An 89074-nucleotide genomic window follows, 5' to 3' on the forward strand; every position below is an offset into this window, starting at 1 on the left:
TCGAAGGCGGCGGTCGTGGTGGTCATGGTGTTCTTTCCGGTGCTGGTGAACGCCATGGAGGGACTTCGCGCCACGCAGCCCATGCAGCGTGACCTGATGCGGACCTATGGTGCGCGCTATGGCCAGTCGCTGGCCAAGCTGCGCCTTCCTGCAGCGATGCCATTCATCTTCAACGGGTTGAAGATTGCGGCGACGCTGGCTCTCATCGGCGCCATCGTGGCCGAGTTCTTCGGCTCGCCCACACGCGGCATGGGGTTCCGCATCTCCACCGAAGTGGGGCGTCTGCGGCTTGACATGGTCTGGGCGGAGATCGCGGTGGCGGCGGTGGCAGGCACGACCTTCTATGGCCTCATCGCTCTGGCGGAGCGGGCGGTGACCTTCTGGCACCCCGCCCAGCGCGGCGGCTGAGAGGAAGCCTCCGTCATCGCTTCTCAACGATGCCGGAAGGTGCAAAGCTGGAACAGGAAATCGCGGGAAACACCGCGGCAACAGGGAGTTCGACATGAAGAAGATCCTTTTTGCGGCAGCACTGGCCTCTGCGGGCGGCGCAGGGGCCGCGATGGCGGCCGATGCGGTCACGCTTCAGCTGAAATGGGTCACGCAGGCGCAATTCGCGGGCTACTACGTGGCGCTCGATCAGGGTTTCTACGAGGCGGAAGGGCTGGACGTCACCATACGCCCCGGCGGGCCGGACATCGCTCCGGTGCAGGTGCTGCTGGGGGGCGGCGCCGACGTGATGGTGGACTGGATGCCCTCCGCCCTCGCCGCGCGGGAGGCGGGCACGCCGGTCGTCAACATCGCCCAGCCCTACAAGACCTCCGGCATGATGCTGACCTGCCTGAAGGAAAGCGGCGTCGCCACGCCCAAGGACTTTCCCGGCCATACGCTCGGCGTCTGGTTCTTCGGCAACGAATACCCGTTCCTGAGCTGGATGGCGCATCTCGGCATCCCGACTGACGGTTCGCCGCAGGGGGTGACGGTGATGAAGCAGGGCTTCAATGTCGATCCGCTTCTCCAGAAGCAGGCCGCCTGCATCTCCACGATGACCTACAACGAATACTGGCAGGTGATCGACGCCGGTATCACGCCGGAGCAGCTCGTGACCTTCAAATATGAGGATCAGGGCGTCGCCACGCTGGAGGACGGGCTTTACGTGATGGAGGACAAGCTCTCCGACCCGGCTTTCGTGGAGAGGATGGCGAAATTCGTCCGCGCCTCCATGAAGGGTTGGAAATGGGCGGAGGAGAATCCCGACGATGCCGCGATGATCGTGCTCGAATACGATGAAACCGGCGCACAGACCGACTCGCACCAGAAGCGCATGATGACGGAAGTGGCAAAGCTCACAGCCGGCTCCAACGGTGCGCTCGATCCCGCGGATTACGAGCGGACGGTCAAGACGCTGCTGGGTGGCGGCTCCGATCCGGTGATCTCCAAGGAGCCGGTCGGCGCCTGGACGCATGCCGTGACAGACAAGGCTTTGAACTGAGCCATGCGCCGCCGCCTCGCCGCCATTGCGGATATCCACGGCAACAGCGCCGCGCTGGAGGCGGTTCTGGCTGATATCGCCGCGCTGGGCGTGGAAGAGGTGCTCAATCTTGGCGATTGCCTCTCCGGGCCGCTCGACCCGGCGGGAACGGCCCGGCGGCTCATGGCGCTCGACCTGCCGACCGTGCGGGGCAACCATGACCGCTGGCTGGCGGAGCGACGGACGGGGTCCAGCTGGGAGGATGTCACCGCGCCGCTCATTGATGAGGAGACGCGGGTATGGCTCGGCGGTCTGCCGCCATGCCGGGTGGTGGATGGCGTGTTCCTCTGCCACGCCACCCCCGGCGATGACCTGACCTACTGGCTGCATCGGGTGGCGGGCGAGGGCGTGATGCGCCCCGCGACGCTGGAGGAGGCGGAGGCGCCTGCGCATGGGCTGACGGAGCGGTTGCTGCTCTGCGGGCATACGCATCTTTCCCGCGCGGTCCGGCTGTCGGACGGACGGCTCGTGGTCAATCCCGGCAGCGTGGGCTGTCCGGGCTATGCCGACGACACGCCCCTGCCGCACCGGGTGGAGGCAGGGGTTCCCCATGCCTCCTATGCGGTGCTTGAGGAGGGCGCGCAGGGCTGGCACGTCAATTTCAGGCTCATCCCCTATGATGCGGCGGAAATGATCGCCCGCGCGAAAGAGCAGGGGTTCGACGATTGGGTAAGCCTGCTCTCCACCGGCTTTCTGCCGCCGGATCGGGCGCTGCCGTGATGTGATCCGCGCCGCTTGCGACCCTGCTCTGCGGCGCGTCACCTGTGGGGGGCGCCGCCCTGCTGCGCGTCCTGTCGGGCAGGCGCTCGGACAGAGTGTTCGGAGGGTGCTTGTCACTCTGCCGTCCGCCGCGCATCCTGCTGGGCGGGGCCGGATTTCGGGGGGGGACGGAATGGCGCGACGGTCATTGCTCGGCAGCCGCATCCGGGAGCGGCGGGGGCTGCTCGGCCTGCGACAGGCGGAGCTTGCACGGGCTGCGGGGGTGTCGGCCTCCTATCTCAACCTCATCGAACATAATCGCCGCAGGGTGAGCGAGGACTTGCTGGACCGTATCGCCCATGCCCTCGGCACGGAGACGGCGGCGTTGAGCGAGGGGGGTGAGGCCCGCGTGATCGACGGCCTGCGTCTGGCCGCCGCCGGTGGGGCGGCGCGCGAGACGGAGCTTGACCGTCTGGAGGAATTCGCAGGCCGCTTTCCCGGTTGGGCAGGTCTTCTCGCCGCACAGGCACGACAGGTGCAGGGGCTGGAACGGGCGGTGGAGACGCTGACCGACCGTCTCGCCCATGACCCTTACCTTTCCACCGCGCTGCATGAGGTTCTTTCCGCCATTACCTCCATCCGCACGACGGCGGAGATCCTTGCGGAGACGGACGACATAGACCCGGCATGGCGCGCAAGGTTCCACGGCAATCTGCGAAGCGATTCCGAACGGCTGGCCCATGCGGCTGAAGCCCTGGTCGATTACCTCGACAACGTGCCGGAGGAGCGGATGGGCCTCGCTTCTCCGCAGGAGGAGGTGGAGAACTGGCTGGAGGGGCGCGGCTATCACTTTCCCTTGCTCGAGGGGAGCGAAGAACCCGCACGGCTTCTGACGGAGGCGCGGGATCTGGCGGGGGCTTCTGCCTCCGCGCGGCTTCTGGCGGAGCGGCATCTGGAGCGCTACCGGGAGGATGCACGCCTCATGCCGGAACAGCCGTTCCGCGCCCTGTGGGCCGAAGCGCCTGACCCGACCCGCCTTGCCGCCCGGTTCGGTGTGCCGACGACAGCGGTTCTGCGGCGCGCGGGGGCGCTGCTGGAAAAGGTGGGTTTCGTGCTGTGCGACGCGTCCGGCACACTGAGCTTCCGCCGGCCGCTGCCTGATTTTCCGCTGCCCCGCTTCGGGGCGGGCTGCCCGCTCTGGCCGATCTACCGGGCCTTGTCGCGCCCCGGCGAACCGATCAGCGCGCGGGTGGAGATGGCAGGCCGCTCGCCGCGGATCTTCCGTGTATGGGCAGCGGCGGAGCGGCGCTGGCCCGACGGTTTCGCGGCGGGAGAGGTGGTGGAGGCGGCGATGCTGCTTCTCCCGGACGAGGGAAGCGGACCGCCCCTGCCGGTGGGCACCGGCTGCCGCGTCTGCCCGCGCGCCTTCTGCATCGCACGGCGAGAGCCGTCGATCCTGACCCAGCTCACCTGATCGGGAATTTTGACAGGCCCTCGCCCTTCCGCGATAGTCGCAGACAAGCAAGCCGCGACCGGGGAGGGGCGCACGCCATGCGGAGAGACGTGCTTCTCATCGAGGACGAGCCCCATATCGCCGAGGCAATCCGCTATATCCTTGCCCGCGACGGTTGGGAGGTCGCCGCTCATGCGGACGGAGCGAGCGCGATGGCCGCGATCCATTCCTGCAACCCGCTGCTCGTCATTCTTGATGTGATGCTTCCCGGACGCTCCGGCTTCGACATCCTGAAGGACATGCGCGACGATCCGGCGACGCGCGCCATCCCGGTTCTCATGCTCACGGCGCGAAGCCAGCTGAAGGATCGGGAACTGGCGGAGCGGCTCGGGGCGAGCCGCTTCGTGGCCAAGCCCTTCTCCAATGCCGACATGCTTGCCGCCGTGCGCGATCTGGCGGGAGGATAGATCAATGGCGCGCGGTCCGCAGCCGGTGTTCCTTGCGCGTCAGACCTACCGGATGCGGCGGGTGGTGGATGCGGCGCGGGTGTTGCCCGCTCTGGGCCTGATGCTGTTTCTGCTCCCCCTTCTATGGGAGGAGGCATCGCTGGCGGCTGTCGGGCTTTACGTCTTTGCCGTGTGGCTGCTGCTGATCGTGGCGGCCCTCGCCATGTCCCGCCGCCTCGCACGGCTGACGGGCGGCGAGGGGGAGCCGACCGAAGGCCACGAGCCATGACGCCTGCCTTGCCGTACAGCGGGAGCCGGGGCGAGGTCTCCGTCAGGGTCGTGACGCTCCGAACCCCGGCGGTCCGAACCCCGGCGGGAGGAGCGGCGGCGTGATTCCGTTCAAACTCCTGCTGCTTGTCTGCCTGGCGTATGTGGTCTTTTTGTTCCTCGTCGCGTTCTGGGCGGAGCGGCAGGCGCAGGCCGGGCGGCTCCGGCTGCTGCGCTCGCCGCTCGTCTACACCCTGTCGCTGTCCATCTACTGCACCGCCTGGACGTTTTACGGCGCGGTGGGCTATGCCGCGCGCTCGGGGCTGGAGTTCGCGACCATCTATCTGGGGCCGACGCTGGTGTTTGCCGGATGGTGGCTTCTTCTCCGCAAGCTCGTGCGGATCGGGCGGCAGCAGCGGGTGACCTCCATCGCGGATCTCGTCTCCGCCCGCTACGGGAAGTCGAGCCGGGTCGCGGTCATGGTCACGCTGATCTCCGTCGCCGCCGCCACGCCCTATATCGCGCTGCAACTGCGATCCGTCACGCTGTCCTTCGGGGTCTTTGCCGCGGATGTGCCGGAGGAGTGGACGGCCTCCGGCTCCGGCACGGCGCTCTGGGTGGCGGTGGGGCTGGCCTTCTTCACCATCCTGTTCGGCACGCGCAAGATCGCCGCGAACGAACAGAACCACGGGGTTGTCGGCGCCATCGCGGTGGAGGCGGTGGTGAAACTGGTGGCGCTGATCGCTGTCGGTATCTGGGTGGTATGGTTCGTGGCGGCGGGGCCTGTCGACATGTATCGCCGCATCGAAACCTCACCGATTGCCGCCAGCACGCTGGTCCCGAGCCGCTGGGCGGGGCTGACGCTGCTGTCAGGGGCGGCGATCTTCACGCTGCCGCGCATGTTTCAGGTGCTGGTGGTGGAGAACACCAACGAGCGCTACCTGGCCACGGCGGGCTGGGCGTTTCCGCTCTACCTGATCGGGATGAGCCTGTTCATCGTGCCCATCGCGGTGATCGGACTGGAACACATGCCCGCAGGTTCCAATCCCGACCTGTTCGTCCTGACACTGCCGCTGGCCTTCGACAAGGGATGGCTTGCCATGCTGGCGTTCCTGGGCGGTTTCTCCTCCGCCACGTCCATGGTCATCGTCGCGGCAATCGCGCTCGCCACAATGGTGTCCAACCATATCGTGACGCCGCTCTGGCTGCGCATCCGGCCGGGCGTGAGCGAAGATCTGCGGGGCGTTGTCCTTACCGCGCGGCGGCTGTCGATCCTTGGCGTGCTTGCCCTCGGCTATGTCTACTACCGCATGATGAACGAGGCAGCCGCCCTCTCCGAAATCGGCCTTATCTCGTTCGTCGGTGCCGCGCAGGTGCTGCCCGCGCTTGTGGGCGGGCTTTGCTGGCGGGGCGCCACGCGATCGGGGGCCATGGCGGGGCTTCTTATCGGGGCGGCGCTCTGGGCCTATTGCCTGCTCCTGCCCACATTGGCGCCGGGCTGGGCCGCCGGGCTTCTGACTGCCGGACCCTTCGGCTTCGGATGGCTCCGGCCCACGCATCTGCTGGGAATGGATACTCTGGACCCGCTGCTGCACGCGCTCTTCTGGTCCATGCTGCTCAACACGCTGGCCTATATCGTGGTGTCGCTCCTGACTTTCCCCACGCCGATAGAGCGTCTTCAGGGCGTTCAGTTCGTCAATGCGTTTGAAGCGGATGCGACCCCTGGCGGATGGCGGCGGAGCGGGGCGGAGGCGGAGGAGCTTCTCGTCCTCGCCCAGCGGATTCTCGGACGCGACGATGCGCAGGACCTGTTCTCCAGGGAGGCGGCGGCGCAGGGACAGTCGAGCCTCCTGCCGGAGACGACGCCGGAATTCCTTGGCCGGCTGGAGCGGCGTCTCGCCGGTTCGGTGGGGGCGGCCACGGCTCACGCAATGCTCGCGCAGCTTGCCGGGCGGGCATTGGTGACGGTGGAGGATCTCATGGCGGTGGCCAATGAAACCGCACAGATCATGGAATACTCCAGCCAGCTCGAAACCAAGTCGGAGGAACTCGCGCGCACCGCCCGCCAGCTTCGCGCCGCCAACGAAAAGCTGACGGCCCTCTCCGTCCAGAAGGATGCGTTTCTGGGTCAGATAAGCCATGAGCTTCGCACGCCGATGACCTCCATCCGGGCATTCTCGCAGATACTGGCGGAGGAGGGCGACCTGCCGCCCGAGCGTCAGCGGCATTATGCAGGGATCATGGCCGCCGAATCCGCGCGGCTGACCCGGCTGCTTGACGATCTCCTTGATCTCTCGGTTCTGGAGCATGGCGAGGTGCAGCTCGATCTTCAAAAGGTCCGGCTGGGCGATCTGATCGATACCGCTCTCGCCGCGGCGCAGGCCGGCGGGGAAGGGCCGCGTCTCCGGCTCAACCGCGATCCGGCAGGCGAAGGGACGGAGATCGTCACCGATCCCGGTCGGCTCACCCAGGTGTTCATCAACCTGATCTCCAATGCGCGGAAATACTGCGATGCGGCAGTTCCCACGCTGCGGATCGAGGTGACGCCCCTGCCGCGCGGGCGGCTCGCCATCGACTTCATCGATAACGGCCAGGGCATCGCGCCGCGTCATCGTACGCTGGTCTTCGAGAAATTCTACAGGGTGACCGACGGAAATCGTGCGGGAGGTGCGGGGCTCGGACTCGCCATCTCGCGGGAGGTCATGGAGAGGCTGGGGGGCAAACTCTCCTACCTCCCCGGCCAGTCGGGGGCGGCTTTTCGGGTGATGCTGCCACGCCGTGGCCCCGTGGTGTTGCCGATCCGGTCTGAAAGCGGGCGTCGCATAAACCTTCCATAAAGCTGTTTCTGCCAGGGTGCAGGGGTGACGAAGGGATGCGTGATGGCGACAGGCGATTCGGTACTGCGGCGCAAGGCGTCCGTGCGCGCGGCAAGAAAGGCGGCTCCTCCTACGCCTGAGCGGGCGGCCCGGCTTGCACTGCTCCGTGCCGCCCGGAAGGTGCCGGGCCTCGATGCGGTGGTGGAGAATGTGGAGGATGGCCGCCATGGGCTGACGGAACTCTTGGATGCTTTGCCCTCACCGGCCTTCTTCGGTCTGCTTCCCGGCCCGGAGGAGGCGCTGGGCCTTGCCGCGCTGAGCTTTCCCGGGCTCGCCTCGGTGGTAGAGGCAAGGATGACGGGCCGCCTCGCTGCGGGTGATCCGCAGATACGACGGCCGACGGCGACGGATGCCGTGCTGACGGCGGAGTTCATCGACAGTCTCATCGGCGAAATCGCGGAGCTGCCGGTTGGGGCCGGGCTGCGCGACATGGCGGGCTTTCGTTACGGCTCCTATCTCGATGATCCCCGGCCGCTTGACCTGATGATGGAGGACCGGACGTATCGCACGCTCCGGCTCACATTGTCCTTCGGCTTTGGTCTGCGCCGTGCGGTGCTCCTGCTGGCCATCCCGGAGATGGAACGTGCCCGGCTGGATACCGTGCCAGCGCTGCCGCAACCCATGCTCGCCGCGGACGAATGGTCGCGACGGCTGGAAGCGCAGGTCTATGGCGCGGCGCTGCGCTTCGACGTGAGGCTGGCTCGGTTGACGCTGCCGCTCGGGGAGGCGACGAGCCTCCGGCCGGGAATGGTGTTGCCGCTGGACGGCGCCTCGATTGAGGCGGTCCGCCTCATCGGTTCCGATGGGCGCGACATAGCGGAGGGGCGGCTTGGGCAGATGCAGGGGCGGCGTGCGCTGCGCCTGTCCGGGCCACCCCTGGGAGCGGAGAAGGCATGAGGCTGCTTGCTCTGATTCTTCTCTGCGGCGCCTGTGCGCGGACACCGGCGACCCCGCCGGAAGTCGTTATCCGCGATGCCGCAGAACGTTGTGAGGATCTGGGCTTCCTGCGCGGGTCTTCCGATGAAGCAAGCTGTGTTCAGCGAATTTTTGCGCGGGAAGCTGCTGCGCGAGAGGCCGCTCTGCAACGCGAACTCGGCAGGTTCTGACATTCGCGAAAATCCAGCGTCCGGCATTTGCCTGCGTCGCCACGGAAGATGCGGTCTGCGCAACGATCTGCCCTGATGCAAAGGAGGCGGCTGATCGCCGCCTCCCTGAAAGTCTTGCCGTTCGCTTCAGCTCAGCGACACGCGACGGATTGGCCGCCCATGGCGCCAGCCGCGCCGCCGGCCGCGGTCATGATGGTGCGGCCGCTGCCGCCGCCGAAGGCATTGCCCGCTGCCGCACCCAGCGCTGCGCCGCCCACGGTGCCAATACCGCATTCCAGCTGGCGCTGCTGATGCGGTGTCGGATTGCAGGCTGCGGCGAGGGCAAGCGCGGAGAATGCAAGGACGAGACGGTATTTCATGAGGAATCCCCTGACTGCGATTTCCTGTAACCTACCCAAATGATGGAGAGACACAAGCAGGGCGAGTGATGGCTCGCGCAGAGTTGCTATCACAGCCCCCTCCCGATGGCGCGGGATGGCAGCACGCCGCGCCGTCCGCACATAAGGTGCATCTTGCCGTGGCATCCGCCAAATCCGCACGGTAATCGGAGAGGACAACGAAGCCGTCGTCCGTGATACAGGGCGGCGCACAAGAAGCAGGAGAGGCGGGACATGATACCGGTCAGGGGTGTTGAGGGACAGCGCGTTGCGGTTCTGGGGCTGGGCCGGTCGGGTCTCGCAACAGCGCGGGCCTTGATAGCGGGCGGCGCGGAGCCGCTGTTGTGGGACGACAGCCCGGAATCGCGCACCCGCGCCGAGGCTGAGGGGTTTTCCCTTCACGACCTGACACGCGATGGCGCCTGGAAAGGTGTTTCGGTGTTGGTGGTGAGCCCCGGTATCCCGCATCTCTACCCGCAACCCAACCGAATCATCCTTCAGGCGATGACCGAAGGTGTGCCGGTCGATAACGATATCGGCCTGTTCTTCCGCTCCTGGGGGGACGCGGAGTGGGCGCGCTACGATCAACCGCCGCGCGTCATCGCAGTCACCGGCTCCAACGGCAAATCCACAACCACGGCGCTTATCCACCATATCCTGACCGTCGCCGGCCGGCCTACACAGATGGCGGGCAACATCGGTCGTGGCGTTCTGGACATGGAGCCTCCGATGGACGGCGAGGTGGTCGTGCTGGAGCTGTCTTCCTATCAGACGGAGCTTGCGCGCGCGCTCACGCCAGACATAGCCGTGTTCACCAACCTGTCGCCCGATCACCTGGACCGGCATGGCGGCATGGGCGGTTATTTTGCCGCGAAGCGCCGACTGTTCGCAGAGGGCGGCCCGGATCGCGCTGTCATCGGCATCGACGAGACGGAGGGATTGTTCCTCGCGAACCAGCTGTCGCAGGGGCCAGCGGATGATCGCGTCATCCGCATCTCCATCGCCCGGAAGCTGGAGGGGGAAGGGTGGAGCGTCTTTGCCCGCCGCGGTTTCCTATCGGAATGGCGCAAGGGTCGTCAGGTCGCCGCCATCGACCTGCGCAAGGTCAGGGGCTTGCCGGGCGCGCACAATCATCAGAATGCCTGCGCGGCCTATGCGGCGACGCGCACCCTCGGCATCGCGCCGCGCGTGATCGAGCAGGCATTCCTGAGCTTCGAGGGGCTGCCTCACCGCAGCCAGATCGTTGCGGAGCGCGCGGGCGTGACCTTTGTCAACGATTCCAAGGCGACCAACGTGGATTCAGCGGCCAAGGCCCTGGCCGCCTTTCCGCGTATCCGCTGGATTGCGGGCGGGCTCGGCAAGGAAGGCGGCATCGCGACGCTGAAGCCCCTGCTCGGGTCGGTGGTGAAGGCCTATCTCATCGGCCACTCCGCCCGGGATTTCGCGCTCCAGATCGGCGAGACACCGCACGAAATCTGCGAAACACTCGACCAGGCCGTTGCCCGTGCCGCCGAGGAGGCGGGGGCAGGCGAGACCGTTCTGCTCGCCCCTGCCGCCGCGAGCTTCGATCAATATCCGAACTTCGAGAAACGCGGAGAGCATTTCATGGAACTGGTCCGCGCCCTGCCCCCTGCATGACCCCGGCTCAGATGTCCTTCTCGCCGGTTGCGATCTTGCAGTTCCACTTGGCGATCCGCCATTTGGGATGGCTGTCCACCCAGGCGGCGAGCTGCGGTTGCGCGCTCATCATGCAGGTGAGCGGCGAGATTTCGGTAAACAGCAGGCTCTTCTTTTCGCAAAGGGCCGGTGCAGCGGTCAGACAGGCGATGAAAGCGAGTTCGATCATGGCGGGCCTCCGGTTTGGACTTGGGCCTCCCTCTGCAAACGTTGCGGCGAATCGGGTGTTCCAGGCCATTCGTATTTTCTGCGATGCAGCAGTCGACGTGACGTTGCTGCATCCCCGGCGGGCCTGATTGCCGTGGAAACGATCATCCATGCGGATTGGAGCGTCACTTCGCAAAAACGGTGGCAGGCCCGCGGTACGCGGGAGGCTGGGGTCTGGACGCTTCACCCCCCGGTAAAGGGGCTGGACGTCGCCGACCTGCTGCGCAGCGCGCGCGAGGGCCGCCTGATTGCGGGTTTCGATTTTCCCATCGGTGTACCGGCCTTCTACGGCTGGCAAACGGGGTTTCGCGATTTCCCGACGCTGCTCGACGCGCTGGGGCAGGGCGATTGGGGCGACTTCGCGTGTGTCGCAGCGGAAAGCGACGAGATTTCCGTGACGCGTCCCTTCTATCCGCAGCGGCCTGGCGGGCGGCGGCAGCAGGATCTCATCCGCGCGTTGGGTGCGGAGCGGATGGATGACCTGCGCCGGTGCTGTGACCGGGCAACTGCTGAACGGCCCGCCGCACCGCTTTTCTGGACGCTGGGCGCCAATCAGGTCGGCAAGGCGGCGCTCGACGGCTGGATGCGGGTCATCCTGCCCGCGCGCCGGGCGGGAGCGGCGCTTTGGCCCTTCGATTGCGGCACGGAGGCTCTGGAGCGGCCCTTCATCCTCGCGGAAACCTATCCCGCTGAGGCGATGCGTCGTCTCAAATTCCTGCCGGAGCGCCGATTCAGCAAGCGTCGGCAGGCCGACCGGGCCGCCGTGGCGGTCCGCGTCCTCGCCTGGGCCGAGCGTCTGGGTGCCAGGCTCGCGCCCGAGCTTGTCAGTGCGCTCACCCAAGGTTTCGGCGCGGACAGGGTCGCGGAGGATCGCTTCGATGCCGTCGTCGGGCTGTGCGGCATGATCGACCTGGTGGAGCGCAAGGGCAGGGCGGAGGTGCCTGCTCTGGACGACGTTCATCTGTGGGAAGGATGGATCTTTGGAAGAAGCCTGTCGCTCGCGCCTGCTCACACAGGTGTGGCGGGGGAGCAGGTGTATTGATGCTGGCGCGAAACCCCGGTTTCGGCTAGGTTACCGCATCAGACTCGGGAAAACCGGGCATACAGGGCAGAGGGCAGTCTTCCCATGACGGAAATGGTCTACGGCACCGCGCCCGTTCGGGCCGGTGAGCCTATACTCCCGCGGTGGTGGCGGACCATCGACAAATGGGCCGTCTCGGCCATCCTGCTGCTGTTCGGCGTGGGATTGCTACTGGGCCTTGCTGCCTCTCCGCCGCTGGCTGCGCGCAACGGGCTGGACCCGTTCTATTATGTCAATCGTCAGATGTTCTTCGGCGGCATCGCCATCGCCGTGATGTTCGTCGTGTCCATGATGTCGCCCGAGATGGTGCGGCGCGCCGGGGTGATCGGCTTTTTCGGGGCCTTCCTGGCGCTGGCGCTGCTGCCATTCTTCGGGACGGATTTCGGCAAGGGGGCGATCCGCTGGTTCTCCTTCGGCTTCGCATCCATGCAACCGTCGGAATTCCTGAAGCCCGGTTTCGTCATCCTCTGCGCCTGGCTGATGGCGGCGGGGCAGGATCCGAACGGCCCGCCGGGCAAGACCATGTCGCTGCTCATCGCGGGGACGGTCGTGGGGATGCTGGCCATGCAGCCCGACTTCGGTCAGGCGGCGCTGATCCTGTTCGCCTGGGGCGTGATGTATTTCGTGGCGGGCGCTCCGATGACGCTCCTGCTTATCGTGGCCGGGGTTGTAGGTTTCGGCGGCACCGTGGCCTATGAAAGCTCCGAGCACTTCGCCCGGCGGATCGACGGGTTCCTCACTGCGGAGATCGACCCGCGCACCCAGATCGGCTACGCCACCAACGCCATTCAGCAGGGCGGTTTCTTCGGTGTCGGCGTGGGTGAGGGAGAGGTGAAATGGTCCCTGCCCGATGCGCATACCGACTTCATCATCGCTGTCGCGGCGGAGGAATACGGTCTCATCCTGGTACTGTGCATCATCGGGCTGTTCTGTCTCATCACCGTGCGCTCGCTGTTCCGGCTGACGCGGGAGCGGGACATGTTCACCCGGCTGGCGGGCACGGGGCTCGCCTGCCTGTTCGGCGTGCAGGCGATGATCAACGTGGGCGTCGCGGTGCGGATGCTTCCGGCCAAGGGCATGACGCTGCCCTTCGTGAGCTATGGCGGCTCCTCGCTCATCGCGGGCGGGATCGTCGTGGGCGCACTGCTCGCCTTCACCCGGACCCGGCCGCAGGGGCGGATCGGCGACATCCTGACGAAGGGGCGCTGATCCATGGCCGCCGGTGAGGCATCACCGCTCCTGCTCATCGCGGCAGGTGGCACCGGCGGGCACATGTTCCCCGCGCAGGCGCTGGCGGAGGCCATGGTGCACAAGGGCTGGCGGGTCAAGCTCTCCACCGATGCGCGGGGCGCGCGCTACACCGCCGGCTTCCCGCAGGCCGTCCCGGTGGAGGAGGTCAGCTCCGCCACCTTTGCGCGCGGGGGCCTGTTGGCCAAGGCGGCAACCCCGTTCCGCATTCTGGGAGGCGTTCTGGCGAGCGCGCGGGCGCTTCGCCGCGATCGGCCCGCCGTGGTGGTGGGCTTCGGCGGCTATCCGACGATACCGGCGCTCGGGGCTGCCTGGCTGCTCGGTCTGCCACGCATGATCCATGAGCAGAACGGCGTTCTGGGCAAGGTGAATGCGGCCTTTGCCGCGCGGGTGGATGCGGTGGCCTGTGGCACGCGGCCCACGCCGCTGCCCGCAGGCGTGGAGGGGGTGCATACCGGCAACCCCGTGCGCGCCGTGGTGCGGGAAAAGGCCGGTGCCTCCTATATTCCCCCCTGCGAGGGGGTGATCCACCTGCTGGTCATCGGCGGCAGTCAGGGTGCGCGCGTCCTGTCCGATGTGGTGCCGGAGGCCATTGCCCGCCTGCCAGAGTGGCTCCGAACACGGCTTTCGGTGTCCCATCAGGCGCGGGAGGAAGACCTGCCCCGCGTGGTGGAGGCCTATCGCAAGGCGGGCGTGGTGGCTGAGGTGCAGACTTTCTTCACCGATGTGCCGCAGCGGATCGAGGAGGCGCAGCTTGTCATCTCCCGTTCCGGAGCGTCATCGGTGGCCGACATCGCGGCCATCGGCCGGCCGTCGCTGCTGATCCCCTTCGCCGCCGCCGCTGCCGATCATCAGACCGCCAATGCCCGCGGGCTCGCCGAAGCGGGCGCCGCCATCGTCATTCCCGAATCCCGGCTTGAGCCTGCCGCGCTTTCGGAGCAGATAGCGTCGGTCCTGTCGGATTCCGCCCGCGCGGAAGCCATGGCCGATGCCGCGCGGGGCGAAGGTCGCCCCGATGCGACGGAACGGCTCGTCACCCTGGTCGAAGCGATCGCCAATAAAGGAAAGAACAGATGAACGCTGCCACCAAGCTGCCGCTCGAACTCGGCCCCATCCATTTCGTCGGCATCGGCGGCATCGGCATGTCGGGCATAGCCGAGGTGCTGATGACGCTCGGCTACACCGTGCAGGGGTCGGACGCCAAGGCGTCGAAGATCACCGACCGGCTGGTCGGGCTGGGAGCGACCTTCTTCGAAGGCCAACGGGCGGAAAATATCGGCGAGGCGGCGGTGGTTGTCATCTCCTCCGCCATCAAGCGCGGCAACCCCGAGCTGGAGGAAGCACGACGGCGCAATCTCCCGGTCGTGCGGCGGGCGGAGATGCTGGCGGAGCTGATGCGGCTACGGTCGAACGTCGCCGTGGCGGGAACCCATGGCAAGACCACGACCACCACGATGGTCGCGACGCTGCTCGACAAGGGTGGCTTCGATCCGACCGTCATCAACGGCGGCATCATCCATGCCTACGGCTCCAACGCACGGGCGGGCGCCGGTGAGTGGATGGTGGTGGAGGCGGACGAATCGGATGGCTCGTTCAACCGGCTGCCCGCGACGATCGCCATCGTGACGAACATCGACCCCGAGCATATGGAGCACTGGGGCACGTTCGACGCGCTGCGGAAGGGGTTTTACGACTTCGTCACCAACATTCCCTTCTACGGCATCGCTGTCTGCTGCACCGACCATGCGGAGGTTCAGTCGCTGGTGGGCCGGGTGACGGATCGCAAGGTCGTTACCTTCGGTTTCAACGCGCAGGCCGATGTGCGGGCGATGAACCTGCGGTACGAAAACGGGACCGCCCAATTCGACATCCTCCTCCAGAACGAGGAAGGCGGGCTGATCGAGGGCTGCACCCTGCCCATGCCGGGGGAGCACAATGTGTCGAACGCGCTGGCGGCCGTCGCCGTGGCGCGGCATCTCGGCATGAAGAAGGACGAGATTCGCACGGCCCTGGCGGCCTTCGGCGGGGTGAACCGCCGCTTCACCAAGGTCGCCGAGGTGAACGGCGTCACCATCATCGACGACTATGGTCACCATCCGGTGGAGATCGCCGCCGTGCTGAAGGCCGCGCGTCAGTCGACGAAGGGTCGCGTCATCGCCGTTCATCAGCCGCACCGCTATTCCCGTCTCCACAACCTGTTCGAGGATTTCTGCACCTGCTTCAACGATGCGGATGTGGTGGGGATCACCGATGTCTATTCCGCGGGCGAGGAGCCGGTGGAGGGTGCCGACCGGGATCACCTGGTCGCAGGGCTGATCGCGCATGGTCATCGCCATGCCCGCGCCATTCTTGATGAGGACGATCTGGCCCGCCTGGTGCGGGAGCAGGGACGCCCCGGAGACATGGTCGTACTGCTTGGTGCGGGCTCCATCTCGGGCTGGGCGCATGGTCTGCCCGCGCGTCTCGAAGGGCGTCAGGGCGGCGCGCGCGTCATGCCGCTTCGCGCGCGGGCCTGAGGGGGGTCGGCTACGGCCATGGCGATATGACCTTTTCCCTCCTCCTATCGCTGCTGTGGCTGTTGCTCGCGGCTGTGCTGGCACGTCGTGGCTGGCGCGGGCGGCGGTGGGTCGTCCTGGTGCTTCTGGCAACGGGTATTCCCGTCCTGGGCCTCATCACCCATTCCTGCGGGCCGGTGCTGGGCCTCGTCGCGCTCGGCATCGGCATGACGGTCATGGCGATGACCCAGCGCCCGCCGCATCGCCGCCTTGACGGATGAGTTGAGCGGAGGGGAATGTCGCGCTATGGCATCACCATGACCGACACGCTTCCTCTCCCCGCCGTGCGCGGCACGCTCACGCCCTTTCGCCCTCTGGCGGATCTCACCTGGCTCCGCGTCGGCGGACCGGCGGAATGGTTGTTCCAGCCGGCGGACGTGGAGGACCTCTCGGACTTTCTGGCCGCGCTGCCGCCGGCGATCGCGGTATTTCCCATCGGCGTCGGCTCCAATCTCATCGTGCGGGATGGCGGCATTCCGGGCGTGGTGATCCGGCTGGGCCGGGGCTTCAATGGAATCGAGACGGGTGACCGCACCGTCCGGGCGGGGGCCGCCGCCCTTGATGCGCATGTCGCCCGGAAGGCTGCTGCGGAGGGGCTCGATCTGACGTTCCTGCGCACGATTCCCGGCTCCATCGGCGGCGCGGTGCGAATGAACGCGGGCTGCTACGGCACCTATGTCGCCGACCGGTTCGTGAGCGCGGAAGCGATCCTGCGCAATGGTGATCGGGTGGTTCTGGGGCGGGAGGCGCTGGCCTTCGGCTATCGCGAGACGTTCCTGCCCGAAGGCGCGGTGATCGTCTCCGCCACTTTCCGCGCGCCTTCCGGCGATCCGGCGGCGCTGGAGGCGCTGATGGCGGAGCAGGTCGCCCGTCGCGATGCCTCCCAGCCGGTGAAGGAGCGGACGGCGGGCTCTACCTTCCGCAATCCTTCTGGTGCGAGCTCAACGGGCCGCGCGGACGACAGCCATGACATGAAGGCCTGGAAGCTCATCGACGACGCCGGTATGCGCGGCGCACGGCGGGGCGGGGCAGAGATGAGCCCGAAACACGCCAATTTCCTGATCAATGCCGGTGGGGCGACTGCCGCCGATCTGGAGGGACTGGGCGAGGAAGTCCGAAATAAGGTGTTCCAATCGAGCGGTTTGTGGCTAGAATGGGAAATCATGCGCGTCGGAACACCGGCGGGCAATTGACGCCCTGATGGGCCGAAAATAACGAATAGGGGGTCAACCCCCTGATAACAGGGCGAAAGCCCGGACGAGGCGGTGGGGCATGTCGAGCAGGGCAGCCCCCAAGGTGGCGGTACTGATGGGTGGGCCTTCCGCAGAGCGGGAGGTATCGCTTGTCTCCGGGCATGAATGCGCCGGCGCGCTGAGGGTGGCGGGTTACGATGTGGTCGAGGTGGACGCGGGGCCGGATCTGGCCGCGCGTCTTGATGCCATTCGCCCCGATGTCGTGTTCAACGCATTGCATGGCCGCTGGGGTGAAGACGGCTGTGTCCAGGGCCTGCTTGAATGGCTGCGGATCCCCTATACCCATTCGGGTGTTCTGGCCTCCGCACTGGCGATGGACAAGATCCGGGCGAAAGCCGCCTTCGCCGTCGCCGGCCTGCCTGTGGTGGAAAGCTGTCTCGCCACGGCGGAGGAGGTGCGTGAGCGTCACGTGATGGCCGCCCCCTATGTGGTCAAACCCCATAACGAAGGCTCATCCGTCGGCATCCATATCGTCGCGGCCGCCAACAACGGTCCGCCCGCGCTGACCGGTGTCTCCGGCACGATGATGCTGGAAACCTATGTGCCGGGGCGCGATCTGACCGTCGCGGTGATGGGGGATGAGCCGCTGGCGGTGACCGATATCATCACCGAGGGATGGTATGATTACGACGCGAAGTACCGCCCCGGCGGCTCGCGTCACGTGGTGCCTGCCGATATTCCTGCCGACGTGGCGGAAGCCTGTCTCGACTATGCGCTCCGCGCCCACAGGGTGCTGGGCTGCCGCGGTGTCAGCCGCTCCGATTTCCGCTGGGACGACTCCCGCGGGGTCGAAGGGTTGATCATTCTGGAGACGAACACGCAGCCCGGCATGACGCCCACCTCGCTTGCGCCCGAGCAGGCGGCGGCGCGGGGCATCTCCTTCCCGGAGCTGTGCCGGTGGATCGTGGAGGATGCCTCGTGCGATCGGTGATGCGCCGCGATCCTGCCCCCTCCCGTATCGCCTACCGCCTTCAGCGGATCTGGCTGACCCCGCTTTACCGCCGGCTGATACGCACGGGGGTGCCGGTGCTGCTGATCGCTGCGGTGGCCGGTATCTGGTTCGCCGATGCGGATCGCCGCGCGCAGATGGCCGGCCTTGTTCAGGACATTCGCGCCCGGATCGAGAGCCGGCCGGAGCTGCAACTCGTCCGCCTTACGGTGAGCGGAGCTTCGCCGGAGACGGAGGAGGCGATCCGTTCGGGGCTGGGTGTGCAGTTTCCCGTGTCGTCACTGGCGCTCGATCTGACCGCGCTGCGCGCCAGGGCCGAAGGGCTGGATGCGGTGCGTCGCGCCGATGTCCGGGTGCGGCCGGAGGGCACGCTGGAAGTCGCGGTGACGGAACGTCTGCCAATTGTCGTCTGGCGCAACGCCGATGACCTGATGCTGCTGGATGAGGCCGGCCACCGCGTTGCGGGGCTGGAGAACCGTATCGACCGCCCGGACCTGCCGCTGATCGCCGGTTCGGGTGTGCAGGAGGTGGTGCCGGAAGCGCTGCGGCTGCTTGGCGCGGCCGAGCCGCTGCGGACACGCATCCGCGGCCTCGTCCGGATCGGGGAGCGCCGCTGGAACCTCGTGCTCGACCGCGGGCAGGAGATCATGCTGCCGGAGCAGGATGCCGTCGCCGCGCTGGAGCGGGTCATCGCGCTCGATCAGGCGGAGGATTTGCTGGACCGCGACGTGACCGTCGTGGACATGCGCATCGGCCGCCGCCCGACCCTTCGCCTTTCCGAAGAAGCAGTCGCCGCGCTGCAGGGGGCAAGCCTCACCGCGCGCAATACACGCCAGACCAAGGGAGCCCTGCATTGACCGACCTCTATCAATCGCAACGTGCGATGCGGAACATGCGCAGGGCGGCCATGCAGCGCGGGGTCGTGGCGATTCTCGACATCGGCACCTCCAAGATCGCCTGTGTGGTGCTGCGGTTCGACGGGCCGGACAGCTTTCGCGAGCAGGATGGCGTGGGGCCGATGGCCGGGCAGTCCTCCTTCCGCATCATCGGCGCCGCGACAACCCGCTCCCGCGGCGTGCGCTACGGTGAGGTGGCCGCGATGCAGGAGACGGAGCGCGCGATCCGCACTGCTGTCACCGCCGCGCAGAAGATGGCCAATGTACGCGTGGACCATGTGATCGCCTGCTTCGCCGGAGGGGAGCCGCGCTCCTACGGGCTGGCCGGCGAAGTGGAGGTTTCCGACAGCCTGGTCACGGAGGAGGATGTGGCCCAGGTGCTGTCCGCCTGCGAGGTGCCTCCCATCGGCCATGGGCGTGAGGTGCTGCATGCCCAGCCGGTGAACTTCGCGCTCGATCATCGCTCCGGCCTTGCCGATCCGCGTGGTCAGATGGGGCGGCGGCTGGCCTGCGACATGCACCTGCTGACCGTTGAGGGCGCGGCGGTGCAGAACCTGCTCCATTGCATCAAGCGCTGCGATCTGGAACTCGCGGGGATTGCGTCCTCCGCCTATGTCTCCGGCATGTCGGCGCTGGTCGAGGATGAGCAGGAGCTGGGTGCTGCCTGTATCGACATGGGCGGCGGAGCGACGGGGCTGTCGATCTTCCTCAAGCGCCACATGATCTATGCCGACAGCGTGAGGATGGGGGGGGAGAATGTCACCTCCGACATCGCGCAGGGCCTGCGCATCCCTCTCGCCACGGCGGAGCGAATCAAGACCTTCCACGGCGGGGTCGTGGCGACGGGCGTCGATGACCGCGAGATGATCGAGATCGGCGGCGATTCGGGCGACTGGGAGAAGGATCGCCGGACTGTCAGCCGCTCCGAACTGATCGGCATCATCCGGCCGCGGATGGAGGAGATACTGGAGGAAGTGCGTGCCCGGCTGGACGCCGCAGGTTTCGAGCACCTCCCCTCGCGGCAGATCGTGCTCACCGGCGGATGCAGCCAGATGCCGGGGATCGACGGTCTCGCCGCGCGGATCCTTGGTCAGCAGGTGCGTCTGGGCCGTCCGCTCCGCGTGCAGGGCCTGCCCCAGGCGGCAACGGGCGCGGCTTTCGCCTCCTCCGTCGGGTTGTGCCTTTTTGCGACTCACCCGCAAGACGAGTGGTGGGATTTCGATATCCCGATGGGTCGCTATCCGGCGCGTTCCTTGCGGCGCGCCGTCAAATGGTTCCGCGAGAACTGGTGACCGCTATATCCTGCGTCATAGGCGAAATCCCGCTTGCCACCTCTGGGTGGCGGGCCAGATTTTGTAGGAAAACCGCGTTTTTTTAGTGACCTTCGTTGCCACACACTGTAGCCTTTGGGTAACGTGCGGGAAAAAATCGGCCATGAGCCGGCACAGGCAGGCGGGACCAGAACCATGACATTGAACCTGACGGTCAACGACCAGGAAGAGCTGAAGCCGCGTATCACGGTGTTCGGCGTCGGCGGGGCGGGCGGTAACGCCGTCAACAACATGATCGAGAAGCAGCTTGAGGGTGTGGAGTTCGTTGTCGCGAACACCGACGCGCAGGCCCTGCAGCAGTCGAAATCCACCGCGCGCATCCAGATGGGCGTGAAGGTGACGGAAGGTCTGGGCGCCGGTGCGCGTCCTCCGGTCGGCGCCGCCGCGGCAGAGGAGACGATCGAGGAGATCGTGGACCATCTCGCCGGCGCGCATATGTGCTTCATCACTGCGGGCATGGGTGGCGGCACCGGAACGGGCGCCGCGCCGATCATCGCGCAGGCCGCACGTGAACTGGGTGTCCTGACGGTCGGTGTCGTGACGAAGCCCTTCCAGTTCGAGGGCAACAAGCGGATGCGTCAGGCCGAGGAGGGGATCGAGAACCTCCAGAAGGTCGTCGATACGCTCATCATCATTCCCAACCAGAACCTGTTCCGGCTGGCCAATGAACGCACGACCTTCACCGAAGCGTTCCAGATGGCCGACGACGTGCTTTATCAGGGCGTGAAGGGCGTGACCGACCTCATGGTCCGCCCGGGTCTCATCAACCTCGACTTCGCCGACGTTCGCGCGGTGATGGACGAGATGGGCAAGGCCATGATGGGCACTGGTGAGGCAGAGGGCGAAGATCGCGCCATCCATGCGGCGGAGAAGGCCATCGCCAACCCGCTGCTGGACGAGATCAGCCTGAACGGTGCGAAGGGCGTCCTCATCAACATCACCGGTGGTTACGATCTGACGCTGTTTGAGCTGGACGAGGCGGCGAATATCATCCGCGACAAGGTGGACCAGAACGCCAATATCATCGTCGGCTCCACCCTGGACACGACGATGGAAGGGCGGATCCGCGTTTCTGTCGTGGCGACCGGGATCGACGCGGCTCCGGCAGCCGCGGAACTGCCCGTGCCGCGCCGCAGCCTTGCAGCACCGCTCGCGCCCCAGCAGACGCAACCGGAGCCGGTCCAGCACGCGCCGCAATTCGTCCCGCAGCAGCCTGCGGCGCGGGAGCGGCCCCAGCCGCAGCAGTTCCATGCGTCCCAGCAACCGGTTCAGCAGCCCGCTTCCCGCGCAACCCGTCCTGCCCCGCAGGCGCAACCGCAGCACCAGCCGCAGGAACCGAGCTTCGATGCTTACGCCGCGCGGAAGGAACCGCAGCAGCGCTATGAGGAGGCAGACGACCTGCCGCCGCCGGCCTATCAACCGCAGCCGGCCTATCAGCCGCAGGCTGCGCGGAACTATCCTGTCAACGATGATCCGGCAGCCTTTGTCGCGCCTCGCAGCGCACGACCGGCCGGCTCTCCTTCGGAAGAGACGCTCGCCCGTCTCCATGCCGCGGTGAGCAAATCCCCCTCGCCCCAAGCCGCCCGCCCGGTTGCGCAGCGCCCGCAGCAGGCGCAACCTGCTCCGGTGGCAGAGCGCCCGCGCATGGGCATCAGCTCCTTCATCAACAGGATGACCGGGCATGGTGAGGCAGCCGCCCCGGCAGAGCGACCCGCGCCGCAGCAACCGCGCCAGCAGCCGCAGGTATCGGCTTACGAGGAAGAGCCTAACATGTCGCCCGAGCAGGAGCGGATCGAGATTCCGGCCTTTCTGCGGCGCCAGGCCAACTGAATAATTAAGAAACTTCGTGAACACTACCTGAGAGAGTCGAAGCAATTCGGCTCTCTTTTTATATTTCTTGTCAGCTATTTAGCCAGAGTGTGCCGCTTGTCCGGCAGCTTTGCGCAATATGTGACGGCCTCTGTTACACGAGGTAGCAAAGAGTGAATTGAGGTCTGGATATCAAGCCCTTACCTCCATCCTTGTCGGATTGACTGCGAACAGGCGTTTGTGATCCCGGCGTGTAGAAGGATGAACGAAGTGCAAACGACGATCAAATCTCAGGTGACGTTCACGGGCGTGGGTCTCCACTCCGGCCGTCCCGTGCGCATGACGATCCATCCCGCCTCCGCCGAATACGGGATCTGGTTCCGCCGGTCGGATCTGGACGGTGACAACCTGATCCCGGCCCGCTGGGATGCGGTGGTTCCGTCGAAGCTCTGCACGCTGATCGCCAACCGTTCCGGCGCCTCTGTCTCCACCATCGAGCATGTGATGGCGGCGCTCGCGGGATGCGGCGTGACCAATGCACTGGTGGAGGTTGATGGCCCGGAGGTCCCGATTCTGGATGGATCGGCACAGCCCTTCGTAAAGGGGATCCTTGCCCGCGGCCTGCGCGAACTTGCGGTTCCGGTGCGTGCCCTGCGCATCCTGAAACCCGTCGAAGTCCGCAATGGTCAGGCATGGGCGCGCCTGGAACCGGCTGACATGCTGGAGATCGACTTCACGATCGACTTCGTCGAACCGGCGATCGGCCGGCAGGAGAAGGCGCTCAACATGTCGAATGGCGCTTTTGTGCGTGAGCTTTGCGATAGCCGCACCTTCTGCCGTCAGGATGACGTGGAGCGGATGCAGGCCAATGGTCTGGCTCTGGGTGGGACTTACGAGAATGCCGTCGTCTTTGACGATGACAAGGTTCTGTCGCCCGGTGGCTTGCGCCACGAGGATGAGGCGGTTCGTCACAAGATGCTGGACGCCCTCGGCGATCTCGCGCTCGCAGGTGCGCCGATTCTTGGCAAATACACGTCGCAACGCGGTGGCCACGCGCTCACCAACAAGCTCCTCCGGGCGCTGTTCGCCGATCCCTTTGCCTATCGCTTGGTGGATGTGGCTGAAGGCATCACGGGCGGAAAGCTGCCGGGCGTGGGTGTGCGCCGCACCGACGTGCCCGTGCTCGCCTGAGCCTGAAGATCACGCAATCGACCCTCGCGACGCCGGGGGTCGATTGCCGTTTTGCGCCCCGGATTTTTCTATGTTAGGACCAACGGGAAACAGGCGGCGAAACGGGCTGCAACGTCCCCAAAATGGGTCGGCAGACCGGAGAGCGCATCGCCCGTGGGGCAGTGAATGAGGTTCAGGATCATGGCAGGCTGCAAGCGGGGAGCGATTCTCGTCGGGTCGATGATGCTGGCGACGATTCTCGCGGGCTGTTCGGGGAATGGTGGTTCGGGCACGGATGTGCCGCTGGACAATTTCACTGCGGAGCAGATTTATCAGCGCGGTGAGTACGAGCTTGAGACAAACCGCAAGCCGAAAGATGCCGCGCATTACTTCTCGGAGATCGAACGGCTTTATCCCTATACCGAATGGGCCAAGCGCGCGCTGGTGATGGAGGCGTATTCCTTCCATCAGGCCCGCGATTACGAGAATGCGCGCGGCGCGGCCCAGCGGTTCGTCGATCTCTACCCCGGCGATCAGGATGCGGCCTATGCCCAGTATCTTCTCGCGCTGAGCTATTACGATCAGATCGAGGCTGTTGGCCGCGATCAGGGCCTGACCTTCCAGGCGCTGCAATCGCTCCGCGATGTGATCGAGAAATATCCCGACAGCGAATACGCGAAATCGGCGATGATGAAGTTCGATCTTGCCTTCGACCATCTTGCAGCGAAGGAGATGGAGATCGGGCGCTTCTACCTGAGCCGTGGGCACTACACCGCCGCGATCAACCGGTTCCGTGTCGTGGTCGAGGATTACCAGACCACGACCTATACGCCCGAGGCCCTGCACCGTCTGGTCGAGGCCTATCTCGCGCTCGGCTTTGAGAACGAGGCGGTGACGGCCGCCGCGATTCTGGGCCACAACTTCCAGTCCAGCCCGTTCTATCAGGACAGCTACGCGCTCCTGAAGGGTCGCGGACTGGAACCGGAAGAGCGTGGCGACAGCTGGCTGTCGCGAATCTATCGGCAGACGATCCGCGGCGAGTGGCTCTGACGGGCCGCGCGGGCTGGGGGGAACCATGCTCCGCGGGCTGGATATCCGCGATATTCTCATCATCGACCGGCTGGAGCTGACGTTCCATCCGGGCCTGAACGTGCTGACCGGTGAAACGGGCGCGGGAAAATCCATCCTGCTCGACGCTCTGGGATTCGTGCTGGGCTGGCGTGGCCGGGCGGAGCTTGTGCGGCAGGGCGCGGCGCAGGGAGAGGTGACAGCGATCTTCGACCCGCCGACCGGGCATCCTGCGCGGGCAGTGTTGGCGGAGGCCGGGTTTCCCGACGACGGCGAACTGATCCTTCGCCGTGTGAACATGCCGGACGGGCGCAAGACCGCGTGGATCAACGATCGTCGCGCCGGTGGGGAGCTGCTCCGCGCGCTCTCGGACACATTGGTGGAGTTGCACGGCCAGCACGATGACAGAGGCCTGCTCAACGCCCGTGGGCATCGCCGGCTGCTGGATGATTTCGGAGGTCTTGCGTCGGAGGTGGAGGCGGTCCGCTTCGCCTGGCGACGGCTCGCCGCTGCGCGCCAGGCGGAGACGGCCGCGACCGATGCCCTTGCGGCAGGCAAGGCGGAGGAGGAGTTCCTGCGCCATGCCGACGCGGAACTGGATCGCCTTGCGCCGGAAGTTGGGGAGGAGGCGGAGTTGGACGCCCGCCGCCGCATGATGCAGGGGGCGGAACGAATCCGCGCCGATGTGGCCCGTGCAGGCGAGGCTCTTGGCCTTCAGGGGGCGGAGGGCGCGATGACGGATGCCCTCCGCTGGCTGGAGGGGGCTGCCGACAAGGTGGAAGGGGTTCTGGAGGAAACCGTCGCCGCCCTGGGCCGTGCCCTCGCCGAGCTGGCGGAGGCGCAGACCGGCGTGGAGCGCTGTCTGGATGTGCTGGACTTCGACCCGGCGGCGCTGGAGGTCCTCGAGGAGCGGTTGTTCGCGATCCGCGCGCTGTCGCGCAAGCATGCGGTGCTGGCCGATGATCTGCCAGCGCTTGCAGCTGCGATCCGGGCGCGGCTGGCTGCCGTCGATCAGGGCGATCAGGCCCTCCTCCGCGCGGCTGCGGAGGTGGAAGCGGCGGGCAGGGCCTATGACAGTGCCGCCGCGATGCTCAGTGCAGGGCGCCGGGAGGCCGCGACAAGGCTCGACATGTCCATGGCCGAGGAACTGCGCCCGCTCCGCATGGAGCGCGCGGTGTTTACGACGCTGGTGGAGGAGGGCGAAGCCGGCCCGGAGGGAAGGGATGCCGTGACCTTCACCGTGGCGACGAACCCGGGCGCACCGGCGGGGCCGCTGGATCGGATCGCGTCGGGCGGTGAGCTTTCGCGCTTTCTCCTCGCGCTGAAGGTGTCGCTGACCCGGCAGGCGGGCGGACAGACGCTGATCTTCGACGAGATCGACAGGGGCGTGGGCGGGGCAACCGCCGATGCCATCGGGCGTCGCCTTCACCGCTTGGCGGAGGAGGGGGCGCAGGTGCTCGTCGTCACCCATTCCCCGCAGGTCGCGGCCTATGGCGCGCAGCACTGGCGGGTGGAGAAGCGGGTGGAAGGCGGTGTGACGCTGTCCTCTGTCACGCCGCTCGGCCCGGAGGCGAGGGTGGACGAAATCGCCCGCATGCTCGCGGGCGATGTGGTGACCGATGCGGCGCGCGATGCGGCGCGGGCGCTGCTCTCCCCCTAGCCGTCAGAGCGGCGCCGTCGCCTCCCGCAGCCACGCCAGCGTCTCCGGGCGTACCCGCTCCCCGATACGCGTCAGCACTTCCGCATGATAAGCATCGATCCAGAAGCGTTCCGCGGGAGAGAGCATGTCGCGCAGGATCAGCCGCCGGTCGATCGGCACCCAGGTGAGCGTCCGGAAGGAGAGCATCGCCCGGTCGTCTCCGTCGGGAAGCGCGGGGGATTCCTCCACCACCAGCAGGTTCTCCGTACGGATGCCAAAGGCGCCTTCGCGGTAATAACCCGGCTCATTGGAAAGCATCATACCCGGTTCCAGCGGCACTTCCGAGATGCGCGAGATGCGCTGCGGCCCCTCATGCACACAGAGGAACGCGCCCACGCCATGCCCTGTACCGTGGTCGTAATCCTGCCCGGCGAGCCAGAGCGGCATCCGCGCCAGCGCGTCCAGATCCCGCCCCGCCAATCCACGTGGCCAGCGGGCGCGGGATATGGCGACCATACCTTGCAGAACGCGGGTGAAGGCAAGCTTCTCCGGCTCTCCCACGTCTCCGACAGCGACGGTGCGGGTGATGTCGGTCGTACCGTCCACATACTGCCCGCCCGAATCGACCAGCAGAAGCTCGCCACTTTTCACCGGGCGATCCGTGCCCTCCGTCACCCGGTAATGCACGATGGCGCCGTTCGGCCCCGCGCCGCAGATCGTGTCGAAACTGATGTCTCGGAGCGCATTGGTCGCACGACGGAAGCCTTCGAGCGCGGAGACGACGGCGATCTCCGTCAGTGTCCCCTTGGGCGCTTCCGCGTCGAGCCAGGCGAGGAATTCGCACATCGCCGCCCCGTCACGCAGATGCGCCTCCGCCGTTCCGGCAATTTCGGCGGTATTCTTGCGGGCTTTTGGCAGGATGCAGGGGTCGGTGGCCCAGGCGATCTCCACACCCGCGGCGGCGAGCCGGTCTGACACCGCTTTGGGCGCGGAGGCCCGATCCACGCGGACCGGCCCCCGCAGACCATCGAGGGCAGGGGCGAAGGCGCTCACCGGTTCCACGCTGATCTCCGCCCCGAGATGTTGGCGCACATCGGCGTCGAGCTTCCGTTCATCGACAAAGAGGCGGAGCCGCCCGTCATCGCCAAGAATGGCGAAGGCGTGAACGACCGGGTTGCGCGGAATATCGCTCCCCCGGATGTTCAGAAGCCATGAGATACTGTCGGCGAGGGTAAGGATCGCGGCCTGCTGCCCGGCCTCCCTGAGGGTCGCGGCAAGGCGGCCGCGTTTCGCCGCGCTCGTCTCGCCCGCCAGAGCCTCCGGGTGAACCTCCACCCGGCCAAGCGGAGGCGCGGGCTGATCGGGCCAGATGGCGTCGACAAGGTTCTTCGTCGGCTCCAGTGTCACCTCTGACCCCGCCAGCGCGGCAGTGATCCGGTCGATCTCGTCGCGGCTGTGGAGCCACGGGTCATAGGCCACACGCCCCTGCGAAAGATGCGCGCGGATCCAGTCTCCGGGCTTCGTCTCCGGCCACGGAACAGGAGTGAAGCTGTCGAGAGCGATCTGTGCCTTCACCTGCACCCGGTAGCGTCCATCGATGAACACGCCTGCGATATCCGGCAGCACGATCGCGAACCCTGCGGAGCCGGTGAACCCGGTCAGCCAGGACAGCCGCGCGTCATGATCGGAGACATACTCGCCCTGATGGGCGTCGGCGCGCGGTACGATGAAGCCGTCGATCCCCCGCTTCGCCAGAAGTTCGCGCAGTGACGCAAGCCGGGGCGGACCCTGCTCGGGCGACGTGGGCGCATCGAAACTCTGGAACATGGGACTCCCCCGGCCTGACCGCGCCTTCAACCGACGCGCCCCTGTCTAGCGCGCCGCCCGAGGGGCGGACAAGGCGCGAGCGGTGGAGATCAGGCGCTTGCCCGCAAGGCGCTTGTCCGAAAGGCGCAGGCTGGGAGCAGCCGCTCGACCCGCCATCAGGCCCGGCGGACGAAGCGCCCACCGCTGCCGGGAAGCTTCGCTCGTGCCCGCGCCCTTGGGTCGGCATCGAACAGCGCGGCAAGCTGTTCCGTCATCGCGCCCGCAAGCTGCTCCACATCGGTGATGGTGACGGCGCGATTGTAATAGCGCGTCACGTCGTGCCCGATGCCGATGGCCAGAAGCTCCACCGCTTTCCTGCGCTCCACCATGGCGATCACATCGCGCAGATGCTTCTCAAGATAATTCGCCGGGTTCACGGAGAGGGTGGAGTCATCCACGGGCGCCCCGTCGGAGATGACCATGAGGATCTTGCGCACCTCTGATCGTCCGACCAGCCGCCGGTGTGCCCATTCGAGCGCCTCACCGTCGATATTCTCCTTCAGCAGCCCTTCCTTCATCATCAGGCCAAGATTCTCGCGCGCGCGCCGCCAGGGCGAATCGGCAGATTTGTAGATGATGTGGCGGAGGTCGTTCAGGCGCCCCGGCTGCGGCGGGCGGCCTGCTGCCAGCCATGCTTCCCGGCTCTGCCCACCCTTCCAGGCGCGCGTGGTGAAACCGAGGATCTCCACCTTCACCTGCGTGCGTTCCAGCGTCCGGGCAAGGATATCGGCGCAGATGGCGGCAATGGAAATGGGCCGCCCGCGCATGGAGCCGGAATTGTCCAGAAGCAGCGTAACGACCGTGTCGCGGAATTCGGTGTCCTTCTCCTGCTTGAAGGAGAGGGGGGTCGTGGGGTTCGCCACGACACGGGCCAACCGCCCGGCGTCAAGCGTGCCTTCCTCCAGGTCGAACAGCCAGGAGCGGTTCTGCTGTGCCTGCAGGCGGCGCTGCAGTTTGTTGGCCAGACGGGACACAGCCCCTTTCAGGGGTTCGAGCTGCTGGTCCAGATAAGCGCGAAGCCGTTCCAGCTCCGCGGGATCCGCCAGTTCCTCCGCCTTGATCTCCTCGTCATAGGCGGTGGTGAAAACCTTGTAGCCGGGATCGGCTTCCGAATGCGGGGCAGGGGGCGGCGGTTCGGTCGGCGGCTCGCCGTCCGGCATCTCCGCTTCCTCGGTCATCTCGCCATCGGCGTCATGCTCGGTGGAGACCTGCGCCTCCGCGGCGTCCTGCTGCTGCTCCTGCGACTGTTCGGGGCTGGCTTCGTTCTCCTCGCCCTGCTCCTGATCGTCGCCCTCGCTTTCCGGAGCGTCCTGATCGTCCTCGGTCTCGGCGCTGTCCTCCTCATCCTCGTTCTCGAGGTCGGGATCGTCGCCAAGCTGGTCTCCATAGCCCAGATCGGAGATCACCCGCCGCGCCAGGCGCGCGAAGGCCGCCTGATCCGCCAGAACGTCCTGAAGGTTGGAGAACTGCCCGCCTGCCTGATTTTCGATGAAATCCCGCCACAGGCCCATCACATTGGCCGCGGCTGGCGGCAGGGGCCGCCCGGTCGCGAGATGACGGACGAGATAGCCTGCCGCCTGCGCCAAAGGGGCATCCGCCGCATCGCGGATCTGGCCATAGCCCTTCCGCTCCGCCTCATGGCCGATCTTGGCGTCGATGTTCTTGGCCGTGCCCGGCATTTCCCGCGCGCCTATGGCCTCCGTCCGCGCGGTTTCCATAGCATCGTAGAGATCGCGCGCCATATCCCCTTGCGGAAGGTAACGGGCATGGGTTCCGGTGTTGTGATAGCGGTGGCGGAGCGCGAATGCATCGGCGGTGCCGCGGGCAAGGAGCACCTCGTCCTTCGTCACGCGCCGGGAAATCTGCGGAAGCCTGACCCCTTCCTTCGTCTGGCCGGGAGGATCGACCGAATAGGTCACGGCAAGATCGCGGTCCGCCGCCATCGTGCGGGTCGCTTCGGCCAGGGCCTTCTTGAACGGATCGGCGGGGTTGTCGTTGCGCTTGCTCATGCCAAAGATAAAGCACTGCGTCCGCCCGTCGGCAAGGCCCGGTGGGCGGCTGACGGCGGTTTCCGTGCCGCGCCTCGGTTACGTGGAGGTGCCGTCTTGCACTGTTTGAGCGACAGGACGAGAGTTCGCCGGTCACTAAAGGAAATTCTGTCAACTTTGGAGAGTGTGACATGACCAAGCCGAAGATCGCCGTCATCATCGGATCGACGCGCCCCACCCGCTTCGCGGACAAGCCTGCCGCGTGGTTCATGGAAATCGCCGGTCAGCGCGACGATCTCGATGTCGAACTCGTGGATCTGCGGGATTACGAGCTGCCGTTCTTCCATGAGGTCGCCAGCAACGCCTGGGTTCCGTCGCAGGATCCGAAGGCGGTGGCGTGGCAGCAGAAGATCGCCGAGTTCGACGGCTACATCTTTATCGTCGCGGAATACAACCATTCGGTGACCGGCGCTCTGAAGAACGCACTCGATCAGGCTTATGTGGAGTGGATTCACAAGCCGATGGGCGCGGTCGGATACGGCGGCGTCGGGGCTGCGCGGGCCATCGAGCATCTGCGCGGCATCGGTGTCGAACTGCAGATGGTGCCGGTGCGCAACGCGGTGCATATCGGCGGCGGCGATTTCTTTGCGGTGTCCCCGCTCGGCCAGAATGGCGAGATGTCCACCATCTCCGCCCATCTGGAACCCTCCGCCAAGGGTCTGCTGGACGATATCGCCTGGTGGGCGAATGCGACCAAGGCTGCCCGCTCCGCCTGAGCTTCTGGCCGCGTAAAGGAAAAGCCCCGGAGCGATCCGGGGCTTTGTCATAAGCTCAGGTGCGTGCTCAGGCGAGGCTCATGGAAACCGCGCTTTCGGGCAGCTCCTCATCGAAGCAGCGCTGGTAGAACTCCGCCACCGTCTGACGTTCCAACTCATCGCATTTGTTGAGGAAGGTGAGCCGGAAGGCATAGCCCACGGAGCGGAAGATGCGCGCATTTTCCGCCCAGGCAATGACGGAGCGGGGGGACATCACCGTGGAGAGATCACCGTTCATGAAGGCCGTCCGCGTCATATCCGCGACGGTCACCATCTGCCCGATGATCTTGCGGCCCTTTTCCGTGTTGTAGGTCGGGTTCTTGGCCAGAACGATAGCCACCTCGGCATCGTGGGACAGGTAGTTGAGCGTCGCCACCAGCGACCAGCGGTCCATCTGGCCCTGGTTGATCTGCTGGGTGCCATGGTAGAGGCCCGTGGTGTCGCCCAGACCCACCGTGTTCGCGGTGGAGAAGATGCGGAAATACGGATGCGGGGTGATGACTTCGTTCTGGTCGAGCAGGGTAAGCTTGCCGTCCGTTTCCAGCACGCGCTGGATGACGAACATCACGTCCGCCCGGCCCGCGTCGTATTCGTCGAAGACGATGGCGGTCGGGTTGCGGAGCGCCCAGGGCAGGATGCCTTCCTGAAACACGGTGACCTGTTTTCCATCAACGAGCTTGATCGCGTCCTTGCCGATCAGGTCGATCCGGCTGATATGGCTGTCGAGGTTGACCCGCACACAGGGCCAGTTGAGCCGCGCGGAGACCTGTTCGATATGGGTCGACTTGCCCGTGCCGTGATAGCCCTGGATCATCACGCGACGGTTGTACTGAAAGCCTGCAAGAATCGCGAGCGTCGTGTCAGGGTCGAACTTGTAGGTGGAATCGAGCGTCGGCACGCGGTCGGTGGCTTCGGCGAAACCCTTCACCACCATGTCGCTGTCGATCCCGAAGACTTCGCGGACCGAGATTTCCTCGGTGGGTTTCGCATTCACGTCCATCGTTCTGCCCTGCGCTTTCGAGGCTCCCTGCCCCAGACCGGGCGGAGCATAACGGACCATGCGGGGAGAACAAGGCACACCCGGCAAGGAACAGCTTCCCCGTAACATCGGTTGCTCCACCGACGGCCATCTACGGCCCGGAATGCAACGGAGAGATCCCATGACACGCTTCGACGGCAAGACGGTTATCGTGACGGGCGCGAGTTCCGGCATCGGGCTTGCCACGGCTCAGCGCTTTTCCGAAGAGGGCGCGAACGTGGTGTTGGTCGGTCGCGACGCAGAGGCGCTGGCCAAAGCGGCCCGGAATATGGATCAGGCACGAACCCTTACCATCGCAGGGGACGTCAGCCGGGAGCCGGATGTCATCTCCGTCGCGGAGGCGGCAGTTGCGCGTTTCGGGGCGATCAATGTTCTCGTCAACAATGCCGGGATCGCCATGAGCGGCCGCATCGACGAAATGAGCCTTGAGGACTGGCAGAAGGTTATCGACATTGATCTGACCGGTGTCTTCCTGATGAGCCGCGCGGTGTGGCCGCAGCTGGAGAAGGCGCAAGGGTCGGTCGTCAATACCTCCTCCGTTTCCGGTCTGGGAGGCGATTGGGGGATGTTCGCCTATAATGCGGCAAAGGGTGGGGTAAGCAACATGACCCGTGCGCTGGCGTTGGATGCAAGGGATTCGGGTATCCGCGTCAACGGCGTGGCTCCCGCTCTCACCCGCACCGGAATGACCGAGGAGATGATGGGCGATGAGGCCCTCGTGCAGAAATTTCTGGAGCGGACCCCGCTGGGCCGGGTCGGGGAGCCCGAGGACGTGGCCGCTGTCATCGCCTTTCTCGCCTCTGAGGATGCGCGATTCGTGAACGGCGTCATCATCCCCGTCGATGGCGGGCTGCACGCCTCCAACGGGCAGCCGCCGCAGGCATGAGCGTCAGTCGCGGAAGTGGCGGCTGTCCTTGATCTGATCCCAGGCCCAGACCACCTCTTGCAACCGGTCCTCGTCGGAGCGGTTGCCGCCGTTCATGTCCGGGTGCAGGTCCTTGACAAGGCTCTTGTACTGCTTGCGGATCTCCAGACGGCTCCAATGGTCCTTCGCTTCAAGGATTTCCAGCGCCTTCCGCTCCGTCGGCGGCAGCTTCCGCGTGATGCCGGAGGTAGGCGCCTTGGATTGCGTGGCCTTCTCGCCCAGAACCTCGAACGGGTCGTCGATGCCGAGGCGGGCCCAGGCTTTCGCCTCCTCCGTACGTTGCGCGAAAGGCTTCGTTTCCCGGCCCCAGACACGGTCGCTGTCCATCATGCGCTGGAATTCCTCCTCCGTGGTAGAGGAGAAGAAGTTCCACTTCAGGTTGTATTCCCTGACATGCTCCTTGCAGAACCAGAGATACTCATCGAGGTGATCGGGTGACTTCGGCGCCCGGTACTGTCCGGCATCCTCGCATCCCGGATGATCGCAGCCCCTTTGTGACGTTTCAAATGCGCCGGACATGCCCCGCCGACCACGCGTGCGGCGTTTTTTATCCGTCGAAACACGAATGTCGAACTCAAAGGGAGGGCGGTTTGACATGGAGGTACCTTTTCGACTCGGGCCGACGAGTTTAGAGTTTTTGTAGCGCAGTTGAAGGGGTTGAATTCAGAAATGGCGGTTACTGACGAAATCCAGACCCGGCTTGAGGCAGCTTTCCGCCCGCGCCGCCTGTCCGTCGAGGATGAGAGTGAGAGCCACCGCGGCCACGCCGGCTGGCGGGAGGGCGGCGAAACGCATTTTGCCGTGACGATGGAGGCCGAGGATTTCGGGCCGCTTTCACGGCTCGAACGGCACCGGGCCGTTCATTCGGCACTGGGGCCGGACCTCATCGCCCGGATCCACGCGCTCCGGCTGACACTCTCCGCCTGATCCCTAGGACTGTCCCGGCTCTGTAGGCCGGTCCGCAACGATGCGCGGCGTGGACCCCTCCGGTGCCGTCGCGACAAGGGTGGGCTTTTGCTCCACAAGAGCAGGGGCGGGATCCTGCGGCTCGCGCTTCTCATGGCCCCGGAGACGTTGAACTATCTGGAGGTCGGAGCGGCCGGGCGAAATCTCCCTCGGGTTTTCCGAGATTTCCTCGCGACGTCTGCGGAAGACAAGCACGGTCTGAAAGGAACTCCGGGCGCGCGACAGTAGTCCGCGAGGTTCCTCAAGGGGCAGAGTATCGGCGCGCAGATATTCCCATCCATCCGCCGCCATACGGTTCATGATATCAGAAATGGTAACGGCCAGCTTTTCCTCCGGTCGTTTGACCCCCTTGATCTTTGCAGGTCGGGAGGGAGCGGGAAGCGCCTTGTACTCGTACCGTGACATACGTTCCTCGTTCGTGAATCACGCGCGACGAGGCGCGCCTTGGGCCGGGGAGACTAGCAGATGTGGCCGCCCGAGGCGAGTTTCAAGCTGAAAGGGCCTGGCGGTGGAGGGCGATTGCCGCCAACACATCGAAAGGAAAGAACTTTCCAGAAATGTTCATCGAAACGACACGAATCATGTTGAAATGCTCTCAACTTAAGCAATAATGAAACTCATGGACGTGATGATCCCGCGTGTTGGGAGGCTCGCAGGATCATCTGGGTGAAGATGACTTTTTGTTGTGATCTTCACCTGCAGCTTCCGCTTCGCTCGCCCGGAGGGCGTCGCGGAAGCAATAAAGAAGTCGCGGTGGGTAACCATTGCGATAGGCGGCGTCGGGGGTATGGTCTCCGAGAGTGGAACGTAACGGCAGGGGAGCGGATCCGTTACGTGGAGCCTCGGTAGATTGCCAACGACGTAGCGAGGAACGGCGGCCCTGGGCCGCCGTTTCCTTTTTCAGCCCATCGTCATCAGCAAGAAAACACGTTCGCAAGTTCGCCCAGCCGCAGCTCCGCTGTCGCGGTTCAGCGCGGGTGTCATCTCCATGCCTTGCCGGAGGTCAAACCGCGCCTCGCGTCGATCATGCCGAGAGGGCACCCACAGGCAGGAAACCTGTGGGTTCGTTGTCTAGAGGCCAAGTTTCTGGGTAATCAGCGCGTTCACCGCCGCAGGATTGGCTTTGCCGCCGGTCGCCTTCATCACCTGACCGACGAACCAGCCCGCAAGCTTAGGATTCTGCTTGGCTTCTTCTACCTGCGCCGGGTTGGCCGCGATGATCTCGTCCACAGCAGCCTCGATCGCCCCGGTATCTGTCACTTGCTTCATGCCGCGCGATTCGACGATTTCCGAAGGGTTGCCGCCTTCCGTCCAGACGATCTCGAACAAATCCTTGGCGATCTTCCCGGAGATGGTTTCATTCGCCAGAAGGTCCAGAATCCCGGCAAGTTGCGCGGCTGAAACCGGACTCTCGGAGATGCCCAGACCTTCCTTGTTCAGCCGGCCGAACAGCTCGTTGATGACCCAGTTCGCGGCCTGCTTGCCGTCGCGCCCGGTGGCCACCGCCTCGAAGAACACCGCGTTCTCGGTCTCCGCCGTCAGCACGCCGGCGTCGTAATCCGTCACGCCGAAGTCGGCAATGAAACGCGCCTTCTTGGCATCGGGAAGCTCCGGCATCCCTGCCGCGATCTCATCCACCCAGCCTTGCTCGATCTCCAGCGGCAGAAGGTCCGGGTCGGGGAAGTAGCGGTAGTCATGCGCCTCCTCCTTCGACCGCATCGACCGGGTCTCACCCTTGTCGGGATCGTAGAGCCGGGTCTCCTGGTCGATCTTGCCGCCATCTTCCAGAATGGCGATCTGGCGACGGGCCTCGTAGTCAATGGCCTGCTGGATGAACCGCATGGAGTTCATGTTCTTGATCTCGCAGCGGGTGCCGAGATGCGAGAAATCCTGCGTTTCCTGATATTTCTCGTATTGCCCCGGTCGGCAGACGGAGACGTTGACGTCCGCGCGCAGGTTGCCGTTCTGCATGTTGCCGTCGCAGGTGCCCAGATACCGCAGGATCTGGCGCAGCTTCGCCACGTAGGCGGCTGCCTCCTCCGGCCCGCGGATGTCGGGGCGGGACACGATCTCCATCAGCGCCACACCGGTACGGTTCAGGTCCACGAAGGACATGTTCGGGTCCATGTCGTGAATCGATTTGCCCGCGTCCTGCTCCACATGGATGCGTTCGATGCGCACACGGCGCGCGACGCCGGGGCCCATCTCGACCCAGACCTCGCCTTCACCCACCAGCGGGTGGTAAAGCTGGCTGATCTGATAGCCCTGCGGCAGGTCGGGGTAGAAGTAGTTCTTCCGGTCGAAGGCCGAACGCAGATTGATCTTTGCCTTGAGACCGAGGCCGGTCAGCACTGCCTGCCGGATGCAGAACTCGTTCAGCACCGGCAGCATGCCCGGCATGGCCGCGTCGATGAAGCTCACATGGCTGTTAGGCTCCGCGCCGAAGCCGGTGGAGGCGCCGGAGAACAGTTTGGCTTCCGTCGCGATCTGCGCATGGATCTCCATCCCGATGACCAGCTCCCATTCACCGGTCGCACCGTGGATCACCTTGGGTTCTGGCGGGGCGGGGACTGTGTCCAGCATCTTGGCCTCCTTGGTCTCGGGATCCTCGCGTTACACGAAAGGCGAGGGAAATGTGCAAGGGGAAAAGCTGTCGCTGAGGCTGTCCCGTGCAGGAACTTCTCCTTTCCGCCTCCGTTTAGGACGGGACGCAACGAACGGAGAGTCCCCGATGACCGATATCAAGAAAGCCCGCATCGCCATTCTCGCCACCGACGGTTTCGAACAGTCCGAACTGGAGGTTCCCCTGCAGCAACTGCGTGAGCGTGGTGCCCATGTGGAAGTTGTCACTCCCGAAGGCAAAGCGATCCGCGGCTGGAAGGATGGCAACTGGACGGATGAGATCAAGGCAGATCGCGAACTCGAAGAAGTGACCGAAAGCGACTACGATGCCCTCGTTCTACCCGGCGGCGTCATCAATCCCGATAAGCTTCGCACCAACCGCCGTGCTGTCGATCTGGTGAAAGCCTTCGTGCGGGAAGGGAAGGTCGTGGCGGCGATCTGTCATGGGCCTTGGCTGCTGGCAGAGGCCGATGCGGTTCGCGGTCGCAATGTGACCTCCTACAAGTCGATCATGACCGACATGAAGAATGCCGGCGGCATCTGGGCGGATGAGGCTGTCGTCACCGATCAGGGCATCATCACATCGCGCTCCCCGGACGATCTGGACCCGTTCGTTTCCAAGATCGTCGAAGAGGTGCGGGAAGGGAAACATCAGCGCGCTGCCTGAGGCGTGTGAATACACGGTGGCGGATCCCCGCTGCCGCGATGCGCCTGTCGGCGGTTGACCGCCGACAGGATTCTCAATTGGTTGCAGGCAGCGCTGGTTCCGTCGCAGGGTCCGCGCGCCGGACATTATGGTCCGGTGCAGCGCTTCCGGTCCAATGCCTTTCAAATCCTTTCGCAGTCTCCTGCTCGCGGCGCTGGTGATGGTGCCGCTTTCTGCCTGTTCCACGCCGCAATCCGTCGAAGTGCCCACCGCGCTCCCGGTTGCGCAATGGGATCACCGGCCGGAGGCGACGAAATGGACAAAATCGACGCTCAATGCGCTCAAGGCCGAAGGGGCGGTTCTTCTCTCCGCTGTGCCGGACGACGTGGACGTCTTCTGCCCGGGCTATCGCACCGCCTCCGCTGAGGAGAGAAGCGCCTTCTGGACCGGACTTTTCTCGTCCATCGCGCGCTATGAGAGCACATGGAATCCCGAGGCAAAGGGTGGTGGTGGCCGCTATCTCGGCCTCATGCAGATCTCTCCCCGAACCGCCAAGTATGTCGGGTGCGAGGAGACGGCGAGCGGTCTTTATGACGGTGCCAGCAATCTTGCCTGCGCCGTGAAGATTGCGGCCCGGAAGGCAGATCGCGCGGGCGTTGCGGAAGTTGTTTCGGACTGGGGCCCGATGCACGATCCGGCAAAACGCGCCCAGATCTCCAAATGGACCCGTACGCAGGCGTACTGTCAGGTTTGAGGCTGAGACTGCGGGTCTTCTGGGGGGCTGGTTTGCCAGCGGCCTTTACGTGTCCGGGGTACTGCCACGCAGTCCGGCACGGGTTCGGGGCGCCGATCTTCCGCTTTGTGAGATATGCCCGGCACGTGCGGCCGGGCCGATCTCATTCGGCCATCCGGTCCAGCATCTCCCGCATGTCCCGCGAAAGATCCTGCGCCATCATCCGTTTCATCTCGCCAAGGGCAAGGCCCTGCCGATCCGCATCATAGCGGCGCCAGGTCTCGAATGCCGTGGACATGCGCGCGGCCAGTTGCGGGTTGAGCGGATCCACCTTCAGCAGCCAGTCCGCCACAAAGCGGTAGCCCGCGCCATCCGCCCGGTGGAAGGCGGCATGATTCCCCGAAAGCGCGCCTACCACTGCCCGGAAGCGATTGGGCACCTTCCAATCGAAATCATCGCGAGAGGCGAGATCCCGCGCCAGTTCCACGGCCCGCTCGGGAGCGGCATGGGCAATTTGGAGGCTGAACCACTTGTCCATGACCAGCCTGTCCCGAGCCCATTGCCGCTGGAACCGGCCCACTTCCTCCTGTCCGCGGCCTATATCCAGCAGGGCGGCGAGGGCGCCGAGCTGCTCCGTCATGTTGTCGGCCGCCGCGAACTGCCGCGCGGCGCGATGTCCATCGTCAAGCCGCGTGAGGAAACCGAGCGCCGTCAGCCGGAGCGCCCGGCAGCCCGCGGTCCGGGCATCGGGCGTATAGGGGCCGGGCACATCCATCGCCTCGTAAAGCCGTGACAGGCTGGGGGAGAGAGCTTCGGCCACCACGAGTGTCAATTTCTGCGTGGCAGCATGGATGCGAGCCGGATCAGGGGTCACACCCGCATCATGGAGCGTCTGTGCCATGTCGTCCTGCGAAGGCAGGCGAAGGGCCAGCGCGCGGAACGCCGGATCAAGGGCCTCATCCCGCGCCACACGATCCAGCGCCGTGAGGTAGTCGGGCCCGGGCGTCGCGCTCTCCGTCACCATACGGGCCAGAACATCCTTGGCCAGCGCGCGGCCTGCCTCCCAGCGGTTGAACGGATCGGTATCATGCGCCAGCAGGAAGGCACGCTCCTCGCTTGACGTTTCCCGCTCCAGAATCACCGGGGCTGAGAAACCGCGGAGAAGGGATGGGATGGGGCGCGTGGGCATGTTCTCGAAGGTGAAGCTCTGCTCCGCCTCCGTCATCTCCAGCACCGTGGTGGGCAGCACCTCATCCCCGTTCGGGTTCAGGAGGCCAAGAGCCACCGGAATGACGCGCGGCGGTTTGCCGGGCTGACCGGGAGTCGGCGGTGTCTGCTGGGCGAAGGTCAGGGTGTAGCGCTCGCCCTCATGGCTTTCGCTCACCGTCAGCCGGGGGGTGCCCGCATCAGAATACCAGCGCTTGAACTGCGTCAGATCCCGCCCCGTCGCTTCGGCAAAGACCGAAAGCCAGTCCTCAATCGTCGCGGCATGCCCGTCCAGCCGGTCGAAATAGAGGTCGAGGGCCTTGCGATAGCCCTCCTCTCCGACCAGCCGCCGCAGCATCCCGATCAGTTCCGCGCCTTTTTCATAGACGGTGGCGGTGTAGAAATTGTTGATCTCCACGTAGCTTTCGGGACGGACCGGGTGCGCCAGCGGGCCGTTGTCCTCCCGGAACTGACGGGCGCGCAGGGTCATCACCTCCTCGATCCGCTTCACCGGTTCGGATCGTTCGTCCCGGCAGAACTGCTGATCGCGAAAGACCGTCAGACCCTCTTTCAGGCAGAGCTGGAACCAGTCGCGGCATGTGATGCGGTTGCCGGTCCAGTTGTGGAAATACTCATGCGCGATGATGCGCTCTATGTTTTCGTAATCCGTGTCCGTCGCGGTTTCCGGGCTGGCCAGCACATAGCGGCTGTTGAAGATGTTCAGCCCCTTGTTCTCCATCGCGCCCATGTTGAAGTCATCGACCGCGACGATGTTGAAAACGTCCAGATCGTATTCCCGGCCATAGACCCGCTCATCCCAGGCCATTGAGCGTTTGAGCGCATCCATCGCATAGGCGCAGCGATCCTCATCCCCCGGCCGGACCCATATTGCCAGGTCGATCCTCCGTCCCGAACGCGTCGTGAAACTGCCGCGGTGTGCGACCAGCTGCCCCGCGACGAGGGCAAAGAGGTAGGAGGGCTTGGCCCAGGGATCGTCCCATTCCGCCCAGCCCGGCCCGGACGCGACGGGATTTCCGTTCGACAGCATCACCGGCATGTCCGATTCGATCCGCACACGGAAGGTCGCCATCACATCGGGACGGTCGGGATAGAAGGTGATCTTGCGGAAGCCCTCTGCCTCGCATTGCGTGCAATACATGCCGTTTGACATGTAAAGCCCTTCGAGGGCGGTGTTGACTGCCGGCGCGATTTCCACTTCCGATTCCCACAGAAACGGCGCCGGTGGGATCTGTGCCGGCGGAATCGTCAACCCGCTGTCATCGGGCGTGACCTCAAGCAACACCCCGTCGATCCGCGCAGCGATCAGAGACAGGTTCTCGCCATCCAGACGGAGGTCGTGGTGACCGTCCCGGGCCGGGTTCGGCCTGAATGCGATTCGCGAGACGACGCGGGTGGCATGCGGTGAAAGGCGGAACGTGATCTCTACATGGGTTACAAGCCACGCGGGGGGCAGGTAATCGCTCAGCAAGATCGGCGTCGGCGCGATGTCTTTCATCTGTCTCTCCGCATGCGCGGGGGAACCTCCCCCAGAGCAGGAACGTTAGGACAGTCAAGGAGAGGCGTGCAACCCGTCAGCCGGACCTCATGTTCAGCGACGCCACGGCAGGAGAAACCCATGTCCGCACCGAACACGAATATCGAGAAGCAGACCCGCCGCCATCGTGGCCCGCTGATCGGAATGATGCTGGTCGTTATATTCGCGGTGGGTATCATCTTCTTCTGGCTTGCACGCGATACCGCCAACGCTCCCGGCCCCGATGGTGCAGATGTCCAGATCGACGGTCGGACGGGAGCGCCGGTGCAGGATCAGACAGCCCCCGCGACTCAGGGTACGGTAACGCCCGGCGCGCCGACGTCCGGCCAGACCGGAACGCCCGGACAGTCCGGACCAGCCGGCACCGTTACGCAGCCTGCCACGCCCACACAGCCGCAGCCCCAGAATTAAGCGCGTAACAACTGCCTTTCATTTCAGCAGTTGAGCGGTATGTGGTGTCTGAGCAGACGATGACCGCTTCTTTTTTGCGACCGGAGTTCATACATTGGTCGCAAAAGCGGGGAAAAGTCATGTCACGCCCGGTTGTGGGAATCATCGGCAATTATCTGGATATCGAGGGCCGTTACCGCGGCCACGCGGGCGGCGTCATCAACAGTGAGGCCGTCGCGCTGGTCTCGCAGGGTGTTCCGCTCGTGATACCGGCCGATCCGCGACTCGTGTCCGTCGAGGATTTGATGGAGGCATGTGATGGCTTCCTTCTGACCGGCGGGCGCCCCAACGTGCACCCTTCCGAATATGGCGAGGAAGCGACGGAAGCCCATGGCAGCTTCGAGCGGGAGCGGGACGCGATCACGCTGCCGCTTGTGCGGGCCTGCGTGGAGCGTGGCCAGCCCTTCCTTGGTATCTGCCGGGGTTTTCAGGAAGTGAACGTTGCCATGGGCGGTTCGCTGTTTCCGGAGATCAGAGACCTTCCGGGCCGTATGAACCACCGTATGCCCCCCGATGGCACGCTGGAGGAGAAGTTCGCCCTCCGGCATATCGTGAAGTTCACAAAAGGTGGCGTGTTCAACCGGCTGATGGGCACGGATGAGGTGATGACCAATACCCTGCATGGCCAGGGTATCAATCGCGCCGGCGCGCGTATCGTCATCGATGGTTACGCCCCGGACGGCACGCCGGAAGCGATTTATGTCAAGGACGCGCCCGGGTTCACCCTGTCGGTTCAATGGCACCCCGAATGGAATGCCGCGAACGACCCTGTCTCCCGCCCGCTGTTCGAGGCCTTCGGTCAGGCGCTGGAGGATTTTGCCAGCGCCCGCCGCGGACGGAAGCTGCTCAGGACAGCCTGAGCAGCAGACCGATCAGGCCACCGTTGCCTCGCGCAGCACTTCCGCAACCGCGGATGCCAGCCGGGGCACGCTTTCGGCATTCAGCCCGGCCACGTTGAAGCGGCTGTCGTCCACCATGTAGATGGCGAATTCCGCCCTCAGCCGCAGCACTTCCGCCTGCGTCAGCCCGAGGCGGGAGAACATGCCACGGTGACGGGCGACGAAATCGAACCGGTCGGAGTTGGTCGCTGTCCGCAACGCGGCTGCAAGCTGCTCCCGCAGGGCAAGCATCCCGTCCCGCACGTCGCGAAGCTCCGCTTCCCAGTCGGCGCGGAGGTCTTTGTCCTCAAGGATCATCGTCACGATCCGTGCGCCATGATCCGGGGCAAAGGAGTAGTTCACCCGGTTCAGCGCCGCGAGATTGTCCTGCGCCAGATCGCGCGCCGCGCTGTCCGCCGCCACAGCGAACACGATGCCCGCCCGATCGCGATAAAGGCCGAAGTTCTTGGAGCAGCTCGCCGCTATGAGAACTTCCGGCAGGCGGGACACCAGAAGCCGCGTCGCCGCCGCGTCCTCCTCGATCCCGTCGCCGAAGCCCTGATAGGCGATATCGACCAGCGCGACGGCCTTCCGCTCGAGGAGCAGATCGGCAATGCGGTCCCACAGCGCGGCAGTCGGATTGGCGCCCGTCGGGTTGTGACAGCAACCGTGCAGCAGGACGATATCGCCCTCCGCCACACCCGCGAGATCGGCCAGCAGTCCCGCCTCGTCCACCTCGCCGGTTTCGGTGTCGAAGTAGCGATATCCCCGATGGGCGATACCCAGATGGCGCGCGATCGACGGATGGTTGGGCCAGGTCGGCTCGGGTATCCACAGCGTCGCGCCCGGTGTCGCCGCGCGGGCGAGCTCCAGCGCCTGGTGCAGCGCGCCCGTGCCGCCGGGGGTTGCCGCCGCCGCAATCCGGTCGAGCGGGCGATCCCTGCCCAGCACGAGTTTGGCCATTGCCAGCAGATAGGCCGGATCGCCGGCCAGAGCGGTATAGGCCTTGGTCGGCTGTGTCTCCGCCAGCCGCTTCTCCGCCGCGCGGACGGCGCGCATGACGGGCGTATGGCCCGTCGCGTCCTTGTAGACACCGACGCCAAGGTCCACCTTCTCCGCCCGGGGATCGGCGCGGAAAAGCTGCGTGATGTGCAGGATCTTGTCGGCAGGCTGCGGTTTCAGATTCGAAAGCACGGGATTCATCCTTTCTCGACGGGGAGGTCTTCTCTCCCGCCCCATTCGGTCCATGAGCCATCGTAGAGGGCGTGGCCCTGATTGCCGATGCGTTCGAGCGCGAGGCTCAGCACCGCCGCCGTCACCCCGGAGCCGCAGCTGGTGATGACGGGCGCGTCGAGGTCTATGCCGGCAGTGGTGAAGGCCATGCGCAGAGCCTCATTGTCCTTCAGGGTGCCGTCTGCGTTCAGCACCGTCTTGAAGGGCACATTCCGCGCGCCGGGAATGTGGCCGGAGCGCAGACCCGCGCGCGGCTCGGGAACCTCGCCGCGGAAGCGCTCGCCTGCCCGGGCATCGGCGATGTTCGGTGCGCCGCTCCCGATGCTTGCCAGAACCTCGGCCGCGCTGCGGACGAGGTCCGGTCGAATATGCGGCTGAAAGTTCCCGCCCCCCACTGCTGCAGGGCCGCTTTCAACGGGCCGCCCCTCCGCCCGCCACTTCGGCAGGCCACCGTCCATCACCGCGATCCGGTCGAACCCCATATGGCGGAACAGCCACCAGACCCGTGCCGCCGAAAACAGGCCCGCACCGTCATAGACCACGACCTGATCGCCATCACGGATGCCCAGGTCGGCCAGTGCCGCGGCGAAGTCCTCCGTAGGTGGCACCATATGGGGCAGGGGGCTGGCCGGATCGCTCACCGCGTCGATATCAAAGAAACGGGCACCGGGAAGGTGGGCGGCCTCGAACTCGGCCCCGGGGTCGCGCTTGTCGGCAGGCATATACCACGAGGCGTCGAGCAGCTTCAGCGCCGGATCATCCAGCCGGGCCGCGACCCAATCGGTTGAAACAAGGGTTTTCGGATCGTCCGGCATCGCGCTCTCCCTCTGTGCAGCGCGTTATGACGCCGCGGCGCCGGACAGGCAAGAGCGTCAAGACGCCTCCTGCAAGGCCATCGCAGGCCGGATTGGGTCCGCAGCGCATCCCCGGATGTCGCTTTCATGGCAGCTTTGAGCGCTGTTCGTTTGCGGATCAGACCGAAGCGCGTTGGAGGCAGCCAGCGGGGATCGGCCGAAAACGGTAACCACACCTGCGAGTGCGCGCCGTACTCAACCCCGATCCCGGAGCAGGCGCTGCTTCTGCCGGTTCCAGTCGCGCTTGGCCTCGGTCTCGCGCTTGTCGGCGACTTTCTTGCCCTTGGCGATGCCGATCTTCAGCTTCACGATGCCACGGTCATTGAAATACATCGACAGGGGAACCACGGTCATGCCCTCTCGCGCGGTAGCGTTCCAGAGCCGCGACAGCTCCCGCCGGGAGACGAGCAGCTTGCGCCGCCGCCGCTCCTCATGGCCGAAGATACCCGCTTCCTTGTACGCTGCGATGTAGGAGTTGATGAGCCACAGCTCCCCCTGCTCCACATTCGCATAGCTTTCCGCGATATTGGACTGGCCGCGGCGGAGGGATTTCACCTCCGACCCGGTCAGGATGATACCTGCTTCGAGGTCGCTCTCGATGAAATAGTCGAACCGCGCGCGGCGGTTCTCGGCAATGAGCTTGGAGTTGGGATCGGATTTCTGGGCCATGATCGCCGTCAGATAGGGGAGAGGAACCGCCCTGTCCACTCACTTGGCGCACATCGGGGGCGCCGTCCCCCGATGGCCTGATGAAAATGCGCCTCGCGCGGGGCGTCAGAACAGCTCCGCATGCTCCATCGCGGCGCGGATCGCGGCCTTGGTCTTGTCACTGAGCGGAGTGAGCGGCAGCCGCACCTCCTCCGCGCAGCGCCCGAGCAGCGACAGGCCGTATTTCGCCCCAGCCACACCGGGTTCAAGGAAGATCGCGGTGTGCAGCGGCATCAGCCTGTCCTGATAGTCCAGCGCCTTGGCGTAATCGCCTGCGAGGGTCGCCGCCTGAAACTCGGCGCACAGCCGGGGCGCGACATTGGCCGTAACGGAGATGCAGCCGACGCCGCCATGAGCGTTGAAGCCGAGCGCCGTCGCATCCTCGCCCGAAAGCTGGATGAAGTCCGGCCCGCAGAACTGCCGCTGGAGCGAGACCCGTTCGATCTTGCCGGTGGCATCCTTCACGCCCACGATCCGCGGCAGCTTTGCAAGCTCTCCCATCGTTTCCGGCATCATGTCCACCACGGAGCGTCCGGGGATGTTGTAGATGATGATCGGCAGGGAGGAGGCGTCGTGCATCGCGGTGAAATGCGCGACCATCCCGGCTTGCGTGGGCTTGTTGTAATAGGGCGTCACAACGAGCGCCGCAGAGGCGCCTGCGGCTTCGGCATGGCGGATCAGGTCAATGCCCTCCGCCGTCGCGTTGGAGCCTGCGCCCGCGATCACCGGCACGCGGCCCCGCGCGATGCGCACGACCTCCTCGATGACGCGGCCATGCTCTTCATGCGTGAGCGTCGGGCTTTCACCGGTGGTGCCTACGGGAACGAGGCCGCTCGACCCCTCCGCGATATGCCATTCGACCAGGCTCTCGAGCGTGGCGAGATCGAGCTTTCCGTCCTTGAACGGCGTGACCAGAGCTGGAAGAGACCCCTTGAACATCGTGCACCTCCTTGGGCTTCCAGCCCGGTTCCTTCGGGCGCCTTTTAATCATCGCGGAAGCGGTTGCCAACTGGCCCTATTGTGAGTTGGAGGACGCCTCGCGCATCGTTACACTCCCGGTAAAATTAAGAAGCAGGTTCCGTCACATGTCCCGTCTCGTCCCCGCCTTTGCAGCGGCCTTTCTGCTGGCATCGTTCGCCGCGCCCTTTGCCCAGGCCGCGGCGGAGCAGCGCCCGGCGAACCGTCTTGCCGCCGCGCTGGAGGCCGCCGGCCGGCAGGACTGGGACTCGGCGCAGGCCTCTGCCCGGACGGGGGGGCCGGTCGCGGCCGATATCATCGAATGGCTGCGGCTCCGGCAGGGGGAGGGGAGCTTCGGTGCCTATACCGCCTTCGTGGCACGGCACGGCGACTGGCCGGGGATCGACCTGGTGCGGCGACGGGGGGAAGCGGCGATACCGCCGGGTGCCGACCCGGACCGTGTGATCGGCTTCTTCGGGGCGCAGCGCCCGCTGACCGGGCAGGGAGCGCTGGCGCTCGGCGCGGCCCTGAAGGCCAAGGGACAGCCGGACAAGGCGGCAGCGGTCGTCACCCGCGCCTGGCGGGAACTGCCGCTCACGGAGAGCGAACAGGCCGCGCTGATCTCCGCCTGGCCCGCGCTGCTGGCAAAGCATCATGTCGAGCGGCTGGACAACATGCTCTGGCGCGAACGGTTTACCGATGCGGAGCGGATGCTGCCGCTGGTCAACGGAAGCTGGCAGGCGCTGGCGCGCGCGCGGATCGCCCTGCGTCGCGATCTGCCGGGCGTGGACGGTTTCATCAACGCGGTGCCCGACAGGGCGCAGTCCGACCCCGGTCTTGCCTGGGAGCGGTTCGCCTGGCGGATGCGCAAGAGCCGCTATGAGGAAGCGGCGCTGTATCTCGACGGGCTGGACCGCAGCCCCGCCTCCCTCGGCAGGCCGGAGATCTGGGCGGAGCGGCGGGCGCTGCTGGCGCGGCGGGAGATGCGGCTCGGCGATACCAAGCTGGCCTACCGTCTGGCGTCGCAGCACGGGCTGAGCAAGGGCGCGGATTATGCCGATCTCGAATGGCTCGCGGGCTATATCGCGTTGCAGCGGCTGAACAATCCCAGACAGGCGATGGCGCATTTCCGCAATGTGCGGACTGCGGTGAACTCCCCCATCAGCCTCGGGCGTGCGGCCTATTGGGAGGGGCGTGCGGCGGAAGCCGCGGGCGACCGCAAGGCCGCCGGAGCGGCCTATGCCCTGGCCGCCGAGTTTCAGACCGGCTTCTATGGCCAGCTCGCGGCGGAGCGGATCGGCCAACCCATGAAGACCGATCTGGCAGGAACGGCCAAGGTGCCCGACTGGCGCAGCGCGCCCTTCACCCGCGATTCGCGCTTTCAGGCGGCGGGGCTTCTGCAGGCGGCAGGAGCCCGGGATCAGGCGAAGCGGTTCTACATCGCGCTTGCCGGTTCGCTCGATGCGACCGGACTGGCGCAGTTGGGGGAGGCGGCGCTGGCGAAGGGGGAGCCGAATATCGCGCTTCTGGTCGCGAAGGAGGCGGCCTCCCGCTCCATCGTCCTGCCGCGCGCCTATTTCCCGACGATGGAGCTCGCCCGGCTCGACCTGCCGGTGGAGCGGGCGCTGGCGCTGTCCATCGCGCGGCGGGAGAGCGAGTTTGACGCGGGCGTCGTCTCGTCGGCGGGCGCGCGGGGGCTGATGCAGGTCATGCCCGGCACCGCCGAGCAGATGTCGCGCAAGCTGGGCGTGGCATTCGCGCCACAGAAGCTGACCAGCGACTGGACCTACAACGCCCGGATGGGCGCCGCCTATCTCGCGCATCTGAAGGAGGAATTCGGCGGCTCCGTGGCGCTTCTGGCGGCAGGCTACAACGCCGGGCCGGGGCGGGTCAGGGAGTGGATCGCGACCTATGGCGATCCTCGCTCCCGCGAGGTGGACGTGGTGGACTGGATCGAGAGCATCCCCCTTACCGAAACCAGGAACTACGTGATGCGCGTGGCGGAGGCGCTTCCCATCTACCGCGCGCGGCTTGCCGGCAAGACGGTGGAACTGCGCCCCACGGCGGATCTGAAGTCGCGCTAGAGCAGCGTTTCAACGCGCAGAACGATGTGCCCGGCTTGCAGCTTGCACGGCCTGCCATCCGCCCTCAGGACGGCCGGCATGACCACAGCCGAGGCTTTCGGTCCCGACGCTCACCCGCACCCGCCCGGACAGCGATCTGCCCCGCCGTGTCCGGGCGTCCGGCGGCGGCTTCATTCAAAGCCAGAGCCGGGGCAGGCGGCGTGGCATTGCCGGTATCCCTGCGGCGATGTCTGTGGGTTGAGCCCGGCGACAACTCGCGATGCCCCGCGAGCCGGCGCAGGCCTGCACGCGATCCAGCACCCCGGGCCGGCCCGCTCAGGGTGAGGTGATTGCGGCCTCCGCCCGTGCGGCGGCGGCGGCCCGCGCTGCCACCTGCCGTTCCCGCCAGAGGGTGAACAGGCCAGCGCCGACCACGATTGCCGCACCGATCACCACGTTCAGTGCCAGCGTCTCGCCGAAGATCGTCAGGCCGATCACCGCGACGAAGGGAAGCTGGAAATAGGCGAAGGGCTGCACCGCGCTCGCCTCCGCCACTTCGTAGCAGCGGATCAGCATGTAGTGGGAGAGTACGCCCACACAGCACAGGAGCAGCATCCAGCCCCAGTCCGTCGCGATCATCGGTTCCCAGTTCGGCAGGCCCACCGCCGTCATCACCACGGCGCCCACCGTCCCCGTCCAGAAGAAGCTGACGCCCGCGCTGTCCTTCTGGCTGACGTAACGGGTCAGCAGCCCATAGATCGCAAAGGAGGTCGCGGAGATGAACGGGACAAGCGCCACGGCTGAAAAGACGTGATGTCCGGGCCGCAAAATCACCAGCACCCCAAGGAAGCCCACACCGATTGCGGCCCAGCGGCGCCAGCCGACCTTCTCCCCCAGGATCGGGCCGGAAAGCGCCGCGACGATGAGGGGGTAGGCGGTGAAGATCGCATGTGTCTCCACCAGCCCCAGCAGGGTGAAGGCCAGCACCATCACGCAGATCTCGAAGGCGAGGAGCACACCGCGCAGGATCTGAAGCTTCGGATAGGCGGGCCGGAGCGCCCGGCGCAGGCCGCCCGGCATCCGCGATGCGAGCGCCACGCAGAAGGCGGCGAAGAACCAGTATCGGATCATCGTCACCATCAGCACGTTGTATTCGCCCGCGAGATGGCGGGAGATCCCGTCCTGCACCGCAAAGACGAAGGTCGTGCAGATCATCAGCACGATGCCGAGACGGGTGTTCTGTTGTGCCATGGCCTGTCAGCGTCCGCTTCAGGGTGTGAGCAGACGACCGGCGGTCATGTGCCGTTTGCGTCCGTATCCCTCTCTGCGCTCTACCGCAAATCCCGCCGCCTGCAAGGCCCGCCGCACATGTCCGGCGGCGGTATAGGTGGCAAAGGTGCCGCCTGGACACGTGTGGTCGGCGACCGCGGCCATCAGCGTCTCATGCCACAGCTCAGGGTTCTTGGCGGGGGAGAAGCCGTCGAGAAACCACGCATCCGCCCGCCCCGCCCAGAGGGGCAGGGTTTCGCGGGCATCGCCCTCCACGACCTCCACCTCCGCCGGGCCGAGCGTGAAGCGCCGCCTCCCCTCCGACCATGCGGACAGCAGCGGCTCTTCCATGCCCGCGGTTTCCGGGAAAGCGGAGAGCGCGCGGGCCATGTCATCCGCGCTCATGGGGAAGGCCTCGAAACTGGTGAAGCGAAAGCGGCCGGGAACGCCCGCCTCCTGCCATGCCAGAACGGTCGCGATCAGGTTCAGCCCGGTGCCGAAGCCCAGCTCCGCGATGTGGAAGCCGTCGTGAAACCGTGCGGGCAGTTCGTTGCCGCCAAGGAAAACGTGCCGCGTCTCCGCCAACCCGTCACCCAGCGAGAAATAGGGATCGTCAAATCGGCGGGCGACCGGCACACCGCCGTCGCGCCAGTCGATCTGGGCCGTATCGGAAGGAGTGTCTGGCATGGCATGGTCCTCAGGTCTGTTCCGCGGCTAGAACAGAGGAACAGGATACACAAGCGGGAGAGCAGGGCATGACGGATGTGACGGTCTACGGCGCGGGCGTGTTCGGTCTTTCCATCGCCTGGGCCTGTCAGCAGCGCGGGGCCAAGGTACGGGTGATCGACCCCGCAGGTGTGGGGGCCGGTGCATCGGGCGGTGTAGTGGGCGCGCTTGCCCCGCATGTGCCGGAGACGTGGAACGACAAGAAGCAGTTTCAGCTCGAAAGCCTGCTGATGGCGGAGACGTGGTGGTCGGGCGTGGCGAGGGCCTCCGGTCGCGATCCCGGTTACGGACGCACGGGGCGTGTTCAGCCGCTCATGACCGCGGAGGCTGCTGCGTTGGCCCGCACGCGCGAAGCAACAGCTGACGCGCTCTGGGCAGGGGCGGCGACGTGGCGCGTGCGCCCTGTGTCGGAAGGGGAGGGCGACTGGCTCCCCCCCGGTGTGACAGAGGTGGTGGAGGATACGCTCACCGCCCGCATCCTGCCCGCCGCGGCCTGTGAGGCGCTGGCCCATGCGATCATCGCCGGCGGGGGCGAGGTGCGACGGGAGGGTGCGCCCTATGGCCACGTGGTGTGGGCCACAGGCTGGACCGGTCTGGCGGCACTGTCCCTGGCGCTGGACCGAAAGGTAGGCGGCGGAGTGAAGGGGCAGGCGCTGACCCTCGCGCTTCCGGCAGCGGAGCGCCCGCAGGTATTCACCGAAGGCGTTCATATCGTGCCCCACGCCGATGGCACGGTGGCCGTCGGCTCTACCTCCGAGCGGGAGTTCGATCAGCCCGACCGGGTGGACGGCGCGTTGGCGGAGCTGCATGCGCGGGCCGTCGGGCTTTGCCCCGCTCTGGAGGGGGCACCGGTGGTGCGGCGCTGGGCGGGCGTAAGGCCGCGTGCCCGGAGCCGATCCCCCATGCTCGGACCCTGGCCGGGGCGGGCGGATCATTTCATCGCCAACGGCGGCTTCAAGATCGGCTTCGGTATCGCGCCGAAGGTGGCCGAGGTCATGGCGGACCTCGTGCTGGAGGGGCGGGGGGAGGGCATCCCCGAGGGCTTCCGGGTCGAGGCCAACCTGTAAGGCGCCTGGCGCCCTGAGTAGCCGTGGCGCATGGTCGATGTCGCCGCCCTTGCCGCCGCTGCGCGCGCGCCTTGAGGGATCCCGGGGCGGATGGGTGCGGCCCCGGGATCCGCGCCAGCTTCCCCATGCGGATCAGGGCAAGCCCGGCATCGCCGGCTCTCCCCTTCCGTCGCCGGGAGACATTTCCAACACTTGCCCCCTCGCCTCCGCTGTCGCACTGTGCGGCCCGAATGGAAGGGAGCACCCATGCGGCACGGCGGACAGATCCTTGTGGACCAACTGAAGGCGCGGGGGGTGACGCGCGTCTTCTCCGTTCCGGGGGAGAGCTTTCTGGCTGTCCTCGACGGGCTTTACGACAGCGGGATCGAGAATGTCGTTTGCCGACACGAAGGTGGCGCGGCCATGATGGCGGAGGCCCATGCCAAGCTTACCGGCGAGCCGGGCGTCTGTTTCGTGACGCGCGGACCGGGGGCGACCAATGCTTCCGCCGGCGTGCATGTGGCCCGGCAGGATTCGACCCCCCTCATCCTTTTCGTCGGTCAGATCGCCCGCAGCGACCGGGACCGGGAGGCGTTTCAGGAGATCGACTATCGCGCGGTCTTCGGCCCTCTGGCGAAATGGGCCTCCGAGATCGACCAGACGGCGCGGATCCCGGAATATGTCTCGCGCGCCTTCCGGCTCGCCGTTTCCGGCAGGCCCGGCCCGGTGGTGCTGGCATTGCCGGAGGATGTGTTGGCCGACCATGCCGACGTGCCCGATCTGCCTCCTGCCGAACCGCGCGCATCCACTGTCGCCGAGGCGGATGTGGTCGCCGTGATGGCGGCGCTGGAGGGGGCGGAGCGCCCGCTGCTCGTCGTCGGCGGGTCGCAATGGTCGGAGCAGGCGGCGGCGGATCTCGCCCGGTTCGCGGAGGCGCAGGACCTGCCCGTCACCACCTCCTTCCGGCGGCAGGACAGGCTCGACAACCGCCATTCGCATTACGCGGGCTATCTCGGCGTCGGCATGAACCCGAAGCTCGGCGCGCGTCTGGGCGAGGCGGACCTGCTGATCGTCCTCGGCTCCCGGCTGGGCGATACGGCCACCAATGGTTACACGCTGCTCGATCCGGCAGCGCCGGGAACCCGCATCGTCCATATCCACCCTGATCCTGACGAGCTCGGTCATGTCTGGCGGCCGGATGTCGCGGTCGTTGCGCCTGCGCCTGCGATGATCGCCGCTCTCGCCCGCCAGAATGCAGCGCCGAACCCTCAGCGGCAGGGCTGGATGAAGGCGCTCCGCGCGGATTTCGAGGCCTGGACCCAGCCGAAGGAGACCCCCGGCGCCGTGAAGATGGAGCAGGTGATCGGCTGGCTGGCGGAAACGCTCCCGGACGATGCGATCCTGACCAACGGTGCCGGCAACTTCGCAGCCTTCCTGCACCGCTATTACCGCTATCGCGGCTTCCCTACCGAGCTGGCGCCGACCTCGGGCAGCATGGGCTATGGCTTCCCGGCGGCGATTTCCGCCTCGCTCGAACATCCGGGCCGGACGGTGGTCTGCGTGGCGGGAGACGGCGACATTCAGATGACGCTGAACGAGTTCTCCACCGCCATGCAGCACGGCGCGACCCCGATCACCATCGTCGCCAACAACGGCCAGTATGGCACGATCCGCATGCATCAGGAACGGACCTATCCGGGGCGGGTCAGCGGAACGCGGCTCGCTTCCCCGGACTTCGCGGCGCTGGCGCGGGCCTATGGCGGGCATGGCGAGCGTGTGGAGCGGACGGAGGATTTCGCCGCCGCCTTTGACCGCGCCGTGGCCTCCGGGAAGCCTGCGATGATCGAACTCGTGCTGGACCCGGAGGCGCTCTCCGCCGGTGCGACGCTGTCTCAGACGCGGGCGCAGGGCGAGGCGGCGGCGCAGAAGGACTGATCCTCCCGCCCGGGGCCGGAATCAATAAGGGCCGCTTCCGGAGCGGCCCTTTTCGTTTCGGCAGGCGTGATTCTCAGCTTTTGAATTCGAGCTGACGGTTCGCGCGGAGCGCGACCAGCGTGCAGATCGCCCCGGACAGCAGATAGGCCCCCGCCGACCACAGGCCGAACCAATGCACCAGCGCCAGCGCGACCAGCGGCGCGAAGCCGGCACCGAAGAGCCAGGCGAGGTCCGAGGTAAGCGCAGAGGCGGTGTAGCGATAGGTCGGATCGAACCGCGCGGCGGTTGCGCCGGAAGACTGACCGAAGGACAGGCCAAGCAGCGCGAAGCCGACGATCATGTAGATCAATTCCCCGGTCTCCGCTCCGCCAAGGAAGGCCGGCGCCACGACGCTGAACACGGCTATCCCGATGGCGGCGAGGGCGAGCAGGTTGCCCCGGCCGATCCTGTCCGAGAGCACACCCGACAGCAGCACGGCACCCACGCCCACCACAGCCGCGATCACCTGAATGATGAGGAAGTCCGCCGGCGGTTCCTGGGTATAGAGGAAAACGTAGGAGAGCGGGAACACCGTCATCATGTGGAAGAGCGCAAAGCTTGCCAGCGGGGTGAAGACACCCAGAACGATTCGCGGGCCTTCCGCGCTCAGCGTATTGCCGACAGGCGCAGGCTGCAGGTCGCGGCTTTCGAACAGACGCTCGTATTCCGGCGTCACCACGATGCGCAGGCGCGCGAACAGGGCCACGACGTTGATCGCGAAGGCGACGAAGAACGGATAGCGCCAGCCCCAGCTCAGGAAATCCTCGGTGGACAGGCTGAGCACCAGATAGGCGAAGAGCGCGGAGGCAACGATCAGCCCGAGCGGTGCGCCAAGCTGCGGCAGCATCGCGTACCAGCCCCGCTTGCCGGGCGGTGCGTTCATGGCGAGCAGGGAGGACAGCCCGTCCCATGCCCCGCCGAGCGCGATCCCCTGCAGGAAGCGGAAGGCGGCAAGGAACAGGATCGACCAGTAGCCGATCGTAGCATAACCGGGAATCAGCGGGATGCAGACGGTCGCCGTACCAAGCAGGAACAGCGCAAGCGTGAGCTTTGCTCCCCGTCCCCAGGCGCGGTCGATCTGAATGAAGATGATCGTGCCGATGGGACGCGCGACAAAGGCCAGCGCGAAGACCGCGAAAGACAGCAATGTGCCCGTCAACGGATCAGCGAACGAAAAGAACACCGACGGAAAGACGAGTACGGAGGCGATGGAGTAGACGAAGAAGTCGAAGAACTCCGACATCCGGCCGATGATGACGCCGATGGCGATCTCATTGGGCGAGACATCGTGGTCACCATCCCTGTGGATGGCGCGGGCGTCGCGTTCCGCCGTCGTCTCCGGCGTTCCCGTGGCTGCGGTGCTGCTCATGCTGGACCTCGCCTCTTCCTGCATCTGATATAAGTTGTGCATGATAGCGCACTCCGCGCCACTGGCACGGGGCGGCGTCTCTATAGAGCCGACGGCTGCACCTGCGGCATTGGGCAAATTGTCCAATGTCACATCTGCGGCAGAGCCTTTAATCCAACGCCCGATCTTCCGGCCCCGCCGGATTACCCCCTAGTTTCCTTGCCAGATGATGGGAAAGCCCGTGAAAACAGCGCGCCTCGTCCCCCTTATCCTCTTTCCGCTCCTCCTCGCGGCCTGCAAGCCGGTGGTTCTGTCGCCGGCCGGCGATATTGCGATGCGGCAACGGGATCTGCTCGTTATCTCCACGCTGCTCATGCTGCTCATCATCATTCCGGTGATGGCGCTGGTGATCTTCTTTGCGTGGAAGTACCGCGAATCGAATCGGAAAGCGGAATACAAGCCCGACTGGGATCACTCGACCCAGCTCGAACTCGTCATCTGGGCGGCGCCGCTGCTCATCATCATCTGCCTCGGTGCGCTGACATGGGTCGGCACGCACCTGCTCGATCCCTACCGGCCGCTCGACCGGCTGGACAAGGACAGGCCGCTTGCCGCCGATCACCGGCCGCTCGAGGTACAGGTCGTGGCGATGGACTGGAAATGGCTGTTCATCTACCCGGAGGAGGGAATCGCCACGGTGAACGAACTCGCCGCGCCGGTGGACCGCCCGATCCGGTTCAAGATCACGGCCACCTCGGTCATGAACGCCTTCTACATTCCGGCCCTGTCGGGCATGATCTATGCGATGCCCGGGATGCAGACGCAGCTCAACGCCGTCATCAACCAGGCGGGTGAGTATGAGGGCTTCTCGGCCAATTACAGCGGCCACGGCTTTTCCCACATGCGCTTCGCCTTCCAAGGGCTTGACGAGGCGGGTTACGATGAATGGGTCCAGCAGGTGCGCGAGAGCGGCCAGTCCCTCGACCGTGCGACCTATCTCGAACTGGTCAAGCCCAGCGAGAACAATCCCGCCACGCATTACCAGGCTGTCGATGCCGATCTCTATCGCCTCATCCTCAACATGTGCGTGGAGCCTGGGCGGATGTGCATGAACGAAATGGCCTCCATCGACGCGCGGGGCGGGGCAGGTCTGGCCGGAACGCTCAACGTCCGTCCCATGGACGACGACGGGCCCGGCCGTCAGGCGACGGTCTTCGGGGGCCTGCCGACCTTCGTGGAGACCTTCTGCACCGTGGAAGATTCCAAGCTCGCCTTCGGTGGCCCGCTGGCTGCAGCCGAACTGCCCGAGAAGCTCCGCACGCGGACTCCGTTCCGGGGGCATGGTCTGTCGCAGCCCTCGCTCCTGCCGTTCACGGCGCCCACCTCGCAAGCGGAGGCTGACGCCGCCCGCCCCTCCGCGCTCTGAGACAGGACTGACCGATGTTTGGTATGCCGCTCTCCGAATTCATCTTCGGCCGCCTCACCTGGGAGGCCCTGCCGCTGCACGAACCGATCCTCGTCGCGACCTTTGTCGTGGTGGCGCTCGGCGGGATCGCGCTGTTGGGCGCGCTCACCTACTTCAAGATGTGGGGCTATCTTTGGAAGGAATGGTTCACCACGGTGGACCACAAAAAGATCGGGATCATGTACATGATCCTCGGCCTCATCATGTTCCTGCGCGGATTTGCCGATGCCGTCATGATGCGGATCCAGCAGGCCATGGCTTTCGGGGGATCCGAGGGTTATCTGAATGCCCACCACTACGATCAGATCTTTACCGCACACGGGGTGATCATGATCTTCTTCGTGGCCATGCCGATGGTCACGGGGCTGATGAACTACGTCGTGCCGCTGCAGATCGGCGCACGGGACGTGTCCTTTCCGTTCCTGAACAACTTCTCGTTCTGGATGACGGCTGGCGGTGCGATAATCACCATGGTGTCGCTGTTCGTGGGTGAATACGCGCAGACGGGATGGCTGGCCTATCCGCCGTTGTCGGGTATAACCTATAGCCCATGGGTCGGGGTGGACTACTACATCTGGGGCCTTCAGGTCGCCGGTATCGGAACCCTGTTGTCCGGTGTGAACCTGATCGCCACCATCGTGAAGATGCGCGCGCCCGGAATGACCATGATGAAGATGCCGGTCTTCACCTGGACGTCGCTCTGCACCAACGTGCTGATCGTCGCAGCCTTCCCGGTGCTGACCGCGGTGCTGACGCTGCTCACGCTCGACCGCTACCTGGGGACCAACTTCTTCACCAATGATCTTGGCGGCAACGCCATGATGTATGTGAACCTGATCTGGATCTGGGGTCACCCGGAGGTCTACATCCTGATCCTGCCGCTGTTCGGCGTGTTCTCGGAGGTGGTGTCCACCTTCTCTGGCAAGCGGCTCTTCGGCTATACCTCGATGGTCTATGCGACGGTGGTGATCACCATCCTGTCCTATCTCGTGTGGCTTCACCACTTCTTCACCATGGGGTCGGGCGCGTCGGTGAACTCCTTCTTCGGGATCACCACGATGATCATCTCCATCCCGACGGGGGCGAAGATCTTCAACTGGCTGTTCACCATGTACAAGGGGCGCATCCGGTTCGAACTGCCGATGATGTGGTCCATCGCCTTCATGCTGACCTTCGTGATCGGCGGGATGACGGGCGTGCTTCTGGCCGTACCGCCGGCGGACTTCGTGCTGCACAACTCGCTGTTCCTTGTCGCGCACTTCCACAACGTGATCATCGGCGGCGTGCTCTTCGGCCTGTTCGCGGCGATGAACTTCTGGTGGCCCAAGGCCTTTGGCTTCAAGCTTGACCCGTTCTGGGGCAAGGTCTCCTTCTGGTGCTGGGTGCCGGGCTTCTGGATCGCCTTCACGCCGCTCTACATTCTCGGTCTCATGGGGGTGACGCGGCGGATGCGGGTGTTCGACGACCCCTCCCTGCAGATCTGGTTCCAGATCGCGGCAGTCGGCGCTGCGCTCATCGCGCTCGGGATCCTGGCGATGTTCATCCAGTTCGGGGTGTCCATCCTGCGCCGCGATCAGCTTCGCGATGTGTCGGGCGATCCCTGGAACGGCCGCACGTTGGAATGGGCTACCTCGTCGCCGCCGCCGGAATACAACTTCGCCTTCCAGCCCATCGTGCGCGATCTCGACGCCTGGTCTGACATGAAGGAGGCCGGCTATCGTCGCCCGGTCGAAGGGTTCCGGGATATCGTGATGCCGCGCAACACGGGGGCGGGTGTCATCATCGCGGCGCTCAGCACGGTGCTCGGTCTGGCGATGATCTGGTACATCTGGTGGCTGGCCGCGCTCTGCCTCATCGGGGTGTTCTGGGTCGCGATCGCCAACAGCTTCCGCTACGACCAGACCTTCATCATTCCCGCCGCCCATGTCAGCTCGACGGAAGCGGACCGGACGCGGCAGCTCGCCCGAGCCTGAGCCTGGAGAGACAGTGCCATGACAACCATGACTGCAAAGACCGCGGGCGAGGCGCCGGAGTTCTTCGATCTCGACCCGCATGAGCATCCCGAGGGCTCGAGCACGATGCTCGGCTTCTGGATCTACCTGATGAGCGACTGCCTGATCTTTGCAGTGCTCTTTGCGTGTTTCGGCGTGCTCGGCGGCAACTTCGCCGGCGGGCCGGGGCCACGCGATCTGTTCGATCTGCCGCTGGTGGCGCTGAACACTTCCATGCTGCTGCTCTCCTCCATCACCTATGGCTTCGCGATGTTGGCCATGGTGAAGGGGCACAGCCGCCATGTGATCAACTGGCTGATCGTGACGGGCCTGTTCGGGCTGGCCTTCCTGTGCATCGAAATCTACGAGTTCCATCACATGATCCACCTTGGGGCTGGTCCGCAGCGCTCAGGTTTCCTGTCTGCCTTCTATGCCCTGGTCGGCACGCACGGCCTTCACGTGTTCATCGGCCTGATCTGGCTGGTGGTGCTGGTCACGCAGGTGCGCCAGAAGGGGCTGATCGCCGCGAACCGCCGCCGGATTAGCTGCCTGTCGATGTTCTGGCACTTCCTCGACGTGATCTGGATCGGGGTCTTCACCTTCGTTTACCTCATGGGGATGTTGAGATGAGCAATAACTACACGCCTCTCCACACCGCGCATGCGACGCAGGGGTCGCATCAGCAGCACCTCCACGATCATCCGGATGAGGAGGAGGATCACGGCTCGTTCGGATCCTACATGACCGGCTTCATCCTGTCGGTCATCCTGACGGCGATCCCGTTCTGGCTGGTGATGGGAGAGGTGATCCCGAACCCGCGGACGACCGGGATCGTCATCATGGCCTTTGCCGTGGTGCAGATCGTTGTCCACATGATCTACTTCCTGCACATGAACACCCGCTCGCAGGGTGGCTGGACGATGTTGGCGCTGATCTTCACGTTGATCCTGGTGATCATCACGCTCTCCGGTTCGCTTTGGGTGATGTACCACCTGAATACGAACATGATGCCGGAGATGCACAACATGAGCACGATGTGACCACCAAGGGTCATGATGTGCAGACAGGGCGGGGCGACACCGAAAGGGCGCCCCGTTCGCCATTGCGGATGGCGGTGATCGCCGCCATCGGTCTCCTGCTGACCGTGTGCCTCATCGCACTCGGCTGGTGGCAGGTGGAGCGGCGGGCTTGGAAGCATGACCTCGTCGCACGGGTAGATGCCCGCATCCATGCCGCGCCGGTCGTGGCGCCGGGGCCGGCGGCGTGGCCCGTTGGCGCCGAGACGGACGAATACCGCAGGGTTGTCGTCACCGGCACCTTTGACCACAGCCGTGAGGCACTGGTTCAGGCGCTGACCGATCTGGGCGCAGGCTTCTGGGTGCTGACCCCGCTTGCGACCGATCAGGGCTTCACGGTCCTGGTGAACCGGGGCTTCGTCCCCTCCGACCAGCGGGATGCGGCCAGCCGGGCGCAGGGGGAGATACCGGGCAGCACGACGGTAACGGGGCTTCTGCGACTGACCGAACCGGGTGGCGGGTTCCTGCGGTCCAATGATCCTGCGGGAGATCGCTGGTATTCGCGCGATGTATCGGCCATTGCCGATGCCCGCAGCCTGAGCGGGACGGTTGCCCCCTATTTCATCGATGCCGACGCGACGCCGAACCCCGGCGGGCTGCCGGTGGGGGGGCTGACCGTCGTGCACTTTCCCGACAATCACCTCAGCTATGCGCTGACCTGGTTCGCGTTGGCGGCCGGTATGGCGGGCTGCACGATTTTCGTCCTGCGGCATGAGACCGGAAGGCGGAGGCGGGCGTGAAGCCGCCGGCAACCAGCCCGCCCACCGCGCGCAAGAACATGGGTCTGCTGATCCAGCTTCGCTGGATTGCGGTGGCGGGCCAGATCGTCGCCATCGCCTTTGCCGCCTGGTTTCTGGGGGTGCATCTTCCGCTTGTGCCGATGTCGGCGGTCGTCGCCTGCCTCGTCCTGCTGAACGCCGCGACCATCCTCTGGCTCCGCCGGGCGGACCATGTGCCGGGGCGCGTGGTCTTCATGGCGTTGACGCTCGACGTGCTCGCGCTGACGGCGCAGCTTGCCCTCAGCGGGGGGGCGAGCAATCCCTTCGTCACGCTTTATGTAGTGCAGGTGGCGCTGGGGGCGATGATGCTCCGGCCCCCGGCAGGGTGGTTCCTTGTCGCGCTGACGAGCTGCCTCTTTGCGCTGCTGATCGTGCTGCACCGGCCGCTGGGATTGCCGCCGGACGGGCCGTCGTTCTTCAATCTCTATATCGCGGGCATGTTCGTCGGCCTCACGCTGGATGCCGTGCTTGTCGTCGCCTTCCTGACGCGGGTGGCCGCGAACCTGCGGCAGAGTGATGCGCGCGTGGCCCGACTGCGTCAGCAGGCCGCGGAGGAAGACCACATCGTCCGGATGGGGCTACTGGCCTCCGGCGCGGCGCATGAGCTTTCCACGCCGCTCGCCTCCATCTCCGTCATTCTGGGGGATTGGCGGCGGATGCCGAAGCTCTCCGAGGATCCCGAACTCCGGCAGGAAATCGAGACGATGCGCACCTCGGTCGATCGCTGCAAGACGATCATCACCGGCATCCTCATGACCTCCGGCGCCGCGCGGGGCGAGGGAACGGAACTGACTACCGTCCACAGCTTCGTTGCCCGCATCTCACGCGATTGGCAATCCGCTCACCCCGGCGTCACGCTGGAGCGGCACAACGATTTCGGAGAAGATGTCGGCATCGTCTCCGATGCGACTCTTCGGCAGATCGTGATGAACGTGCTCGACAATGCGGTGGAGTCCTCGCCCGGCTGGGTGGGGCTGGATGTGCAGCGGGAAGGGGCGATGCTGCTTCTTCGTGTCACGGATCGTGGCCCGGGTTTTTCGTCGCGGATGCTTGACGAATTCGGCCGGCCCTATCAAAGCACCAAGGGACGGCAGGGACGTGGCCTCGGGCTGTTCCTCGTGGTCAACGCCATACGCAAGCTCGGCGGATCGGTATCCGCGGGGAACCGGCCGGAGGGCGGAGCGGAAGTAACCTTGCGGTTGCCCCTGCATCTCCTCAGCGCCGAGGACGAGGATGACAATGACGGAGACTGGTCAGACGGGGAGTGGGACGGAGGAGACGATCCTTCTGATCGAGGATGATCCCGATTTTGCAGCGACCCTGAAGAGATCGCTGGAGCGGCGGGGGATGACCGTCTTCCACTCACACGGCATGGAGGATCTGGAGCAGGTGCTCGCGGCGCATCGGCCCGCTCGTGCCGTGGTGGATCTGAAGCTTTCCGGTGGTTCGGGTCTTGTCTGTGTCGATCACCTGCATCGCCGTGACCCGGAGATGCAGATCGTCGTTCTTACCGGTTTCGCCAGCATCGCGACGGCGGTCGAAGCGATCAAGCTGGGCGCCTGCCACTACCTGACAAAGCCTGCGAATACCGATGAAATCCTGGATGCCTTCGTGCGGGGAACGGGGGATCCAGGGGTTGAACTGTCCACGCAGCCCTCCTCCATCAAGACGCTGGAATGGGAGCGCATCCACGAAACGCTGGTCGCGACGGGTTTCAACATTTCCGAAACCGCGCGGCGGCTCGGGATGCACCGGCGCACGCTGGCACGGAAGCTGGAGAAGCGTCAGGTTCGCTGACCGGCTATTCTGCAACGGCCGTGCGCTGGCCCGGGGCGTCATCCGTCTTGACTGTTGGCATCGCGGGCCGGGCGCGTCATTCTCCGCGAATCGAACGTCATATGAACGGATTGCAATGAACCGCCCGGCCCGAGAGGTTGATACCGTTTTTTCCCAGCCGGTCCGGCAGGTTCTGTTCATGATCATCGCGCTGCTGCTGGTCGCGGCGGGGGCGTGGATGATCCACCGGGAGGTGTCGGAGGTCTTCCGCGCGAACGTCTGGCTGAACGGCTCCATCCTGTTCGTGTTCCTCGTCGGGGTGGTGGCCTGCTTCTGGCAGGTCGGGCAACTCATGGCGGCGGTAAACTGGATCGAGGGGTTTGCGCACAACCGTCCGGGCTACGTTGCCTCCCGCCCGCCAAAGCTGCTGGTTCCGCTTGCCACGCTTCTGGGCCAGCGCGCGCCGGGGTCGGGCCGGCTTCAGCTTTCCTCAACCTCCGCGCGCTCCATCCTGGAATCGGTCGGCGCACGGATGGAGGAGATGCGGGACATCACCCGCTACCTCGGCAACCTGCTGATTTTTCTGGGGTTGCTCGGCACCTTCTTTGGCCTCGCCACCACTGTTCCGGCGGTCGTGCGCACCATAGGTGCACTCAGCCCCCAGCCGGGGGAGGAGAGCCTCGCGGTGTTCGGCAGGCTCATGCAGGGGCTGAACTCTCAGCTCGGAGGGATGGGCACGGCGTTTGCATCCTCGCTGCTGGGCCTGTCCGGGTCACTGGTCATCGGGCTTCTGGAGATCTTCGCTAGCCACGGGCAGAACCGTTTCTACAGCGAACTCGAGGACTGGCTCTCCTCCATGACGCGCATCGGTATCGCCTCCGGTGACGACGGCTCCATCAGTCAGGAGGCCGTGGGCGGCCTGATCGACCATCTGTCTGACCAGATGGACGCGCTGACCCAGCTTTATGCGCAAGCGGAGCAGCGGCGGAGCCTGCTGGACCAGCGCATCGGGCTTCTCGCTGAATCCGTGGACCGCCTCACCCGCAAGCTGGAGGGGGAAGAGGGTACCATGGGCGCCCTCACCCGGTTGACGGAGGGGCAGGAGCGGCTGGTCGGGGCGATTTCCCAGCGCGAGGAAACCGGCGCACTGGATGCCGAGAGCCGTATGAGACTGCGGTCCATGGATGTGCAGCTTCTGAAGATTCTCGAAGAATTGTCCGCCGGACGGCAGGAGACGCTCTATGATCTCCGCAGCGATCTTGCTGCACTCGCATCGGCGGTGCGGGGTCTGGGCTCAGACCAGCGGAGAGGGTGATGGCGTTCTCGCGCGGGCGCGCACGTTTTGAAACCAATGTCTGGCCCGGTTTCGTGGATGCGATGACCTCTCTTCTCATGGTCATCATGTTCGTGCTGTCGATTTTCATGATCGTGATGTTTGTGCTGCAGGACCGGGTGACCAGTCAGGATTCCGAACTGGAAAGCCTGACGGGCGAGGTGGCGCAGTTGTCGCGCGCGCTCAACGTGTCCAGCCTCCGGGGGCAGGAGCTTGAGGGAGCACTGGCGGAGCGGCAGGGCGCGCTGGATGCCGCAACCGTCCGCATCACTGACTTCGAGGCGCAGGTCGCCGCGCTGATTGCTGCGAGGGATCGCGCGCAGAGCTCGCTCGTGGCGGCGGAAGGCGAGAAGCAGGAGCTTCTGTCCGCGCAGGAGGCCCTGAACCTCGCGCTCGCGCAGGCGCGGCAAGAGGTCGATGCGGAGCAGGAGGCTGCGCGGCTTGCGGCCGCACGGCGAGAGGCGCTGGAGGCGCTGGTTGCTGATCTTCGGGCAAAGGGTGAGGCGGATGCGGCCCGCCTGTCAGAGGCGGAGGTCCAGCGCCTGACGGAGTCTGAAGCCGCTGCGGCGCTCCGCGAGCGGTTGAAGAACGCCGATGCAGAGTTGACGGCCATGACGCTCGCGCTCGAAGAGCAGCGCAAACGGGCGGAGGAAACGCTGACCCTGCTCGCCGCGGCGGAGGCTGCGCGGGACGCGGCGAAGGCGGATGCAACGCGCGAACTCACGGAAGCCGAGCGTCGCGCCGGTCTGCTTGCGGCCGCCAATTCGGCGCTGGCAGGCCAGCAGGCGCAGGGGGCGGAGGATGCGCGCCGCGTTGCTGCCTTGAATGAACAGGTGGCGGCCCTGCGAGCACAACTCGGCTCCCTTCAAGCCGTGCTCGACGCCTCCGGCGAGAGGACGCGTGAGGCAGATGTGCGCATCGAATCGCTCGGGGGCCAGTTGAATGTCGCGCTGGCACAGGTCGCTGAGGAGCAACGGCGGCGGGCTGAACTCGAAGCGGCGGAGCGGGCCAGGCTCGCGGCGGAAGCCGAACGGCTGGAACGCTATAGCTCCGAGTTCTTTGGCAAGCTGCGCGATGTCCTTCAGGGAAGGGACGGCGTGCGGATCGTGGGGGATCGCTTCGTATTCTCCTCCGAAGTGCTGTTCCAGCCGGGTTCGGATACTCTGGCGCCCGAGGGTCGCTCGCAGATCGCCGGGGTGGCGTCGATCCTGAAGGACATCTCGAATGAAATTCCCCCGGGCATCGACTGGATCCTCCGCGTGGATGGCCACACCGACAATACGCCTCTTTCGGGGACGGGACAGTTTCGCGATAACTGGGAGCTGAGCCAGGCACGGGCGCTGTCGGTCGTGCGCTACATGGTCAGTGATCTGGGATTTCCGCCCGAACGTCTGGCCGCAACGGGATTTGGCGAATTTCGTCCCGTCGCAAGCGGCAATTCACCGGAAGCGCGGGCGCAGAATCGCCGGATCGAGCTGAAACTGACAGAGCGTTGAACCCGTCGCGGATGATCCGGGGCGTTCGCAGGCGCGCATCAGCGACAAGATGCTCCCCTCTCTCAAGTGCCGGTCGGACAGGTGTCGTCCTGCGACCAAGGGAGATTTGGCAATTTCCATGAATACGCTGCCTCCATAACACGCCGCAGCGAAGAGGGTCTCAGATCTGCGTTGAAGCGGAGTCCGCAATCCGGCGAAGCATACGGTAGCCGGTGTTCCGATCTCCCGAACATGCCATGCAGGATTGTTTCAGCGGCTGTCAGGCTCGGCAAAGCAAAAGGCCCCGCTGAACAGCGGGGCCTTCATGAGGATCCGGCTTATTCCGCTGTCAGAAGCGGCGGCTTGTTACCTGTAAGCCGAGGGCGCGACGGTTCCTCGATCTCCAGTGCGATGGTGTCGTCCTTGATCGCGATCTTGACCACGCCACCCTTGGCGAGCCGGCCGAAGAGCAGCTCCTCCGCCAGCGGCTTCTTGATGTGCTCCTGAATCACGCGGCCAAGGGGACGCGCGCCCATCTTGTCGTCGTAACCCTTCTCAGCCAGCCAGTCGGCCGCCGCCGGTGTCAGTTCGATATGCACTCCCCGGTCCATCAACTGGGCCTCAAGCTGCAGAACGAACTTTTCGACGACTTGCAGGATTACTTCACGCGGCAGCGGTGCGAAGGAGATCACCGCGTCCAGACGGTTGCGGAATTCGGGCGTGAAAGTCCGCTCGATGGCCGCGGTGTCTTCCCCTTCACGACGCTCCCGGTTGAACCCGATGGCCGCCTTTGCCTGCTCCGAGGCTCCGGCGTTCGAGGTCATGATCAGGATCACGTTGCGGAAATCCACCTGCCGGCCGTTATGGTCGGTGAGTTTCCCGTGATCCATGACCTGCAGGAGGATGTTGTAGACATCCGGGTGCGCCTTCTCCATCTCGTCGAGCAACAGCACGCAATGCGGATGCTGGTCCACACCATCGGTCAGCATGCCGCCCTGATCGAATCCCACATACCCCGGAGGTGCGCCGATCAGCCGGGAAACCGCGTGTTTCTCCATGTATTCCGACATGTCGAAGCGCAGCAGCTCCACGCCCAGGGTATTGGCGAGTTGCTTGGCTACCTCCGTCTTGCCGACCCCTGTCGGACCCGCGAACAGGTAGTTGCCGATCGGCTTCTCCGGCTCCCGCAGGCCCGCACGGGCCAGCTTGATCGCGGAGGAGAGCGCCTCGATCGCTTTGTCCTGACCGAAGACAACGCGCTTGAGCGTCTTTTCAAGGTCGCGCAGCACCTCCGCATCGTCCTTGGAGACGCTCTTCGGCGGGATGCGGGCGATCTTGGCCACGACGGCCTCGATCTCCTTGGCGCCGATCGTCTTGCGGCGACGTGATTCGGGCAGCAGGTGCTGGGCAGCGCCGGCCTCGTCGATCACGTCGATCGCCTTGTCAGGCAGTTTCCGGTCATGGATGTAGCGCGCGGAAAGCTCCACGGCCGTCTTGATCGCATCCGCAGTATAGCGGATGTCATGATGCTCCTCGAAGTAGGGTTTCAGGCCCATGAGGATCTTGATCGTGTCGGGCACGGAGGGCTCGTTCACGTCGATCTTCTGAAACCGCCGCGACAGCGCCCGGTCCTTCTCGAAGTGCTGGCGGAACTCCTTGTAGGTGGTGGAGCCCATGCAGCGCAGCCGCCCGCCCTGAAGCGCGGGCTTCAGCAGGTTGGAGGCATCCATCGCACCCCCGGAGGTGGCACCCGCGCCGATGACCGTGTGGATCTCGTCGATGAACAGGATCGCGTCGGGGTGATCCTCCATCTCCTTGACCACGGCCTTCAGACGTTCCTCGAAATCGCCGCGGTAGCGGGTTCCGGCGAGCAACGCGCCCATGTCGAGCGAGAAGATCGTGGCGGAGGCCAGAATGTCCGGCGTTTCCCCCTCGACGATCTTCCAGGCGAGTCCTTCGGCGATGGCGGTCTTGCCGACTCCGGGATCCCCCACGAGAAGCGGGTTGTTCTTGCGGCGGCGGCAGAGCACCTGGATGCAGCGCTCGACCTCCCCCTCCCGGCCGATCAGCGGATCGACATCGCCCTTCCGCGCCTTGGCGTTCAGGTCAACACAATATTTCGCAAGCGCGGATTCGCGCGACTCACCCCCGGAATTCCCCGAGGTGGAACCGGATTGGGACGACGTGTTCTGTTCCTCCTCATGATCGCTGGTTCCGGTGATCGGGCGCGTCTCGCCGAAGGAGGGATCCTTGGCCACGCCATGGGCGATGAAATTGACCGCGTCGTAACGGGTCATGTCCTGCTCCTGCAGGAAGAAGGCCGCGTTCGATTCGCGTTCGGCAAAGATCGCGACCAGGACATTCGCCCCGGTCACTTCTGTCCGGCCGGACGACTGCACATGGATCGCCGCGCGCTGAATCACGCGCTGGAAAGCCGCAGTCGGCACCGCCTCGGAGCCTTCGATATCGGTCACGAGGGTCGAAAGATCATCGTCGATGAAGTCGGTGAGCGTTCGGCGGAGTTCCTCAAGATCGACACTACAAGCCCTCATTACGCGGGAGGCGTCGGGTTCATCGATCAACGCCAGCAGCAGATGCTCCAGCGTTGCGAGTTCGTGGCGCCGCGCATTGGCCAGCGCCAGCGCGGCATGGATTGCTTGCTCGAGGGTGGTCGAAAAAGAAGGCACGGGCCGTGCTCCTGTCCTTGAGGGTCGGAGGTGGGGCGGACCCCGCTCCAACCGTGTCCCCATATCCTTAAAGTTCGGTGTTCGCCGCCGCGCTTCAAGTTTTTTCTGTGAGATTCCGCCCGATCCTCGCGCAGTTGCGACAATTGTGATCGAAGAGGCTCTCCCATGTCCCGACCAGAAGGCCGAATGTCCCGGAATCGCTCAGAATGCGTCCTTTCGATGCCGAATTTCGGCAAAAACTTCCGCATCTTCTGCATCGCTCCCGAACCCGAGTTTGCGTCTGATGCCAGCCTCGCCGGGCCGCAGGAAAGGATTGGTCGCGAGTTCTTCCGAGAGCGTCGAGGGCACGGTCGGTTGCATTCGCGCACGCAGAGCCGCGACCTCGGTCTGTCGCGATTTAAGCATTCCATTCTCCGGTTCAATGGTTAGCGCAAACGCGATGTTGCCCGTCGTGTATTCGTGACCGGAATAGACGCGTGTTTCGGGTGGCAGCGACATGAGCTTCGACAGGCTTTCCCACATCATCGCGGGCGTCCCTTCAAAAAGCCGGCCGCAGCCGCAAGCCATGAGGCTGTCTGCGGAAAAGAGCGCCGCCGTTTGCGGAAAATGGAATGCGACATGGCCCACGGTATGACCGGAGACGTCGATCACCCGGCCTTCCTCTCCGCCAACCCGGACCGCGTCGCCCTCCGACACCGCGGCATCTAGCGCCGGCAGCCTGTGGCGGTCGGCCGCGGCGCCGATCACCTGCGCATTCGTGGCGGCCCGAAGCTCATCGACCCCCTGGACGTGGTCGGGATGGTGGTGGGTGAGGAGGATCGTGCCCAACCGCCAGCCCTTCTCCTGAAGGACACGGAGAATCGGCGCGGCCTCCGGCACATCGACCACGGCGGTGTCGCCGCTCGCGGCGTCGTGCAGCAGGTAGGCGTAATTGTCGCTCAGGCAGGGGATCGTGACGATGTCGAGGGTCATGGTGTTTCCTTGCTGCTCGGCTATCTTGCGGCTCATGGCCAAGCTAATCGCTGATACTGCGGAGACAATGCACCTGGACGCGCTTGAACTGCGTAATTTCTATTACCGCACCGGCCTCGGCCGGGTGGCGCAGCGCAGCCTCCGGCAGAGCTTCCTCGAACTCTGGCCGGAGGCACAGGGGCAGACGGTCGTGGGATTCGGCTTTCCCGCGCCGTTGCTGAGACCGTATCTGGGAACGGCGCGTCGGATTGTCGCACTGATGCCGGGTCAGCAGGGGGTGATGTCCTGGCCGCGGGGGGAGGCGAATGTCTCCGTGCTCTGCGAGGAGACCCAGTGGCCGCTGCCCACCGGTATCGCGGACAAGCTCTTTCTGCTGCACGGGCTGGAGACGACGGACTACCCGTCCGAACTCCTGGAGGAGTGCTGGCGGGTGCTCGGGGCAGGCGGACGGGCGATCTTCGTGGTGCCCAACCGCTCGGGCATGTGGTCCAGGACGGATTCGACGCCCTTCGGTTTCGGACGCCCCTATTCGCTCCGCCAGCTGGAGTCACAGCTCAAGCGCCACGCTTTCACACCCGAACGCTACGTCACCTCGCTCTATACACCTCCCTCTCCGCAGCGATTCTGGCTGCGCACCTCCGACTTCTGGGAGGGGACAGGGCGGCGGCTTTCGTCCGTCTTTTCGGGCGGCGTGCATATCGTTGAGGCGTCCAAGCAAGTCTACGCTCCCACCCGCCCGGGCCTGCGGCAGATCGTCCGCCGGCCGCTGCGCGTGCTGGAGGGCGCAACCCAGCCCGGTCCCGTCGCAGGCGCAGAGCCTGCTTAGGTCAAAGGTTGCGCAGAGCTGTGGCAGCCTTGCCAGATGTTGGCGCTAAAGGCGCAAAATAAGCCTTTTGGGGGTGCCTCCTGCGACCCAACACGGTTGCGAGCGCGGAAGGGGTCTGCTACACGCAACCCCGGATTTGGGCCGCGCCGTGCGTGCGCCTTGGACGGCCCCGGACCCGCGTGCTTTTCCCGCACTGCGCCGGTGAGGGGTCACAGCATCGGAAGGGTGGACGTGGCCGAACCTGCTTCGATTTCATACGGTATCGCCGCGCGCTATGCGACGGCCGTCTTCGAACTGGCACAAGAGCAGAACGCGCTTGATGCGTTGGAGGCCGACACAGGCACTCTCGACGCGATTCTCAAGGAAAGCGCCGATTTCCGAACCATGATTACCTCGCCCCTCTACTCGCGCGATGCGGAGAAGAATGCGGTGATGGCCGTTGCGGGCAAGGCCGGTCTCACGGATGTGATGTCGCGCACGCTGGGCCTCATGGCAGAGCATCGGCGGCTGTTCACGCTGCCTCAGTTCGTGACCGAGCTTCGGGACATGATCAAGCGCGCCAAGAACGAAGTGACCGCTGAGGTGGTTTCCGCCCAGCCGCTCACCGAGGCTCAGGTGCAACGGCTCGAAAGCGTGCTCACCGCCAAGGCGGACGGGCGCAAGGTTCTGATCAATGCGACCGTGGATGACTCGCTCATCGGTGGTCTTGTCGTCAAGCTGGGCTCGAAGATGATCGATACCTCGGTCCGCTCGAAGCTCTCGGCACTCCAGAATGCAATGAAAGAGGTCGGATAATGGGTATCCAAGCTGCTGAGATCTCCGCGATCCTCAAAGAGCAGATCAAGAATTTCGGCCAGGAAGCCGAAGTGGCGGAAATCGGCCGCGTCCTGTCGGTTGGTGACGGGATTGCCCGCGTCTATGGCCTCGACAACGTTCAGGCGGGGGAGATGGTCGAGTTTCCCGGCGGCATCCAGGGGATGGCGCTGAACCTCGAAGTCGACAACGTCGGTATCGTGATCTTCGGTGACGACCGCGGTATCCGCGAAGGCGACACCGTGAAACGCACGAAATCCATCGTCGACGTGCCCGCGGGCGAGGGGCTGCTGGGCCGCGTTCTCGACGGTCTGGGCAATCCGATCGACGGCAAGGGCGCGCTGAACTTCTCCGAGCGTCGCGTGGCCGATGTGAAGGCTCCCGGCATCATTCCGCGGAAATCCGTGCACGAGCCGATGGCGACCGGCCTCAAGGCGATCGACGCCATGATCCCGATCGGCCGCGGCCAGCGGGAGCTCATCATCGGTGACCGTCAGACCGGCAAGACCGCCGTGGCGCTCGACACGATCCTGAACCAGAAGTCCTACAACGAGGCTGCCGGTTCCGACGAATCCAAGAAGCTCTATTGCATCTATGTCGCCATCGGGCAGAAGCGCTCGACCGTGGCGCAGCTGGTGAAGAAGCTGGAGGAGAGCGGCGCGATCGAATACACGATCGTGGTCGCCGCGACCGCGTCCGACCCTGCGCCGATGCAGTATCTCGCGCCCTATTCGGCGACTGCAATGGCGGAATTCTTCCGCGACAACGGCCGTCACGCACTCATCATCTACGATGACCTCTCCAAACAGGCCGTGTCCTACCGTCAGATGTCGCTGCTGCTGCGCCGTCCGCCGGGACGTGAAGCCTATCCGGGCGACGTGTTCTATCTCCACTCCCGTCTGCTGGAGCGGTCGGCGAAGATGTCGGATGAATTCGGTGCCGGCTCGCTGACGGCGCTGCCGATCATCGAAACGCAGGCGGGCGACGTGTCGGCCTATATTCCGACCAACGTGATCTCCATCACCGACGGTCAGATTTTCCTTGAGACGGAACTGTTCTACCAGGGTATCCGCCCGGCGGTGAACACCGGTCTCTCGGTGTCGCGCGTCGGCTCCGCTGCCCAGACCAATGCGATGAAATCGGTCGCGGGGCCGGTGAAGCTGGAACTTGCGCAGTATCGTGAGATGGCGGCCTTCGCCCAGTTCGGCTCCGACCTCGACGCATCCACGCAGAAGCTGCTGAACCGCGGTTCCCGCCTGACGGAACTGATGAAGCAGCCGCAGTACTCACCGCTGACCAATGCGGAGATCGTCTGCGTGATCTATGCGGGGACGCATGGCTTCCTGGACTCGATCCCGGTCAACAAGGTCGGCGCCTTCGAGAAGGGCCTGCTCGCCCATCTGCGCACCAACCACCGCGCGCTGCTCGACGACATCACCGTCAAAGACCGCAAGGTGAAGGACGAGCTCGAAGCCCAGATCAAGGCTGCGATCACTGAATTTGCCAAAGACTTCGCTTAAGGGCGGGGGAGCAGGGACGGATAGATGCCGAGCCTAAAGGACCTCAAGAACCGGATCAGCAGCGTCAAGTCGACGCGCAAGATCACCAAGGCCATGCAGATGGTCGCGGCGGCGAAACTGCGCCGCGCCCAGGAAGCCGCCGAAGCTGCCCGCCCCTATGCGGAGCGGATGAACTCGGTCATCGCGGGCCTCGCCGGGTCGGTCGCAGGCTCGCCTGGCGCGCCGCGGCTGCTCGCAGGAACGGGGCAGGACAAGGTCCACCTCCTGGTCGTTATGACCTCGGAGCGTGGCCTTGCCGGCGCCTTCAACTCCTCCATCGTCCGGCTGGCGCGGCTTCGCGCCGACACGCTGATCGGGCAGGGCAAGACGGTGAAGATCCTGACCGTGGGCAAGAAGGGGCGTGAACAGCTCCGTCGCGACTACGGGCATTATCTCATCGGGCATGTCGATATGTCGGAGGTGAAGAAGCTCGGCTACGTCAACGCCCACGACATTGCACGCCAGATCATGTCGCGCTTCCAGAACGGCGAATTCGACGTGGCGACGATCTTCTACAACCGTTTCCAGTCGGTCATCAGCCAGGTGCCGACGGCGAAACAGATCATCCCCGCCTCGTTCGAAGAAACACCCGCGACATCCTCCTCGGCGCTCTATGAATATGAGCCGTCCGAAGAAGGCATCCTGACCGATCTGTTGCCGCGTTCGATCGCGACCCAGATCTTCACGGCGCTGCTCGAGAATGCGGCCTCTGAACAGGGTGCGCGGATGAGCGCGATGGACAACGCGACCCGCAACGCGGGCGACATGATCAACAAGCTCACGATCCAGTACAACCGCTCGCGGCAGGCTGCGATCACCAAAGAGCTTATCGAAATTATCTCGGGCGCCGAAGCGCTCTAACGACCGGAGTAACCAATGTCACAAGGCAAAGTCACGCAGGTCATCGGCGCTGTCGTGGACGTGCAGTTCGACGGCGCGCTCCCGGCGATCCTGAACGCGCTGGAGACGACCAACAACGGCAAGCGTCTCGTTCTGGAAGTGGCTCAGCACCTTGGCGAGAACACCGTCCGCACCATCGCGATGGATGCCACGGAAGGCCTCGTCCGCGGGGAGCCGGTAAAAGATACGGGCGCGCCGATTTCCGTTCCCGTCGGTGATGGCACGCTCGGCCGCATCCTGAACGTCATCGGCGAGCCGATCGACGAGAAGGGTCCGGTCGTCGCCACCGAGCGGCGCGCCATCCACCAGCCCGCGCCCGACTTCGAGGACCAGTCCACGGAATCGGCGATCCTCGTCACCGGCATCAAGGTCATCGACCTGCTGGCCCCCTACGCGAAGGGCGGCAAGATCGGCCTCTTTGGCGGTGCGGGCGTCGGCAAGACGGTGCTCATCCAGGAGCTCATCAACAACATCGCCAAGGTGCACTCGGGCTACTCCGTGTTTGCCGGGGTGGGTGAGCGGACGCGTGAGGGCAACGACCTCTATCACGAGTTCATTGAATCGGGCGTCATCAACATCGACCATCTCGAAGAGTCCAAGGTGGCGCTGGTCTATGGTCAGATGAACGAACCGCCGGGCGCGCGTGCCCGCGTTGCGCTCACCGGTCTGACCATCGCGGAGCAATTCCGTGACCAGTCGGGTTCGGACGTGCTCTTCTTCGTCGACAACATCTTCCGCTTTACCCAGGCGGGTTCGGAAGTGTCGGCTCTGCTGGGCCGTATCCCTTCCGCCGTGGGCTATCAGCCGACGCTCGCCACCGACATGGGTGCGCTGCAGGAGCGGATCACCTCCACCCGGGCCGGGTCCATCACCTCGGTTCAGGCGATCTACGTGCCGGCCGACGACCTTACCGACCCGGCGCCGGCGACGTCGTTTGCCCACCTCGACGCTACGACCGTGCTTTCCCGCGCGATCTCCGAGCTCGGCATCTACCCGGCGGTGGACCCGCTCGACTCCACCTCCCGGATCCTCGATCCGCAGGTGGTGGGGCAGGAGCATTACGACACCGCCCGCGCCGTGCAGGGTATCCTTCAGCGCTACAAGTCGCTCCAGGACATCATCGCCATCCTCGGGATGGACGAGCTGTCGGAAGAGGACAAGCTGACCGTGGCCCGCGCGCGGAAGATCCAGCGCTTCCTCTCCCAGCCCTTCGACGTGGCGCAGGTCTTCACTGGTTCGCCCGGTGTGCAGGTTCCGCTCGACAAGACCATCGCTTCCTTCAAGGCGGTTGTCGCGGGCGAATACGATCACCTGCCGGAATCGGCCTTCTACATGGTCGGCGACATCGAGGAAGTGAAGGCAAAAGCCGAGCGTCTCGCTGCGGCCGCGGCCTGAGGGAGCGGACATGGCCGATACGATGCAGTTCGACCTCGTGGCGCCGGAGCGGATGCTGACATCCGTTGCCGCCACGGCGGTCACCATTCCCGGATCGGAGGGAGAGCTTACGGCCATGCCGGGGCACGCCCCCCTGATCCTCACGCTTCGTCCTGGTATCGTCCGGGTCGAAGGGCCGAAAGGTGCGGCGAGCTTTGTCGTCACCGGCGGTTTCGCAGAGATCAACACCAACGCGGTTTCCGTGCTGGCGGAGAAGGCGATCCCGGTGACCGAAGTAACGTCAAGCGTGATTGACCAACTGGTGAGCGAGGCGGAAAGCCTTGCCGCCAGTGCGCCGCCCGAGGAAAAGGCGAACAGCGAAAAGCTGATCGCAGATACCAAGGCGCTTAAGGAACTGATCCGCCACTGACGCTGGCTTCATGAGAGTCAGGAAAGCCGGCAGCGATGCCGGCTTTTTTCATGGGCCGCTGCCTCCGCTCCGTGAAGCAACGGCGGTCTGCCCCATGAAAAAGACCGCGCCGAAGCGCGGTCCATCCATTTTCCGACATCCACGCGTTCAGCGCGGATACATGCCCTCGTAGATCGGCACCAGCGTATTGGTGTCGAACAGCGAGGACACGGATGTCCCGTTCCAGATATTCAGGATCGCCTGCGCGAACATCGGCGCGGTGGGGACGATGCGGATATTGTGCGCGGCCTTCACTGCGGCCGTCGGCTCGATTGAATCGGTGATGACAAGGTTCTTCATGGCGGAACTGGTGATCCGTTCCACCGCGGGGCCGGAGAGCACGCCATGGCTGATATAGGCGTGAACCTCTTTCGCGCCGTTGTTCAGAAGCAGGTCGGCGGCCTTCACCAGCGTGCCGGCCGTGTCGCAGATGTCGTCGATGATGAGGCAGATCTGGTCTTCCACCTCACCGATGATGGTCATTTCGGCGACCTCACCGGGCTTGGTGCGTCGCTTGTCCACGATGGCGAGGTTGGCGCCGATCCGCTGGGCAAGCTCCCGCGCGCGGCCCACGCCGCCGACATCCGGGGAGACGACGGTGATCTCGTTCATCCGGCCGCGGAAATTGTGTTCCACATCCAGCGCAAAGACCGGGGCGGCATAGAGGTTGTCCACGGGGATGTCGAAAAAGCCCTGAATCTGCGCCGCATGCAGGTCGAGTGTCAGGATCCGCTCGATCCCCGCCTCGGTCAGCAGGTTGGCGACCAGTTTCGCGGAAATCGGCGTCCTCGCTTTGGTGCGGCGATCCTGACGGGCATAGCCGAAATAGGGGATGACAGCGGTGATCCGGCCGGCGGAGGAACGGCGGAGCGCATCCGTGATGATGAGCAGCTCCATCAGGTTGTCGTTCGCCGGGTTGGAGGTCGGCTGGATGATGAACATGTCCTCGCCGCGGACGTTCTCATAGACTTCAACGAAGATTTCCTGATCGTTGAACCGCTCGACGCGCGCATCGACAAGACCGACGGTCATTCCGCGGTGCATCGACATGCGTCGCGCGATGGAGGAGGCGAGCGAGCGGTTGGCGTTGCCGGAGATCAGTTTCGGCTCATTCATGGCAGCCATGACGGGATCCTTGCTACAATCGGCGGAAGGCCGGATTCGCGATATTGACACCGCTTATCACCGGGCTACGCTCGCGCCAACACGCGGGGGGACGGTTCATGACGCAGATCGACTACTTCTTTTCGACGGCCTCTCCCTATACCTATCTCGCTGGCCTGCGGCTGGAGGAGATTGCGGCACGCCACGGCGCGACCATTTTCTACAAACCCGTTGACCTGGGCGCACTGTTCCCCCGGACCGGCGGGCTTGCGTTGCCGCAACGACATCCGGCGCGGCAAGCCTATCGGTTGCAGGAATTGCGACGGCAGACGGCAAAGGCCGGGCTGCCCATCCATCTTCAGCCCCGCTACTGGCCCGTGAACGCCGCGCCTTCCGCCTATGCGATCATCGCGGCGCAATCCGCTGGCGGTGGCGATCTGGGCGGGCTGGTCCACGGGTTTTGCGCGGCCTGCTGGGCGGAGGAGCGGAATATCGCGGAGGATGACGTGATCCGGGACGAACTTTCCCGCCACGGCTTCGATGCGTCGCTGGCCGACAAGGGACTGCTGGTGGGCGCGGAAACCTATGCGCGCAACCTTGAGGAGGCCGTGGCCCGCGGTGTCTTCGGCGCCCCTTTCTACATCGTGGGGGAGGAGATGTTCTGGGGGCAGGACCGGCTCTCGGATCTCGACGCGCATCTTTCGGGGAAACTGTAGTGGCCGACATGGTAGACCGGGGAGCGCCGCTTGCCACACGAAGCTGGGGGAGCGGGCCCAGAGTGGCTGTCCTGGCGCATTGCTCGCTCGCTCATGGCGGGGCATGGAGCGGCGTGGCTGCCGAACTGGATGATCTGTGTTCAATGACGGCGGTCGATTTGCCGTCACACGGGCGAAGCTGGCGGTGGGCTCCCGGCCTCGGCGATTATCACGATGTCGCTACGCATGCGCTGCGCCGTTCGGTGCTGGCGGCGGGCAGGGGCGGGCCCGTCGATCTGATCGGCCACTCGCTCGGGGGAACGCTTGTCCTTCGCCTTGCGCTTGAGAGCCCTGAGCTTGTGCGGAGCCTTGCGCTGGTGGAGCCCGTGCTGTTCGCAGCGGTGACGGGCGGTGGCCCGGTGGCCGACAACGGGGCCTTTGCAGAGGCCTGGCGCCGGGGCGACAGGGAGGAAGCCTCCCGTGCCTTCATGTCACGCTGGGGCGCAGGGGTCGCTTGGGAGCGGCTGCCCGACCGGATGAAGCGCTACATCGTCGATCGTATCGAGGTGATCCCCGCGACATCGGCGGCGCTGTCCGATGATAGTGCCGGCCTTCTCCAACCGGGGCGGCTGGAGGGGCTGGCCCGACCGGTGATGCTCATCCACGGTGCCGCATCCGCCCCCCTTGCACCGGAAATCGTGCACCGGCTTGCAGCGCGCCTTCCCGATGCGGAGGTCATCGCGATCCCGGAAGCGGGACATATGGCGCCCATCACCCATCCCGCGGCCGTGGCGGAGGCTCTGCGCCGCCTGTTCGCGCGGAGCTGATCAGGTCTTCGGCATGGCGAGCACGACGCCACGCCCGGACTTCACATAGTGAAGCTCGCTTGCCCCGATGGCTACCACCTGGCCACCGTCGAGCCGGTCACCGACCTTCACCTGCTGCAATCTTCCGTTCGACAGCCGAACCAGCGCGCGGCGGTTCGATGATGTGCCGAATACCCCAAGAAGATTCACATCCCTCAGGTTCATGGCTTTGGTGAGGGTGGCTTGCTTGGCAACGGAGGCGCGGGTGGGGATTCTGGGTGTCACGACCTGTGGTTCCGGTTCATCATCAGATTCTGCGGCCGTGGCCAGAGGACTTCTGGTCAAGGCCTGTTGGCGAGGTGCCGCAACGACGGGTGGTGTCATCTGCGGCTGAGGGGGCTGCGCCGCGACAACGGCGCGTGCCGGGGCGACCGGCTCCGCCACGGCTGCGGCGAGCGCAACGGCAATGGCAGGTGCAAAATTCCTGGGTCTCGACCGGGGCCGGTCCACGGCAAGCGCGACGGGCGGGTTGTCCGCCTCGGTTGCGGCTTGCCCGCGCGCGGTAATACCTGCGGGCTTCGGCATCGGACGATGCGAGGACAGTTTCGGGGCAGGATCCTTGCTGGCCATCTGCCGAGGGGCCGCCGGTGCGGCGGAGATCGCGCTGGAGCCAGGCCGCGCTTTCGGCCGGCTGGCGTCAACCTGCGCCCCCGTGCGCCGGGGAGGTGCTTCCGTCAGGGCGAGGCTCGGACCCACCGGATAAGCCTGCCCAAGCAGAGCGGGGCGCTGCAGGGCGATAAGCGCGCGAAGGGTCTCCTTCTCCGTCTCCGCTGCTTTCGGCGGGCGGGGTGAAGCTGCAAGGGTGCTCGCCTGTGCGGCGCCCATGAGGCCGAACTGATTAGCCCGGCTCGTCTGCTGCTCACCCAGAAACAGGCCCGACCCGAGCAGGACAAGCAGGATCAGCACCAGAAGGCCAAGGGCGAGCATCAGTCCGCGCCGCATGCGGTTCCGCTCCCTGACAGGTGCGCGCAGGGTATTCTTCGCATCCGTCGCAGGGGACATGCTCGCGGCGCCCTGAAGCGGCGGGCTGACATGCCGGACGCTTTCCTGTGGGGCTGTCTCGGGGCGTTGCGCGGTCGGGGGCACCGTGGCGGATGGCGCTGCAAGCGCCGCAACATCCGCATCGAGCGGCGGGGGTTCGGCTGCCACCGGGGTCAGGGGCCGGCTTTCCCGTCCCTCCTCCACATGGTCGGACAGAATGCCTGCGGAACCCGGCCCCTCCTCCGGCGTGCTGTCGGAGACATTCGCGGCCCCAGGGGCGGGAGTCAGCGGCGCGGCCTCGGTCGTCCGCTTCGGCTCTGCCGGAACCGGACGCCGGTCGAGCAGGCGCATCGGCACCGTCTCCCGCTCCACCCGCTCCTCCGGACCAAGCAGCGCCGGGGCAAGATGGGTCTGGCCGAAGAACGGCTCGCCATTGAATTGGCCCTGCGGCGGTATCGCCACGAAGGCAACCGGCGCAAAGCGGCTATCGGCGGCAAAGGCCTCCGCCTCCTCAAGCGTCTCCCGCGCAACGATGGCGACCTGCACCTCCCGCCCGTCGCCTGTCCAGTCGAAGACCAGCTCCTCGGGCGCATAGGGGGTCATCCCCTCCAGAGCCGCGCGGATCTGACGGCGGCGAGATGCGGCATCCGGCCCGGGGGCGGCGACGCGCGTATATAGTATCTGATCGTTCGGGATCGTCAGACGCGTCGTCAGCGGGCCAGGCTCCATGCCAAGCGCGGTGCTGCGGAGCGCGGCGACCTTCTGTCCGAGTTCGGGATCCCCCAGCCCAATGGCCCCCACGGTTCGCCAGCCAAGCGGCGTGCGGTGGAAAAGACGGATGCCATCGGCGGCAAGTTCGAGCGTGAAACTGGGCTTCATCGGAACGCACCTACCACGAAAGACAGACCACTGCGATTATGCAGTGGCATCAGCATGGGGTATAGCGGGAAATCGCGCACGCTAGGGCTAGGAACACGGAGAGTTCACTTGTCAGCGGCGCGACCTGCCGCCACAGCAGAGAAAAAGGAGGCATATCATGCGGTTCACCACCCTTGCCACGCTCATGATGTTCGCGGCCGCGCCGCTTGCAGCACAGGAGGTTCAGATGACCTATCCGACCATCACCGTGAACGGAGAGGGAGAGGTCAGCGCCCGCCCCGACATGGCGACCGTAACGCTCGGCGTTGAAACTCTCGGAGACAGCGCGAATACGGCGCTGGCCGAAAATACCGCGGCAACCGCGAAGATGCTCGAGACACTGAAGACGGCCGGAATTGCCGCCAGCGATATGCAGACCTCCGACCTGACGCTCGGCCCCCGGTGGGAGCATCCGCAGGAGGGTCAGCCCAAGGTGGTCGGATTTGTTGCGTCCAACAACGTCAGCGTGACTGTGCGGGATCTGAACAAGCTGGGCAATGTGCTCGATGCCGTGGTGAAGAACGGAGCGAACACGTTCCAGGGGCTGCGGTTCGGGCTGTCCGATCCCAAACCCAACACGGATGCCGCCCGCAAGGCCGCCGTCGTCGATGCGATCGCACGCGCGAACCTTTATGCGGAGGCGGCGGGTGTCGCGCTCGGCCCGGTTCAATCGCTGACGGAAAGCTTCACCGGCCAGCAGCCGCGACCGATGATGCGTATGGCCGCGGACAGCGGTGCGGGCGTCCCGCTGGCAGAGGGTGAGGTCAGCGTGAAAGCGAATGTGACGATGGTCTTCCGTCTGGGAGAATAGGGACGGCGACACAGCAAAAGGCCCGGACAGCTTGCCCGGGCCTTCGGTTTGCGCGTGTTGCCTCCGCGTTAGCCCACTGCAATGCTGAGGGCTTGATCCAGATCCGCGATCAGGTCGTCGGCATCCTCGATCCCGATGGACAGCCGGACGACATTCGGCCCGGCGCCTGCGGCCTGCCGCTGCGCATCGGTGAGCTGCCGGTGCGTGGTGGAGGCCGAATGGATGATGAGCGAACGCGTATCGCCGAGGTTCGCCACGTGGCTGAACAGCTTCACGCTGTCCACCAGCTTCACCCCCGCCTCATAGCCCCCCTTCACCCCAAAGGTGAACAGCGCGCCTGCACCCCGGGGCGTGATCCGCTGCGCCCGCTCATACCACGGCGAGGAGGGCAGGCCCGCATAGGTCACGACCTCCACGCGAGGGTCCGCCTCGAGCCAGGCGGCAACTTTCCGGGCGTTCTCCACGTGCCGGGCCATGCGAAGGCTCAGAGTCTCGATTCCCATGAGCGTGTAATGTGCCCCTTGCGGGTTCATGGTCATGCCAAGATCGCGCAGACCGACAGCGATGCCATGGAAGGTGAAGGCCATCGGCCCCAGCGCCTCATGGAATTTCAGCCCGTGGTATGCGGGTTCCGGCGCGGAAAGGGAGGGAAACTTGTCCGAGGCCGACCAGTCGAACTTGCCCGAATCGACGACGACTCCGCCGGTGACCGTGCCGTTGCCGGTCATGTATTTCGTCAGCGAATGGACGACCAGCGTAGCACCCATTTCGATGGGCCGGCAGAGCCACGGGGTTGCGAGCGTATTGTCCACGATGAGCGGCAGCCCCGCCTCATCCGCCACTTTTGCGACCGCCGGAATATCGGTGACGTAACCGCCGGGATTGGAGATCGATTCGCAGAAGATCGCGCGGGTATCCTCGTCGATCGCGGCGCGCAGCGCGTCCAGATCGTCGAAATCCACCAGCTTGGCGGACCAGCCGAACCGCTTGATCGTCTGGGTAAACTGCGTGACCGTGCCCCCGTAGAGCCGGGTGGAGGCGACCACGTTCTTGCCCGGCCCCATCAGCGGGAACAGCGCCATGATCTGTGCGCCATGGCCGGAGGCGCAGCAGACGGCGCCCGCGCCTCCCTCCAAGGCCGCCACCCGCTCTTGCAGCGCGCTCACCGTGGGGTTGGTGAGGCGGGAATAGATGTAGCCCACCTCCTGCAGCCCAAAGAGTGCCGCTGCATGATCCGCATCGCGGAACACATAGGCGGTGGTCTGGTAGATCGGCACCTGACGGGCGCCAGTCGCAGGATCGGGTGCCGCGCCCGCATGGATCTGCAGCGTGTCGAAGCCGGGGGTTCTGGTCATGTCGTTCTCCTCTTCGCGCGGAGGCTAGGGGAGGGCGGAGCGCGCCGCAAGCGGCGCGTGAGCGGGCTTCGACGACGGATATGGTTCTTCTGCCCGCGGATTGGCCATACGGGCGGACGCCGATCCCTGTTAACCTGTCTTATCAATGGCCATCTGCCGGCGGAGCTCTGGATGCTGCCAGTCCTTACTGTCTTTGCCAACTCTCCCGACCAGGGCCGGGGCCTTGCACGCGACATGCGGGTCCGATGGGCGCTGGAGGAGGTTGGCCAGCCCTACACTGTCCGCCCTGTGTCTTTCGCCGAGATGCGGCAGCCAGCCCACCAGCACCGCCAACCCTTCGGGCAGATTCCGACCTATGAGGAGGGCGACATCACACTCTTTGAATCGGGTGCGATCGTCCTGCATATCGCGGAACACCATGCGGGCCTGCTGCCAGATTCTCCCCCGGCCCGCGCAACAGCTCTCTCCTGGCTCTTTGCCGCCCTGAACACCGTTGAGCCGCCGATCGTGGAGCGGGAGCAGGTCGCCTATGCTGAGCGCGAGCGGCCCTGGTACGAGGCGCGAGTGCCCCTGCTGGACGAGCGTATTCGGGGACGGCTCGATGATCTTTCCGTGCGGCTGGGTGAGGGGACATGGCTGGACGAGGGTTTCACTGCGGGCGATCTGCTGATGGTGACGGTGCTTCGGCGGTTGGAGGGAACGGGTATTCTGGAAGGCTATGCGAAGCTCGGCGCCTATGTGGCGCGGGGTCAGGCGCGCCCGGCCTACCAGCGCGCGTTCGCGGCTCAGCGACAGCTGTTCATGGAGAGTGCGAAGGCAGGAGATTGCTGACCCTCTGCTCCGCCGCGCAGTCTAGCTCGGTCCCAGGAGCCGGCCACTACCTCGGCCAGAAAGCGGCGCGCAGGCCGATCGTCGTGGCAAGCGGTCGTGCCGCCTCTCTCCGGTGGCTCCGCCTTTCGGAAGGTCCACAGCGGTGCAGTTCACGGGACTGCGCTCGACAACCCGGTTCAGGCGCCCACCTTTGGGCCGGGGCAGGGCATGTCTTCGCTGCTCTGGTTCACTTCCACCAGATCCTCCCCATCCGGGTCGCCGCTGAAATGCGCGCGCAGGCCACCCGGCGTCGCGTAGAAGACCCAGCATTGCGGCAGCGGATCGGTTTCATAGACGAAGCAGATCTCGTCGCCGGCGGGATACCATTGGCCGTAACGGCATTCCTGCCCCACGAAGGCCCAGACGACCTGTCGGCCCGGCAGATAGCGCTCTATGCCGTAAGGCGCGCCGCTCGCGCCATAGGTCAGGGTCTTGCCCGTCGAATAGCGTTCGAACGCCTCCGCCGACATCGGTCGCTCGACCGTGGTGGCAGAGAGCGCGGGCAGGGCGGCAAGTCCAAGGGCGAAAGCTGGAACCAGAAGGCGCATCGGAACCTCGACGGGGGCACTGCGGGGGGCACTGCGGACGGGGGCACCGCGGAACGGTGACAGATCGTCCGGCATCTGGCCAGTCATGTTTCCTCACGTCTCCGCGCTGAAGCGGTGGAGCGTCAGCGGCAGGGCGGCAAGTTCGCGCGAGCGTGGCTTGCGTCTGTGGAGCGGTGCCGTCAGGCGCGTGAGCCAACCGAGCCTCCGCGCGATGCGGGCGGCCAGCGGCCACAGGCGGGTGCTGTCCGCGTTGCGATACGCTGCGATGGCGGCATCAATCTCGGGGCGTTCGCTCTCCGCCGCGACATAGGCGGAAAACACGAACATCAGCAGATCGAGCGCCATGTTGATCCGGCGGTTCCGGCGGGGCGCATAACGCTCGAAATCGATGAGCGTGACGCGATCCCCGTCCCAGAGCATGTCGCGCAGGTTCGGGCGCCCATGCGCGAGTCCGGCTGCGTGGAAGGCATGGAGTGCGCAGGCGGCGGATCGGAAGGCAGCCATCCGCTCCTCCTCAGTAAGAAGCCTGTCGCGAAGGATTTTCGCCAGCGGCACACCGCGGTCGGGGGTGACGAAGTAATCTTCCGTTTCATCGACCACCGGGGGCACCGGCAGCCCGAGCCTGCCCAGATCGTGAAGCGCGCCGCGCTCCCGCTCGAAAGCACGCGCGGCATCGCCTTTCTGCAGCCGGAGTTTCAGACTGTCGTAACGCTCTCGCCGTTTTACCCAGTAACGTTTGCCATCCACCGCCACCGCTGCAACGCGCTGCTCGGGCGGCAGGGCGGCAATCTCGGCACGAAGCCGGGGGAGGAAGAAAGCGTGGGTCATACCGCTCATTTAGCCGGTCACGCGCCGAAACGGGAGGGGAAAGCACCTTCATACCGGTTTCGCAGGGGTGCGGGTCTTTCAACTGCCGCCTGTCTGCTTTAGCTGAGAGAAAAGCCGAAAGGCCCAGTGAAATCGCCGGTGCAATCACGGGGAGAGTGCCCATGTCCTTCTTCAGCAAGCTCAAGGAACGGCTCACCCGATCGTCGAGCCGGATCGAGCAGGGGATTGATGCCCTTGTGGAAGAAGCGCCCGCGGCGGAGGCCACGAACCACGCAGCTGTGGATCCGCCGCCTGCTCTGCCGCTCTCCGCGACGCCGGTCCTGCCGGTCGATGTGCCGCCTGCCTCCACTCCGTCGGCGCGGCCGGGTCTTGTCGGGCGGCTGTTCGGTCGTGACTTACAGGCAGAGGAGCCGCGCCGCATTGTGGATGACGCGATGCTGGAGAGCCTTGAGGAGCTGCTGATTCAGGCCGACATGGGGGTGGAGACCGCGCTTCGCGTCACCGCGAATATCGCGGAAGGACGTATGGGCCGCCGCATGTCCGCCAGCGAAATCCGTACGGCCCTGTCCGATGAGATCGCCCGGATCATGGAGCCTGTCGCCCGACCCCTGCCGCTATACCCCCGGAAACCGCAGGTGGTGCTGATCGTCGGCGTGAACGGCTCCGGCAAGACTACCACCATCGGCAAGCTCGCCTCGCAGTTCCGGGCTGCGGGCAAGAAGGTCGTCATTGCTGCGGGCGACACCTTCCGCGCGGCGGCCGTTGAACAGCTGCAGGTCTGGGGGGAGCGGGCTGGCGTGCCCGTGCTGACCGCGCCTGAAGGGTCCGATCCCGCGAGCCTCGCGTTTGACGCCATGACCAAGGCGGAGGCGGAGGGCGCGGACCTTCTGATGATCGACACCGCCGGACGGCTTCAGAACCGCGCCGACCTGATGGAGGAGCTGGCAAAGATCGTCCGGGTCATCCGCAAGAAAGACCCGTCCGCGCCGCATAACACCGTGCTGGTGCTTGATGCGACCACCGGGCAGAACGCACTGAACCAGGTGGAGACATTCCGAAAGCTCGCCGATGTGTCCGGCCTCGTGATGACCAAGCTTGATGGTACAGCGCGCGGTGGCGTGCTCGTGGCGCTGGCGGACAAGTTTGGCCTCCCCATCCATGCCATCGGTGTGGGCGAGCAGATAGATGACCTCGCGCCGTTCGACCCGGAAGATTTCGCCCGGGCCCTGACCGGGGCGGAGGCGTGATGTGCCGCCGGGGGAGCTGTGTAGCTGCCTGGCCCGTTGATTGGTGAGCGGCAGCCAACGAGCAGCGCGAGCACGGCGGCCAAAGGCGCGTCAGGCCCGCTCGTCGCTTTGCACCGCGCCGATCCGGCGTGAAGCGAGGCGGACGAGCCAGAGCAGGATGAGCGTCACCACGGTTGCAAGGGCCGCAAGCGGGATACGCCCCGCCCCGCAGGCCAGGCCGACGGCCCCCGCAAGCCACATGCTTGCCCCTGTTGTCAGCCCGTTGACGCGTCCCCTCTGGCTGAAGATCGTGCCCGCGGCAAGGAAGGCCACACCTGCCGTGACGGCCTCGATGGCGCGGATCGGGTCCGCCTGGATGGACGCGCCGCTGCCCTGCGCCTCCACCTGCACCATCTCGAACGCCATGAGAGTGAAAAGACAGGAGGCCAGAGCCACCATCATATGCGTGCGCAAACCGGCCGGTTTCTCTTTCATTTCCCGCTCGAAACCGATGAGGCCCCCCAGCGCCACTGCGGCCAGCAACCGCAGAACCGCTACCTCCATCGGAAACGCCTCGAACGGCGCGGACAGCTCTTCCTTCAGCACGGCCAGCATGATTGATCCCTCTTTTTCTGCCTCTACAAGCGGATGGAGCCGGTTGCGGTTCCGTGCATGGCAATGAGCGAATGGCTCGTCAGTATCGCGGGGACGCCGCTCGGCCAGGAAATCTCCATGGGCCTCGCGCTTCTGGCCGCGCTTCTCCATGCGGTGTTCGGCGCTCTGCAGAAGGGGCAGCGCGCGGATCCCTGGAAATCGCGGGCGGTGATCGACATGACGGCGGCGGCCATGGCCGCGCCCTGCGCACTGTTCGTCGTGCCTTGGCCGGAGCCGCATATGTGGCCGATCTTCGCTGGGATGCTGGCCATTCACCTTGCCTACAAGTTCCTGCAGGCGGCGACTTATGCCCGCGGTGCCTATACGGTCGTCTATCCGGTGGTGCGCGGTGCGGCGCCGCTCTTTGCGGTGCTCGGGGCCTATCTCTTCTTTGGTGAGGTCTTCGCGCCGCTGCAGTTCGGGGGCGTTCTGGTGCTGGTGGGGGCGATCTTCGGGCTTGCCTACTACAACATGCGGACGATCGTCCTGAACCGCGAAACGCTCGGGCCCGCTTTGGGCTTTGCGGTGGCGACGGGCGGGTTCGTCGCGCTCTACACGACCTATGACGCCTTCGGGATCCGCTCAACGGCCGATCCCTTCACCTTTCTGGCGTGGTTCTTTCTGATCGACGGGTTGAGCTTCCCTTTGGTCATCCGGCGCAGGTGGTATCCCATCCGGCCTGGAGAGGTCCGCCCGCTGCTCAGGCTCGGCCTGATCGGCGCAGTGACGGCCTTCTTCAGCTTTGGCGCCATCATGATTGCCACGCGGATCGGCGATGTCGGGCAGGCGGCGGTGCTGCGGGAGACATCGACCGCCTTCGCCGCGCTGATCGGATGGGTGATGCTGGGCGAGAAGGTCGGACCTGTGCGGACGGCGCTTATGCTGCTTATTGCCTCAGGTGCCGTGCTTGTGCAGGTCGGGGCGGTGCATTGACGTTGCATTGCCCGGCCCGAACGCGCAATTTGCCGCGCGAACGGAGGTGCCGATGGCTGTGAGAAAGATCAACCCGTGGCTGAAGCTCGCGCTGGAGCTTGGGCCGGTGCTGCTGTTCTTCGTGGGCTACATGAGGATCAAGGACCAGAGCTTCGTCATCGGCGGCACGTCCTATGACGGCTTCATCCTGATGACGGCGGCGTTCATTCCGGTGATGATCGCGTGCACGGCGATCCTCTGGGTGCTGACGGGGCATCTGTCGCGGATGCAGGTGCTGACGCTGGTGCTCGTGACCGTCTTCGGCGGCCTGTCGGTCTGGCTGAATGACGAGCGGTTCTTCAAGATGAAGCTCACCATCATCTACCTGCTGTTCGCGGCTGTGCTGGGAGTGGGTCTGCTGCAGGGCAAATCCTACCTGCGTTTCCTGATGGATGAGGTGGTGCCGATGCGGGAGGAGGGATGGATGATCCTCACCCGCCGCATCTTCGTGTTCTTCCTGCTCATCGCGGTTGCGAACGAGGTGGTCTGGCGCACGCTCTCCACCGAAGTGTGGGTGAATTTCAAGACCTTCGGCCTGACCCTCGCGGTCTTTGCCTTCTTCATCACACAAGGCAAGCTGTTCGAGCGTTACGCGGTGCAGAAAGAGAAGCCGGGGGAGTGACCCCGGCCCCTTGAGCGGATCAATTGCGCTTGCCGAACAGGATCTCCTGCGCCTTGCGATCCTGCGCGATATCGGTTCGCCGGTCGGCGGCGACGGCGCGACCGGCCTTGACCCCGGGACGCTTCGCCACCGTCTCCAGCCAGCGGGCGAGGTTCGGCTTGTCGTCCAGCGTCTGCTGCTGACCTTCCCAGCCTGCGGCCCAGGGCCAGATCGCCATGTCGGCGATGGAGAAGAAATCCCCCGCCACGAATTCCGCCTTGGCAAGCTGACGGTCCAGCACGCCGTAAAGCCGCGCGACCTCATTGCGGTAGCGGTCCTTGGCATAGGGCAGGTCGTTCGGCGGATCCATGGAAGGCGCGTACTTGAGGAAGTGATGCGCCTGTCCCGCCATCGGGCCGAGGCCGCCAACCTGCCAGAACAGCCATTCGTCAACGTTCAGCTTGTCCCGCTCCGTCGTGCCGTAGAACTTGCCGGTCTTCCGGGCGAGGTATTGCAGGATCGCGCCGGATTCGAAGACTGACACCGGTTTGCCGTCCGGCCCGTCCTCGTCGATGATGGCGGGCATCTTGTTGTTGGGGGAGATCTCCAGGAACTCCGGCTTGAACTGGTCGCCTGCGCCGATGTTCACGGTCTTGACCACATAGGGCAGGTCCATCTCCTCCAGCGCGATGGAAATCTTCCAGCCGTTGGGGGTGGGCCAGTAGAAGAGTTGGATCGGTCCCGGCATGCTCACGCTCCTTTTTCGATTCGGCAATGTTTGCGCGCGCCCTCTATCCGATGCAAGCCCGCCCGGCAGGTGTTGACGTCGCAGCCGGGGAGGCTTATCCGAACGGGCGTGGCGATTTGTTACCGGATTGCGGGCCACGTTAAACAAGCCGCTAAAGAGGTGTAGGTCATCCGTGGATCCGCTCCCGGTCTCCGACACCCGTTCCGGGCGAGAGACGTGGAGACGTGAAGAATGAACAACTGGAACAGCCGGACGAAACTGGTTCACGCGGGTACCCGGCGTAGCCAGTATGGCGAGGTGGCCGAGGCCATCTTCCTGACGCAGGGCTTCGTTTACGACAGCGCCGAACAGGCCGAGGCACGGTTCATCGAAACCGGGCCGGACGAGTTCATCTATGCCCGCTACGGCAACCCGACCGTGCGGATGCTGGAAGAACGGATGGCCGCGACGGAGGGCACGGAGGATGCCTTTGCCACCGCTTCGGGGATGGCGGCGGTCAACGGGGCCTTGGTCTCCTTGCTCAAGGCCGGGGACCACGTCGTGGCGGCGCGGCAGCTTTTCGGCTCCTGTCTCTACATCCTCAACAACGTTCTCGGCCGTTATGGGGTGGAGGTCACGCTGGTCGATGGCACGAACCTTGCGGAATGGGAGGCCGCGGTGCGTCCCGGAACGAAGGCCGTGTTCTTCGAATCGGTGTCCAACCCGACGCTGGAGATCATGGATATCGCCGGTATCGCCCGGATTGCGCATCGCGTGGGGGCGCTGGTCGTGGTGGACAACGTCTTTGCCACCCCGCTGGAGTCGCGGGCCGTGGCGCTCGGGGCGGATGCCGTCATTTACTCCACCACCAAGCACGTGGACGGGCAGGGGCGCTGTCTGGGCGGCATGATCCTCGGTACGAAAGAGTTCATCCGCAAGACGGTGGAGCCCTACCTGAAACACACCGGTGGCGCGATGAGCCCGTTCAACGCCTGGGTGATGTTGAAGGGGATCGAGACGCTGGACCTTCGCGTGCGCGCTGCCGCAGACTCCGCCAAGGCGATCGCCGAGGCGATCCAGGGGCATGGCAAGCTGGCCCATGTGATCTACCCCGGCCTTGCCGATCATGCGCAACATGCGCTTGCCGCAAGTCAGATGCCGAATGGCGGCACGCTCCTCGCGCTCGACCTGAAGGGCGGGAAGGAAGCGGCATTCCGTTTCCTCAACGCCCTGAGGATCTTCACGATCACCAACAATCTCGGCGATTCCAAGAGCCTCGTCACGCATCCGGCAACGACCACGCATTCAAGCCTGACGGACGAGGCGCGCGCCGTCGCCGGTATCGGCCCGGGTCTGGTGCGGGTGAGTATCGGGCTGGAGGATACCCAGGACCTGATCGAAGATGTCATGAAGGCGCTGGAAGCGGCCTGATACCACCTTGGGATGCTGGCGGGCCGGGCTGGAAATCAGCCGGTCCGCGCCCCATTTTGCTAAAGCGGGAAAGGGTCGGAGCCGATGCGCCATGCTGCCCTGCGCCAGAACAGACGCCAGCGCGGTCCCCGCGCGCCGAGACCAGAACCCGGAGCCACAGGATGAACGCGCCAACCAAACCCGACCTCGCGCCCGCTGCCCCTGATCGGCAGGATGCGAAAGCCGCGCTGGATCTGCTGCGGAACTGGGCGGCGCTTGCCACGCCCGAGGAAGTCGCGACGCTCGACCCCGCCATCGCCCGTCTGTTGCCGGGGCGGGAGGTATCGAACTATCCGGATCTGAACCGCAGCTATCCGGCGGATTTCGTCGCAGACGAAGCCTATCGCGCGACGCTTCCCGATCTGCAGAACGGCCCGTCCAGCCTGATCGTCGGCGCGCATCGCCCGATCCAGCAGGTCGGCATCTCCAACTTCCGCCTGCCGATCCGTTACCGGCTGCGCGCGGGAGGGGAGATCAGCCTTGAGACGTCGGTCACCGGCACGGTAAGCCTCGCCTCCGGCAAGAAGGGCATCAACATGTCCCGCATCATGCGCAGCTTCTACGCGCATGCCGAGCGGAGCTTCAGCTTCGAGGTGATGTCGTCGGTGCTGGATGACTACAAGGCCGACCTTGGCAGTTGCGATGCGCGGCTGATGATGCGCTTTTCCTTTCCGGCCAAGGTAAAGGCACTCCGCTCCGGGCTGGAGGGCTATCAGTATTACAGCATCGCGCTGGAGATGATCGAAACGGACGGGCGGCGGGAGCGGTTCGTGCATCTCGACTATGTGTATTCCTCGACCTGCCCCTGCTCGCTCGAACTGTCCGAACATGCACGACAGGTGCGGGGACAACTGGCAACGCCGCATTCGCAGCGGTCGGTCGCACGGATTTCCGTCGCGCTGGCAGGCGGGCGGACGTTGTGGTTCGAGGATCTGATCGACATCTGCCGCGCTGCGGTGCCGACGGAGACGCAGGTCATGGTCAAGCGCGAGGACGAGCAGGCCTTTGCGGAACTGAACGCCGCCAATCCGATCTTCGTGGAGGATGCGGCGCGTTCCTTCGCGGAGCGGTTGCTGGACGATGCGCGGATCGGCGATTTCCGGGTGGCGGCAAGCCATCAGGAAAGCCTGCACAGCCATGATGCCGTCTCCATCCTCACCGAAGGGCCGACCTTCGCCCAGCGGAGCGTGGACCCGCGGTTTCTGGCGACGCTGCATCATTCCGGGTGAGCCTGTCTCGCCCCTGCGGGAGGAGGGTCGGCGCAGCCCTGGGCCTGATGCCCCCGATTTTGCGGAGAGCGAGGTCTTGGTCCATCGCGTCCGGTTGCCGGCTTCAGCCGCCGCCGCATCGGAGCCGGTGCTGACCAAACCTCGCCGTGCAGTTCTATCCCCGCTTGACCTCGGTTTCAGGCTATCGCAGCCAGCTCTCAGCTCTCAGCTCTCAGCTCTCAG

The 89074-nt window shown here is 65.3% G+C and carries 82 protein-coding genes and 1 riboswitch (1 of these 83 running past the window's edge); of the genes, 57 read left to right on the plus strand and 25 right to left on the minus strand.

Annotated features, from left to right (window positions below):
- The 9 genes from CN97_RS05260 to CN97_RS05300 form a co-directional block, all read left to right on the plus strand.
- Positions 1-408, plus strand: partial view of an ABC transporter permease gene (locus CN97_RS05260; protein WP_051910996.1) — the 3' portion only. Its footprint begins 393 nt before the window's first position; only the last 408 of its 801 coding nucleotides appear in the window; its start codon lies beyond the left edge, outside the window; it ends in the stop codon at positions 406-408.
- A gap of 94 nt (positions 409-502) precedes the next feature.
- Positions 503-1489, plus strand: a complete 987-nt coding sequence (locus CN97_RS05265) for an ABC transporter substrate-binding protein (RefSeq protein WP_035708070.1) — start codon at positions 503-505, stop codon at positions 1487-1489.
- A 3-nt stretch (positions 1490-1492) separates the two neighbouring features.
- Positions 1493-2248 (plus strand): metallophosphoesterase family protein, encoded by a 756-nt coding sequence (locus CN97_RS05270; protein ID WP_035708073.1) that lies wholly within the window; start codon positions 1493-1495, stop codon positions 2246-2248.
- A 172-nt stretch (positions 2249-2420) separates the two neighbouring features.
- Positions 2421-3701, plus strand: coding sequence for a helix-turn-helix transcriptional regulator (locus tag CN97_RS05275; protein ID WP_035708076.1), 1281 nt, complete (start codon positions 2421-2423; stop codon positions 3699-3701).
- Between the two features lie 77 nt (positions 3702-3778).
- Complete coding sequence (locus CN97_RS05280; RefSeq protein WP_035708081.1) at positions 3779-4147, plus strand: response regulator transcription factor; 369 nt, start codon at positions 3779-3781, stop codon at positions 4145-4147.
- A gap of 4 nt (positions 4148-4151) precedes the next feature.
- A complete protein-coding gene (locus CN97_RS05285; protein WP_035708084.1) occupies positions 4152-4415 on the plus strand; it encodes a hypothetical protein in 264 nt (87 codons plus the stop codon).
- 103 nt (positions 4416-4518) lie between these two features.
- Positions 4519-7230, plus strand: coding sequence for an ATP-binding protein (locus CN97_RS05290; RefSeq protein ID WP_035708433.1), 2712 nt, complete (start codon positions 4519-4521; stop codon positions 7228-7230).
- Positions 7231-7272: 42 nt separating this feature from the next.
- Entirely contained in the window at positions 7273-8166 is an 894-nt protein-coding gene (locus tag CN97_RS05295) for a FliM/FliN family flagellar motor switch protein (protein WP_051910972.1), read from the plus strand.
- Positions 8163-8375, plus strand: a complete 213-nt coding sequence (locus tag CN97_RS05300) for a hypothetical protein (protein ID WP_035708086.1) — start codon at positions 8163-8165, stop codon at positions 8373-8375. Before CN97_RS05295 ends, CN97_RS05300 begins: the two co-directional genes overlap by 4 nt.
- Before the next feature lie 131 nt (positions 8376-8506).
- Here CN97_RS05300 and CN97_RS05305 read toward each other — a convergent pair whose 3' ends face one another.
- The gene (locus CN97_RS05305) at positions 8507-8734 is read right to left on the minus strand and encodes a glycine zipper 2TM domain-containing protein (RefSeq protein ID WP_035708089.1); all 228 of its coding nucleotides are present in this window, start codon (positions 8732-8734) and stop codon (positions 8507-8509) included.
- Positions 8735-8986: 252 nt separating this feature from the next.
- Between CN97_RS05305 and murD the strand changes: the two genes are divergently transcribed.
- Positions 8987-10390, plus strand: coding sequence for a UDP-N-acetylmuramoyl-L-alanine--D-glutamate ligase (murD, locus tag CN97_RS05310; protein ID WP_035708091.1), 1404 nt, complete (start codon positions 8987-8989; stop codon positions 10388-10390).
- Between the two features lie 7 nt (positions 10391-10397).
- Here murD and CN97_RS05315 read toward each other — a convergent pair whose 3' ends face one another.
- A complete protein-coding gene (locus CN97_RS05315) occupies positions 10398-10598 on the minus strand; it encodes a hypothetical protein (protein ID WP_035708094.1) in 201 nt (66 codons plus the stop codon).
- 132 nt (positions 10599-10730) lie between these two features.
- On the opposite strand from CN97_RS05315, the gene CN97_RS05320 reads away from it, so the two are divergent.
- From CN97_RS05320 to recN, 13 genes are all read left to right on the plus strand, one after another.
- Positions 10731-11678, plus strand: a complete 948-nt coding sequence (locus CN97_RS05320; RefSeq protein ID WP_051910973.1) for a hypothetical protein — start codon at positions 10731-10733, stop codon at positions 11676-11678.
- Between the two features lie 84 nt (positions 11679-11762).
- On the plus strand, positions 11763-12926 hold the full coding sequence (locus CN97_RS05325; RefSeq protein ID WP_035708096.1) for a peptidoglycan glycosyltransferase FtsW: 1164 nt from the start codon (positions 11763-11765) through the stop codon (positions 12924-12926).
- Positions 12927-12929: 3 nt separating this feature from the next.
- Positions 12930-14042, plus strand: coding sequence for an undecaprenyldiphospho-muramoylpentapeptide beta-N-acetylglucosaminyltransferase (gene murG, locus CN97_RS05330; protein ID WP_035708099.1), 1113 nt, complete (start codon positions 12930-12932; stop codon positions 14040-14042).
- Positions 14039-15481: a UDP-N-acetylmuramate--L-alanine ligase gene (gene murC, locus CN97_RS05335; protein WP_051910974.1), complete on the plus strand. Its 1443-nt coding sequence runs from the start codon at positions 14039-14041 to the stop codon at positions 15479-15481. Before murG ends, murC begins: the two co-directional genes overlap by 4 nt.
- A gap of 26 nt (positions 15482-15507) precedes the next feature.
- The gene (locus CN97_RS05340; protein WP_051910975.1) at positions 15508-15741 is read left to right on the plus strand and encodes a DUF2484 family protein; all 234 of its coding nucleotides are present in this window, start codon (positions 15508-15510) and stop codon (positions 15739-15741) included.
- A 36-nt stretch (positions 15742-15777) separates the two neighbouring features.
- Complete coding sequence (gene murB, locus CN97_RS05345; RefSeq protein ID WP_035708446.1) at positions 15778-16713, plus strand: UDP-N-acetylmuramate dehydrogenase; 936 nt, start codon at positions 15778-15780, stop codon at positions 16711-16713.
- Positions 16714-16792: 79 nt separating this feature from the next.
- Complete coding sequence (locus tag CN97_RS05350; RefSeq protein WP_088217207.1) at positions 16793-17704, plus strand: D-alanine--D-alanine ligase; 912 nt, start codon at positions 16793-16795, stop codon at positions 17702-17704.
- Positions 17692-18579, plus strand: coding sequence for a cell division protein FtsQ/DivIB (locus CN97_RS05355; protein ID WP_242685213.1), 888 nt, complete (start codon positions 17692-17694; stop codon positions 18577-18579). The genes CN97_RS05350 and CN97_RS05355 overlap by 13 nt, the downstream gene beginning before the upstream one ends.
- On the plus strand, positions 18576-19910 hold the full coding sequence (ftsA, locus tag CN97_RS05360) for a cell division protein FtsA (protein WP_035708102.1): 1335 nt from the start codon (positions 18576-18578) through the stop codon (positions 19908-19910). Before CN97_RS05355 ends, ftsA begins: the two co-directional genes overlap by 4 nt.
- Positions 19911-20084: 174 nt before the next feature.
- Complete coding sequence (gene ftsZ / locus CN97_RS05365) at positions 20085-21779, plus strand: cell division protein FtsZ (RefSeq protein ID WP_035708105.1); 1695 nt, start codon at positions 20085-20087, stop codon at positions 21777-21779.
- A gap of 249 nt (positions 21780-22028) precedes the next feature.
- The gene (lpxC, locus tag CN97_RS05370) at positions 22029-22949 is read left to right on the plus strand and encodes a UDP-3-O-acyl-N-acetylglucosamine deacetylase (protein ID WP_035708451.1); all 921 of its coding nucleotides are present in this window, start codon (positions 22029-22031) and stop codon (positions 22947-22949) included.
- 180 nt (positions 22950-23129) lie between these two features.
- Positions 23130-23978, plus strand: a complete 849-nt coding sequence (locus CN97_RS05375; protein ID WP_035708455.1) for an outer membrane protein assembly factor BamD — start codon at positions 23130-23132, stop codon at positions 23976-23978.
- A gap of 25 nt (positions 23979-24003) precedes the next feature.
- Positions 24004-25656 carry a DNA repair protein RecN gene (gene recN, locus CN97_RS05380; RefSeq protein ID WP_035708107.1) on the plus strand — a complete coding sequence of 551 codons (1653 nt, stop codon included), beginning with the start codon at positions 24004-24006 and terminating at the stop codon, positions 25654-25656.
- Positions 25657-25659: 3 nt separating this feature from the next.
- Here recN and CN97_RS05385 read toward each other — a convergent pair whose 3' ends face one another.
- The gene (locus CN97_RS05385; protein ID WP_035708111.1) at positions 25660-27462 is read right to left on the minus strand and encodes an aminopeptidase P family protein; all 1803 of its coding nucleotides are present in this window, start codon (positions 27460-27462) and stop codon (positions 25660-25662) included.
- Positions 27463-27617: 155 nt separating this feature from the next.
- Positions 27618-29510 (minus strand): cobaltochelatase subunit CobT, encoded by a 1893-nt coding sequence (cobT, locus tag CN97_RS05390; RefSeq protein ID WP_035708115.1) that lies wholly within the window; start codon positions 29508-29510, stop codon positions 27618-27620.
- 170 nt (positions 29511-29680) lie between these two features.
- Between cobT and CN97_RS05395 the strand changes: the two genes are divergently transcribed.
- Positions 29681-30265, plus strand: a complete 585-nt coding sequence (locus CN97_RS05395; RefSeq protein WP_035708117.1) for an NADPH-dependent FMN reductase — start codon at positions 29681-29683, stop codon at positions 30263-30265.
- 67 nt (positions 30266-30332) lie between these two features.
- Here CN97_RS05395 and cobS read toward each other — a convergent pair whose 3' ends face one another.
- Positions 30333-31304 carry a cobaltochelatase subunit CobS gene (cobS, locus tag CN97_RS05400; RefSeq protein WP_035708458.1) on the minus strand — a complete coding sequence of 324 codons (972 nt, stop codon included), beginning with the start codon at positions 31302-31304 and terminating at the stop codon, positions 30333-30335.
- A 160-nt stretch (positions 31305-31464) separates the two neighbouring features.
- Between cobS and CN97_RS05405 the strand changes: the two genes are divergently transcribed.
- The gene (locus tag CN97_RS05405) at positions 31465-32229 is read left to right on the plus strand and encodes an SDR family NAD(P)-dependent oxidoreductase (protein ID WP_035708120.1); all 765 of its coding nucleotides are present in this window, start codon (positions 31465-31467) and stop codon (positions 32227-32229) included.
- 3 nt (positions 32230-32232) lie between these two features.
- Here CN97_RS05405 and CN97_RS05410 read toward each other — a convergent pair whose 3' ends face one another.
- Positions 32233-32865, minus strand: a complete 633-nt coding sequence (locus CN97_RS05410; protein ID WP_035708122.1) for a J domain-containing protein — start codon at positions 32863-32865, stop codon at positions 32233-32235.
- 72 nt (positions 32866-32937) lie between these two features.
- On the opposite strand from CN97_RS05410, the gene CN97_RS05415 reads away from it, so the two are divergent.
- Positions 32938-33195 (plus strand): BolA family protein, encoded by a 258-nt coding sequence (locus CN97_RS05415; RefSeq protein WP_035708123.1) that lies wholly within the window; start codon positions 32938-32940, stop codon positions 33193-33195.
- Between the two features lie 3 nt (positions 33196-33198).
- On the opposite strand, the gene CN97_RS19750 is transcribed toward CN97_RS05415, so the two are convergent.
- Together CN97_RS19750 and gatB are read right to left on the minus strand one after the other, a co-directional pair.
- The gene (locus CN97_RS19750; protein ID WP_051910977.1) at positions 33199-33639 is read right to left on the minus strand and encodes a hypothetical protein; all 441 of its coding nucleotides are present in this window, start codon (positions 33637-33639) and stop codon (positions 33199-33201) included.
- A gap of 666 nt (positions 33640-34305) precedes the next feature.
- The gene (gene gatB, locus CN97_RS05425) at positions 34306-35817 is read right to left on the minus strand and encodes an Asp-tRNA(Asn)/Glu-tRNA(Gln) amidotransferase subunit GatB (protein WP_035708126.1); all 1512 of its coding nucleotides are present in this window, start codon (positions 35815-35817) and stop codon (positions 34306-34308) included.
- A 148-nt stretch (positions 35818-35965) separates the two neighbouring features.
- On the opposite strand from gatB, the gene CN97_RS05430 reads away from it, so the two are divergent.
- Both CN97_RS05430 and CN97_RS05435 read left to right on the plus strand, forming a co-directional pair.
- On the plus strand, positions 35966-36523 hold the full coding sequence (locus tag CN97_RS05430; RefSeq protein ID WP_035708129.1) for a type 1 glutamine amidotransferase domain-containing protein: 558 nt from the start codon (positions 35966-35968) through the stop codon (positions 36521-36523).
- A 154-nt stretch (positions 36524-36677) separates the two neighbouring features.
- Positions 36678-37256, plus strand: coding sequence for a lytic transglycosylase domain-containing protein (locus tag CN97_RS05435; protein ID WP_035708133.1), 579 nt, complete (start codon positions 36678-36680; stop codon positions 37254-37256).
- Positions 37257-37398: 142 nt separating this feature from the next.
- Here the strand turns inward: CN97_RS05435 and pepN are convergent, their stop codons facing one another.
- A complete protein-coding gene (pepN, locus tag CN97_RS05440) occupies positions 37399-39957 on the minus strand; it encodes an aminopeptidase N (protein WP_035708135.1) in 2559 nt (852 codons plus the stop codon).
- 120 nt (positions 39958-40077) lie between these two features.
- Here pepN and CN97_RS21085 point away from each other — a divergent pair, with 120 nt between their 5' ends.
- Both CN97_RS21085 and CN97_RS05450 read left to right on the plus strand, forming a co-directional pair.
- Positions 40078-40407, plus strand: coding sequence for a hypothetical protein (locus tag CN97_RS21085; RefSeq protein ID WP_035708138.1), 330 nt, complete (start codon positions 40078-40080; stop codon positions 40405-40407).
- 119 nt (positions 40408-40526) lie between these two features.
- Positions 40527-41306, plus strand: coding sequence for a gamma-glutamyl-gamma-aminobutyrate hydrolase family protein (locus CN97_RS05450; protein WP_035708141.1), 780 nt, complete (start codon positions 40527-40529; stop codon positions 41304-41306).
- Positions 41307-41318: 12 nt separating this feature from the next.
- Here CN97_RS05450 and CN97_RS05455 read toward each other — a convergent pair whose 3' ends face one another.
- The 4 genes from CN97_RS05455 to dapA form a co-directional block, all read right to left on the minus strand.
- Positions 41319-42518, minus strand: coding sequence for an amino acid aminotransferase (locus tag CN97_RS05455; RefSeq protein WP_035708464.1), 1200 nt, complete (start codon positions 42516-42518; stop codon positions 41319-41321).
- Positions 42519-42523: 5 nt separating this feature from the next.
- Positions 42524-43372 carry a 3-mercaptopyruvate sulfurtransferase gene (gene sseA, locus CN97_RS05460; RefSeq protein ID WP_035708145.1) on the minus strand — a complete coding sequence of 283 codons (849 nt, stop codon included), beginning with the start codon at positions 43370-43372 and terminating at the stop codon, positions 42524-42526.
- Positions 43373-43606: 234 nt separating this feature from the next.
- On the minus strand, positions 43607-44080 hold the full coding sequence (gene smpB / locus CN97_RS05465) for an SsrA-binding protein SmpB (RefSeq protein WP_035708467.1): 474 nt from the start codon (positions 44078-44080) through the stop codon (positions 43607-43609).
- 105 nt (positions 44081-44185) lie between these two features.
- Entirely contained in the window at positions 44186-45058 is an 873-nt protein-coding gene (gene dapA / locus CN97_RS05470; RefSeq protein ID WP_035708148.1) for a 4-hydroxy-tetrahydrodipicolinate synthase, read from the minus strand.
- A 146-nt stretch (positions 45059-45204) separates the two neighbouring features.
- On the opposite strand from dapA, the gene CN97_RS05475 reads away from it, so the two are divergent.
- Positions 45205-47160 carry a lytic transglycosylase domain-containing protein gene (locus CN97_RS05475; protein WP_035708151.1) on the plus strand — a complete coding sequence of 652 codons (1956 nt, stop codon included), beginning with the start codon at positions 45205-45207 and terminating at the stop codon, positions 47158-47160.
- A 315-nt stretch (positions 47161-47475) separates the two neighbouring features.
- Here CN97_RS05475 and CN97_RS05480 read toward each other — a convergent pair whose 3' ends face one another.
- Positions 47476-48390, minus strand: coding sequence for a DMT family transporter (locus CN97_RS05480; RefSeq protein WP_051910978.1), 915 nt, complete (start codon positions 48388-48390; stop codon positions 47476-47478).
- A gap of 18 nt (positions 48391-48408) precedes the next feature.
- Positions 48409-49095, minus strand: coding sequence for a tRNA (5-methylaminomethyl-2-thiouridine)(34)-methyltransferase MnmD (gene mnmD, locus CN97_RS05485; protein ID WP_035708152.1), 687 nt, complete (start codon positions 49093-49095; stop codon positions 48409-48411).
- A 68-nt stretch (positions 49096-49163) separates the two neighbouring features.
- Here mnmD and CN97_RS05490 point away from each other — a divergent pair, with 68 nt between their 5' ends.
- A complete protein-coding gene (locus tag CN97_RS05490) occupies positions 49164-50201 on the plus strand; it encodes an NAD(P)/FAD-dependent oxidoreductase (RefSeq protein WP_035708155.1) in 1038 nt (345 codons plus the stop codon).
- Between the two features lie 246 nt (positions 50202-50447).
- Positions 50448-52115: a thiamine pyrophosphate-binding protein gene (locus tag CN97_RS05495; RefSeq protein ID WP_035708158.1), complete on the plus strand. Its 1668-nt coding sequence runs from the start codon at positions 50448-50450 to the stop codon at positions 52113-52115.
- Positions 52116-52188: 73 nt separating this feature from the next.
- Here CN97_RS05495 and CN97_RS05500 read toward each other — a convergent pair whose 3' ends face one another.
- Positions 52189-53523 carry an MFS transporter gene (locus CN97_RS05500; protein ID WP_035708161.1) on the minus strand — a complete coding sequence of 445 codons (1335 nt, stop codon included), beginning with the start codon at positions 53521-53523 and terminating at the stop codon, positions 52189-52191.
- A 220-nt stretch (positions 53524-53743) separates the two neighbouring features.
- Here CN97_RS05500 and cyoA point away from each other — a divergent pair, with 220 nt between their 5' ends.
- From cyoA to CN97_RS05545, 9 genes are all read left to right on the plus strand, one after another.
- Positions 53744-54928: a ubiquinol oxidase subunit II gene (gene cyoA / locus CN97_RS05505; protein WP_242685214.1), complete on the plus strand. Its 1185-nt coding sequence runs from the start codon at positions 53744-53746 to the stop codon at positions 54926-54928.
- Positions 54929-54942: 14 nt separating this feature from the next.
- A complete protein-coding gene (gene cyoB, locus CN97_RS05510; RefSeq protein ID WP_088217202.1) occupies positions 54943-56940 on the plus strand; it encodes a cytochrome o ubiquinol oxidase subunit I in 1998 nt (665 codons plus the stop codon).
- Positions 56941-56958: 18 nt separating this feature from the next.
- Positions 56959-57588 carry a cytochrome o ubiquinol oxidase subunit III gene (gene cyoC / locus CN97_RS05515; protein ID WP_035708164.1) on the plus strand — a complete coding sequence of 210 codons (630 nt, stop codon included), beginning with the start codon at positions 56959-56961 and terminating at the stop codon, positions 57586-57588.
- Positions 57585-57998 (plus strand): cytochrome o ubiquinol oxidase subunit IV, encoded by a 414-nt coding sequence (cyoD, locus tag CN97_RS05520; protein ID WP_035708167.1) that lies wholly within the window; start codon positions 57585-57587, stop codon positions 57996-57998. Before cyoC ends, cyoD begins: the two co-directional genes overlap by 4 nt.
- Positions 57995-58774, plus strand: coding sequence for an SURF1 family protein (locus tag CN97_RS05525; RefSeq protein ID WP_248700068.1), 780 nt, complete (start codon positions 57995-57997; stop codon positions 58772-58774). Before cyoD ends, CN97_RS05525 begins: the two co-directional genes overlap by 4 nt.
- The gene (locus tag CN97_RS05530) at positions 58771-60114 is read left to right on the plus strand and encodes an ATP-binding protein (protein WP_207391655.1); all 1344 of its coding nucleotides are present in this window, start codon (positions 58771-58773) and stop codon (positions 60112-60114) included. The genes CN97_RS05525 and CN97_RS05530 overlap by 4 nt, the downstream gene beginning before the upstream one ends.
- Entirely contained in the window at positions 60053-60610 is a 558-nt protein-coding gene (locus CN97_RS05535; RefSeq protein WP_035708170.1) for a response regulator transcription factor, read from the plus strand. The genes CN97_RS05530 and CN97_RS05535 overlap by 62 nt, the downstream gene beginning before the upstream one ends.
- 178 nt (positions 60611-60788) lie before the next feature.
- Complete coding sequence (locus CN97_RS05540) at positions 60789-61904, plus strand: biopolymer transporter ExbB (protein ID WP_242685216.1); 1116 nt, start codon at positions 60789-60791, stop codon at positions 61902-61904.
- A complete protein-coding gene (locus tag CN97_RS05545; protein WP_035708175.1) occupies positions 61904-63418 on the plus strand; it encodes a peptidoglycan -binding protein in 1515 nt (504 codons plus the stop codon). Before CN97_RS05540 ends, CN97_RS05545 begins: the two co-directional genes overlap by 1 nt.
- A gap of 317 nt (positions 63419-63735) precedes the next feature.
- Here the strand turns inward: CN97_RS05545 and clpA are convergent, their stop codons facing one another.
- A complete protein-coding gene (gene clpA, locus CN97_RS05550) occupies positions 63736-66084 on the minus strand; it encodes an ATP-dependent Clp protease ATP-binding subunit ClpA (protein WP_035708179.1) in 2349 nt (782 codons plus the stop codon).
- Between the two features lie 201 nt (positions 66085-66285).
- Positions 66286-67056 carry a hydroxyacylglutathione hydrolase gene (gene gloB / locus CN97_RS05555; protein ID WP_035708184.1) on the minus strand — a complete coding sequence of 257 codons (771 nt, stop codon included), beginning with the start codon at positions 67054-67056 and terminating at the stop codon, positions 66286-66288.
- Between the two features lie 67 nt (positions 67057-67123).
- Here gloB and CN97_RS05560 point away from each other — a divergent pair, with 67 nt between their 5' ends.
- The 6 genes from CN97_RS05560 (at position 67124) to CN97_RS05585 (ending at position 72958) form a co-directional block, all read left to right on the plus strand.
- Positions 67124-67882: a methyltransferase domain-containing protein gene (locus CN97_RS05560; protein ID WP_035708187.1), complete on the plus strand. Its 759-nt coding sequence runs from the start codon at positions 67124-67126 to the stop codon at positions 67880-67882.
- Between the two features lie 225 nt (positions 67883-68107).
- Positions 68108-68677 (plus strand): F0F1 ATP synthase subunit delta, encoded by a 570-nt coding sequence (locus CN97_RS05565; RefSeq protein ID WP_084684001.1) that lies wholly within the window; start codon positions 68108-68110, stop codon positions 68675-68677.
- The gene (gene atpA, locus CN97_RS05570) at positions 68677-70215 is read left to right on the plus strand and encodes a F0F1 ATP synthase subunit alpha (protein WP_035708192.1); all 1539 of its coding nucleotides are present in this window, start codon (positions 68677-68679) and stop codon (positions 70213-70215) included. Before CN97_RS05565 ends, atpA begins: the two co-directional genes overlap by 1 nt.
- 24 nt (positions 70216-70239) lie before the next feature.
- Complete coding sequence (locus CN97_RS05575; protein WP_035708195.1) at positions 70240-71115, plus strand: F0F1 ATP synthase subunit gamma; 876 nt, start codon at positions 70240-70242, stop codon at positions 71113-71115.
- Positions 71116-71130: 15 nt separating this feature from the next.
- Positions 71131-72549, plus strand: coding sequence for a F0F1 ATP synthase subunit beta (gene atpD / locus CN97_RS05580; protein ID WP_035708198.1), 1419 nt, complete (start codon positions 71131-71133; stop codon positions 72547-72549).
- Between the two features lie 10 nt (positions 72550-72559).
- Entirely contained in the window at positions 72560-72958 is a 399-nt protein-coding gene (locus CN97_RS05585) for a F0F1 ATP synthase subunit epsilon (protein WP_035708202.1), read from the plus strand.
- Positions 72959-73105: 147 nt separating this feature from the next.
- On the opposite strand, the gene CN97_RS05590 is transcribed toward CN97_RS05585, so the two are convergent.
- On the minus strand, positions 73106-74122 hold the full coding sequence (locus CN97_RS05590; protein ID WP_035708205.1) for a ribose-phosphate pyrophosphokinase: 1017 nt from the start codon (positions 74120-74122) through the stop codon (positions 73106-73108).
- Between the two features lie 98 nt (positions 74123-74220).
- On the opposite strand from CN97_RS05590, the gene CN97_RS05595 reads away from it, so the two are divergent.
- Both CN97_RS05595 and CN97_RS05600 read left to right on the plus strand, forming a co-directional pair.
- Positions 74221-74817, plus strand: a complete 597-nt coding sequence (locus tag CN97_RS05595) for a 2-hydroxychromene-2-carboxylate isomerase (RefSeq protein ID WP_035708207.1) — start codon at positions 74221-74223, stop codon at positions 74815-74817.
- Positions 74818-74825: 8 nt separating this feature from the next.
- Positions 74826-75623 (plus strand): alpha/beta fold hydrolase, encoded by a 798-nt coding sequence (locus CN97_RS05600; protein WP_035708488.1) that lies wholly within the window; start codon positions 74826-74828, stop codon positions 75621-75623.
- Here the strand turns inward: CN97_RS05600 and CN97_RS05605 are convergent, their stop codons facing one another.
- Positions 75624-77522: a hypothetical protein gene (locus CN97_RS05605; protein WP_035708210.1), complete on the minus strand. Its 1899-nt coding sequence runs from the start codon at positions 77520-77522 to the stop codon at positions 75624-75626. It abuts the gene before it with no gap.
- 157 nt (positions 77523-77679) lie between these two features.
- Between CN97_RS05605 and CN97_RS05610 the strand changes: the two genes are divergently transcribed.
- The gene (locus CN97_RS05610) at positions 77680-78372 is read left to right on the plus strand and encodes an SIMPL domain-containing protein (protein ID WP_035708213.1); all 693 of its coding nucleotides are present in this window, start codon (positions 77680-77682) and stop codon (positions 78370-78372) included.
- Positions 78373-78440: 68 nt separating this feature from the next.
- On the opposite strand, the gene CN97_RS05615 is transcribed toward CN97_RS05610, so the two are convergent.
- Entirely contained in the window at positions 78441-79727 is a 1287-nt protein-coding gene (locus tag CN97_RS05615; protein ID WP_035708216.1) for an O-acetylhomoserine aminocarboxypropyltransferase/cysteine synthase family protein, read from the minus strand.
- Between the two features lie 171 nt (positions 79728-79898).
- Here CN97_RS05615 and CN97_RS05620 point away from each other — a divergent pair, with 171 nt between their 5' ends.
- Positions 79899-80558 (plus strand): glutathione S-transferase family protein, encoded by a 660-nt coding sequence (locus CN97_RS05620; protein WP_035708219.1) that lies wholly within the window; start codon positions 79899-79901, stop codon positions 80556-80558.
- A gap of 176 nt (positions 80559-80734) precedes the next feature.
- Here the strand turns inward: CN97_RS05620 and CN97_RS05625 are convergent, their stop codons facing one another.
- Positions 80735-81232: a hypothetical protein gene (locus CN97_RS05625; protein ID WP_242685217.1), complete on the minus strand. Its 498-nt coding sequence runs from the start codon at positions 81230-81232 to the stop codon at positions 80735-80737.
- Positions 81233-81238: 6 nt separating this feature from the next.
- Positions 81239-81973, minus strand: a complete 735-nt coding sequence (locus CN97_RS19755; protein ID WP_051910980.1) for a lipopolysaccharide kinase InaA family protein — start codon at positions 81971-81973, stop codon at positions 81239-81241.
- A 161-nt stretch (positions 81974-82134) separates the two neighbouring features.
- Here CN97_RS19755 and ftsY point away from each other — a divergent pair, with 161 nt between their 5' ends.
- The gene (ftsY, locus tag CN97_RS05635) at positions 82135-83220 is read left to right on the plus strand and encodes a signal recognition particle-docking protein FtsY (RefSeq protein ID WP_035708222.1); all 1086 of its coding nucleotides are present in this window, start codon (positions 82135-82137) and stop codon (positions 83218-83220) included.
- Between the two features lie 90 nt (positions 83221-83310).
- On the opposite strand, the gene CN97_RS05640 is transcribed toward ftsY, so the two are convergent.
- Entirely contained in the window at positions 83311-83814 is a 504-nt protein-coding gene (locus CN97_RS05640; protein WP_035708223.1) for an MgtC/SapB family protein, read from the minus strand.
- A gap of 63 nt (positions 83815-83877) precedes the next feature.
- Between CN97_RS05640 and CN97_RS05645 the strand changes: the two genes are divergently transcribed.
- A complete protein-coding gene (locus CN97_RS05645; protein WP_035708226.1) occupies positions 83878-84786 on the plus strand; it encodes an EamA family transporter in 909 nt (302 codons plus the stop codon).
- A gap of 52 nt (positions 84787-84838) precedes the next feature.
- A complete protein-coding gene (locus tag CN97_RS05650; RefSeq protein ID WP_035708229.1) occupies positions 84839-85447 on the plus strand; it encodes an inner membrane-spanning protein YciB in 609 nt (202 codons plus the stop codon).
- A gap of 19 nt (positions 85448-85466) precedes the next feature.
- Here the strand turns inward: CN97_RS05650 and CN97_RS05655 are convergent, their stop codons facing one another.
- The gene (locus CN97_RS05655) at positions 85467-86174 is read right to left on the minus strand and encodes a glutathione S-transferase N-terminal domain-containing protein (protein WP_035708231.1); all 708 of its coding nucleotides are present in this window, start codon (positions 86172-86174) and stop codon (positions 85467-85469) included.
- A gap of 98 nt (positions 86175-86272) precedes the next feature.
- Positions 86273-86350: riboswitch (SAM riboswitch) on the plus strand.
- 55 nt (positions 86351-86405) lie between these two features.
- Here CN97_RS05655 and metZ point away from each other — a divergent pair.
- Both metZ and folE2 read left to right on the plus strand, forming a co-directional pair.
- Positions 86406-87584, plus strand: a complete 1179-nt coding sequence (gene metZ / locus CN97_RS05660) for an O-succinylhomoserine sulfhydrylase (protein ID WP_035708234.1) — start codon at positions 86406-86408, stop codon at positions 87582-87584.
- A 161-nt stretch (positions 87585-87745) separates the two neighbouring features.
- Entirely contained in the window at positions 87746-88852 is a 1107-nt protein-coding gene (gene folE2, locus CN97_RS05665) for a GTP cyclohydrolase FolE2 (RefSeq protein WP_035708237.1), read from the plus strand.
- The last annotated feature ends 222 nt before the right edge of the window (positions 88853-89074 follow it).

Source organism: Haematobacter massiliensis, from assembly GCF_000740795.1.
Classification (GTDB): Bacteria; Pseudomonadota; Alphaproteobacteria; order Rhodobacterales; family Rhodobacteraceae; genus Haematobacter; species Haematobacter massiliensis.

Bases quoted from the DNA above. Each gene is read 5' to 3' on its own strand.
- CN97_RS05600 (WP_035708488.1), top strand. From the start codon at position 74,826: ATGGTAGACCGGGGAGCGCCGCTTGCCACACGAAGCTGGGGGAGCGGG.
- CN97_RS05625 (WP_242685217.1), bottom strand. From the start codon at position 81,232: ATGACTGGCCAGATGCCGGACGATCTGTCACCGTTCCGCGGTGCCCCC.
- metZ (WP_035708234.1), top strand. From the start codon at position 86,406: ATGAACAACTGGAACAGCCGGACGAAACTGGTTCACGCGGGTACCCGG.
- murC (WP_051910974.1), top strand. From the start codon at position 14,039: ATGAACGCTGCCACCAAGCTGCCGCTCGAACTCGGCCCCATCCATTTC.
- CN97_RS05620 (WP_035708219.1), top strand. From the start codon at position 79,899: ATGCTGCCAGTCCTTACTGTCTTTGCCAACTCTCCCGACCAGGGCCGG.
- CN97_RS05285 (WP_035708084.1), top strand. From the start codon at position 4,152: ATGGCGCGCGGTCCGCAGCCGGTGTTCCTTGCGCGTCAGACCTACCGG.
- CN97_RS19755 (WP_051910980.1), bottom strand. From the start codon at position 81,973: ATGACCCACGCTTTCTTCCTCCCCCGGCTTCGTGCCGAGATTGCCGCC.
- CN97_RS05645 (WP_035708226.1), top strand. From the start codon at position 83,878: ATGAGCGAATGGCTCGTCAGTATCGCGGGGACGCCGCTCGGCCAGGAA.
- CN97_RS05480 (WP_051910978.1), bottom strand. From the start codon at position 48,390: ATGGCACAACAGAACACCCGTCTCGGCATCGTGCTGATGATCTGCACG.
- CN97_RS05305 (WP_035708089.1), bottom strand. From the start codon at position 8,734: ATGAAATACCGTCTCGTCCTTGCATTCTCCGCGCTTGCCCTCGCCGCA.
- CN97_RS05605 (WP_035708210.1), bottom strand. From the start codon at position 77,522: ATGAAGCCCAGTTTCACGCTCGAACTTGCCGCCGATGGCATCCGTCTT.
- CN97_RS05615 (WP_035708216.1), bottom strand. From the start codon at position 79,727: ATGACCAGAACCCCCGGCTTCGACACGCTGCAGATCCATGCGGGCGCG.
- sseA (WP_035708145.1), bottom strand. From the start codon at position 43,372: ATGCCGGACGATCCGAAAACCCTTGTTTCAACCGATTGGGTCGCGGCC.
- CN97_RS05560 (WP_035708187.1), top strand. From the start codon at position 67,124: ATGCACCTGGACGCGCTTGAACTGCGTAATTTCTATTACCGCACCGGC.
- CN97_RS05595 (WP_035708207.1), top strand. From the start codon at position 74,221: ATGACGCAGATCGACTACTTCTTTTCGACGGCCTCTCCCTATACCTAT.
- atpA (WP_035708192.1), top strand. From the start codon at position 68,677: ATGGGTATCCAAGCTGCTGAGATCTCCGCGATCCTCAAAGAGCAGATC.
- CN97_RS05475 (WP_035708151.1), top strand. From the start codon at position 45,205: ATGTCCCGTCTCGTCCCCGCCTTTGCAGCGGCCTTTCTGCTGGCATCG.
- cobS (WP_035708458.1), bottom strand. From the start codon at position 31,304: ATGGACGTGAATGCGAAACCCACCGAGGAAATCTCGGTCCGCGAAGTC.
- murB (WP_035708446.1), top strand. From the start codon at position 15,778: ATGACCGACACGCTTCCTCTCCCCGCCGTGCGCGGCACGCTCACGCCC.
- pepN (WP_035708135.1), bottom strand. From the start codon at position 39,957: ATGAAAGACATCGCGCCGACGCCGATCTTGCTGAGCGATTACCTGCCC.
- CN97_RS05415 (WP_035708123.1), top strand. From the start codon at position 32,938: ATGGCGGTTACTGACGAAATCCAGACCCGGCTTGAGGCAGCTTTCCGC.
- smpB (WP_035708467.1), bottom strand. From the start codon at position 44,080: ATGGCCCAGAAATCCGATCCCAACTCCAAGCTCATTGCCGAGAACCGC.
- CN97_RS05350 (WP_088217207.1), top strand. From the start codon at position 16,793: ATGTCGAGCAGGGCAGCCCCCAAGGTGGCGGTACTGATGGGTGGGCCT.
- CN97_RS05405 (WP_035708120.1), top strand. From the start codon at position 31,465: ATGACACGCTTCGACGGCAAGACGGTTATCGTGACGGGCGCGAGTTCC.
- ftsY (WP_035708222.1), top strand. From the start codon at position 82,135: ATGTCCTTCTTCAGCAAGCTCAAGGAACGGCTCACCCGATCGTCGAGC.
- CN97_RS05450 (WP_035708141.1), top strand. From the start codon at position 40,527: ATGTCACGCCCGGTTGTGGGAATCATCGGCAATTATCTGGATATCGAG.
- CN97_RS05435 (WP_035708133.1), top strand. From the start codon at position 36,678: ATGCCTTTCAAATCCTTTCGCAGTCTCCTGCTCGCGGCGCTGGTGATG.
- CN97_RS05385 (WP_035708111.1), bottom strand. From the start codon at position 27,462: ATGTTCCAGAGTTTCGATGCGCCCACGTCGCCCGAGCAGGGTCCGCCC.
- mnmD (WP_035708152.1), bottom strand. From the start codon at position 49,095: ATGCCAGACACTCCTTCCGATACGGCCCAGATCGACTGGCGCGACGGC.
- cyoB (WP_088217202.1), top strand. From the start codon at position 54,943: ATGTTTGGTATGCCGCTCTCCGAATTCATCTTCGGCCGCCTCACCTGG.
- CN97_RS05495 (WP_035708158.1), top strand. From the start codon at position 50,448: ATGCGGCACGGCGGACAGATCCTTGTGGACCAACTGAAGGCGCGGGGG.
- CN97_RS05375 (WP_035708455.1), top strand. From the start codon at position 23,130: ATGGCAGGCTGCAAGCGGGGAGCGATTCTCGTCGGGTCGATGATGCTG.
- cyoD (WP_035708167.1), top strand. From the start codon at position 57,585: ATGAGCAATAACTACACGCCTCTCCACACCGCGCATGCGACGCAGGGG.
- CN97_RS05315 (WP_035708094.1), bottom strand. From the start codon at position 10,598: ATGATCGAACTCGCTTTCATCGCCTGTCTGACCGCTGCACCGGCCCTT.
- gloB (WP_035708184.1), bottom strand. From the start codon at position 67,056: ATGACCCTCGACATCGTCACGATCCCCTGCCTGAGCGACAATTACGCC.
- CN97_RS05540 (WP_242685216.1), top strand. From the start codon at position 60,789: ATGATCATCGCGCTGCTGCTGGTCGCGGCGGGGGCGTGGATGATCCAC.
- CN97_RS05430 (WP_035708129.1), top strand. From the start codon at position 35,966: ATGACCGATATCAAGAAAGCCCGCATCGCCATTCTCGCCACCGACGGT.
- folE2 (WP_035708237.1), top strand. From the start codon at position 87,746: ATGAACGCGCCAACCAAACCCGACCTCGCGCCCGCTGCCCCTGATCGG.
- CN97_RS05590 (WP_035708205.1), bottom strand. From the start codon at position 74,122: ATGGCTGCCATGAATGAGCCGAAACTGATCTCCGGCAACGCCAACCGC.
- CN97_RS05300 (WP_035708086.1), top strand. From the start codon at position 8,163: ATGAGGCTGCTTGCTCTGATTCTTCTCTGCGGCGCCTGTGCGCGGACA.
- murD (WP_035708091.1), top strand. From the start codon at position 8,987: ATGATACCGGTCAGGGGTGTTGAGGGACAGCGCGTTGCGGTTCTGGGG.
- CN97_RS05280 (WP_035708081.1), top strand. From the start codon at position 3,779: ATGCGGAGAGACGTGCTTCTCATCGAGGACGAGCCCCATATCGCCGAG.
- CN97_RS05410 (WP_035708122.1), bottom strand. From the start codon at position 32,865: ATGTCAAACCGCCCTCCCTTTGAGTTCGACATTCGTGTTTCGACGGAT.
- CN97_RS05325 (WP_035708096.1), top strand. From the start codon at position 11,763: ATGACGGAAATGGTCTACGGCACCGCGCCCGTTCGGGCCGGTGAGCCT.
- CN97_RS21085 (WP_035708138.1), top strand. From the start codon at position 40,078: ATGTCCGCACCGAACACGAATATCGAGAAGCAGACCCGCCGCCATCGT.
- atpD (WP_035708198.1), top strand. From the start codon at position 71,131: ATGTCACAAGGCAAAGTCACGCAGGTCATCGGCGCTGTCGTGGACGTG.
- CN97_RS05575 (WP_035708195.1), top strand. From the start codon at position 70,240: ATGCCGAGCCTAAAGGACCTCAAGAACCGGATCAGCAGCGTCAAGTCG.
- CN97_RS05545 (WP_035708175.1), top strand. From the start codon at position 61,904: ATGGCGTTCTCGCGCGGGCGCGCACGTTTTGAAACCAATGTCTGGCCC.
- ftsZ (WP_035708105.1), top strand. From the start codon at position 20,085: ATGACATTGAACCTGACGGTCAACGACCAGGAAGAGCTGAAGCCGCGT.
- dapA (WP_035708148.1), bottom strand. From the start codon at position 45,058: ATGTTCAAGGGGTCTCTTCCAGCTCTGGTCACGCCGTTCAAGGACGGA.
- CN97_RS05340 (WP_051910975.1), top strand. From the start codon at position 15,508: ATGACCTTTTCCCTCCTCCTATCGCTGCTGTGGCTGTTGCTCGCGGCT.
- CN97_RS05535 (WP_035708170.1), top strand. From the start codon at position 60,053: ATGACGGAGACTGGTCAGACGGGGAGTGGGACGGAGGAGACGATCCTT.
- CN97_RS05275 (WP_035708076.1), top strand. From the start codon at position 2,421: ATGGCGCGACGGTCATTGCTCGGCAGCCGCATCCGGGAGCGGCGGGGG.
- gatB (WP_035708126.1), bottom strand. From the start codon at position 35,817: ATGCTGGACACAGTCCCCGCCCCGCCAGAACCCAAGGTGATCCACGGT.
- CN97_RS05655 (WP_035708231.1), bottom strand. From the start codon at position 86,174: ATGCCGGGACCGATCCAACTCTTCTACTGGCCCACCCCCAACGGCTGG.
- CN97_RS05265 (WP_035708070.1), top strand. From the start codon at position 503: ATGAAGAAGATCCTTTTTGCGGCAGCACTGGCCTCTGCGGGCGGCGCA.
- CN97_RS05650 (WP_035708229.1), top strand. From the start codon at position 84,839: ATGGCTGTGAGAAAGATCAACCCGTGGCTGAAGCTCGCGCTGGAGCTT.
- CN97_RS05295 (WP_051910972.1), top strand. From the start codon at position 7,273: ATGGCGACAGGCGATTCGGTACTGCGGCGCAAGGCGTCCGTGCGCGCG.
- CN97_RS05490 (WP_035708155.1), top strand. From the start codon at position 49,164: ATGACGGATGTGACGGTCTACGGCGCGGGCGTGTTCGGTCTTTCCATC.
- recN (WP_035708107.1), top strand. From the start codon at position 24,004: ATGCTCCGCGGGCTGGATATCCGCGATATTCTCATCATCGACCGGCTG.
- CN97_RS05640 (WP_035708223.1), bottom strand. From the start codon at position 83,814: ATGCTGGCCGTGCTGAAGGAAGAGCTGTCCGCGCCGTTCGAGGCGTTT.
- cobT (WP_035708115.1), bottom strand. From the start codon at position 29,510: ATGAGCAAGCGCAACGACAACCCCGCCGATCCGTTCAAGAAGGCCCTG.
- cyoC (WP_035708164.1), top strand. From the start codon at position 56,959: ATGACAACCATGACTGCAAAGACCGCGGGCGAGGCGCCGGAGTTCTTC.
- CN97_RS05610 (WP_035708213.1), top strand. From the start codon at position 77,680: ATGCGGTTCACCACCCTTGCCACGCTCATGATGTTCGCGGCCGCGCCG.
- CN97_RS05585 (WP_035708202.1), top strand. From the start codon at position 72,560: ATGGCCGATACGATGCAGTTCGACCTCGTGGCGCCGGAGCGGATGCTG.
- murG (WP_035708099.1), top strand. From the start codon at position 12,930: ATGGCCGCCGGTGAGGCATCACCGCTCCTGCTCATCGCGGCAGGTGGC.
- CN97_RS05395 (WP_035708117.1), top strand. From the start codon at position 29,681: ATGACCAAGCCGAAGATCGCCGTCATCATCGGATCGACGCGCCCCACC.
- CN97_RS05270 (WP_035708073.1), top strand. From the start codon at position 1,493: ATGCGCCGCCGCCTCGCCGCCATTGCGGATATCCACGGCAACAGCGCC.
- CN97_RS19750 (WP_051910977.1), bottom strand. From the start codon at position 33,639: ATGTCACGGTACGAGTACAAGGCGCTTCCCGCTCCCTCCCGACCTGCA.
- CN97_RS05500 (WP_035708161.1), bottom strand. From the start codon at position 53,523: ATGAGCAGCACCGCAGCCACGGGAACGCCGGAGACGACGGCGGAACGC.